This is a genomic window from Staphylococcus sp. EZ-P03 (assembly GCF_003344575.1).
Classification (GTDB): Bacteria; Bacillota; Bacilli; order Staphylococcales; family Staphylococcaceae; genus Staphylococcus; species Staphylococcus simulans_B.
Genome location: NZ_QPMO01000001.1, coordinates 115,685 through 231,027, shown reverse-complemented (window position 1 = coordinate 231,027; position 115,343 = coordinate 115,685). Strand labels below are relative to the sequence as shown.

Here is a 115,343-nt window from a genome sequence, read left to right as displayed (position 1 = left end):
GATGCGAACGGTTCTATTCCAGTATCTGAACCATTAAAATACCGTAAAATGTATGCGCAATTAGGCGGCAACTTGACTGGTACAAACATGACATTCGTTTCTAATATTGCTTATATGAACGATATTCAACGTCAATTGAACTTGCATCGTTTAATTCGTCCAGTTAAAAATATCCGCAAACTGCGCAAATCGGATATGAAAAATAATACAGCAACGCCTAAATTAGACGTAGATCCGCAAACTTATGAAGTGTTTGTAGATGGCGAAAAAATTACAAGCGAACCTGCTACAGAGTTGCCATTATCACAACGTTACTTCTTATTCTAGGAGGCAAGCTTACATGATAGTAGAAGAAATTCTCGGCAATATTGCCAATTTATCACCAGAAGAAAAACAAAAACACACTGAAAAAGTGTACCTTGAAAATTCTGATTTAGTTAAACGCATCCAGCGTGTCAAAACGGATCACGGTCATGAAATCGGCATCCGCTTAAAAAATCCGGTGGACTTGCAATATGGCGATATCTTATATGAAGATGACAACAACCGTATTGTCGTTGATGTCAACTCAGAAGATATCTTAGTGATTCGTCCGCGTTCGCTTAAAGAAATGGGAGATATTGCACACCAACTCGGCAACCGTCATTTACCGGCACAATTCACTGAAACTGAAATGCTGGTACAATACGATTACTTGGTTGAAGATTTATTAAAATCTTTAGGTATCCCCCACTCACGTGAAGATCGCAAAGTCAATCAAGCATTCCGTCATATAGGACATTCACATGATTGATCATGCATCGCTGAGATTGTTTCAGTTTTGCGATTCACAATTTCCAACAGGAGCATTCAGCCATTCTTTCGGATTAGAAACTTATATCCAACGCGGTACTGTTCATGATGAACAGTCCTTTAAAGAGTGGCTGAAACTCTTTTTAAGTGAACAGCTCACATACGCGGATGGTTTAGCAATGCGTTTTGTCTATGACGCATTGAATCAGAATGATTCAAAAAGAGTATTAGAGATTGATCGCTTGCTCTTTGTACAAAATATGCCAAGAGAAACACGTGTCGGCACAAAACAAATGGGTACACGTATGGTTAAGCTTGCGGATGAACTTTATGACAGCGAATGGATACATTGGTACCATGAGCAGTATCAAAAGAAACAAGCCAAGCTGCATCCAGCCATTTGTTTTACTATGCTCGGCCATTATCTTGGTGTCGATATTGAAATGATCATTGATTATTATTTATATCAAAACGTTTCATCATTAACTCAAAATGCGGTACGCGCAATACCGTTAGGCCAAACAGCTGGGCAACGTATTGTTACTGAAATGATTCCATTTATGAAATCAACACGCGACCATATTTTTGAACTTGAAGCGTCTGAATTCGGCATCACTGCACCAGGACTTGAAATCAATCAAATGGAACATGAAAAAGTGAATGTACGAATCTTTATTTCCTAGGAGGCTATAGATTTATGACTCAACCTATTAAAATCGGAATCGGCGGACCTGTAGGCGCAGGTAAAACCGAGCTTGTAGAAAAAGTAGTCAAACATTTAAAAGAAGAATTAAGCATTGGTGTTATCACGAATGATATTTATACAAAAGAAGACGAAAAAATTCTTGTAAATTCAGGTGTCTTGCCTGCTGACCGTATTATCGGTGTTGAAACCGGCGGCTGCCCGCATACTGCAATTCGTGAAGATGCATCTATGAACTTCGCGGCGATTGATGAATTAATCGAACGTCATGAAGATATCGAATTAATCTTTGTCGAATCAGGCGGCGATAATTTAGCAGCTACATTCAGTCCTGAACTTGTAGATTTCTCAATTTATATCATCGACGTTGCACAAGGTGAAAAAATCCCGCGTAAAGGCGGACAAGGTATGATTAAATCTGATTTCTTCGTTATCAACAAAACAGATTTAGCACCTTATGTCGGCGCATCTTTAGACCAAATGGCTGAAGATACACGCACATTCCGCGGAGACCGTCCGTTCACATTCACAAACCTTAAAACAGAAGAAGGTTTAGACAATGTGATTAACTGGATTGAACGCGACGTATTGCTTAAAGGACTAGAATAATGCACAATGTCACAGAATGGACAGGACAACTTGATATCACTGTCTTCAATGATGGCGAGCGTTCTGCAGCACGTGACATTTTCTTTGAAAAAGCATTAAAAGTTATCCGCCCTATTTATTTGAATGGTTCAAATATCCCTACATTCTATATCGTTAATGTAGGCGGCGGTTATTTAGACGGCGATCGTTATCGCTTAAATGTCAAAGTCAAAGAAAATGCGGCCACAACACTCACATCACAAGGTGCAACTAAAATCTACAAAACTTTAAAAGATCACGTTGAGCAATATCAAACATTTACTATTGAAGATAATGCTTATATGGAATATGTCGGAGATCCGATTATCGCTTTTAAAGATGCGAAATTCTATCAACACAACCAATACCATATCGCTAAAACAGGTGCGATGTTTTATACTGACATCCTAACACCGGGCTATTCTCCGGATGAATCCCACTTCACCTACACATATCTGCACTTATTGAACGAGATATTTGTGGATGGCGAATTGGTCGTATTCGATAATTTATTATTAGATCCGAAGAAAAACCGTGTAGACGCTTTAGGTTATATGGAAGGCTATTCACACTTAGGTTCTTGCTACTTCATCCATCCGGATGTCGACAGTACTACTGTTGAAGCACTCTATGATGTGATGGCACCTTATACTAAAGAAGCAGATTGCCGAATCGGTATCACACAATTAGCAACACATGGTATCAGTATTCGTATCTTGGCACATGAAACGGATTTAATCGAAGACATTTTAAACGATGTTCAAAAAGACGTTGTTCAAAAACACTACAACAGAGAAGTCAACTTCCTAAGAAAATACTAAAACTGACCTTAAAGTTCTAAACAACTTTAAGGGAACAGTTATTAATGAAGAAGGACGATTTTCAAAAACGAAAATCGCCCTTCTTTTCTTTATGCTTTCTCTCTGTTTTTTTCCTTATACGCTCTCTTTGTATTACTTTTTTCTCTCTTTATTTATTTCTTAATCTTCTCTTTATTCCTTTCTCTTCATTACTATAATACTTATTTATATAGAAGTTACATACGCTTAATTCCAAAATTCTTCGATAGCACTTGCGTCTTGTTGTCCTTGTTTGCGAGCTGCTTGTGCAACTTCTTTACGCATAGCACCATTCATCGTGTTGTAGTCATAGCGTGCTAAAATGTCCATGACCGTTTTATCTGGTTTTACTAAATGTACCTTTTGTCCGCGTTCTTTCATCTTATCTATCACATCTGCAAGTGCAAAAGGTGTTTTGACAGGCAAATCAGCAGCTAATACGATGACTTTATCCGCTTCGCTCACATCTGGATTTTCCATGGAATATGATCCGCCGTCATAATAATGCTTGCCGTCGATTTGAATTGTCGGATACGCACCTTGAAATGCGCCGCTGGCCGCAATAGCTTTAACTAATGAAACGTCTGATGATTGATCTAAGACACGGCGCTGATTGGTTTCAACTTCTGTCACCACGATTTTCAATCCTTTTGTCCAACCAGATACAGCGTTGCCGAGACTATTTCGAATCATATTCAGACGCTCTGTTTCAGGCAAATCTACTCTAGGATGCATCGCCATGTCGCTCATACCAGCAACCCATTCTTCTACTGTACGCGAATCACTGGCTAATGATTCAAACTTGCTGAAGATAATTTCTAAATCCTCATCCGTTAATGGATTGCTTTCCTCTCTTTCATACTGCAGCTGTTCGTCCCAAATTGTTTCCCAGTCTGCATCTGATGCAATAACTGTACCGACTTGTGCACCGGCTGAAGTGCCGACAAATTCATGTGCGGTACGTAAATCCACACCTTGATCAAACAAGCCTCTTAAATAACCGATTTCCCATGCCATGCCGAATTGTCCGCCGGCACCTAAAATAACAGCATTGGTTGTCATATGCTCATCACTCCTTTGTAGGATTTAATAGTCAGCTGCCCATCGCTATATACAAACCCGTCCAAACTATCGGATATACTTCGCCACTAATAAACCACTTGCTGTCGGGGTTGCGAGATGTACAAGTTTACAAATAACCTTGATGGGTCGCTTCATATATAACCTCATTCCAATTACGATTGATACACTTTACTCTACCCTGGAACATATACTTGTAAAAATGGGGTAAGCTTTGATTTTTTACAAACAAAATAAGAAGTCAGATACACTTATCCGGCTTCTTATCTTAATACATTCGCAAAAGATTGTTTCTTTTAGGATGCGCTATAATTTCATCTCATTGGAAATAGCTTAATTCCCCCAACTTCTTATCTGATTAAAATACTTTGCTGACGGCGTCGCATAGTGATTCGATTTCGCTTCTTTGTTCTGCATCGACCACTAAGATGACTGTTCTTTCATCATTTTTATTTCGTTTTTTACTTAAAAGTTTACGTTCTTTAAGTTTTTGAATCGCTTTAGAAATAAAGTATGGTTTCAAGTTGGACAGTTGTATAATCTCTTTAACATTAAATTCAGTGCGTTCTTTTTCGCTATTGTGAATGTAGTTTAAAATGAAGAGTTCTTCAAAAGAGATTTGATATTCGCTTTTGATAATGGCACTAACCTCTCTGACCTTTTGTGCTACTGTCACAAATTTTGATAAATCATTAATAACATTTTTGTTGTTCATACTCAATTCACTCCTTCATGATGTAGAGCTAAGATGTTTAGTGAATTATTCTGATATTTCCAAATGAGATGACTTTATACCATTAATTTTATTACATCTATCAATAATGCGCCATTTATTTTTGTTGACTAAAAAAATCAATTTAGTGAAAGGACTGTTAGTAAATTCACTCTTAAAGTGCGTAAAGTTGGAAAACGGGTTATTTTGGGAACTTGGATGTCCCATCATGTCAATTAGTCGCTAATGAGAATAGAAATAAGAAATGAAATTTCGGGAATACAAATAATTGATGACATATTTGTCAGACACAAGGAGGCAAATGAATTGAAACAAGATCATATCAGTGTAAAAGATGCAGCACAAAATAATTTAAAATCTATCTCTATCGATATCCCTAAACACTTGATAACTGTGTTTACAGGACGTTCAGGTTCTGGCAAATCTTCTCTTGTGTTTAATACACTTGCGGCAGAGTCTGAACACTTATTAAATGAAACTTACTCCAGTTACATACAGTTTCACTTGAATCAGCAGCCCCGACCAAAAGTCGGCAGTATTGACCACTTACCTGTCGCAATGACTATCAGTCAAAAGCGCTTTAACGGTAATTCTCGTTCTACAGTCGGTACGATTTCTGATATCTACGCTTCTGTACGATTGCTTTGGTCGCGGATCGGGACACCTTTTGTCGGCTATTCTGATGTCTTCTCATTTAACAGTCCTTCAGGTATGTGCAAAACTTGCGAAGGTTTAGGTTATATTGAAGATATCAACTTAGATGAATTGCTGGATTGGGATAAATCACTCAATGAAGGTGCAATTGACTTCCCTTCTTTCGGTCCGGATAAAGAACGCGGAAAAGCTTATCGCGACAGCGGACTCTTTGATAACGATAAGAAACTGAAAGATTATACGCAAAAAGAATTGGATTTGTTCTTATATCAAGAGCCTATGAAATTAAAAAATCCGCCGAAAGCTTGGCGCAAGTCCGCAAAATATGTCGGATTGATTCCTAGATTCAGCCGTATCTTTTTAGGAGATAAAGAGTTTGCGAAAAAGCGATATGCGAAACATTTAAAAAATGTCGTAACAACTAAAGTATGTCCGACTTGTCACGGACAGCGACTCAATCAAAAGGTATTAAGTTGTAAAATCAACGGTTATAACATTTCTGATTTTACCAAAATGACAATTAAAGAGAACCTTGAATTTTTAGATCAGCTCAATCAACCGACCGCAGAATTTATTATCGCACCGCTTCGAAAACAACTCGAAGCTTTAGATTTTATCGGCTTAAGCTATCTGACGCTTGATCGTGTGACTACTACATTATCCGGCGGTGAAGCGCAGCGCTTGAAATTAATCCGCCACTTAAACAGCCCACTGTCTGATTTAGTCTACATTATTGATGAACCAAGTGTCGGCTTGCATCCGGAAGACATTCAAAAAATCAATCAAATCTTGCAGTCGCTTAAAGCTAAAGGCAATACAGTATTAATAGTAGAACATGATCCGGATGTCATAAAAGAAGCTGACCACGTCATTGATATGGGTCCTGGCTCTGGTAAAAACGGCGGTGAGATTACATTTGAAGGTGATTATCAAGCATTACTGCAATCGGACACTGCGACAGGTGATGCTTTGCGCAAATCACATCAGTTCAAATCCAGTCCAAGAACGATTGAGGATTACTACCATTTAGGGCCAATTACGCGCAATAACCTTAAACAAGTGACAGCAGATATTCCAAAAAACGTGCTGACTGTCATGACAGGTGTTGCTGGTTCAGGAAAAAGCACTCTTGTAAAAGCAGGGTTTGAAGATGATGACAACACTGTGTTCGTCGATCAAAAAGCTGTACAAGGCTCAAGTCGTTCTAACTTATTGACGTACCTTGGTGTCTTTGATGATGTACGCAAATTCTTCAGCAAGCATACTGGATTAAGCAAAGCGATGTTCAGTTATAATTCCAAAGGCGCTTGTCCGAATTGCGGCGGTAAAGGCTATATCAAAACTGAACTTGCTTTTATGGCAGACTTCTCTCAAACATGTGAAGTGTGCCACGGCAAACGTTATAAACCAGAAGTATTAGACGCGACTGTTGATGGTTATAATATCGCAGACGTATTAGAATTGACTGTAGATGAAGGCATTGCTTTCTTTAAAGGACATAAAGCCATTGAAGATGCCTTGCGTTCCCTAAGCAAAACTGGTTTGAATTATATGGCTTTAGGTCAGCCGTTAGATACATTATCCGGCGGTGAAATACAACGTGTTAAATTAAGTCAGCATTTGATTGAACCGACTTCAGACAAAGTCTATATTTTCGATGAACCTACTACAGGTCTGCACGAAGAAGATATTCCGCTGTTATTGAATCGTTTTAATGAATTAATAGAAGAAGGCAATACAGTCATTTTAATCGAACATAACTTATCTATGATGTGCGAAGCAGATTGGATGATTGATGTCGGTCCAGGACCTGGATTAGACGGCGGTCAAGTCCTGTTTTGCGGCCGTCCTGAAGAGTTGCTTGAAACCGATACTTTAACAGCGAAGCATTTGAAACGCTGCATTTCTAAATAAATTGACATAAAAAAGCTCAACCCGCTTTGATTTAGAGGGTTGAGCCTTTTATTTCAGTTATTTAAATACTATTATTTTTTGCAGAATGAAATTGTGTCAGCAGAAGATAATGCTGCTAATTTCACTAAGTCTGTAGCGTGTTTAGCGCCTTCTTTACCGTGACCAGCTTCGTAGTGTTTATAGATAGCAACACCTAATACTCCTACTGCTAATAATGAAGCAACGTTTGTCATTTTTTTGTTTCCGAAGCTTAATAAGTAGATTAAACCACTTGCTGCTTCAAGTGCACCTGCTACAGTTACCCATTTAGAATGAAGACCAAATACATTTTCAAATGTATCTTTCATACCTGGGTCTCCTTTTAATTTAGGTTCTGAAGCCTGCAATAATTCCTTAGCAATTTTAATATTGTTTAAATAACGTAATAACATAATACAATCTCCTTTATTTATTATTAAAATATTCCTCTACAATTGGTTTTACCCTTTCTCCGTATAATCTAATTGCGTTCATTACACGGTCGTGAGGCATTGAACCTAGAGGGATGTGAAGCGTAAAGCGATCAATATCCAGTTCCTCTATCACAGCAATCATTTTTTTAGCAACTGTTTCAGGGCTGCCGACAAACATCGCACCTTCGTCGCTGATTTCACGTTGGAAATGTGCTTCGTCGTATTTCGGCCAGTTGCGTTCTTTCGCAATAATATCATGTGCTACTTTTGTAGAAACATAAAATTCTTTTTGGGCTTCTTCATCAGTATCTGCAATATAGCCCCATGAATTTGTCGCTACCGGCATTTGTTCTCTGCTGTAGCCTCTGTTTTCAGCAACTGCACGATAGATAGCAATGTTGCGTTTGAAGCGTCTTGGATTGCCTCCGATAATTGCGTACATAATCGGCAAACCGAATTCTGCAGCTCTCATTGAAGACTCTGGTGTGCCTCCTGTTGCCAGCCAAATTGGAATTTCCTTTTGCACTGCTCTAGGATATACACCTAAGTTGTCGATTGCTGGACGTAAACCGCCTTCCCATTTAACAATCTCATGTTGATTGATACGTTTCAATAGTTCAAGCTTTTCAACGAACAATTGATCATAATCATCTAAATTATAGCCGAATAGCGGGAAGGATTCTATGAAAGAGCCTCGGCCAGCCATGATTTCAGCACGTCCATTAGACAACGCATCCAATGTTGCGAAGCGTTCATATACACGTACAGGATCATCTGAAGATAAAACTGTCACGGCAGTACTTAATTTAATATGTTTTGTCAAAGGTGCGGCTGCGGCAAGTACAGATACTGGATCAGATACGGCATAATCTGAACGATGATGTTCGCCTAATCCGTAAAAATCAAGACCGACTTCATCCGCAAGTTGAATTTCTTCTACTATATCGCGTATACGTTGTGCGGCTGATATTTTTTCTTGAACGCCATTTTCTGTATGAATTTCAGTGTTGTCTGCAAAGGATGTCATTCCAATTTCTAATTTCACTTTAGTTCACCTCTCTAGGTATAATTTTTATACTTAAATAATACACCCCTTTCAGAATGAAGTCAATACTTTGTGCTCACACTCTCATATATAGGAAAATTTTTTCTCTCTTATATAAGAAGAAACACAATCTATTTCTTTAAAACTCCTTATAAATCAGATGTTCTGCGTTAGATTAAGTACAATTAAAAGAAGGGCAATTTACACTTAATTGCTACTTAAATTCGCTCAAGAAGTAAATACAAATCAACATATTTTCACTCTAAATTATGTTTTAAAGTTTTCTGTAATATTACAAACCTGTAATATTCATGTCATTTACATTAGATTAACATTGTTAAAAAAGCGATGACATCAAGATTTTGAGCATTTATCACTATTTTAATGCTTATTACATGCAAATACATAATTATTAGAACTAAATTACAAAACGATAACAACCCACACAAACTAGATTTTTTTTGGTAAAGTAAGTCTTGTCGTTAAGAGCACGAAACAAATAAACGAAATTTATGAAGAAATGTAAATCTAGTCACGAGATTTATTAATAAAATTAAAATTAGCTTATTATCTTTAGGAGGATATTTAATTATGAATAAAATCGCTACAACTACAATCGCTACAGCAGGCTTAGGAATCGCTGCTTTAACTTTATCTCACAACGATGCAGATGCAGCACAAAATAATGGATACAACCCTAACGATCCATATTCTTACAGCTACTCATACACAATCGACCAACAAGGTAACTACCACTACACTTGGCAAGGTAACTGGAACCAAGCAAACCAATTCAACAATGACTACTCAACATATGCACAATACAACAATAACAACACAGCTAACAATAACTACAGCAACTACACTAGCTACAATACACAAGCAACAGCTCCACGTACTGGCGGCTTAGGTGCTTCATACTCAACATCAGACAACAACGTTCAAGTAACTACAACAGCAGCACCAAAATCAAGCACAAGCACTATGTCAAACCGCACTTCATCAGGTGCTAACCTTTACACTTCAGGTCAATGTACTTACTACGTATTTGACAAAGTAGGCGGTAAAATCGGTTCAACATGGGGCAACGCTAACAACTGGGCAAACGCAGCAGCAGGTGCTGGTTACACAGTAAACAACAGCCCAGCAGCAGGCGCTATCTTACAAACTAGCCAAGGTGCATTCGGTCACGTTGCTTACGTTGAAAGTGTTAACAGTGACGGTTCAATCAACGTTTCAGAAATGAACTACGGTCAAGGTCCTGGCGTTGTAACTTCACGTACTATCTCAGCTGGACAAGCTGGCAGCTACAACTACATTCACTAATTTTTGAATGAATATGATACCAACTGATACGCTACAATCAGTTGGTATTTTTTTATGCTCTTCTTTATGCATTCAAGAAATCACAATCCAATAGAATAAGACATAAAAATATGCCGATAGTTCAGGTTTATACACCTAAGCTATCGGCATTCATTTATCTTATCTCTGAATTTTCGTTATAACCAATATGCGACCATGATCCAAAATGCGAAAGCTAAAATATAAAGTAATGGAAAGCTTTCTGAGACTGGACGTTTAAGTTGTCTGTAAAAGACATAACCGCCTAGTCCTATGGCCATACCTGCTGTAAGTACAATACGTACTACAAACATCTCGACTGTTGCATTAATTCCTAGTTGCGGTCCAGTCGTTGCGACTGCACCAAACGATAGGATTAAAATCATAATCGTATAAACAACTGTATCTTTTGTTTTGTTGCTTTGAGATAAGGTCCAAAAGATTAACAACCCGAATATTGAAGTCATCAATATTTCATGTGCTAAAAATTCCGACATAGAAGAATCAACTCTATATTGCAAAATCGCTACAAAATACAATATAAAGCTGATTACTACATAGATAATAGAAGGATATTTTACAGTTAAATTATCTAAATTGAAGTATCGATGAATTCCTAGACACAATAGTAATATCGCTACAAGTATTACTACATATAGCATGGAATCACCTCATTCATATAGTATTAATAACCGTTTTAGTACACAACTAAACATTATTAATATTAAATTTTCAAAAGCAATGATTGTAAATGCAATTAATCCTTCTTGCATAACTATAATTGTACTACTCTCATTAGTTAGTTATACCCGGATATCTTGCTTTCTAATGTTAAAATTGCTAGAAAATGTAAGAAATCCAAATAAAAAAGCTGCCCCACGCCATGTGAGACAGCTTAAAAAGCTTAACCGTGCTGTGTATAATGTGTTGCATTCGGTGATTTTTCTTTCTTGATACTCCATCCAGTAAAGCCATAGAACAATGCGAATACCACACATAAATAACAAGGCACTGTCCAAATGAAGTAAGAATAAACATCTACACCGAGTTGTTGTGTATAGTAAATACCTGAAGTACCCCAAGGTATTAATGGGATGATCATCGTACCTGCATCTTCCAATGTACGTGATAAATTAGTTCTGGATAATTTCATTTCATCATACATATCATACAGCAGCATACCTACTACGATAATAACTACTGATGCAACACCGGCAGCTAAGACCATGATCAAACCAGATACTACTGTCACTAAAATCAATGTACCTGGAGAAGTTACTTTGTCTTTAATCGTATTTAACATAACTGTTAAACAACCGGATTTTTCAACAATGCCCGCAAATGCATAACCGCAAAAGATTGTCACAATGACTTGCGTCATGCTCATCATACCGCCTTGTTCAAGCAATGTTGAGGCTTTATCATTCAAATGTACCTGTTGTACAATCATATCTGGTTTAAAGCCGTCGAATGCAGCTTTGAAACCATCCGCAAATTTAAACCCATGATTCAATGCGCCGACAAAAATCGCCGCAACACATGACACGAGCATGCCAGGTACTGTTGAAAAACGCATTAAAAGACAAACAATAATCACAATCGCTGGAATCCATACTGCAAAGTTTAAATGATACACATTTTCTAACTGACGCAATAAAGCATTGATTTGGCTTTTATCTGCGCCTGATTTATGATTCAGTCCCGCAAAGAACCATACAATCATCCCTATAATCGATGCAGGAATAGTCGTCCACATCATCGCTTTGATGTGTGAGAAAATGTTAACGTTTGTGACCATTGCGGCTAAGTTTGTTGTATCAGATAACGGAGACATTTTATCTCCGAATACTGCGCCTGCAATAATAGCACCTGCTGCCATGCCTGGATCAATATGTAACTGATGGGCAATCGCAATTAGTGCAATCCCGGCAGTTGAAGCTGATCCCCAAGCAGTTCCTGTCGCCATAGACGTAATGGCTGAAATCAAGAAAGCAGATACTAAGAAATAACTAGGATTCAATAACTTTAAACCATAATAAATCAGTGCAGGTACAGTGCCTGAATACATCCAAGTCCCAACCACAATTCCGACACATAGAATAATGTAAATTGTCGGCATGGCAGTACTTAACCGTTCTGTAATCCCCTCTTCTAAATCTTTCCAGCGCAATCCTACACGCCAAGCAATTACCGCAGCATAAGCAGCTGAAAGAATTAATAACGGCTGTACCGGAATTCCAAATACTACAAATCCTACAATTACCAAAATCATCATAACGATAATTGTAGAAATTGATTCAAGTAATGTCGGCATTCTTTTCATACATTATCCCCCTTGTTTAATTGTTAATCTAATCCAACTTTATCTCTGCCTAACTCATCAATCGTTAAACCTTCATCAAAGAAATCACGTTCTAAGATTGTTGAAGCAATCACAATAATCGCGTCAATATTAGGTGTTTCTACCCCTAGTTCACGACCTAAACTTGACCATAATACCAATCCGAAAGCAATATCTTCAGTTAAATAACGGTTTTTCACGTGATTCGGTCCTGGAATCTGAGAAAAGACAGGACTTTCGTTAAACAGACGGTTCAACGGCTCATCTTCGTGTTTTCTTTCTAAATAACCGCGTTGAATACGTGCTTCTTTAGCCGTCTGTAATTCAAACCCTAAACGTCTTCCTAAAGATAAACGTTCTAATTCAACCGCATGCAATAGACGTACGGTATGTTTTGTAATCCCTTCTTTATATAAAGAGAAGTCGCCAGAATAATCAATACGTCCCACATTTAAGAGTGTAGGGCCGGGATGTACTTCTGGGTTGCCGTTTTCTAAATTGGTTTTCCATAAGTTTTCTTCTTTGATAATTTGCGGATAAACTTTTTCTACTTTTTCAAAGTCATCGCTTAAGTATTCTTGGTAATAAGATGTGAAGTAGACTTTTCGTACATTTAATGATAAGTCGACAATACCTTCTTCAAAATCAACACGTGTACCATAAGTTAAAGTATTCGCTTCTGCGAAGTGCGGACGTACATCAATGTATTCATCTTCCAATACATTAATAAAACGTGCTGAACCCATAGCTGCGGCCATATTGAAGAAGATAATCTGCTCATCTTTCACAAACGGCGCCATAATACGTGCATAATATTCGATGAACGTTGAAGGGATAATCATTTGAATAATTTCTGCCCCTTCAATTACTTCTTCGATATCATCACTGACTTGCGTAAAGTTGACAAAGCTTTCTTCCCCTTCATTATTAAAATGAAAGCCGCCTTGCTCAATAGCTTTATCGAACTTTTCAATGGATGCGTTGCGGCAATACAACTTAACGTCGTGCCCTTGGCTTGTCATATCTACCGCTGCAGTAACAGCTCCGTTACCTGATCCTACAATAGCAATTTTCATAACTGTATACCTTCTTTCTCTGTTTTATCGTGATTATGAAAAACCGCACAAGCGCTTTATTGCAAAAAATAAAGTGAAGTACGGCTCTCGAAGTAAAAAAATATTGCCTTAACTATCTAACCGTCTTTAACAAAAATAAAACAGAAAACATAAGGAACTTGTGTCTGTCTGAACATGCACAACAACAGTTTTCTGCGACGGTTAAACGGTGTATTATAAGTATCGTAACATGATTAAGCAAATAATAAAATATAAATTTGTTTCCTGACTGTTTTCTTTAAAATACTCATATTTCTAGTGATGGATATACGCATTTTCCTCATACTGGTATAATAATGAATAGAGTATATTGCTAAATGAATTTTTTATACTTAATCTACCATATACTTAGGAGGCATACTTTGATGAAAGACGAAACAACAGAGCTGCACCATGACACTACAGAAAAGTATCAACAGTTTCCCACACCCGATGCACGTACATTCGCATGCTTGATTTATGTCCTCAGTTTCTTTACAACCGTTGTCGGACCGCTTATTATTTGGTTGTTAAAAGGTCAAGAATCTGAGTTTATTAATCAAACGGCTAAAAATTACTTCAATTATTTTATTTCTTATATAATATGGTCTTTTGTTTCTCTATTATTGATGTTCGTTTTGATAGGATTTGTGATTGCGCCGATTATCGCACTATTGAGTTTTATTTTCTCAATTATCGCAGCCGTGAAAGCATATAATGGAGAAGATTATGTCATTCCATTGACTATCCGCTTCATCAAATAATTTTAAACAGCACATTGTGCTGTTTTTTCTTTTGTTCAAATATCAATAAATTAAAAACATGTTGATTGTAAGGTTATGCCTAATTTGAGAGAATAGACAGTACTGATTAAAAAAGAGGGAGGAATCGACATGCGCTGGTTCAAAGTTATCTTGGCAGGTCTTGTTGAAATCATTTGGGTCAATTGTATTAAAAATGCGGATTCTGTCTTAAGCTGGGGCGTCACATTCATTATGATTGCTATTAGTTTTGCGCTCGTCATCAATGCCTGCAAATCCTTACCTGTCGGAACGGCTTATGCCATCTTCGTCGGTATCGGAACTGTCGGTACAATTATTATCGATATGGTCTTTTACGGAGATCCTTTCAGTTTTACCAAACTCTTCTTTATAGTATTACTGCTGATTGGTATTATCGGACTGAAACTCTCCACAGATGACACAGAAAGCGAGGGTTCACAATAATGGCTTGGGTTTTCTTATTTATCGCCGGTTGTTTCGAAATAGCAGGCGTTATCTTATTAAACGAATTAAATCGTACCGGTAAAAAGTTCTATATCGTCTTATTAGGTATTGCGTTTATCTTCAGCTTCAGTATCTTATCTCTTGCGATGAAATCTATACCGATGGGTACTGCTTATGCTATATGGACAGGTATCGGTACCGGCGGCGGTGCGATTATCAGTATGATTTTCTACAATGAATCTAAAAACTTCTGGCGCATTCTTTGTATCGGTTTGATTGTTGTCTCTTCTGTCGGATTAAAATTAATTTCATAATGCAAAAGTTAATCACAGTGTATTAATTGTTTATCGTCCTTCCTTCTAATATACTTAATATATAAGCAAAGAAAGGGAGTGTTTTGTATGGTTAAGGTCTATATTGCAGGACCCATCCCTCAAGTAGGGTTAGATATCCTAAAAGAAAACAATATTGAGGTAGATATGTATGACGGTCCCGGTGTCGTGGACCAAGAAACATTGAAAAACGGTGTAAAAGATGCAGATGCATTAATCAGTATCTTATCTACAAACGTAGACAAAGATGTGATTGAAGCAGGAGAAAATCTAAAAGTCATCGCAAACTACGGCGCTGGCTTCAACAACGTAGATATCGATTTTGCAAAATCAAAAGGTATCTATGTAACAAATACACCAGAAGTTTCAACACGTTCTACTGCAGAACTTACTTTCGCATTAGTCCTTGCAGTAGCACGCCGCATTCCTGAAGGCGATCAACTTTCACGTACAAAAGGCTTTGACGGTTGGGCACCTCTATTCTTCAGAGGCAGAGAAGTTTCAGGCAAAACAATCGGTATCGTAGGTTTAGGTGCAATCGGTTCAGCAGTCGCAAAACGTGCCAAAGCTTTCGATATGGATGTTCTTTACACTGGTCCTCACCGCAAAGAAGATAAAGAACGTGAATTAGGTGTGAAATATGCTGACTTTGATACACTCTTAGAAAACTCTGACTTTGTAACAATCAACGCAGCATATAACGATAACTTGCATCATATGTTCGACACAGAACAATTCAAACAAATGAAACCGACTGCTTATTTAGTCAATGCTTCACGCGGACCTATCGTTAACGAACAGGCACTTGCTGATGCATTGAAAGATAAAGTTATTGAAGGTGCAGCATTAGACGTTTACGAATTCGAACCAAAAATCACAGAAGACTTGAAATCACTAGATAATGTGGTTATCACACCGCATATCGGCAACGCAACTTTCGAAGCACGTGACGGCATGGCAAAAATTGTTGCGAATAACACAGTTGACGTCTTAAAAGAAAACAAAGCACCTAAATTCGTCGTTAATGATGTAGAATAAACCATCATTACAATAATAATTCGATGCATTATCGATAAATGTTAAAAGAGGTTGAGGCCAAACGGCCCCAACCTCTTTTGCTTGTCTGATATCTGTCTTTCTGTTTTCTGTTATAGTTTACCCTCAACTCTATTGAGATTGTTTTATTATTCAGCTTTAGTTTTGTATAAGAATTTTGCTTGGTTAGAAATAAGCTTAGACGGGATACGTTTTAAGACAAAATTGCGCAAACCGATTATCAAGCCGTTTTGGTACTGTGCTTTTTTACCGATACTGCGTGAACGCTTAATGACTTTTCCAGTATGTTTGACACGCAATGCATCATAACGCGACAAAGCTTCTCTGAAGTCGTATTTGCTTAAACAGTTCGTTAATACAATTGCATCTTCCATAGCTTGTCCTGCACCTTGACCCATATTCGGTGTTGTCGCATGTGCAGCATCGCCTAAAAGCAATGTACGGCCGTACACAAATGACTGCATCGGTGTTAAGTCATAAATATCATGACGGATAATACCTGTTTCGTTTTGCTGATCTAAGATGCGGCGTACTTCATTCGGATAATGATTATAATAAGCTTGGATATAAGGCTTAGTGAAATCTTTGAATTTAGGATCGCCTTGTTTCGCATTCACTGCGATGAACCAATAGGCTTTATTGTTCAATAATGGGACAATGCCTACTCTTCCTTTAGCACCCCAATATTCTTTTGCGGTGTGTTGCTGTGTCAGGCTGATATCTTCTACTAATCCTCTGAAGCATGTGTAACCTTGATAATTCACTTTTGCTTTCGGATTCACTTGCTGGCGAATTATAGAATGCAGACCATCTGCCGCAATACATAAATCAAAATGATGTGCTTCGCCCTGCTCAGTCGTCAATGTAACTTTCGAACTGTTTTGTACTAAGTTGATAATTTTAGTGCCTGTATGAATCACAGAATCCGGTACATAAGAAGCGATAATCTCAATTAACGTTTGTCTCGCCAAAGTTAAATTGACTGTACCTTTTTTCATCACAGCTTTATTCAATGTATGTCCTTTATCATCTAAGATTTCCATCTCTTTGATAACTTGTCCTGCATTTTTAATCCCTTTTGCCATATCATGATTGCCTAATTTTTCTAAAACATTGCCGCCGATACCGATTCCGGCACCCACTTCTTTAATTTCCTCTTGTTGTTCGAATACATGAACTTCATGATCTTGTTCATGCAACAAGGCAGCTGCGGTTAATCCGCCAATGCCGCCGCCGACAATAGCTATTTTCATCTCAAAATCCACCTCTTTTTAACACTTCTTATTTATCATATCATATTCCCTGTTTACTATGCTTTTACGTTACAAAAAAGAGGGCTGCTGCCCTCTTGTTGTTATTTATAGAAATTTTTGCGTACATCATCTTTTTTGATGCCGTATTTTTGATAATAATGCTCCATCATCCCTGCAATATTTTGGTCCCATCCGATATCGCTGGCGTATTGATGCTGACCAGGATGTGCAGGATTCCAGCGCATTTGATATAAAGAAATTTGATAGCGGTCGAAGAATTCTTTACGTACAAAACGTGCACCGCCCATAATAGCATTTTCAGGTGAAGTCCACTTTTGTTTTTTCGCATAGCTGTGTCCATGCTTCATCGCATCTTCATCAAAAGCACCGATACCGTAAAAATTATAATACGTCTTGCCTTTATAGTCGATACCTTTTGCAAGTTCTGAACGGCCATGTCCGGTTTCTATCAAAGCATGACTCACAAGGTAAATTACATTCACATCATATTTTTCTTGTGCTTTTAAAAAGGCATCGCCTTTATTTTCAAGTACACCTTTGCCTTTTAACATTTGATTGACTTCTGCTTCATCCATCGGCACCTCTTCAGAGATATCCATATAACTGATATTTTGGTGCTGATTTTTGATCTTCATGGCTTGTGCAACATCTTCATCAGATGCATTCACAAAACGTCCTTTGTCTTCTTTAGTATTCAATACACCTTTTTGTGTTTGAAGTTGTGCCGCTTCATCAAACGTATAATTGCGGTCTTTATGGAATAAGCCGGTTTCATTAATAATTAATAAAATAATAAATATGACTAAGATCAAACCGACGAATAGCTTGAAAATACGGTTTCGAACTGCTCGATTCATATAGTGTACTCCTCATGTATTATTTCTATTTCAACATAAAGTATGCCACGATAATGACAATCATTACGATTATGAAAGAAAGATTTATAATTAACTTCATTCCTGTTCTGTCGCGGAATAAAACATTAAACATCATTAAACTTATCGTTAAGCCTATAACGAACATCGTAATCGCAAGTACTACTTTCATCATAATCAAAAAGATGAAACCAAGTACCACAAACACATTCGATATAATGGCCAACCCTTTAAGTATTTTAGGGTTAATCATCAAAAACACCTGCTTTCTATTTCAATACGCATCAATGCTATTAAAGTTTATCACAAATCAGCACCCTTTAGGTGAAAGGATTCTATTATGTAAAAAAAGAGCTGTTCTTATTTAGAACAGCCCTTATAAAGCAATCTCTCAACTTAACGAGACATTCCTTTTAAAATATTTAAGAAGTAAGTAATACTTCTGTTTGCTTCATCATCTTTCAATAAACCGACTAAGCTGCCGATTGACGTACGTTGGTTCGGACTTGCTTGATTCGCATTTTTAAGTCCTTTATTTAATTTCTCCAACATTTCTTCTGTGCCTGCAACGTCAACTTTGCCAAGCATAAATACAAGCGGTGCTAAGTTGTTTAAAAGACCTGTATAGTGCTCTTTATTCAATTCATTTGTGATTTTCTTAGTGATGACACCGCGTTTTTCGACTGCGCCAATACCAGCGTCTAAGATTTTTGCGTCATCTAAGACTTTAACTAAACGAATTGCTTTTAAAATAACATCTTTATTTTCCGCAATTGCATCCGTCACTTCATTGATGTCTTTTGCTTTTTGCTCTTCGTGCGAAACTTCCATACGTCTAATTTTTCTAATATTTTCAGCCATCGTGTCTCACCTGATTTCCTGGGAACACGTAGTCTGGACGTTCCCATTTTTTCTGAACTTGAACACTATATTGCGGGTTGCGTTTTGTATCTACACGGAAGTTAGCAGGGTTCAATGGTGATTTGCCTCTTCTTGTTATAACTTCCATACGTGCAGATGTACGTTTGTAAGATGGTGTATCTGTGTCTTTATCCACATCACTGTTTGTTAACATGTTCACTGCACCTGCAGTACCATCTTCATCCGCATTGTTATTCATAGGAATGTAAATTTCTTTGCCTTTTACGCGATCTGTAACGTGAACGACTAATTGAATTTCTCCTGTAGAAGAAATCAATTTGACTTCAGCACCTTCATGAATACCGCGGTCTTTTGCTAATTCAGGTGAAATTTCTACATAGACGTTCGGCACTTTGTATTTAATACCAGGCACTTGATAAGTCATGTTGCCTTCGTGGAAGTGCTCTAAGATACGTCCGTTGTTCACATGGATATCGTACTCTTCATCTTGTTTGAAGAAGTTATCGAATGTTAATGGATAGAACTTCGCACGTTTGTTAGGGAAGTTGAATCCGTTCAAGTACAATGTCGGTTCGTCTGTACCGTCTTCATGTACTGGCCATTGTAATGACTTATAGCCTTCTAAACGTTCATAGTTTACACCTGCGAATAATGGTGTCAAGCTTGCCATTTCATCCATGATTTCGCTTGGATGTGTATAGTTCCAATCTAAGCCGACTTTGTTTGCGATCAATTGAATGATTTCCCAGTCAGGTTTAGAATCGCCAAGCGGTTCAATTGCTTTGTATAAGCGTTGGATACGACGTTCTGTATTAGCGAAAGTACCATCTTTTTCAAGTGATGGCGCTGCCGGCAATACTACGTTCGCAAAGCGTGCAGTTTGTGTTAAGAAAGCATCTTGAACGACTAAGAAGCCGACTTTTTCAAGTGCTGCTTGTACGTAGTTGATGTTTGAATCTACGATACCAGTATCTTCACCGTAGATATACATTGCGTCGATTTCACCTTTATGAATTCCGTCCATCATTTGATGGTTGTCGCGTCCGACATGTGCTGGAATTTCAACGCCCCATGCTTTTTCGAATTTCGCACGGATTTCATCATCTGTCACATCTTGGTAGCCAGGGAATTTATCCGGCATACTGCCTGCGTCACTGCAGCCTTGTACGTTGTTGTGTCCGCGTAACGGATACGCACCTGTACCTGGTCTTCTGTAGTTGCCTGTCGCAAGCAATAAGTTTGAAATTGCAGTACTTGTATCACTACCGATGTCTTGTTGTGTAACACCCATAGCCCATGCAATACTTACACTTTCAGAATCTACCATTTCATGTGCGAAATGAATCAAGTCTTCTTTAGGAATACCTGTTGCTTCTTCCGCAAATTCCATTGTGAATGGTGCTAATGATTTGTAGTATTCATCGAAATTGTCTACCCATTCATCGATGAATGCTTGATCTTGAAGGTCATTATCGATGATGTATTTTGTGACAGCTGCCATCCAAACTAAGTCAGTACCTGGTTTAGGTTGATAGAATTTGTCGGCACGTTCTGCCATTTCATGCTTACGAATGTCGAAGACATGTAATTTGTTGCCGTAAAGTTTGTGTCCGCGTTTGATTTTAGATGCGATAACAGGGTGTGCTTCAGCTGTATTTGTACCTACTAAAACAACCATTTTCGCAATCATTAAATCATCCGCTGAACCTGAGTCGCCGCCGTGGCCTACTGTACGGAATAAACCTTTTGTCGCAGGTGCTTGGCAATAACGTGAACAGTTGTCGACGTTGTTTGTACCAAGTTGTCTTGATAATTTCTGCATTAGGTAAGATTCTTCAATAGTACCTTTAGATGAAGCAATGAATGATAATGCATCAGCGCCTTGTTCTTCTTTGATACGCAAGAAGTTTTCACTGATTACATTCAATGCTTCTTCCCATTCAACTTCTACGAACTCATCGCCTTTACGTACTAATGGTTTTGTCAAACGTTCTTCTGAGTTGACGTAATCCCAACCGAATTTACCTTTCACACAGCTTGAAATGCGGTTTGCTGGTGAATCGTGCTGCGGTTGAACTTTAAGGATTTCACGGTCTTTTGTCCAAACGTCGAATGAGCATCCCACACCACAGTATGTACATACTGTTTTCGTTTTCTCGATACGTTCTTCGCGCATTGCTGCTTCTGAGTCAGAAATAGCAAATAGCGGACCGTAACCTGGTTCTGCTTTTTTAGTCAAGTCAATCATGTCTGCTAAAGTACCTGGTTCAGTATCTGACATATAACCAGCTTCACCCACCATGTGGTTTTCCATCATTGCGTTACATGGACATACTGTCGCACATTGTCCGCAAGATACACATGATGATTCGTTGATAGATACGTCGTTATCCCAGATAACACGTGGTTGTTCACGTTCCCAGTCGATAGATAGCGTTTCGTTGACTTGTACATCTTGACAAACTTCTACGCAACGGCCGCATAGAATACATTGACTTGGGTCATAACGGTAGAAAGGACCGAAGTCTTTCTCATAACCTTTGTCTTTATATTCATATGATTGTTCCTGAACACCGAATTCATCCATAGTATTATGGATTTCGCAGTCACCGTTGTTGTAGTCGCACACTGTACAATAAAGTACGTGTTTTTCTAAAATGCGATCTAAAGCTTCCTTTTGAGATGCTTTCACATCGCTGTTTGTCGTATTAACGACCATTGGTCGATCAATTGTTGTTCCGCATGCGCGCTCGATTTTACCATCGATTTCTACCGCACATGTGTCACAAGTTTCAATCGGCCCTAACGATTCGTTATAACAGATTGACGGCACAAATGTATCTCTAGATTTGATGAACTGGAGAAGATTCGTACCTGGTTCCACAAGATAGTCTTTCCCGTCTAATGTAAGGACAAGATGGTCTTGCATATAATCACCCCTATATTCTGAGGTCTAGCAAATGTGTTTAAGCTGATGACATACCGACTAATGCATACCTGGCCAATTGATGAGGGTTGGCGGTCATGCAAGGGTCGCACGCACTCACGATGTCACGCTGCTATGTTCTCTGTTATACGAAAGTATGTAGAAAACATAATAGTCTTTGAAATTAAGCAATCTTTAGATGAACAATGCAACAATATTGCGGTTGCATCTCACTCCCTTTAGAAACAAAAAAGTCTCTAAAGATTCAACTCATTTCCATAACCTCTGTTTTTATATTAACCGTAAATATTGAAGACTAGTCTTTTTTGCCCCACGCAATAAAAAAATAGTCTTACTGTTAATTCTAATACTTATTGTCATAAATGTTAAGACCCATACTTATATATTCACTCTAAAGTTGACATATTAAACCTTTTATTCATTATTTTTTATTTTCCACATCTTTTTTCCATAAAAGGTTAGATAGCTTCGTCATATAAATCTAGTTGTTGCCAGAAAACGATTAAAAAAGAGAAAAAATGCCGACACATGACATGCCGGCATTAGTTCTTACTTATCATGTAATCTACCTAATATTTCCTCTTTAAGAATATTGATAGCTTCATCGAATTTAGATTCATTGTGGTTCGCATCTGCATGCAATACAAGTGCGTTCACTAAATCAGCATCATTGTATTCGCTGGCTTTTAATTTGAATTGATCAATACCGACTTCTACAGCATTGCCGTTAGCTTGGTATTCAGTAATACCATAATAGTTATCTGCACCTAAGCCGCCTTCATCTACCATTTCAGATACGTCTTGTACTTCTTGATTATCTACTTGGTTTTCTTCACGATTGTTTGTCATAAGATATTCCCCCTCTCCTTGATATTACCCGAATTTTATTATTTTATTTGCCTAGAAACTAACATTTTAGAGTAAAAAAATACCAAGCTGAACACATAGCTCAACTTGGCAATTTGTCATTATAAATCCAGATTTTCTCTTAATGCATTCGATACATTATTTAATGATGATTCATCTGGTACGTAATAATAGAGTCCATCATTTTGAATACCGCCGCTGCCTTCTAATTGAAGACGGTTGACGTTTTCATTCGCTTTTTTATATTTAGAACGGATTGTATTCAACTCACCTAAAGATAAGTCTGTTTTTACATTCTCTTCGATTTGATCTGTCACACCATTAAAGTTTGTCAGTGATTTAACACTTGTCAACTCATCCGCGATACCGCGCAAGACTAATTGCTGACGCTCTTGACGGCCGAAGTCGCCTCCTGCACCTTCTTCTTTACGAGATCGGATAAATGCCAGTGCTTGGTCGCCGTTCAAGTGTGTTTTCTCACCTTTAACAAAATGATTGCCGTCAAAGCTGAATGTTGCGTTGCTGACAACATCTACGCCTCCGATAGCATCTACCATGCCTTTAATACCATCCATATCAACTGTCGCATAATGATCAATCGGTACATCTAGCAATTTCTCTAATGATTTGACTGCCATGTTCGGTCCGCCGTAAGCATAAGCATGGTTGATTTTTTCTGTTGAACCGTGTCCTACAATTTCAGCTTGTGTATCACGCGGGATACTGACAATTTCAGTTGTCTTTTTATCAGGGTTGATCGATAACACCATAATAGAGTCTGAACGCTGACCGTCTCCTTCACTCTTACGTTGAGCATCGCTGTCTACACCGAATAAGGCAATCGTGAACGGGTCGCCTCTATTTAGATCAACTTTTTCTTTTCTTAATTCGGATTTATCTCTGTCTAACGGATTATGAATCTTGCCGCCTACCGCAAAAATTTTAACCGCTAAATAAATTGCAGCGATTAATGCAAGCAGGACTAAAATACCAAATGCCCATAACAAAATTTTAGGCACCAGCCCCATTTTGCGACCAGATTTATCTGCTCTTTTCACCCAACCACTCCTCTGTCTTTATTTAAATCAATTATATTATAGCTCAAATTATTTGAAATGGTCCTTAAGTCTTATGAATTTTTATTGACTTCATAACCGCCGTCGCGGTTTAAAATTTCAAGGACAGCTTCGTGGCAGCCGGGATTGCTGATGATAAATGGTCCGCCAAGCGCAAAATCGATAGGTTCATTTTTCAAATTCGTCATCTTCAAACCTAACTCTTCAGCGAATAAGAACTGTGCTGAAATATCCCATGGCTTTGCATTGGTATTGATATGTGCTCCGAATTGGCCTTTCATTACACGTAAAGAATCCAGTCCGCAAGAACCGATTAAACGATAACTGAATGCCGCATTTTTCAAATCTGCTTGTGTCTGCTCATTAATAACATATAAATTATAAGACAATATCGCATCATTAATATGGAGCGGCGCAACTTTCGGCATTCTGACTTCATTTTCAAAAGCCCCTTCGCCTTTGATTGCTTTATATAATGTGTGATGCGGATAATCATAAATATAAGCAAGCAGCGGTTCTCCTTCAGAGAAGTAGCTTAAAATAATGCAGTAATCTGTCTTTTGTTTAACAAGATTCGCTGTACCGTCAATAGGATCCATGACCCATACATCACCATGTTTTGCATCGACTAAATCATTGTTCTTTTCTTCGCCGAATAGCTGATGGTCAGGATAATGTTCATTAATAAATGCTTCAAACTGATCTTGTATCATTCGATCGACATTCGTCACTAAATCGAATTTATTTAATTTAGTCTCTGTATGCATATCTGCAATTAAATTCGGAATAATGTCATCTAAACCTTTTAACCAATGTCTGATTGCTTGATCTAATTCTAATAGTTGCTGTTGATTCAAAATACACACCTCATATCCTTAATATCTTATGTATGTTTACATTCTAGCACGTTACACCCTTCGACTGTTAATAACCTTGAAAAAAATAAAAAACCGACTAGCTTAACTAGTCGGCATAGAAAGGAAAGTAAGTAATAATATTGAAGATGTTAATTAACTAGTGATTTGCACGTTCTAATAAATCACACGACTATGATTTATCATTACCCCTTTGTTCACTAAGTGCTATCTCCTAGTTACTAATGATAGTGTAGCACATAACTTTTAAAAATGTAAGCGTTTACTTGAAAAAATTCGAGAATTTTTTATCTTTTTTTCAAAAGCACCGTTTATAAATATCAAAATTAAATACATATGCTATAATGATTGTAATATGTAATGTTTCGGAGGTGGCATGATTGAACAAAATAGAACGTCAAAATAAACTCGTACAAGCAATTGAAACGAATGATCAGCTTACTGCATCTCAGCTCGCGAAAACACTTAAAGTTTCAAAGCGTACTATCTTGCGCGATATTCAAGATTTAGAACAGCAAGGGGTACAGATTATCGCAAAACAAGGCATGCTCGGCGGCTATCGTATCCAGCAAAGTCATGCCCCTATTACCCTTGAATTGACCGAAGATCAAATGCTGGCACTGTTCATGACATTGAATGAAAGCCAATCTTATTCCCAACTGCCTTATAAAAAGGAAATCGAACAGCTTATCAAAAAATGTTTAAACCAGCCTGCCACACATATACGACGTATTCTAAAACGTATGGATCGCTATATTAAATTCGAATCTAATCCGAATCCGACACTTCCTCAAACATTCTCGGACTTATTAATTTACTGTGCCGAACGTAATGTCATGCTGGTTGAATATGAAATGAACCAGCAAACCTTCACTGAAAATGTCATCTTTATCGGCTTAGTCTGCCGCCATGCCGAATGGCGTGTCGTAACGTTTGATATCGGACACGGACATACAAAAGAAATCGCAATTGATGCGATTCATGATATTTCTTATTCATTCCATAAAACTGTCAAAACACATGACATTACCATTTATAATTATCAGCAATTTTTAAACTCCAACTAATGGCACAAACCATCAGTTGGAGTTTATTTTTGCGGCTTATAAGAAAAATAGCGACATAATAAAGGATACTAAGTTGTTAGCCATATGAATCGCTATTGTGGATGCAGTATTTTTACCGGATTTGAAATATACATACACTATAACCAATGCAATAATTAAGTAGGAACCGAATTCCAACGGTGAATTGGCACCTGTCACATGCATCAATGTAAAACCAATCACTGAGATAATACCCATGACAATGTAATTGAATTTCTTGCCTAACTCTCCGATTAAAATCGTTCTGAAGAACAATTCTTCAACGACAGGACCGAGTATCACAACAAAGATAAAAGTGAACGGCAAGAAAGCAGGGTTATGAAACAATGCATCTAACTCTTTTTCATTTTGTGTCTCAGTATAGCCGAAGCCTTCCGGCAATAAAGTCATCAAATGATTGTAAAGTGTTTCTGCACCCATCGCGATAACCAGCATAATCAATAGAAACAGCCAGTGCCGCTTCACATATTGCCATCCTAAAGAGAACCTCAGCGGCATTTCACTGTAATGGAAGTAATAGTAAATAACTAATAACGCTATATATGTATTGATTTGTCCGATTGCTGAAATGGGTATCAATGTTGATTCTGTCAACGGTACATTAAAATTAGCTGCGATCAATGTCTGTATAAATGTAAAAATAAAGATTAGTACAATACCTATCGGGATTAACGTTAAGTCACGCCATGCCGGTTTATGATTTCTTAACTCCATAATGCTCTCCTTTTAACACAAAATTATTTTCTCATGCATTTATCTTATGTTATTCGGTTTAAAATCACAAATCATTTTCTTTAAAGGAGCCTATTCTTATGACAACACCTTCAATAGAAGCACAGCTGTATGAACAACTCGTATACGGTTTATCCTTAAGCAGAAACTATCGCCACGCTTTATTGCTCAACCGGCCCAAACAAGTTGAAAAGCATCGTGCGTCCATTCAAACATGGGTAGCACACGCACATCATGAAGCTGTTGCTTTAATAGAGACACATCCCACATTTCTCGTTGTACGTTATTGCGACCTGCTTTCAAAACTCATACATCAGCCATTGCTGCCGCTCACTACCGGCAACTTTTATACTTTAATCGATACGTTTGAAGCTCAAATCCATGAGGTTCTGCACTTATTTCACCATAAAGAACGCTAATATTTTGATAGATTGTTTATTTTTATTAGTAAACTGTTTAAACATTAATAATATTGGTATTGTAGTAATAGTTAATAAAATCCGCAATTGTTTTAGTGCGTGTCATATAGTAAACTTAAAACCATTGTTACGGTTAGCAGATATCTGGGAGGCTATCTGACTTTCAATTCAGTTTGCTGAAACAATTAAGGGAAATTGTTTACCGCTATCTATCATCTTAAAATAGATCAAGAAGCAGGTGGTTATGATGACAAATATATTATTTACACTTGAAACAAAATACAGCACACTCACTAAAAGCGAGAAGAAAATTGCGGATTTTATTTTACAACGGCCGCACCAGGTCATCAATATGACCACTTCGGATTTAGCTGACAGCACCAATACCAGCCCTTCTTCCGTTGTCCGCTTCGGCTATAAAATTACAGAAGGCGGATTTCAAGCTTTAAAAACTGAAGTTGCGAAGTACTTATCTCAACGTACGCAGCCAAAGCCATTAGAACTGCAACCGAATGAATCCATCGACTCGATTAAACGCAAAATGCTTTCGCGTACCACACAAACACTATGCAATGTGTCTAATGATGTCGATGAACAGCAAATCGAACATGTTTGCGAAAGACTGAAAAATTCTCGCACTATCTTTTTATTCGGTTTCGGCGCATCTTATATTTCTGCTTTGGATTTGACACAAAAGCTGTCTAAAGTCGGATTGAATGCGCAGTGTATCGAGAGTGTACATACTTTAATCAGTTTAATCGCAACACATGATGCCAGAGATACTTTATTTGTAATATCCAACAGCGGTGAACACAATGAACTGGAAGCCATTGTCCGTGTAGCATCTGATTATCATTTATTCCTCATTACATTAATGGGCAATGCAGATAATCCTATAGCACGCTACAGCGATATTAATCTGCTCTACAGCGAGTCGGAGGAAAGCGAGTTTCGTATGGCTGCGACGACATCTCTCGTTGCACAGCTCTTTACGATTAATGTCTTGTATTATCGTTATTTATCTATGGACTTTTCTAATTCGCTTGATACGATTACCCAATCTAAAATGGCTTTAAATAACTACAAGAAGCATTTATCTAAAATTAAATTTGAGCATTAAAAAAGAGTTGAGCTTGCGCCCAACTCTTTTCATTTTGTCATTATTCTAAATGTTGATCTTTATATGGTAATTTATGATAGCCTCTGATGAAGTAGAATGCTGTCATAAAGCCTAAGAAGATAAATCCGATAACAACAGAGATAACTGTTTCTTTATTGAATAACATACCGATTAATACCATGATTAAGAATGCGATTGTTACATAGCTTGCAGGTGCGCCGCCCGGCATAGTGAAAGGATGGCCTTGCACTTGTTCAGGGTGAAGTTTTCTGAAGCGGATGTGACTGATTAAGATCATGAACCATGGAATCATACCTGGTAAGATTGATGCACTATATACATATACGAAAATACTGTCTGCTCCTTTAATGAATAAAGGTAAAACTACGTTTAAGATAACACCGATAAAGATACCAAGTGAAATCGCAAGTACAGTGTATAAAGGTACACCGTTTCTCATAACTTTCAAGAAGAACTTAGGTAATTGTTTGTGCTGAGCTAATGTATAGATCATACGGCTGGCACTGAAGATACCTGAGTTACATCCAGACATTGCTGCTGTTAATACTACGAAGTTGATTAAACCAGCTGCAATTGTAATACCGACTTTCGCAAATGTTGCTACGAACGGGCTTCCGATGCTGCCTAATTCATCCCAAGGATAAACTGTTACGATAACAAAGATAGCACCGATGTAGAAGATTAAAATACGCCAGATAACACCGTTAACTGCTTTTTTAATGTTCTTTTGAGGATTTTTAGTTTCCCCTGCTGTAATACCGATTAATTCTACACCTTGGTAAGATCCTACTACGATTGATAATGCGAAGAAGAATCCAAGCCAACCATTAGGGAAGAATCCGCCGTGCTCCCAAAGGTTAGATAAACCGATTGCATTGCCGCCGTTGCCTAATCCGAAGAAGATTAATCCAAAACCAGCAATAATCATTAAGACGATTGTGACAATTTTAATCATCGCAAACCAGAATTCAAATTCCCCGAATGCTTTAACTGATACTAAGTTCGCTGAAGCTAATAAAACAATAACGATAACGCCAGGAATCCAATCCGGTAATTCCGGGAACCAGTAGCGCATGTATTCGCCTACTGCGATAACCTCACTCATACCAACAACAACCCATTGGAAAATGTTGCTCCAAGCTGTTAAATACCCTGCTACCGGATGAATGTAGTCGCTTGCGAAGTTCGCAAATGACCCTGTAGTAGGATGCAAGTAAACCATTTCTCCCATTGCACGCATGACTAAGAATAAGAATAAGCCGACGATCAGATAAGCGAAGATAACTGATGGCCCAGTCCATTTAATTGTACTTGTTGCTCCCATGAATAGACCAACACCGATTGTACCTCCGAGTGCAATCATTTGAATCTGTCTAGAGCTTAATCCCCTGTGTAATTGAGTTTCTTCCATTAGAAAATACCCCTTCTCTTTCATAATTTCCAGGCTTAGTTTGTTTTGGTATCGATAATCAGCCCCATAATGATGTCAACCAAATCTCAGCATCCCAATTTACCAAGATTAAGAAGATTGCGAAAAATTAAATACTTTTTTCTTTTTCCTATCGATTTTTATTCTGCTAAGCCCATTGAGGCTATTATACTATAAAATTCTAAGATGAAAACATAAAAATTACACTTTTATGTATGCGCTTTCATTTATTTTTTTCTAAACGACGTAAGAAAGCAATCATCACGCATTTTAATGCATTTCGCGCTCAAAATAAATATTGTATTTTTTATTAGAACTTTTACGTTTCATGGGATACATTCAATTCACAATGAACGCTGTCCATTTAAGAAATACATATTATTTGAACATTATAGCATGGAGCTTAATTTAAGCGCAATCTTCATTTTTGAATTTTCTGCATAATGTTTTGTTATAACCTTTTCGAAAATGACATGAATTTAATTATACTTTCAAATGTAAGCGCTACCTTTTATATAATTTTCACTTTTCGTTCAAAAAATGAAACTTTACCAAAACTTTTATTGTGAAACCATTCACAAATTCAACGAAAGCGATTATACTATATTCATTGCAGAAGTTGAGACCACCCTCTCACCTTGAACTCAGTTAATTATTAAAGCCTAGAGCGAGGAGTTTTTTAGAAATGAACAGTGAAAAGTATATCCGTTGGGATAATGTATTTTACGGACGCAAGTGGGTTAAAGAAGTTGTTAAAACAATCCAAACTAAAGACGTCTTACAAGCTACATATTTTAAGCGGTATTTATTACGTGCCATGATGGCCGGTTTTATCATCAGTATTATCTCAGTATTTGTGTTAGCAATTAAAGCAGGGTTTGTACAAGAAGTACATACAGGAGAAATAAATACAGGCATTATCAATATTGTCGGATCGGTTGCCTTCAGTTTTGCCTTAGTCCTGATTCTCTTTACCAACTCAGAGCTTTTAACAAGTAACTTTATGTATTTCACAGTTGGTCTTTATTACAAAGTAATCAGTCCTTGGCGTGCATTCCAAATCTTCATGCTGTGCTTTATCGGTAATATGTTAGGTGCCTTAGTATTCTTTATCATCTTGCGTTTCAGTGACGTCGTCACACCAGAAATGATGAAACAGCTTGAAGTCATCTTGCATCATAAAACAATGACAGCAAGTCCGACTGAATTACTTGCTAAAGCTATCTTCGCGAACTTCTTCATCAATATCTCATTAGTTATTGCGATGCAGATTGAAGATATCTTAGCTAAAATGTTCGTTATGATGTTCGGTGTTGCTATCTTCGCATTCATGGGATACGAACACGTTGTTTATAATGCTTGCCTATTCATCGGCGGTGCAATCTATCAATCAGATGTATTGCATTTCTGGCCTGCAGTTATCAACATTGTCGCAGCCTTTATCGGCAACTATATCGGCGGCGGACTGATCATCGGTTTATTCTACGCTTACCTGAATGATCATAAGCAATTCAAAGACGAACTCTAACGTTGTGCATACGACGCACCAAGATACTATGTTATAATTTGGATGACCTTAATTGAAAGGAGACGTCAACATTGTCTAAACAATTAGTCTCACGTGCCATCCTTTATACATTTATCTTTGGTGCGTTATTCTTTTTCTTGAACAGAATGGCAAGTCATGAAACAATCTCGCATACTCTGATACTCTCTGTCATTGCGGCAGTCGTATTCGGTGTGTGTTATATCGCATTGTTTAGTGCTTTGACTTCTCCTGCGAGAAAGATGAAAGCCGGTATCGTCTTACCTATTACATTGATTCTAGGTATTATTATCGGACAAATTACAAATCATATGAAAATCGGAATAGGCGCTGGTCTGATAACAGGATTGGCAATTGCCTTTTTGTGGGATTTTCTATCTAAAGATAGCAAAGGAGAATCAGAGTGAAGTTAACCTTAGTCATTATTGTTATCGTACTCCTTATCATTAATTTAATACCGAACTATATTATGTATCGTCGTTTGAAAGCACAAGGCGAACAAGCCAACCGTCGTGCTTTAATGATCGGAGTCGACGCAATTTTATTAGTTATCATTGTTGTTGGGCTTGTCTTTATGATGAAGTAAGTATTTTTTAATTCAATAGAACGAAAGAAGCTGAGCACTTGATGTATTTTCATCAAAAGCTCAGCTTTTATATTTGCCCTTTTAATATAAAATGATAGACCAAATAAGCAGAAATCAAATAAATCATAGAACCTATCATGAAAGCACGAAATCTTACATGCATAGGAATAGTTTTATTAAAAATCGACCCTAATACCAAGTTGCCGATTGCGATAATAATCGGACCAGCTAAAAAGAAAAGTAGTAACATGTGTTCACCCGCTTAAGAAGTAAAATAACGTTCTATAATTGTTTCAGCCGAAACATTCATAGCTTCTAAGTCTAACGTACTAAAGTCCATCGCTTCTGTCATCACATTTGTATTCACAATGACACCTAAGCCTGCAAGTTGAGCTGCAGTCGCGCCATTCACTGAGTCTTCAATCGCTAAACAGCTGACAGGATTCAAGTTCAACTGTTGTACAGCTGTTAAATACAAATCAGGTGCAGGTTTGACTTCTTCAACATCTTCTCTGCCGACAATTACCGGCACACGTTCAACTAAATTCAAGTGTTCTAATGCAGGTCGGATATTATTGATACTGCTGCTGGTTGCTATGGCCATAGGAATCTGTGCTTTTTCTAACGCATCCATCAACTTACTGATATTCTCTATCATCGGCAATGTCTTGCTCTTTTGATGGTGATCCTCATACAATTTTAAAGTCGCATCTTCCCCTATCTCATCTTCTAAATAACGATGCAGGTCTAATGCCGCACCACCGATTGATTGCCGATAAAAGTCTAAAGAAATCGGCGCTTTTTGATGCGCACTTAAATGTTCATTAATCACATCATATAGATGTTGTTCTGTATCGATAATGGTACCGTCAAAATCAAAAACAACTGCTCTGTATTTCATGTGTATGCCTCCTTCTATAATTAATCAACAATGATTTCATTATATTTGATAATTAAATGAAATTACAAATACATTATTTCGTCCAAAAGTCCTAGTGAAAAATTGTTTAAAGCGTGATACAATTTACAATGAATTTGAAACAGCACGTCATCCATCTATCTTTTGCCACTCAAATCTACACTAAACTTCTGGAGGAATTGTCTATGTTCATAGATAAATATGACACATTTATTATTAATATAGGGCATCTATCAACATGGCTTAAACGAAGACAATTAATGAAAGCATGCCGTCAGCTTCAAAACAGCCACGCGGTTCAAGCTGAATTCACTAAAATCAAACAGCACCCTGTATTGAAAGTTCGAATCCCTAAATGCAACCTACCTTATTTCATCAGCTTCTTAAGTTATCACAATTATCCTATATACCAAATTTTGCCTTATGCAGAGAAAGATTTTATTTATCAATTCGCACCGAATATCCAAGCGACAATGCACTTTAAACTGAAAGTCGACGGTTTGTCTGACATGTTTATCAAAGATAAAATCATCGATATCATGCAATATTTTAAACACCAAGAAGGTGTCAATTATGTTTTAACACCGCATCATATCGATATTTCATGTACACCGCATGTCATTGCGAAATTAATTCATGCACTTGCTACGCAGAATATTGATGTACTTGGTGCAAACTACAAACCAAGAGTTGCGCAGCATAAACATAGTACGATTTCTTAAATTAAGGTAAGCGCCTAAGACATTCTAATGTGGAATGTCTTTTTATTTTGTTATATTTTAAAACTCATATTGCTATTTTGTAAATTTAGTATTAATATTATGTTAATAATTTGTTAAGGAGGCGCTTTCATGTTTAACTTTTTAAAACCGCCGAAACCGATTGCTCCGCTTCCAAAAGACCAAGTCGATTCTACATACAAGGAACTTCGTCTTAAAGTATTTTTAGGAATCTTTATCGGTTATGCGGGGTATTATCTTTTACGCAAGAACTTCTCGCTTGCGATGCCGGATTTGATTGAAAAAGGCTTCAGCAAAGGACAATTAGGGATTGCGTTATCAGCAGTTTCAATAGCTTACGGTTTCAGCAAGTTTGTTATGGGAACTGTCAGCGACCGCAGTAATGCGCGCATGTTTTTAACTTTGGGACTGATTTTAACAGCTATCGTCAACCTATTGCTTGGTTTCGTACCATTCTTTACTTCCAGCATATTGATCATGTTCATTATGCTGTTCTTAAACGGCTGGTTCCAAGGCATGGGATGGCCGCCATCTGGTCGAATATTAGTCCATTGGTTCAGTGTCAGCGAACGGGGAAGCAAAACTGCTATTTGGAACGTTGCCCATAACGTCGGCGGCGGTTTGATGGCTCCGATTGCGACTTGGGGTATTTCAATGACGGCTTTATATAATTTCGGTTACCTCAAAGGATTCGAAGGCGTCTTCATTTATCCCGCACTTTTAGCGATTATCATTGCGATTATTTCTTATGTATTGATTCGCGATACACCGCAATCTGAAGGTCTGCCTTCAATTGAAGCGTACCGCAATGACTATCCAACAGCATCAAGAACAACCCTCGAGACAGAATTAACTACAAAAGAAGTCCTCTTCAACTATGTCCTCAACAACAAATGGATTTGGGCCATTGCATTTGCGAACATCTTTGTCTACTTCGTGAGATACGGTGTATTAGACTGGGCACCTGTCTATTTAAGCGAAGAAAAGCACTTTGATTTGAAAGCATCTGGTTGGGCTTACTTCTTGTATGAATGGGCAGGTATCCCAGGTACATTGCTTTGCGGATGGATTTCCGACAAAGTCTTTAAAGGCCGCCGCGGTCCTGCAGGCTTCTTCTTCATGCTAGGCGTAACAATTTTCGTTCTGATTTATTGGCTCAACCCGGCAGGCAATCCATGGGTAGATAATTTATCACTCGTAGCGATTGGTTTCTTAATCTATGGTCCGGTAATGTTGATCGGTCTGCAAGCATTAGACTATGTTCCGAAAAAAGCAGCCGGCACTGCAGCAGGTTTAACTGGTTTATTCGGTTATTTATTCGGAGCGGTGATGGCCAACATTGTACTCGGCTTTGTAGTAGATCACTTCGGATGGGATGTCGGCTTCATTTTACTGACTGGTATTAGTTTGCTGGCAATGCTCAGCTTCATCTTAACGTGGAATAAACGCGGTCAAGAAACGGTATAATTCCTCAAACATTTTCATATATGTATAAAAGCAGCGGTACCGAAAATTATTTTTCAGTGCCGCTGCTTTTCTTTTAGAATTCTTCTTGATTTTCTTGTATCTCTTTTAAAATTTCTTGTAGTTTAATGAACATGTTTTCAAAACCATGTGCAGTCGCATCATGATATTCTTTCTTTTGCTGTTTATATTCCAAAGTTGTCCATCTTCTTTCTTTCGGAACAACAGCAGTATATCGGAAATTCATTTGTGTCATATCCGAACCTGGTTCGCGTTCGAAGATTTCTACTTCAATCGTATCTTCTTTATCGCTCAATTCAGGCATACCGATTGTCATGACAATACGGCTTGGTGCTTCTAATTCTTGGAAGACACCTGTCACTCTGTTCTTTTTGCCGTTACGTTCATCTACAATTTCATAACGTCTGCCTTCTTCAGGAATCAAATCAATTGATTGATTTGAACGGTTAGAAGTCATAAACCAGCGTTTCATAATATCAGCATCCGTCCAAGCTTGATAAATCAACTCAGGTTGAATACGCATTAAACGTTCCAATGATATGACTACTACGTCGTTTTCAATGTTATATCTTGCCACTCTGTCGTCACCTACTTTCACACTCTCTATTATTTTAACGCATTTAAGAATATAAGCCAAAGCAATCGCGCTTACAAACATAGTAATTCACAACATGATTACTTTAACATTTTTCAAGCGTGAAAGTAAAAGTTATTTCGCTTTTTGCTTGCTTTTGTTAAGTCTCGGCAAGTTAAAGGCAATCGCAATCAGACCGCTGATACCTAAGATAATCGGATAAATCGAATAAGGAACCAGCATAAATGGTGAAATACCTGCGACACCTGCTGCTGCTATCACTTGCGGGCTATACGGCAGCAACCCTTGGAAACAACTGCCGAAGATATCTAAGATACTTGCAGATTTTCTTGGGTCAATATCATATTCATCCGCAATGTTTTTCGCTAATGGCCCTGCCATTAAGATAGAAATCGTATTATTCGCAGTTGAAATATCAGCAGCGCTGACTAAACCAGCAATACCGAATTCTGCCCCGCGTCTTGATTTCACTTTGCTTCGGACAAAGTTCAGAAGCCAAGTAATACCGCCATAGTGTTGAATCAAGCCGATTAAGCCGCCGATCATTAAGGCGATGATTGCGATATCTTCCATACCGATCATACCTTCTGATGCTGCTTTTAAGAATCCAATCCAATTAAACGAACCATCAATCAAGCCGATAATGCCTGACAAGACAGTTCCGCCTATCAGTACGATAATGACATTAATGCCGATTAAGGCTAATATCAATACTAATAAATAAGGAATGACTTTGATAAATTCGAAACTATAATCTTTTGTACTGCTTACCGTTGCACTGTGCGTTAAGAACCCTAAAATAATCATGGTGATAATCGCACCTGGCAAGACAATTCTGAAGTTCACTTTAAACTTATCACTCATCCGTGTATTTTGTGTACGGACTGCAGAAATAGTTGTATCAGAAATCATAGATAAGTTATCGCCGAACATTGCCCCGCCGACCACTGTCGCCATTGCGATTGCTGCTGAAATATCTGTGGCTTCACTGATACCGAAACCAACCGGCGCAATCGCCGCAACAGTTCCGACTGAAGTCCCCATTGAAATAGAGACGAACATACAAATAATAAATAAACCTACGATTAATAAGTTGCTGGGAATTAACGTCAACCCAAGGTTAACTGTTGATTTAACGCCGCCCATTTCTTCAGTTACTTTAGAAAATGCCCCGGCTAAAACGAAAATCAAGACCATTAAAATAATATTCGAATGACCTGCACCTTTAGTGAAAACTTCAACTTTATCCGCAAACTTTTGTTTACGGTTCATAACTAATGCGATAACAACCGCAATCGTAATCGCAATATTCAACGGCATCTTCGTAAAGTCGCCTGTAATAATACCGACACCTAAGAATAAACCTACGAATATAACCAAAGGAATAAGTGCCAAAGCATTCCCTTTTTGTCTTTCTTCGGACATGATTCAAACACCTCGCTCATATATTAAAAAAATCCTTTTTCCTGCTAAGAAAAAGGATACAATGCTTGTTTCTTATCTCTTAGCAATCAATTTTGCTACGGGAATTGGCACACGCGTCGCAGAAATTCTGCGATCCATGTTGCCGAGGCTTCAAAGTGCCCTTCACTCCACCTCTCTTGATAAGTACTATTTATTTTTATTTTCCGAATCTTTTTAAACCTATCATGATTGTCCGCTTTAGTCAATCGTGAAAACGAAAAAATTTAATTTTACAATTATTCTGTTGGGCGCTCTAATACAAATTCTTCGCCAAGTCTCACATAATCATTACCTGCAAGACGACCGACAGGATGCAAGGCTTTGACATCAATTTTATGCGGCTCGATATAGACTTCGTCTGCGATATGGTATTGTACAACTTCGCCTAAAATCAAATCGTTGCCGACTTCATCATTGCCTAGTTCAATGACACGATCTAATTTGCATTCAAACGTAATACTTGCACCTTCGATACTCGGTACATTTACTACTTGTGAAGGAATCGTTTTAAAGTCTGTACGTTCTAATTCGTTTTCTGTACGGTCAATCGGTGCTGCAGTACTGTTAATCCCTTCAATCATTGACAGTTCAGAGATATGTACTACAAATTCTCCGGTATCAATAATATTTTGCGCTGTATCTTTGCGTACACCATTAGTACGGCCTGTTGAAATCATAATCATCGGCGGTTGGCTGCTCACCACATTAAAGAAACTAAAAGGTGCTGCATTTAAATTGCCTTCCTTATCTTGGGATGTCACAAATGCGATTGGTCTCGGCAAAACACTGCCGCTTAATAATTTATAATTTTCTCTTTGCGTTAAATCTTTCGGATTAAAATGTTTCATTGTTATCTCCTTTCTATACTCTATCTGAAGTGTCTCTATCATAAGCAACTGCTTACCAAAATGCGAATATTGTGTTTTTCATTTCACATTTACCCAAAATTTATATCACAAATGATGAAACCCCTCACTTTATTCAGCGAGGGGTCAGATTTATTGGTTACTTGCAAAATCACATGTTTGAATCAGTTGATTTGTTTACCGCCGGTCACACCATAGACTTGGCCTGTTGTATAACTAGATTCATCTGATGCAAGCAAGACATAGGTGCTTGCAAGTTCAACTGGTTGTCCGCAGCGTCCCATCAATGAACTTTGACCGAACTCTGGTATTCTGCTTTGCGGTTGTCCGCCTGAAATTTGTAATGGTGACCAGAATGGTCCAGGTGCTACTGAATTGACACGGATACCTTTATCAATTAATTCTTTAGCAAGACTTTTCGTCAATGAAATAATGGCTGCTTTTGTAGCCGCATAATCATGCAATACTGGATTTGGATCATAACCTTGAATAGATGTTGTTGTCGTAATAGTTGCGCCTGGTTTCAAATAATCCAGTGCTTTTTGTACTGTCCAGAATAATGAGTACACATTCGTTGTAAAGGTTTGTGTGAAATCTTCTGTTTTGAAGTTTTCGAAGCCTTCGTGATATTGCTGATGTCCAGCTACAAGTGTCACATTATCTAAACCGCCGAGTTGTTCATTCGCATATTCGACTAATTCATAGTTGAAAGACTCGTCTGAAAGATCTCCTGGTTTCAGATAAACTGTACCGCCAGTATCTTCAATTACTTTTTTAACTTCTTGTGCGTCTTGTTCTTCTTTCGGATGATAGTTAATCACAACTGACGCACCTTCACGTGCATATGCAATTGCGACAGCACGGCCGATTGCTGAATCTCCGCCAGTCACAAGTGCTTTGATACCTTCTAAACGGCCGTGTCCTTTATAAGAAGTTTCGCCGCAATCAGGTTTTGGTTCCATATCTGCTTGAAGACCTGGCCATTCTTGTTCTTGCTTTGGAAAATCTTCATCTGAGAATTTCTTGCGCGGATCTTGTGGTGCCATTATCTATCACTCCTCATTATTAGTCATATTAATGCTATACCACAAGATTCCTATTTCATTCATGAGTAAATTAAAATAATTTTTGAACTAAATTCGCAAGATACACAGGTGCTGTTTCTAAAATACCTTCATTCGGATTGTATTTCGGATGATGCAAATCATAATCTGATTCAGAACCGATAAAGGCAAATACACCTGGTACCGTATCACTCATTGCTGAGAAATCTTCACCGATTGTTTTCGGCTGTTTCAAATCATACACTTGATAACCCGCTTCTTGTGCAGTACTTTTCGCAACTTCTGTTAAGTCAGCATCATTCATCACTGCATTCGGCAAATGCATATAATCTAATTCTACTTTAGCATCAAACGCTTGCGCTAAACCGTCGCAAATACTTTGAAGTCTGTGTTCAACATGTGCGCGTGTTTTCGGATCAAATGTACGCACTGTCCCTTGTATTTGGGCAGTATCCGGAATCACATTCCACGTATTGCCGGCTGATACTTCTCCGATTGTCACAACTGCAGAATCAAACGCAGAGACATTTCGGCTCACGATAGATTGCACACTCGTTAATAATTGTCCTAAGATAATCATCGGGTCGTTGCTTTCTTCTGGCTTAGCGGCATGGCCGCCTTTAGCTTGGATACGAATAAAGAATCGGTCCACAGCTGAAGTCATAGCACCTGCTTTAATCGAGAATTCTCCAACTTTTAACGTCGGATCATTATGGAAACCAGTCACTGCTTTGACACCCATTAACACACCGGCATCAATCATTTGCTGCGCACCGCTGCCTAATTCTTCAGCCGCTTGGAATAAAATACGTACTCGTCCCGGCAAGTCTGCTTCTTTCTCTTTTAATATTAAAGCAGCCCCTAAAATACTTGCCATATGTATATCGTGACCGCACGCATGCATAGCACCTTGGTTTTGAGAGGTAATGTCGCTGTCGACTTGTTCTAGTATCGGCAAAGCATCGATATCTGTACGCAATGCGACAATCTCATCCCCTTGTCCGATTTCTGCGACTACTCCGGTTTCCAATGGATAATCTACCATTTTAATATCATGTGCTTTTAGAATTTCTTTTAATCGCTTTGTAGTTTCATATTCTTGGTAAGACACTTCTGGATGCTGATGAAACAGACGTCTCCACTGTTTTAATTGTTCTGTATTACTCATGTTTTATCCTTCCTTTTACTGCAAAATGTATCATGAAATAGATAAGGGTGCCTGATGCGACACCAAAAGCTAAATTATTCGTTGTTAATGTGACTGCCATCGTGATAACAATGGTAGCTGTATTTTGTACGGGTGCTTGGCGGATGGCTTGAAGCGTTCTTCTATCAAACGTATTAAATGCAATGGATACGAGCACTGTTGCTAAAACTGCCATCGGAATTAAAGCAATCACCGGCCCTAAGACATAAATCGTCAACAGCAGAAACAAAGCTGTTACCAAGGTCGCATATCGTGCTGTTGCACCGACTTTGACATTGAATTTAGATTGTCCTACTAAGGCACTGCCGCCAAACCCTCCGACTAAACCAGCTGCTATATTGGCAAGTCCTTGTGCTGCAGATTCTTGGTTTAAACTGCTTTTTTGATGTGTCATCACATCTAATGCTTGTGCCGTCAGCAATGATTGCAGCGTACCTACAATTGCCATCGTTATCCCGTAGCCTAAAATAATCAAAAGTGCTTCGCTATGGGCAAATAAGTGAAAATCTTTGATTTGCAGTTTCGGTAAAACAACATAAATATCTGCTAAATCATGCACATACTTTAATTTCGGATGAAAAAGATGTGCAGCAATCGTTAAAATCACAATGGAAATTAAAGGTGCCGGCAAGAATGAAATGACTTTCGGCGCATATGCAATAATTAAAAATGAAATAATCGCAAAAATATATGTAGCAATAGAGACACCGAATATATTATTAATTTGCGATGACATCAGCAGCAATGCTAAAGCATTCATAAAGCCAATGACTACTGCTGTCGGAATACGCTGAATGAGCTTGCCGATATTCAAAGCGCCCATCAGCAGCTGCAATAACCCCATCACAACGGAAGCACAAATCAAATAGCCGACACCGTGATGTGCAACTAAAGGTGCCGCAACTAGCGCAATACCGCTGCTGGGTCCGGTAATCATCAATGGACGGCCAGCCGTTATACTTAAGACAATCATCATGACGCCCATGCTTAACAAACCGACAGAAGGATTCATCCCCACAATAAAAGAATAAGCAATGGCACCTGGCAGGGCTGATAATGCGATCAATATACCTGCCAATACATTATCTTTGATATCGCCCTTCCATTGATTGATATAGTTCTGCCAAAACATGGTTCATCCGCCCCTTTTTCTCTATGCACTTATCTTAACATAGTTGTCAGATAATTCTTGAGACTAAAAACTGCCTTTTTGTTTTGCTATCAAATTAAAAAAATAAAAAACAGCTATATACCTGTCTGATGACAAGCATATAGCTGAAAAAATAATTTAACCTATACTAGTAATACTTTGACTTATTGCTGTACGTTAATACGATTATCGATGAATAATTTACCATCTTTATAAACGTATTCTGCATGGTTGATACCATAATGATACGGTACATATTCATAGTTCGGCACATTCCAAATGACGAAGTTTGCACGATCATCTTTTTCAAGTGTACCTGCATCTGCATCAATAGCTTTTGCGGCATTGACTGTTACTGCATTCCAAATTTCATTCGGTGTTAATTTTAATTTCAATGCAGCAATCGCCATCACCATTTGCAAGTTGTTCGTAACGTTGCTGCCTGGGTTGAAGTCAGATGCAATCGCTACTGCACCGTTGTTTTCTAACATACCGCGTGCATCCGCATATTGATCTTTGCCTAAGTAGAATGTTGTACCTGGCAGTACCACCGCAACTGTATCGCTGTCTTTTAAGGCTTGTTTGTCTTCTTCGCTTGAAGCTACAAGGTGGTCTGCTGAAATCGCACCTTGTTCGATTGCGACACCTAAACCGCCTAACGGATCGATTTCATCTGCGTGGATTTTTACATCGAAACCTTGTTCTTTAGCCGCTTTCATATACTCGCGAGATTCATCTACTGTAAATACACCTGTTTCACAGAAGATATCCGCAAAGTCCGCATATTCTTTAACTTCCGGTAATAAATCAATCATTTTTTGCAAGAATGCTTGATTAGATTCTGCTTCTTTTGGTACCGCGTGCGGTCCTAAGAAAGTATGTTTCATTGTAATACCGTATTTATCTTCTAATTCGTGTGAAACTTTTAATTGTTTCAATTCGTTTTCTTTATCCAAACCATAACCGCTCTTGCTTTCAACTGTTAAGACACCATATGACATCATTTCACGCAATGCTTTGTCTGTTTTCTTGAACAATTCTTCTTCAGTCGCTTCACGTGTTGCTTTCACAGTAGAAAGGATTCCGCCGCCTTGTTCAAGGATTTCAAGGTAGGATGCACCTTGTTGTTTTAATGCCATTTCATGTTCTCTTGAACCGCCGAATACAAGATGCGTATGTGCATCTACAAGTGAAGGAGAAACGACTTTGCCTGTCGCATCAACCGTTTCTTTTCCTTCATACTCATCAGTATGTTCACCTGCATAAACAACTTTACCGTCATTTACAACTAATGTAGCATTTTCGATTACATTCAAATCATTCAATTCTTTGCCTTTTAACGGTTTATCCGTCTTTTTAGGTAAAATTAATTGTGCAATATTTTGGATAACAACATCATTACTCATTAGAATCTTGCTCCTTTAACATTGGAATATCGACACCTTTTTCTTTCGCAGTATCAATCGCAATATCGTAACCTGCATCAGCATGTCTTACTACACCCATACCCGGATCTGATGTAAGTACACGTCCTAAGCGTGCGTCTGCACGTTCTGAACCATCTGCGACAACGACCATACCGGCATGTAATGAATAACCCATACCTACACCGCCGCCATGGTGCACTGAAATCCATGAACCGCCTGCAGCTGTATTCACTAATGCGTTTAAGATTGCCCAGTCGCCCACTGCATCTGATCCGTCTTTCATTGATTCTGTTTCACGGTTAGGTGAAGCCACTGAACCAGAGTCTAAGTGGTCGCGTCCGATAACAATCGGTGCTGAGATTTCTCCTGTACGTACTAATTCGTTAAGTTTCAAGCCCATTTTTGCACGGTCGCCGTAACCTAACCATGCGATACGAGATGGTAAACCTTGGAATGCGATTTTCTCGCTTGCCATATCTAACCAGCGCAATAACTTCTCATCTTCAGGGAACAGTTCGCGCATTGCTTTATCTGCGACTTCGATATCTTTAGGATCGCCGCTTAATGCTGCGAAACGGAAAGGCCCTTTACCTTCACAGAATAATGGTCGGATATAAGCAGGTACGAAACCTGGGAAATCGAAGGCATTGTCTAAACCTTCATCAAATGCCACTTGGCGGATGTTATTACCGTAGTCGAATGCGACTGCACCGCGTTTTTGGAATTCTAACATCGCTTCAACATGTTTTTTCATTGATTGTTTAGAAAGTACCACGTAGCGTTCAGGATCTTGTTCGCGTAATTCCTCAGCTTCTTCTAAAGAATAACCTTCAGGAACATAACCGTTTAACGGGTCATGCGCTGATGTTTGGTCTGTTACAATATCAATTTTGAAATCACGTTTTAAAATTTCATGGTGTACTTCAGCCGCATTGCCGACTAAACCGATTGCTAGTGCTTCGCCTGCTTCTTTAGCTGCTTGTGCTTTTTCTAAAGCATCATCTAAAGAATCAGTGATAATGTCGCAATAACGTGTATCGATACGTTTCTCGATACGAGACGGGTCTACATCTACCCCGATGACTACACCCTCGTTCATAGTAACAGCTAATGGCTGCGCACCGCCCATGCCGCCTAAACCTGCTGTTAATGTGATTGTACCTTTTAATGAACCGTTGTAATGCTGATTCGCAAGTTCCGCAAACGTTTCATAAGTCCCTTGCACAATCCCTTGAGAGCCGATGTAAATCCAGCTTCCAGCAGTCATTTGGCCATACATCATCAAGCCTTTTTTATCTAATTCATGGAAGTGTTCCCAATTAGCCCATTTAGGTACTAATACAGAGTTAGATAATAATACACGCGGTGCTTCTTCATGTGTTTTAAAGACTGCGACAGGTTTACCTGATTGTACTAACATTGTTTCATCGCTTTCTAAACGGCGCAATGTATCTACAATTGCATCAAATGCTTCCCAGTTACGTGCTGCTTTACCAATACCGCCGTACACGACTAACTTTTCAGGATGTTCTGCGACTTCTGGATCTAAGTTGTTGTACAACATTCGAAGTACTGCTTCTTGTTCCCATCCTTTACATTCGATTTCTAAACCTTTTTTAGCGCGGATTTGTCTGCCTTGTTCTGTTACATCTTTAGTCATAATAAATCTCTCCTTTGTTTAATTATGAAATTTAAAACTTGAAATTACCCCTTGGTCCATTGTTTGCTTAACTTTAATTCCCGAAGATAAGCAATGCGAATGGAATTGCGATTAATAATGTTAATGCCACACGGATGAACCAAATCAATGCCAATTTCCAAATCGGAATCTTGATATCCGTAGCAAGAATACATGGTACTAATGCTGAGAAGAAGATAATTGCTGAAATACTAGTAATTGCAGTTACCAGCTTCACTGCCATTGTCGACTTCACAACTAATAATGAAGGTAAGAACATTTCAATCAATGAAATTGCTGATGCTTTCGCAAGCAATGGTTTATCTGCTATCGGGAAGATATAGATAAATGGATAGAAAATGTAACTTAACCAATCAATAATCGGTGTGAAGTTAGCTAAAATCAGGCCGAAGAATCCGATAGATAAAATAGATGGTAAAATCGCCATCGTCATTTCTAATCCATCTTTAACGTTCACCCAGATATTCTTTAATAATGGTAAAGAATCATGAGATTGACGTTTCGCTTCATCATATGCAGCGACAATGCGGTTCCCCTCAACTTCAACTTCTTTTTGTCCTTCTTGACCTTGATAATATTCTTCCGACTCATTGCGAATCGGAGGTAAGTGTGCTGAAATTGCTGTAACTACAAATGTTATTACTAAGGTACTCCAGAAGAATAAGTTCCAGTGTCCCATTAAATCTAATGTATTTGCGACAATTACCATAAATGTTGCTGAAACAGTTGAGAATCCTGTTGCGATAATCACTGCTTCTTTTTTGTTGTACATGCCGTCTTTATAAACACGGTTAGTAATCAATAATCCGAGTGAATAACTTCCTACGAAAGAAGCTACCGCATCGACTGCTGATTTGCCTGGTGTCTTAAAGACAGGTCGCATAATCGGCTGCATAATGACACCGATGTATTCTAATAAGCCGTAGCCGACTAATAATGACAATGCGACTGCACCGACCGGAATCAAAATACTTAATGGTGTTAATAATTTATCGAATAAGAATGGGCCGTAATTCGGATTGAATAATAATCCTGGTCCAATCTTAAATACATACATGATACCGATCACTGCCCCAACGACTTTAAAGAGTACAATGATAAAGTCAGTTACTGACTTTTTAAAATCTTGTCGAATTACAGGCAAGCCTGCTCCGGCAAGAATTAATAGTAATGCCACATAAGGCATTGCTGGTCCAAGTGCTGCGCGAATCCATAAATGAACGTGGTCGACAATAATCGTGTTTGTGCCGTTAATTGTCACCGGTACGAAGAAACACAGAATCCCGATAATACTGAAAACGTAAAACCGCCACATTTTTACCCCTGTAATTTTGTTCGGCTTTCCGTCAGGCTGGAATTCCATCTCTCCAGATAACAAATTTGCTTCAGTTTTCATACTTGGTACACCCCTTTGTTTAACAAGTACATCAAAGCTGTTTTGATTCTGACTAGATCTCGATGACTTAAGCTTCGTATCATACCGTTCTCATTTTTATGAAGTTTTTGTAAAATTGCGACAATTAACTGACGATGTCCCCTTCACCATTTAATTGCCACCCCTTTGTTTGAATGAAAGTCCTCCTTCAATAAACTCGCAAGTTAAACACTTCTCATCATGCTATAATAAATTAAGTGTTCAAGAAATTGTTAAATGATTAATCGAATATTTACCATTTCTTGAAAATTCTAAATATTCTATGTCAAAAAAATAACAACAAAAATTGTTGAGGAATAACTTGCATTACACATTAAGTATAAGGGGTCATTGCTATAAGCTTCAAATATAAATAAACTAACTACTCATAGTTTGAAGCTATAAATGTGTAGAAATGCTTTAACTTCAATGGTTTTCTAAATCTTAAACAAGGGGATGAGACGTTGAAAATATTACAATTAGAGTATTTTTTAGCTGTGGTTAAGTACAATAGTTTTACCAAAGCTGCACAATTTTTACATATCAGTCAGCCTTCCTTAACTACTGCGATTAAAAAAATAGAAAGTGACTTAGGCTACTTATTATTTATCAGAACCACAAAAGAATTGAAAATCACTGAAAAAGGGATTCAATTTTATAAGTATGCTAAAGATTTAGTCGATACGTACCACCGGACTTTAGATCAAATGTATGACTTGAATATCAGTGATGAACCGCGCATTAAACTTTCAATCTTAGAATCTACCAGTGCATGGATGGCAATGGTCATTCAACATCACCACTTAAAGTTCAATAATCAGCGCTATCAGATTGTCGAGCAGCACAGCTTGCGCCATATTATTTCAAGCTTGCTGAACTTCGATGTTCAATTTGCTTTATCCAATGAAGAAATTCAACGAGAAGGCATTACCTCGGTACCACTGTATCAAGAACCATATGTATTGATTACTCCTAAAGATGAATTTACAAACAGACAGCGTGTCAAAGCAGAAACTTTGCAGCATTTGCCGCTTATTCTGCCTAACCGGCAATATCAAGTCAGAAAGCACGTTGATGAATACTTTAAGCATATGAATATTCATCCGAACATTATATTAGAAGTGGATCGTTTTGAAACAGCGACTACATTAGTACATCGCGGTTTAGGGCACACTATTATCCCCCGCTTCTACTACCAATCCTTTTCTGCCAACGATTTAAATGCTGTCAAACTGCAGCCGGGAATCGAACGTACACTGTACATTAATTATATCGACCATCGTAAATTATCAGAACCTGCCAATGCACTGATTAATGAATGCATCAATTATTGGAAAACGGAAAAGCCATAAAGAAAAAGAAACGGATACTTCCAACAAAATGGAGGTATCCGTTTCTGCTTTCGATTGATTAATGAATAAAGTTATGCAAGAACAAGGCAACCAGTTTGGCAGTACGATTATCCACATCATGCAGCGGATTCGTTTCTGCGACACTGACTGATACTAATTTTTCATGTCCGACAATACGTCTCGTCAATTCTAAAATGATATGAGGTGTAAGACCGTTCACAGCAGGTGCACTGACACCTGGTGCAAATGCACTGTCTACAACATCCATACAAATTGTCAGCATGATAATGTCATGTCTGTTGATAAAATGGTCGACTTTATCTTTGATAGTCGGTGATATTTCATGCAGAATTTCATCTACCGTCACAAATTCAACACCGCGCTGTTCTGCGTAATCAAATAAATGTTTCGTATTGCTGGCAGGTTGAATACCTAATACGAAGTAATTAGCATTATCATCGCCTTCTAAAATCTGTCTGAAACTTGTACCTGATGTAGAAGATTCTGCTTCTCTTGTATCAAAGTGCGCATCGATATTAATGACACCGATAGATTCATTCGGATAGGCTTTGCGCATCGCAAGATATTGTGCATAAGCAATATCATGACCGCCGCCGATTAACAATGAATAAGAATGATTGTTAAACATTTGCGCTGCTAAATCCGCATACTCTTCTTGTGTATCGATTAAATGATCGTGGTCATGATAAACATTGCCGTAATCATAAACTGGACATGGTGTTAACACAGACAAGTTAGCGAATGCTTTACGGATTGCATCCGGTCCTTCTTGTGCACCTACACGGCCGTTGTTCAGTTCTACCCCTTTGTTTACAGCGTAGCCTAAAATACCTGTACCTTCTTTTTTATCCAATTTTGTTTCATTGATATCTTTTAGTTCAATAGTTTGGAAATGTCGGAATTGTGTTTCATCCGATTCACTATCTACTCTGCCTGTCCATAAATCTTTGTTGGCTTGCTTATACATCTCACAACATCCTCCTTAAAGTTGTCATATGCCAGCATGCAATTTATATATGCATACTAAACATTGCATGTGCTTTTTACATACCCCTTTCTTAAAAATATTAAAACGCTTTCACTTAAGATTATCGCATGCAACCTTTACAATGATATTTCATTTATGAGTCATTTCAGGGGAAGTAATTTATTTCTTTATTATGGAGATGTATAATACTATTAGGTTATTATGTATGTCCATACGATTAATAAGAATTAAGATACGCAATACATAATAAGGGTTCACGTAAAACCATATGTATTATATGATAGTAGTTTAATTACAACTGTATGGATATTGCCGTAATTATTGGAGGTTTCTCAATGAACACGAAACGCATATCTGGTTTCCAATGGGCTATGACAATTTTCGTCTTTTATGTACTCGCATATGCGCTCCCATTGATCCTGAAAGATTTTCAAGGCCAAGTACCATTTAAACGCTTTGTCTTCGACTTAAGCACACTTGCGCCATTTATCGCAGCTGTGATCTGCTTAATTGTATTTAGAAATAAACGCGCACAAATTGCCGGTTTAAAACTCTCAATCAGCTTTAAAGTTATTGAGAGAATATTATTAGCCGCAATATTGCCGTTAGTAATTTGTATTATTTGTATGTATGCCTTTAATACATACGCGGACAGCTTTATTATTTTACAATCTAAAAACTTATCTGTGTCAGTCATTTCTATTCTGATTGGACATATTATAATGGCATTCTTTGTAGAGTTCGGTTTTCGTTCTTACCTGCAAAATGTGGTAGAAAATAAAACCAACACATTGTTTGCCTCTATTATCGTAGGTATTTTGTATGCACTATGGAGCGCTAATGCTTCATTCAGCATGGAATATACACTCTATAACTTGCTTTATCATTTTGCTTTCTCAATGATTATCGGTGAGTTGATCAGAGGTACTAAAGGCCGTACGATTTATATCGCAGTAGTCTTCCATGCGATTATGTCATTCGGACTTGTCTTCTTCTTCAGTGAAGAATTAGGCGATGTCTTCTCAATGAAAGTCATTGCTTTAAGTACGACACTTGTCGGCGCAATCTTCATTATACTGAGTCTGATTATCAGAGCATGTTTCTATTTCTTCACCAAAGATACACTTGAAGAAGTAGAACCGAATAACTACTTTGATTATCCTAAACATGAAGACGAAACAGATGCAGACGCACCTGTTACAGAAACAAATGAAGATGACATACATCATGAAAACAAGAACATCAAAGATACAGATACACACAACGAATTAAAGAATACAGAAGAACCAAAAGAAGATAGAGAACATAAAGAATAAGTTAAAGCAAGCGCACTGGCAATACGGCCATTTGACTGTTAGCCAGTGCGCTTATTATTTTGGCATTATTTCAAATTCAGCTGATGCAAAAAATTCGATTGAGAAATAACCAATCAGTTATCTCATCAACCGAATTTATTATAGAGCCTTTATTTTATCTATGTTATTTACGCTTTATCGATAATTTCTACACCTTGCTGCTTGCCTACTATGACACGATCTGCAAGATCTAAGAAGTATCCAGTTTCTAATACACCTGTTAAGTTGATTAAATAGTTATGCATGTCGTATGGATCTGTATTCGGCGGTAATTCAATATCTAAAATATAGTTGCCGTTATCTGTCACGAACGTAATGTCTTCAACATTGCGGCGTGTCACTTTCGCTTTCGTTTGTGCTTCGATTTTCTTTGCGACAAGCATCCAATTGAAGCGATCGACTTCAACCGGCAATTTAAACGTTTGCCCTAAATAATCTACTTGTTTCGTTTCATCAGCAATAACCACAAAACGTTCAGCCATTTCATCAATTACTTTTTCGCGAAACAATGCGCCGCCTCCGCCTTTAATAAGATTCAAATCAGGATCGAACTCATCAGCACCGTCGATTGCGACATCGATATGTTCCACATCATTTACATCTACAATCGTAATGCCTAATTCTTTTGCGGCTAATCCTGTTTTATTGGATGTACAAACACCTGTAATCTTTGTGGTTCCATCTTCCAGCAGCGCTGCAATATGCGGTAATAATAACTCAATCGTACTGCCTGTACCAATGCCTACAACCATACCATCTTTAATTTCTGATACTGCATCTTTTACTGTTTGTAATTTTAACTCTCTAACATCCATGCTGAATACTCCTTGTCATCGTATTACTCTGATTTTTCTATGATTTGATACGTTGTTTTAGAGAAGAAAGCATCGCCTTTGCGTAAAATCGAGGGTGCTTCTTCCCCTAACAAGTTGATATCATTCGGCAAGCTTTGCGCTTCCAAAGTAAAACCTGAGTGGGGTTTATATATATTCATATCGCTATCCCAGTTGTTTGTTTCATTAAACGTAAAGACTACCACATTCGGCATATCCGTCTCCATTTTCAACAAAAATTGTTTGTTTTCAACAATCAGTTCATCACCGATTGTAAACGGATGATCTAGTCCTTGATACTTTTCGATTTGTGCGTGCAAAGGTGTCTCCTCGTTATCGAAGATTTCTTTGAAAGTGATGGGTTGATGATCAGATAATGCATTTAAATCTATAACATCATCGACACTCGGCAAGTTCTTATCATTCAAGAGATGCACTTTCAAATCTGAACTTGATAAATAATGATTATCTATTTCTTTATTATCCCGATTCAAGTTGAAATAGACATGATTCGTTGGATTAAATAAAGTTGTTTCTGTTGCTTCTGCAGCATATTCAATCGTCCATCTATTGTCGATATCATACGTATGTATTATCTTTACTTTAATATCTCCAGGGTAATGGTCTTCTGCTGCTTTAAGTGTCGTAGTGAAAATAATTTGGATAAATCCGCCATTATCATCTTTAATTTCATAGTCGAAGAAATGTCGGTTCATTCCTTGCGGACCGCCATGCAAATGGTGCGGCGGGTCATTTTGTTCTAATTGATATGATTGGCCGTCAAGTTCAAAACGTCCCTCTTCAATACGGCCGCCGTAGCGTCCTACACTCGCACCGAAGTAAAATGGATTTTCAAAATAAAACTCATCCGCTTCTACCACATTGCCGAGTACAATATTATTATCCTCATATTTCCAAGACACGATACGTGCTCCATAGTTTGAAAAGACAATTTTTGCGCGATCATTGTCAATTTTAATTAAATCTAAACCGTTTCTTTGGTGCTCCACTTCTGTAAACATCATTTCAATACACCCTTTCCTCGTTGATTCAGCCAGAATCAACCTCTGTCAGGCAGCAACATAATCAAGACACCGATGATACATACAATGCCTCCTATGACATCATACTTATCCGGTACTTGTTTATCAAAAACGTACCCCCATATTATACTCATGACGATAAATACACCGCCATATGCCGCATATACTCGGCTGAATGTCGGAAATGCTTGGAATGTTGCGATGATCCCATATGCAATTAAAAGGATACCTCCAAGCAACCCCAGTAACGGTGATTGCGCATCTCTTAACCACAACCAAATCAAATAACCGCCGCCGATTTCACACAGCCCTGCTAAAATAAAAATTACGATTGGATACATCATATCTTTATTGCCACCTATATATCTATATTACTTTCCTTACTCTATATTTTAACAATAAGGCGCACGCTTTACTAGATGGAAAAGGAGTAAAGGTGCGCCATTTATAAATATTTTTATAATATTGTTATTATTGTTTTCTGAATGTACGTTTCAACGCTTTGAAAATCCCCTTTTCAAACGTAAGTACAGAGTCGCGATAGCTTCTGACTGCTATCCAAACTAATAAGACTAAGACAACAAGCGACAATAATAAGCTGACTACAATTTCCCACATTTGAAGCTCTGGTGTCGAAGCACGCAAGAATAACACATATGGTGAAAGCAGCGGGATAAAGCTTGTAATTTTAGTTAATGTCGTATTCGGTGCAGACAAACTGAAAATTGCAATATAGAAGGCAATAAAACTGATAATAGTCATCGGCATCAAGGCTTGGTTCAAATCTTCAATTCGTGTTGCTAAAGCACCAAGAATAGTACCTAACACAGTATAGGTAATAATTCCGATTATGATGCAGATAATACCTACTACAATCAATTGCGTTGTCAACGGTGTAATAGTAATGTCGAATTTGCTCATTAAATCTTTCGCATCTGAGAAATAGATTGCGACAGCAGTAATCAATGCTAAGACAAATACTTGAGTAAATGCTGCACAGATAATCGCCAGTATCTTTGCTAAAATATGTTTAACCGGCGAAATACTAGTGATGACCATTTCAATCACACGAGATGTCTTTTCAGTCGCAACCTCCATTGCAACTTGATTCGCATAATTCATGATGACAATAAACATTAACATGATACCGGCATATAAAATAATCATATTCAACACTTTATTACTCTCTGATTGCTCTGCTGTATCTTTTCCTACTGATTTGCCTGATACTTTGCTTTTTTGCTGGATAGCGGCTAAATCTTTAGGATTCAAATTAATCTTCTTGGCAATCGCTTGTGTTTGAATCGGTGTTAACATACTTTCAAGCTTTTGTTTTGCTTCTTCAGAAGATGTATCTTTGCTGACAATTTCACCTTCCAGCTGCTGCCCTTTTAAGTGAACGAGATAGGCTTTATCTAATTTTCCTTTTTTCACTTCTTTGATTGCTTGGTCTTCAGATAAAATTTTAAATTCTGTTCCTTTTTCTTCCATTTGCTTGCTTTGTGCTTGAACCATTTGCGCTATTTTAGGTTCATTGGCCGCAATTCCGATCTTGTCAGGTCCGCCGTCGAATAAATCGATAATTTTATTCGCATTCACCGCAGCAACAATAATAATAGCTAAAATAGCTGTCATAATAATAAATGCACGAGATGCCACTTTATTTTTATACGTTAATTTAAAAGTCGCTAAGAATTTATCCATGAATTTCACCTACTTGCTGAATAAAGATATCTTGAATAGAAGGTTCTAAAACTTGGAACCGTTTCACAAATCCGCTTTGCGCCACTGCGTTGAAGACACGTTCTGCAGCTGCTTCATCCTCAACAGATAATGTAATCATACGTTTTGCACGTTCAATATGTGTTACACCTTCAATGGTATCTAAGACTTCTAAAGGCTTCTCTGTTTCAATCACAATCTTCTTCAAATCAAAACTGTCTTTAATCGTTTGAATATCGCCTTGCAATACAAGATTGCCTTGATTCAAAATACAAATGTCGTCGCATAATTCTTCCACATGTTCCATGCGATGCGAACTAAAGATAATCGTCGTCCCTTTTTGATTCAAATCTTTTACAGCTGACTTTAATAATTCTACATTCACTGGATCCAAACCGCTGAAAGGTTCATCCAATATTAATAGTTCAGGCTGATGTATCAAACTCGCAAGCAATTGAATCTTTTGTTGATTCCCTTTCGAAAGCGATTCGATTTTCTTATCTCTGTTCTCTGTAATCTCAAAACGATTCAGCCAATAATCTAATGCTTGATTAAAATCTTTTTTCGACATTCCTTTTAATGTCGCAAGATAGCGCAATTCATCCGCTACTTTCATTTTCGGATGCAGTCCGCGCTCTTCTGGAAGATAGCCCACTTTATTAAACATATGCTCTCCCATTTTACGGCCATTATACGTCACTTCTCCTTGTGTTAAAGGTGTCAATCCTAATATCATACGAAACGTCGTCGTCTTACCTGCACCGTTTCGTCCTAAAAAACCTAACATTTTTCCATTTTCTAAAGACAAAGAGATATCATTCACAACAGTTTTATCACCATACTGTTTCGTGACATCTTTTAATTCTAAAGACATAACAGTCACTCCTAGCACTTGATATGATTAAAATGATTATACAATTAATTATTCATACATTGATACGTTTTGCAAAAGGTATATCTATAATTTACAATTACTTGCTTTTATAATATTTATGAATTTTTGAGTAATAATAACTTACGTTGTATACAAAAAGTACAAACACAATAGCTAAAGCCAATGTTTGGGGATTTTCGGTTATGGCTGAATAAAATACTAAAACTACAATGATTATGATTAATGCTGATAAATTAAAATGGAACAGCTTGAATAAAGCAGAATAAGTGACATGCCTCTCACCTTCATCCATAGCCCCAATCAATTTGTCTACATAACGAGAATCATTAAACTTAGGCAGTTTTTGATCTAGTTTTGGAATATAGATTTGATAGATTAAGTTGAAAATAACGTAGACTATAAATGGGATGACAGTCATCTCCCAAAAATTGTCTCCATCTTTCAATACAGTTGCTAGTATCATATTTGCTAATACGATAAATACACCAATATAAATTAAAATACTAGCATTAAATAAGTATTGGTTAAAACGATTATCGTAATCATCCGCATGTATTTCATCTTCTTCAGATAACAATTTATACTTTTTTGCTTGATGCAGCTGATTGAACATCCAACCGCCTATTAACAACACAATTATCAGTGTGATGATTGTCGCAACCAAGGTACGCTTAAAATCAAATAGTTGAATCTGGGATTGTCCGCTTAAATACTCAAAAAAATAGACACCAAATAAACCTATCAGCCCTCCAATTAATAGCTTAAGCCCATATATGAAATAATTTTTCTTTTTATTCATAATCCTCCTCCTCAAAGATAAATATGTCTTCAATACTTTCCCCGAATATCCGTGCAATCTTAGCTGCTGTAAGTACGGAAGGCATGAACTCATTTCGCTCAATCAAAGATACTGTTTGACGAGAAATACCTGCTTTTTTTGCCAGTTGGGTTTGATTCAACCCCTCTCGCGCCCGCAACTCTTTTACTCTTGTTTTCATTTACTTTACCTCCGTCACATTAAATACTATATGATATTGGTCATTTTGACAACTATATTAGTCAAAATGACATCAATAGTAATCAAAATCATTAAAAATAGACGCTATTCTCCGAAGAGAACACCGTCTATAGTTCATCATTGTATTTAATTATTGATGTGAAGGTTTGCGGTAACCTTGTCCTACCGGCTCAGAACCATATTTATTTTGTCCCTTATCGCTTTGAAGGAATGATACCACTAAAATATAGATACCAAAGATAATCATTATAATATCAATAATACGATCAATCACAACATTCACTTGGCCTTGGAAAAAGAGTTGTATCAATAATGAAATCAGCCATACAACAAAATAGATTGCCGGTACAACAATATTTCTTCCCGTATCATGAAAGCGTCTTGTTGTCAGCGCAAACAGCGGGATCAATGTAATAAGTTCAAAAATCAATACCACACTTAAACCAGAACCTGATTCTACTATTTTAGTTGCGATGAGCACCCCATCAATACCGCCAAGTACCAGCTCGAATATTAACATCCATAATATCCAAAACCAATATTCAGATCTGCGTGATCTGCCTTGAAAATTAAAATAGTTTTGCCAAAATAATTTAAAGGCTTCAACGAAGCCCACACGTTTACTTGCTTGTTCTTCCATTATTAGCCTCCTAAATATATTTATGAACAAAAAGACGACGTTTTCATCGAAAACATCGTCTTATGTCATTGTATGTTATAGGTTTATCATACTGGTGCATCACTGTCCAATCGGTTCAAGGCTTTATTTATTGTTCCCTTTACAGCTTGAAACAACTGGCAGCTCAAATATATAAATCTTATAAATCTGATGTATTGCTGCGAGTATGCGCTTGATCAGATTCGCTTTGAGGTACATGATTTGGTCGAATATAAGGACTGCGGCCATATTTATTATCTTGTTCTTTACTTGGTAAACATGCAATTACAAGCACATAAATTGAAATACCTAAGTAAATCACTGTAAATATCAAATAAAAAATTGAACCCGCCGTAAAATCTGATGGCTGCGCTGATGAACTATCAAAATAATTTATAAAATTAATGATGATACTCATCACAAAAAAGATAATCGGTATTACCATTGTTCTTCCTGTATCATGGAAGCGTCTGGTTAACAGTGCATAGGATGGAATAAATAAAGCGAGTGCCAGCCCTATATATAAAATCAGCGCAATGATTAAGAAGATAAAGCCTGCCAATGCTATACCGCCAGAATCTCCAATTGCCCCTGTAATTATAAAAATAAAAGCAAAGAACCCTAGGACAATGGCTGGAATATACAAAATCAATATCCAGAGCGCCATATACCAATACTCAGAACGTGTTGCCCTTCCTTTGAAATTGACATAATTCTTCCAAAAGCGTTTAAAAGCTTCTTTGAATCCCACGCGTTTTATCATTACGTTTACCCCCCTCTTATTTTTTATTACGGTTACGATTTATGTATTACATTACTTTACTATTAAGCATTTTAAAAACTAATAGTTAACTAAAACTAGTCTTTTTTATCATAACAGAGTTGATTAAAAATAAAAATTCCTTTTAGATAACTTTACAAATTTTACAAAACCTAATTTTGAACTGAAACATTGTCTTTCCTTGTTCACTTCTCGTACAATAAGAAGTACTACATTCACAAATCAAGGAGGCAGAACATGGATTTTGTTCATCGTACAACACCAGAAATTGCGCGAGATTTACTTGGGGTAAAAATTGAATTTGATGATGGTACACATCAATTTTCTGGTTACATCGTTGAAACAGAAGCTTACTTAGGCGCAATAGACCAAGCTGCTCACAGCTATAACCGCCGTAATACCCCGCGCGTACAATCCATGTATAAAGAAGGAGGCACGATTTACGCTCATGTCATGCATACCCATTTGCTTATCAATTTTGTAACACAGCTTGCAGGTGAGCCGCAAGGCGTTCTTATTCGTGCGGTAGAACCTGAATTTGTTACGGATCAGATGGTTGAAAACAGAAACGGCAAAGACGGAATTGATTTAACCAATGGCCCAGGCAAATGGACACGTGCCTTTAATATGACCATGGCCTTAGATGGATTCAAATTAAATGAAGGTCCTCTGTCCATCAATTTAAAAGAACGCAAATATCCTAAACATATTGTCGAAAGTCCGCGTATCGGTATTCCTAATAAAGGCGAATGGACACATAAGCCTTTACGTTTTACAGTGGAAGGTAATCCTTATGTCTCCCGCATGAAGAAATCAGAGATGCGTCCTTCTGAGACGACATGGCAATCTTAAGCCACAACGAATAAAAACGGTCTTGCCCAAATATCGAGCAAGACCGCTTCTTTTGTGTTTTTAGTATTTGTATTTCCCAAGTTACTTTAAATAACTTCTCTGTACTGAATAGTTTAAACTTCGAGTGTTCGGATAGAGTGCGTTTTTAACGAAGCTTGTACATCAATCACTCTTTGATTATAAGACCCTTTAAATGCTAGACCTGGCTGATAAAGTGATTGAACAAACGGACCGTCTACTAAAACATCAATCATACTTAATGCTTTCTTTCGCTGTTTTGTATTTTCTTTTAAATTTTCATACATAAAACCTGACCAAACCCAAATACTCTTACTATGTTGAAAACGTGCTCTGAACGCTTCAATCAGCGGCAGAACAATGTCCATATTGCAGAAAGGCTCGCCGCCTAAAATACTTAATCCTGAAATATACTCCGGTTCACAGTAATCAAGGATAGTTTCAAGTGTTGTTTCTGAATACTGAGTACCATAAGTAAAGTTCTGTGCTGCTTTGTTATAACAACCTTCGCATGCAAATGGACAGCCGGAAACATAAACACTGCATCGCACTCCTTCGCCATCGACAAAAGACTCTTTTTCAATCTTAGCAATATACCCTTTTCCTGTTTCAACTTGTGCATACAGCATTGTTACTCTGTACCTTTCATATGTTTGACACGTGCCGCAATTTCTTTATGTCTGCCTTCAATCGTAGGTCTTTGAACCGGATTGCCTAAATAGCCGCACGTTCTTTTAACTACATCTACTGTATCTGGATTGTGGTTTTGGCAGTGTGGACATTCAAAACCGTGTGCTGTAGTGTCAAATTCACCTTCAAAACCGCATTCGTAGCATTTATCTATCGGCGCATTCGTACCTAAATAGCTGACTTTATCATAAGCATAATCCCATACTGCTTCTAGTGCTTTTGTATTATGTGTTAATTTAGGATACTCGCAATAATGAATATATCCGCCGCTCGCTAAGAACGGATAGTCTTTTTCAAAATCTAGTTTTTCAAACGGTGATACAGCTTTACGGACATCATAATGGAAAGAGTTTTGATAATAGCCTTTATCGGTAATATCAGGAATTAATCCAAATCGCTCTGTATCTAAACGACAGAAGCGATCTGTCAATGATTCGCTAGGTGTACTGTACAGACTGAAGAAGATATCATTCTCTTCTGTCCATTGATATTGGAAATCTTTCATTCGGCGCAAAATATCCAATGTGAATGTTTTCGCTTCTGGATTTGTTTCCCAATTCGGTCCATAGAATACTGTTGCGGCTTCATATAAACCGATATAGCCGATTGAAATAGTTGCACGCTGCTTTGTAAATAAATCCATGACATTTTCATCTTCAGTCAAACGTCGATGGAATGCACCGCTTTTATATAATATCGGTGCGTTATTAGGAATTACGGAACGAATACGTTCAATGCGATAAACTAAAGCATCATGTACGAGTGCCATACGTTCATCTAATAAACGCCAAAACGCAGCCATATCGCCTTTTGTTTCTAACGCAATACGCGGAATATTCAACGTCACAACACCTAAGTTGCATCGGCCGCTGTTTTCAAGTTCGCCCTCTTCATTGCGCCATGCCGGTAAAAATGAACGGCAGCCCATCGGTGCTTTGAAGTCTCCTAAAATCTCTACTGTTTTATCATAATTTAAAATGTCCGGATACATACGTTTCGTTGAACATTCTAAAGCTAATTGTTTAATATCATAGTTCTTATCCTCTGGCGCAAAGTTGACACCTTTTTTAATCGAGAATACGAGTTTAGGGAAAATAGCAGTCACGTGATGATGTCCTAAACCTTGGATACGTGTTTTTAAAATCGCTTTTTGAATCATGCGGCTATATGTATCCGTGCCTAAACCAAATCCTAATGTGACAAAAGGTGTTTGCCCATTTGAGGTATATAATGTATTAATTTCATATTCTAAACTTTGCATCGCATCTTTAATATCTTTTTCTGTTTGTTTTTGGACATAAGCCTCTAATTTGTCCGGATAAACAAATGCTTCTCCGATTTTGCGATGTTTGTCTGCATTGCATTTTGCATATCGGCTCAATACTTCATCAATACGGTCAACTGTACAGCCGCCATATTGACTGCTTGAAACGTTTGCGATAATCTGCACAATTTGTGCAGTCGCTGTTTGGATAGACTTCGGCGGATCTACTTGTGCATTGCCGATTTCAAAGCCTTTATCCAACATGCCTTTAATATCAATCAAGCAGCAATTCGTCAAAGGTTGAAATGGATGATAATCTAAATCATGGAAGTGAATATCACCGCTTAAGTGCGCCTCCGCAACATGTTTTGGCAATAGATGTTCTAAAGCATAAGATTTAGAAACTACCCCGGCAGTCAAATCCCGCATCGTTGTAAAGGTTGCACTATCTTTATTCGCATTTTCATTCACCACAGTCGGATCTTTATCGATTAAGCGACTTAAGCTTTCTTCTAACTTCAACATATTAACGCCCCTTCTTCACTATATATTGTGTTCTAAATACTAAATTACCACAATATGTAGGAATTAGGAGGTTTTAATATGACTGTTAACAGAGATGTCAAAATGTTATGGCTTAATTATGAAGGTTATATTTTCATCCATTCTATTTATTTCAGGATTTTGTTTTACAAAAAAGAGATGACCGCTTCAATAAGCAATCATCTCTTTTTTACCGATAAATCGGCAGTGCCGTATCTTTAATACTGTCAAATTACATGAAAACACATGTGTTAATAATTACGGACATGAAGTGGGTCACGTTCAATGATATAGGCCATCGCTTGTTAACATGGGTGTGCTTCTTTGTATCGGCCTAAATATTCTTTTAAGATGTAACAATCTATGTTTGTTATTTCTTTATCTCTTTTTTTAATGTCCGTAAGTTGACGACTTAAAAATGCAGCATATATATGATTCTCACCGCATTTAAGATAATCTGAAACATCATAAATATATTTTTCCCCAGCGTTTGCGAGTTCAAAACGTATTTCTTTGTTCAAGTCAATAATCATAGCGGTGTTCGTCTTAGGTGTTATAACAACTAAATGATATTTCACATTATCTTCTAACTGTTCTAAAGAAAAGTACTGTTCAGCCGTAATAATATTTGTGTTGATGTTGACACCAACTGCTGTGTTCCAATTATTTAATAACTTTTCTGCACAGATACCCCGTCTTGGATCGGACACATTAAAATCATAGTAGTGCAGAAAAGGTGCCTCCTCTTTAGACAATGGTTTGGCTGATACAGTTTCTTTTAATTGTGAATAACTCGGCCCCACTTCAACGCCTCCTTTACGACATAGAAATCATATATGTCATAAAATTAACATGGATTTTCACGAATTTGAATGTCAGTTTTCACCTTTAATATATCCAAATGTTTCCACTTTGTACTATTTTGAAGCATTTATCCTTTAAGTTATTTTACAGTGTTTTTATTTCATATTTTCAATTTATTTTTTATGTTCTAATTGCTTTACGCAAAATAATGTCTTATAATTAGTGTAAGCGTTACCAGAGCAAACCATTGTCTTGCTCTTCGTGATTGCCCATACTAAAACCAATTTGTTACTTAAAAAGCGGTTCAACCCTCTACCAGTTGAACCGCTCTCCTTATGTTTAAACGAAAAGTTATGCTTATTGATTTAAGTTGCGCTGCTGTATCCAGTTTTGCAGACTTTGATCATAAATTACTTCTAAATTATGAATGGCTTCGATATTCGGCACATTTGCCATTACCGCAATTTTCTTCATTTGTTCAATAAATGCTTCGACATACTCAATTGTTTGTTCTACACCGTTGTTTTCAACTTGTTCTAAGAACGGACGAGACATGCCTACCGCATCTGCGCCTAATGCTAAACATTTTATTGCGTCAAACGGATTGCGTACACCGCCGCTCGCAAATACAGACATATGACTTTGAACGATTTTGCTTTCAAGCAAAGATTCCACTGTAGATTGGCCCCAATTTTGAAGATAAGACATATCTTTTAAATCACGGCGTTCATTTTCGATACTGACGAAGTTAGTGCCTCCGCGGCCGCTGACATCAACGTAATGTACACCGATTTCATTTAACGCTTCCATTGTTTCTCTGCTCATACCAAAGCCGACTTCTTTTACAATCACTGGAACATCCACTGTCTTTACAATACGGTTTAAATTATCCATCCAGTTAGAAAAAGTACGGTTGCCTTCAGGCATCACTAATTCTTGCGGCGCATTCACATGCACTTGGAGTGCATCAGCTTTGAGCATCTCTACAGATTGTTTCGCAAGATCTGCAGGTACATCAGCACCGACATTACTGAAAATAATACCATCCGGATTCATTTCTCTTGCAACTGTAAAGGTAGATTCCATTTTAGGATTGCGCAATGCGGCATGTGTAGAGCCGACTGCCATCGCAAGTCCTGTTTCCTTTGCGACAATCGCAAGCTTTTCATTGATTTGCTTTGTCCATTCGCTGCCGCCAGTCATCGCATTGATATAAAGCGGCGAATTCAATTTGAAGTCGGGTAATTCAACAGAAAGGTCTACTTGATCCACATCCACACTCGGAATGGAGTGGTGTACAAATCTGATGCGATCGAAATCAGTTAATTGTGCGTCTGATTGAGCCATCGCAATTTTAACATGATCATCTTTTCGTTGTTCTCTTTTAGAATCACTCATCATCTTTCCTACTTTCTTTTCTATCGTATATTAGTGTAAGTGTATCAATCTCACTACAAACGTTCCAGTTATTACGTTCATTTTCACACTTCTTTATAACATATTCTTTCGTTTGAAGAACCAGATGCACCAAAGCGTGATAATGACCATGAGTCCGAGGCACATAGAGTAGCCGTAATGCCATTTTAATTCCGGCATGAATTCAAAGTTCATACCATAAATGCCAGCTAATAAAGTTAACGGCATAAAGATCATAGATACAATTGTCAAAATCTGCATGACACGGTTCATACGATAGGTCGTATAGGATTCGAAATTATCCCTGATTTCTCTTGTGATATCTTGTGCCGTCTTCAACATACTTTCCTCTTTAGCAATATGGTCTTTAATATGCTGAATATACATCTTATGCCGTTTGTCTTGGACTAAACCGCTTGAATATTCTAATGTATCTATCAATTCTTTCATCGGCATGATTACACGATTCATCTTAATCATATCGGAACGCAAATCAAACAAATGGTCCATCATATATTTATTAGAACGATCTGTACCGTGTTCATCCTCAAATGTAAATACCTTGTCAGAAAGGTCATCCACATATTTGAAATAGTTATCTACGATATGATCTAAAATATACAATACAATATCTTCACAATCTAAATCCTGATCATAGTGGGCTTTAACTTGTTTCAATACAGTATCAATCTCTTCGATTTTATGATGATGATACGTAATTAACAAGTTGTCTTTAATGAAAATATTCAGGACTTGAATTTTAAAGTCATCAGCGTTGATACGATGAAAGACAACGTTTTGATAACTTTGGTAGTTTTTATATTTTGCCCGCGGATTTGCATGAATCGTATCATCCACTTCCAACGGGTTAAAATCAAAATCATTTAATAAACATTGGTTATCTTCTTTTGTCGGTTCATTAATGTCATACCAAACAACTGTCGCATCTTTCGGCACTGCCTGACTTGTTGGTGCCTTTGTCAGGCCTTGCGACTTCGTTTGATAATAAATCGACATGCTCATGCGGCTTTCCTCCCTTTTTCAACATACGCTTATTTTACCATGTTTCAATTCCATGTCGCCTATAGATTTTTTTAGTATGATAGACTTATCTATTTAAAGGAGTTTTGTTTTATGGAACATTTATTTATAGTTCACGGCAAAGTCGAAGCTTCTATGATTGACCACAATCAGCACATGCATGATTCTGAATACAACGAAGCTTTCAGTCAAGCAACGAATCAATTCAATTATCAAAGCGGTTTGTCATTAGAAGAACGAAATGAATTAAATTATACTATCTTCACTTTAGAAGAACATACAACATTTATGAAACAGCTTAAACTGGATGATACGTATCAAGTCGATATTTATATTTACAACTATGATTATAAACGTGTCCATTTCTTTTTAATTATGCGCAATGCAGACGGAGATATGGTCGCAACGAATGAACAAATGATGATGGGCATAGATCGCAGCACTGAAAAATCCGCACCTTTCCCAGACACTTTTAAAGACAATGTGGCTCATTACTATCGCATTCAACCTGATATAGAATGGCCGAAACAATTAGGACATCGTATCGATATCCCGCAAAAAGGAGAATAACTATGTCTCAATCTTTACAATCACCGCTTTTAATACACCTTTTGGATTTGTCTGATGAAGTCAAAGCAGAACTCAGTGAACTTAATCAGCAAAAAGAAAATGTCACCAAAGGACCTGACTATAAATTATTCGAACGCGGAATTCAACTTGCTGTCATTCAAGGAAAACGCCAAATGATACATGCGCTTGAAATCGAGGTGCAAGCAGCACCTTCTGATGCAGCTTTGCTTGAAACTGTCGCAGCCCACCAAGAAGACATCGCAGCTGCTGTACAAAGTTTCAAGCCGCAACATACAGCACAAAAAGATTATTATCATGAAGGCTTAGCTTTAGCCGACTTTTACGAAACACAAGGAAAAGCCTATATAATTCAAAGTATTGGTGCTAAAATAAAAGCAATACAGTCTGAAGATAGATGATAAGCATAACTTACGAATGATGCTTATTTTGAAGGGAGAATTGTATCACCATGCCTCAAAACTATGACACTGCGGCAGCACCTTATGCGAAGGAACCATTAGAACGCGGTACTTTGCAGCGCGGAAAATATTTCGCTAAAAAAAGAAAACGCTCCTATGTGAGCTTGATTATTCAAATTATCGTATTGATTCTTACTGTTATTTCACTATACAGCATGTTTAAAGAATCCATATTCACGATTGTTTTGGTTAATGAACCGATTCACTTTTCACAGCTCTTAAACTTCCAAGAAACATTACAGAATATCTCGAGCCAGAACTTTGATTTAACACAGCTGCATCAGCTGCAAGACAACATCAGCAAAATCAAATTCGCATTCATCGCTTTCTTCTTTGTCGGCTTAATCAGTATATTGCTTACGATTTTGACACTGATTTTCAACCGTACCGCAATTAAGATTGTAAATATGGTTTTAATCGCAATTATGTTCGTCATTCCATTCGGGCTAACTTACATTGTAAACGAAACAGCACAACGTATTTCAGAAACTCTGAAACAATATTTCATTACTGTAGAACCCGATAAAATCTTAATTGCCGGCGATGCATTAAACAATGCGACAATCTTACTCGCTTGTTGTTTTGCACTCTTATTTATCAGCTTATTCTTTAGAAACCGCCGTGTGCGCATTAAATAACTATCAGACATTCCAACATTTGGGATGTCTTTTTTATAATGCAAAAACGACAGTCGCCTGACTGTCGTTTCTATCATCATATCAATTTATTTTTCATGCTGTTGTGCGAGTGCATCTGCTTTCTTCTTGCTTTGAATAAAGAAGCTGAGAATAAATGCGATGGCACTGAATAATGTAGCAATCCAAAAGGCATCATTCACACCTTCAACTGTCGCAAGTTTATTCAAGAAGCCCATGATCACTTTCATCGCACCTTCTTGACCGCCATATTGCATTGCCATTGTTTTCATTTGGTCTTGCAATGCGGGATTAGTTTTATCTAAATCTTGAGCAAAAGTATTCAAGTGTTCTGTCGTTTGTGTAGTCATTACAGTCACTAAGATCGCCGTTCCGATTGAGCCTGCTAACTGACGCAGTGTATTCACTAAAGCATTACCATGAGAAATCAAGCGTGCCGGCAATGCATTCATACCAGCTGTCATAATCGGCATCATAATAAACGCCATACCAAAGGAACGCAAAATGTAAATACCCATTATTTGTCCATATGGTGTATCCATCGTTAAGTGCGTCAACTCCCATGTCGCATAGGTCATAACGCCGATACCGAAAATAGCTAAAGGCTTGATGCCGATCATATCATACAGCTTCCCGGCAACCGGACCTAATAGTCCCATCATTAAAGCACCCGGCAATAAAAGAAGACCCGAATCGATAGCAGTGAAACCGCGCAAGTCTTGTAAGTATATCGGCAATAGCAGCATGCCGCCGTATAAGCTCATCATGACAATTACATTAATCACTGTCGTTAATGTATAAGTCGGAAACTTCAGGACTTCAAAGTTTAACATCGGTGCCTTCATGCGTAATTCTCTGATGACGAATAACACAATAAAAATTGCGCCGATAATAAAGGATACGACAATTTCAGTTGAGCCCCATCCTGCATTACCCGCTTCACTGAAGCCGTATAACAAAGCGCCAAAGCCTAATGTACTGAAAATTATACCCGGCACATCTGCTTTAGGCTGTGCGGTATGCTGATAAATTTTGAAGCCGAAATATCCAACGACCAAAGCAGCAATACCGATAAAGAACATGCCGTAAAACATAAGGTTCCAGTGATAATTCTGCACAATATAACCAGATAATGTCGGACCGATAGCAGGTGCCAATATCATTGCGACACCCATCACACCCATAGCCATCCCGCGTTTAGCAGGCGGGAAGATTGTCATAATCACATTAGAACCCAGCGGCATTAAAATCCCCGCTCCGGCTGCTTGGAGGACACGCCCTGTCATCATAATAGGGAAATTAAAGGCGATGCCGCAGACAAGCGACCCTAAGGTAAAGATAACTAATGAGAATAAATAAAGTTTGCGATATGAAAATCGGTCGAATAAAAACGCGCTGACCGGAATCAAAATACCATTAACTAACATAAAGCCTGTCATCAGCCATTGGCCTGTAGAAGCTGAAATATTAAAGTCGCTGTTAATTTTCGGCAGCGCAACATTCAGCAATGTTTGGTTTAAAATAGCGATAAACATACCAAACAACATAGCAGCTAACACGATATTACGTGTGACACCTTTACCGAAGCGATACATACCTGATGTTTGCTGCTGATAGTGTTCAGTAGTTTCTGAAAGTGCTTGCTGATTATCTTGATGTGCCTCAGAAGCAGATGTTTGTGCTCTGTGTTCAGGTTGGCGTGCTGCTTTCTTGCTGCTGTGCTTCTTAAGCAGGATATTCATCAGCACAACAAGCATGACTGCAGCTAGAATATATATAATTAAAGCAAGTGTCATAAAATGACCTCCTTACTTATGAATACTTACTTCAGCATTCATACCTGGAACCACAGATTTTGCTGGCGCAGATTCTAATGAAATCTTCACAGGGACAACTTGCGAAACTTTTGTATAGTTGCCGTCGCTGTTAGATGAAGGCATTAATGAGAAGCTTGAAGCCGTTGCTTTGCCGACTTGTTCTACTTTGCCTTTGACTTTTGAACCTTGGCCATCAATTTTAACATCTACATCTTTCCCTTTTTCTACATCCGCAACTTTGGTTTCATCTACATTCGCTGTGATATACAGTTCATCTAAATTATATGCATATGCAATCGGTGAACCTGCTTGAACCATTGCACCTTCCATTGCGTCTGTTTTCACAATGGTACCTGTTGAAGGCATTTTAATATCCATTTTCTGAGGAGAACCGTCTTCTCCTTTACCTGTAACTTCCGCTATTTGCTCATCTTTTTTATAGTATTTGTTTTCTTTTCCATCAAATGATTCTACTTTTCCTGATACTGGACTTGCGATTTTGATTTGCTGTCCGTCTACTTTCGCATTGTCAGTTTTAATATAGCTTGTGGCTTGATTGTAGTAGTAAAATCCGCCGATGCCGATCAAGACTAATACAACAATCGTCACAATGTTAATGATAATTAACTTCTTCATTTCACCTTTCCTCCTGTTTGCTTTTAAAAGTTACTTTATATAGTATAGAGACGTATAAATTAAAAAAACACCAACACTTTTAAAAAATGTGTCGGCCGATTAAAGAGGTGCAAGGAGTAGTGAAAAAACAAGCGCGTATCAAAATCTTCAGAAGTACAATCGATTTAATGGAAGAATATGCAATGGATGAAATCACCATTAAAATGATATGTGCTTACAGCGGTATCAATCGTTCCACTTTTTATGTCTACTTTTTGGATAAATATGACTTGTTCGAACAAATCCAAACCTATCATAAGCAGCGCTATCAGCGCTTGATGAACATTGTTTACAACAATTTTGACAAGATCTTGAAAGATAATCAAAAACTGCTCCAATTCTTTCGTATTGTCTTCATGTATATTTACCGTTATCAGCGTTTCTTTCGTGCTGTTTTTGTAACGCATCCTCAAAAAGAATATGTTATAGACATGGCCAAATTTACATATCAATCTTACGAAAAACTTTTAGACGACTATACGCATGTCACTGATAATATCTACTATGTGAATTATTTAATCGGCGGCCAGTTCGGAGTCATTCACACATGGTTAAGACGCAACTGTGATGAAACACCAGAAGCAATGGCACAAACAATGTTGACGAACACGATAAAAATGAGAAAATAAATTTGAATTTAAAAAAGGAAATGTCCAATACATGGGGACATTTCCTTTTTACATTGTATACGCTGATGTCAATTTGCTGCCTTATTTCTAAAGACCTTCGCTGTAATGATATGCAGGATAATCAGCACAACAGCCGCAGTCATAATGATCATCAAATACGGAATATAACTCTTCTCCCCCATCAATCCCACTAAAGGGGTACTGATGCCGCCGATTAATGTTTGAACCAAACCTAATAAACTCGATGCACTGCCGCCGCCTCCAGTACGTTCATCCATAGCGACTGAGAAGCCGAGTGTCGCAATCCCAGTAACAGGACTGACCAATATAAAGAAGGCGATAAATAAAAATACTATCGGCAAATGCAGTGTTAATACGATTGTAATCATGATAACACCGGTAAGCTGCACCCACGTAAAGCCGCGCATAATAGACAGCGGTGAAAAGTAATCTACAAGCTTTCCTGAAAGCTGCGATGAAATAATCAAACCGATACCATTGACCGCAAACATAATACTGAATGCTTGCGGAGACAAATCGTAGATCCTTTGTGTAATAAAAGGCGAAGCTGAAATATAACTGAATAAAATAACGAACGTCATACCTTGCAGCAGCATCGGCAGCACAAAACGCGGCTGTTTGAGCAGCACTTTAAATTGTGCTAAGATACTGCGGATATCTGCAGATTGACGAGACTGTCTGCTTAAAGATTCCGGTACACGTACTGTGGTACAAAATATCATAAAAGCACCGAAAATCGTCATTAAAATAAAGACCATATGCCACGTTGAAAACATCAAGACTCCCCCGCCGATTGCAGGCGCGATGACCGGTGCGACACCGTTCACCAGCATTAATACTGCTAAGAACTTTGTCAGTGCTTTGCCGTGATACATATCACTCGCAATCGCACGTGAAATCACTGCTGCTGCACCTGCACATAAACCTTGAACTAATCTTAAACTGATCATCATGGTGATATTCGTCGCAAAGACAATGCCGATACTTGCGATGGTATAAATCACCATTACAATAACTAAAGGCTGTTTGCGGCCGTAAGCATCCGATAAAGGTCCCATGATCAGGTTGCCGAAGGCCAATCCCACCATAAATAAAGTTAAGGTTAATTGCGATGCAGATGCGGTTGTATTAAAGTCTGCTCTGATTTGCGGCAGTCCAGGCAAGAACATATCTATAGAAAGTGCGCCGATTGCGGTCAGTGCACCTAATATTATAATTAAAAAGATGGGCAGCTTTTTTTGGTATGTATGATTCTGCTTCACCCAATCACCTCTTTCTCTCTTTCGATTAAGCTGATAACCTCATATTATACTTAGTATCAAAATAATACAACGTTTGAAACACCGGCACAGATAAAATAAACACCCTTGCATAAGCGATACGCTACATCGTATCCCATTTGCAAGGGTATTTCGAATTCTTCTCTATTATTCTTTATAACTGATGATTTTCAAATCATCTTCTTCAGGTAGTTGATCTGACTTATGGTTAACATCTTGTAATTTATACGTAGAAGTCACCCAGACACCTTGGCTGTTTAAATTCAGCACTTTGGCATAAACATGCACGCCTTCAGTAGAAACATCCATGACTTGCGGACTTTGGTACCAATTTTGTACGCCTTGGCCTGTTTGGATTTGATATCTGATGTTGTCATAGTTTTTGGTGCCGGGTGTAAGATACTTTGACACACTCGCAAAATTATTGCCGAATGATGCTTCGTTCAATGCAGAAGTATACTTATTAAAGAAACGAGAAAGCTTATTTTTCAAGCTGTTTTCTTCTTTTTCCTTTTCTTCTACATATTTGTTGATCTTATCTTTCTCAAAGCGCAGCGTAACAGGTGTATTAGATTTCAAATCATTCGGATACAATTTCACCGAATCTGATTTAAATGTTTTACCTTTCGCTTTTCCTTCAGCTGAAACTTCAATGTTAGCCGTTACCGGATACGGACCGTATAAGCGTGAATTATCATAATTATACGTCTTGTCGTTAATCTTCACTTTTGTATGTTTATCATCTAATTTATCCGCACCATCCAACTTAATATTCAAGTTGGCTTCAGGGAAGTTTTCATGTACATCCACTGTTTCGCTGTTGCTGTTTTTGAATGAGAACGTTAAATAGCCGTTGAATTTCCCGTTTGAATTTTCTTTCGTTGCCGGAAGTTTATAATTTCCTGGAATGAAATTACCCAGCATTGTCGATTCATTCGCTTCAGCAATGACTTTTCGCTTCTTATCATCTGCTCTGAAGATATAAGTTGTCTTTGTTTTAGGTTTGATAATCGGCTTTTTCGTAATTGTTTGGAAACTAATATTATCAAAGAAGATAAAACGACGGCCGTTTTTAGTAATCCGCAGCACTTTATTGCCATCAGGCGTTTTAATATAGCTGGCGTCTTTTTCATTACGTTCTAATTCGTCCACCGTCTTTTGCAGCTCCTTATCAAACTGCTTCATCCCGATTTCGCTTTTAATGTATTTGATATATGTTTCTGCCTCATCAGTGCCTACTTTATTATCGAGAGTACTTAAAATGGTCGCAATGCGCTGCGTATCATTATTTTTAATTGCGTTCGCTAAAATTTTGGCTTGTGCTTCTGGCGTATTGAAATTTCTTAATAAGAAAAACAATATGATTAATAAAATAACAATAAAGATGCCGATACCCCATGGCACAATTTTACGCAGACTCTGATTGGTCTTCATACGTTGTTCGCGGCTTCTGCTTTCTGACGTCTCAGTTTTATCGGATTGCTCCATTTATCGTTCACCTCGCTTTTCGTTTATTCTATATACTATTATTTCCTAGGAAATGTCCAAATTGATTGCTTAACAATTTACCCGCACAAATTTTACACGTAATTTACATAAATGTAAAATTATATCTGCAAATTTGTTGGTTTAAATTTAGAATACTTCTATTATAGTAGACTCGACCTTTTTATTATATCAGTAATTAGACCTAGCGCTTAACATTATCCTCATATATATTAAAAATCGGCGCATCACCACAATGCACCGATTTTTAAAGCTGTTCTTCTTATTGAATTTTTTGAATGTATTCTTTAATACGGCGATCCACAATTTCTAAATTTTCTGCAGTCGCCTCAACTTGTGATTCTGTCAAATCTTGCAGCAAATATGTCGCTACATCATTAATAATCGCTTTTGAACGTGCCACATATTCGCGCCCCTTGTCTGTCAGACGCACATATTTCAAACGCTGATCTACACTCGCATTTTGTTTCTCCCATTGAATCATTTCGAGTTTAATCAATTTTTTCACACGTCGGCTGATTGCCGCTTTATTGACCCCTTGTTTTTCTGTAATCTCTGATAAAGTTAATGATTTATTATTATCTAGTAACAATACAGCTTGTGATTGCTCGATCGACACATTAAATTCGTTGCGCAAATCTTCTAAAAGATTCGCCATTAACGTATTAACATCTTCAATGAACATCCCCATAAACTGCATATGCTGTTCTATATTCTTCATTATGGTCTCCTTCTTATGATAAATATTCGTTAAATTCACTACTTTGACAGTATGACTTATTTTACACTTTTTCAATGTGTCGAAACCATCATATCATATCTGAAGAAACATAAGGAAAAATAGGGTAATATGAAAGTAATTAATTTTTTACAAATAGAGGTTTGAAATGCTACTACTATCAATAATTTTAAGTCTTTTGATTTTATGCAGTTACATTTATTTATTTTTTAATCCGTATCGCAGATTGAATATCACATCATTCTTTATCACACTGGTTAGCGGATTTATCGTACTTTTAATTCATTTAATCACTTCAAGCTTCCCATTTGATTTGGCTATTGTGTCAGTCATTGGTGCAGGGTTGCTGTTGTTTAAACATCGTGTGATTTTGGAATGGAAAAGTGCCAGAATGTTTTTTGCCAGAATTTGCGCACTGACATTAGCTATTGCATTTTTAGCCGTCGCTTTGAATTTATTAAGCCATATTCCTGTTCCTTTTATGAATGCATTGTTTTTATGGATAGGATGGATTACAGTCACAACACTGTTTGCCTTTGTACATTATCTCAGCTGGTCTTCTGCTTTTAGTATGCTGACACTGGATGATCCTATTGATGCCATTATCGTCTTAGGCGCCGGATTATATCGTGAACAAGTCACACAAATGCTGGCATGGCGTTTAGATCGCGCCGCAGCACTTTATCAAAATCATAAAGGCACACCCCATATTATTGTCAGCGGCGGTACAGGCGAAGGCGAACGTGTATCAGAGGCCGAAGCCATGCGTGATTATTTAATCGCACAACATATCCCAAGCTCGCGTATATTATTAGAAGATCAATCGCATAGTACGTATGAAAATTTAGCTTACACTAAAGACATTTTAAAAGACCATGCATTTTCTAAAATCGCCATCGTAACAAGCCAATTTCATATTTTGCGTGCTTTACGTTTTGCTCAAATCTTAAATATCAAAGCTGTCGGTGTCGGCAGCCGTACACCTTATCCATTTTTCGATACTGCTTTAATCCGAGATTTCTTTGCTTTGATGTATTGCTATAAGTTATTGTTAACTTTTTATTTCGGTGCTTTATTTATCGCCAGCATGCTTATTAAGCACCCATCTTTGCTTCATCTTCTGCATTTAAAATAACCTCTATATATATAGAAATATATCTGAATATAAACAAAAAGTTGGGGCTGCTCCCCAACTTTTTTCATTCCCTATATCCTGCTTCGACTCAATTAATATTATCCTAGTTCACTTTCATCTTCTTTATTGATGATTTTACCATCGAATAAATCTACAACACGGTCTGCATATTCAAAAAGGCGACGGTCATGTGTAATTAAGATACCGACCATATTCTCATTTTTAATACGCTCACTGATCATTTTTGTGACTTCTGTCGCACGATGCGCATCTAAGCTTGCTGTCGGTTCATCCGCTAAAATAATTTTAGGGTTGTTCATAAATGCACGCATGATAGCAACACGTTGTTTCTCACCGCCTGATAACATATATGGAAATGCTTTAAGACGATGTGTTAAACCGATTTGATCTAATAATTGTTCTGCACGTGTTTTCGCTTCTTTTTTAGATAATCCCGCTTCTTGACCTACAATTGTCAATTGGTCAATTACTGGTAAATATGGGACTAAATGCGAAGCTTGGAAAATAAATCCGATTTCTGTCAGACGCATATCTGATTTTGATTTTGCTTTCGTAAATAAAGGCGAACCGTTATACAGCAATTCTCCTGAGTCTTGATCTTGAAGGCCTCCTAAAATTGTGAGCAGCGTTGATTTTCCTGAGCCAGAGGCACCGCTTAAAATAATAAACTCACCTTGTTTGACTTCAAAATCTACACCTTTTAATACATCCGTTTTGGCTTCCCCAGTACCAAATGATTTTTTAATATCTTTTACTTCTAAAGTCATTAACCTTCACCTCCGATTGCTTGAATAGGATTGACTTTAATTAATTTAATGAATGATAATGTCGCACCGATAATTGCAACAACAATGAATACACCTACGACTAGCAGCATATTATTCGTTGTTAAGTGGAACGGCATGCTGACTGGCATCACTATGCTGAGTCCGCTGATAATCAAGACTGACAGTAACACACTGATCATTGTCACTAATAAGATTTGGAAAACTAATGAAGACAATAAGTGTTTTGTTTTAATACCGATTGCTTTCAAAATACCGATTTCAGAGATTTTTTGAATTGTCATAACATAGAAGAATGCACTTAAGACAATTGCTGAAATCAAGTATAGGCTGACAATCATCATATTCAAGGGTGCTTGTTCAGCGTTATAACTTGGAATATTATCCGTCAAGTCTGTTTGTGTTACCACTTGCACACCTGAAATATCGTTGATTTTTTTCTCATCTGCTTTAGATACATCTTTTAATGGATAAAACGTTGCAGCTTTTTTACCGAGTTGATCGAATGTATGCTTATTCGTCATCACTGTTGAACTATGAGAATACATTGCATCGTCCATTAAACCGACAATTTTATACGTTTTATTGCTGTCCTTGAATTCTACGTTACTGCCTACTTTAAGGCCTTCTGCTGTTAATTTTTTATTAACTGCAATTTCATTATCTCGGGATGGATAATGCCCTTCTGCTAATGAAGGTTTGAAATCTTTACCAGGATTGATAAGCAGTATATCTTGGTCATTTGAATTATCTGTTTTTATTGTCTGAGGTGCTAATTTGAAAGGTTTTGCATTTGTGACATCCTCAACCTTTTTTTGTTTTTCGTCATTGATGATTGATTTCTCAATGACAGGTTCCTTCATATCTTGCACCACGAATTTCTCTGCATTCATGTTGTCAAGCATTGAAATGTTTTCACGTCCGAGTCCTTGAGCAAGACCGCTGATGAATAACACCATGCTTGCAAGCAGCAAGATAATCAGCATTATTAAAATGTATTTGAATTTGTAAAATACCATTTCTTTCCATGCTAATTTCATTTCCATGACTCCTTTTTCTTTTATGATACTTATATTGTATGCACACATTGTGAACTGAATATGAACAACGTTCACTTTTCTTTAGAACTAACAAATTTGTCTTAGCCGATTCGCAAAATGTATAATTAATCTAAATGATTGTTAGGAGTGGTGAGGATGACAACTTGTTTAATAGTAGATGATGATTATCAAATCCTTCATTACGTCTCTTCCTATTTAGAGCGTGATGGATTTAAAACCGCAACCCATTCTAATGCCGAAGATGCATTAAACTATTTAGAAACCAATCAGGCAGATATTGCGATTGTGGATATTATGATGGATGGTATGGATGGATTTGAATTATGCAACGCTATCAAAGCAGATTATGAAATGCCTGTGATTATGCTTACAGCTCGGGATGCTTTAAGCGATAAAGAAGAAGCCTATTTAACAGGAACAGATGATTATGTAACGAAACCGTTTGAAGTACAGGAATTAATCTTTCGTATTAAAGCCGTTTTGCGCCGTTATCAAATCAACGCAGAAAATGAACTTGAAATCGGCAATTTGAAATTGAACCAGTCTTATTTGGAAATGACTTGCGATACGAAGACTATGACCTTGCCGAATAAAGAATTTCATTTGCTCTTTCTGTTAGCCAGTCATGAAAAGCAAGTGTTCTCAAGAGAAGAATGTATTGAACGTGTATGGGGCTTTGATTATGAAGGTGATGATCGTACCGTCGATGTACACATAAGAAGACTGCGCAACCGTTTAAAAAAGATCGGCAGTAATGTCAGTATTGAAACAGTACGCGGTTTAGGCTATAAGGTAGAAGTCCATGTTTAAGTCGCTGTATTCGAGAATTGCGATTTATACGATTGTCATTATGCTGTTCAGCGCTGTGCTCAGTTTTATTTTGACGAATATGTATTATCATGTCGCATTAAAACCTTCTAATGACCAAAAGATTATGAGAACTTTACAAGAAGCTAAGGCATATCAAAAAGCATCCCATACAACAGATATGAAAGCTTACTTTAAACATTTAAGCGACCTTAACTTCCAAGTCGTAACTATTGATACATCTTATAAGAAAACATTTTACGGCGAAGCATTCAGAAGAGAAAATCTGACTAAAGAGAATATTGATAAGGTCTTTAAAGGCAACGATTATCATGGTATAAAAAATCACCCCTATCAGCTCTTTGTGACAGGTTTCTTTGATAATGAATCAAAGAATACAGTCGGCACGCGTTTTAACACTTCAGAAGGTCCTGTTGCAGTCTTTATCAGACCGGATATCGGTAAATCCTTTAGTGAATTCCGTATCTTCTTAGCTGTCCTCATCGCATTACTGTTAATCATTTCTATGCTGCTGATTATCAGTTCAACATACACATTGATCAAACCGATTACGCAGTTGAAACATGCGACGAACAGATTAATGGACGGCGACTTTAAAACACCGATTGCTGTGACACGCCATGATGAATTAGGTACGTTGCAATACCGCTTCGACCAAATGCGTATTTCCTTAAAACAGCTCGATGACATGCGCCAGCATTTCGTACAAAATGTTTCGCATGAAATCAAAACACCGCTGACACATATTCATCAATTACTGGATCGTCTCAGCCAAGCACAAGATAAAGAAAGCCGCTTGTACTATATAGACGAGATTCATACAACAACCAGCCGATTAAGCAATTTGACACGTGCCCTCTTATTGTTAGCTGAACTCGATAATCATGACCATTTGGATTACGACGATGAGATTGATATCGCACAAATGCTGAGAGTGATGGTACGTCATGAACAATATGCAATTGATGATAAAGACTTGCTGATAATGACTGACTTGCAAGAGATCACAATTAAAGGGAATTACCGTCTGTTATACCAAGCCTTTAACAACATTTTAACGAATGCCATTAAGTATACAGAAGCAGGCGGCAGTATCGATATAGAGCTTACGCAATCAAATCATACGGTTGAGTGCCGAATTGCTGATGACGGTCCAGGAATGTCAGATGCGGTTCAAGCCCATCTATTCGAAAGATTTTATAAAGGCAATACGTCTGCCACAAGCAACGGCTTAGGTTTAGCTATTGCACAAATGATAGTTCAGCTTCATGGCGGCGACATCAAAGTAGAAAGTACTATAGGCGAAGGCAGTACCTTTATTCTCACACTGCCAACAGCTGAAACAGATGACATGCACCATTCTAAACTATAATTTACAAATAATAAGACAAAACAAAAATGCTTCGGTAAGGAAAATTCCTCCTGCCGAAGCATTTTTTTATATTATAGCTTGAATGCCTTAATTTAATTTCAAATACTTTTCAACATCTGTTTTAATGTCTTTGTATAATTCAGGTTCATCTGCTAATTTCTTACCGAATGACGGGATAATTTCTTTGATGCGTGCTTCCCATTCTGGGAACTCATCTTTATAACTGCGTTGTAAAATATCTAACATCACATCTACTGCAGTTGATGCACCTGGTGACGCACCTAATAATGCCGCAAGACTGCCGTCTTCAGAACAGATAACTTCTGTACCGAATTGCAATGTACCTTTGCCTTTGTCTGTATCTTTAATCACTTGTACACGTTGTCCGGCAACGACAATCTCCCAATCTTCTTTCTTCGCATTCGGAATGAATTCGCGTAATTGTTCAATACGTTCATCATCAGAAAGCATTAATTGAGAAATCAAGTATTGCGTCAATTTCATTTCTTTCGCACCTGCAGATAACATCGTCAACAAGTTATTCGGTTTCACAGATTTGAATAAATCCATGTTTGAACCTGTCTTCAAGAATTTAGGTGAGAAGCCGGCGAATGGTCCGAATAACAATGATTTTTTGCCGTCGATATAACGCGTATCCAAGTGCGGTACTGACATCGGCGGTGCACCGACTTTTGCTTTGCCGTACACTTTAGCATCGTGCTGATTTACCACTTCAGGATCTTGGCATACTAAGAATAAACCGCTGACTGGGAAACCGCCGATATGTTTAGATTCCGGCAAATGCGTTTTTTGCAATAGCTGCAAGCTCGCACCGCCAGCTCCGATAAATACAAAGTCAGAAATATATGTTGTTGTTTCCTCTGTAGTTAAATCTTTGACTTTCACTTTCCAAGTGCCGTCTTTTTGTTGTTTTAAATCAGTCACTTGGTGCTCATATTCAACATCTACTTGGTTTTGCTGCAAGAAGTCGAATAATTTATGCGTCAATGCTCCGAAGTTGACGTCGGTACCTGTTTCGTCACGGCTTACTGCGATTGGAATATGGTTATTACGCCCTTCCATCATTAAAGGAAGCCATTGTGCGATTTGGTCTTTATCTTCTGTCATTGTCATTTCGTTGAATAATGCATTTTCTTTTAAAGCTTTGACACGGCGTCTTAAGAAGTCGACATTGCGTACACCGATACAAAAACTCATGTGCGGTACAGTGTGAATGAATTCTTCAGGATGATCCAAATTGCCGTGTTTCACTAAATAAGACCAGAATTCTTTAGAAATTTGGAATTGCTCGTTGATTTTCAAAGCTTTTGAAATATCTAAAGAACCATCCGGCATTTCTTTTGTATAGTTCATTTCGCATAATGCTGAATGCCCTGTGCCCGCATTGTTCCATGCATTAGAACTCTCTTGTGCTGATTCGCTTAACTTTTCAAATACTTTTATCTCTTTTTCTGGTGCAACTTTCTTCAATAATGTACCCAATGTCGCACTCATAATTCCGCCACCGATTAAGATGACATCTGTTTTGCTATGTTCTGAACTCATAACAAATACAGCCCCCTTTTTAATAATGAAGATGACATCTGCTTAAGCATGACCTCAACCCTTTCTTGAGAAAGCGCTTTACCACAGTCTTAAAAAAATAACATACCTAAGTTATGTCAAAATAGTGTTGCTAAGTATTTCGTTCTATTCTCTTATTATATACGTATTTATGCTCAGACAAAAGGGGTAAGGATAGTTATTCAATAGATTATTATTTTTTCGTGTTTAAATTGATGCACAAAACATATATCAAAGCATCTACCTTTGCATAGTGATCCCTGGACTATGATATAATTAAAGGAATTCAATGGGAGGAGTGACACCACGTGCAATCAATCACTTTTTTAATGCATAATATTTATTCCATGGGTGGCACTGTCAAAGCCGTCACACAACTTGCTAACGTATTGGCAGCCAAAGGACATAAGGTAAAAATTATTTCCGTATTCAAAGGCAGTAAAGCACCTTATTTTAAACTTCATCAAGATATCGAAGTACAGCCGCTGGTCGACTATAATCTCAGCCCGCAAAATCTGATGGATATTTTCATGAACCGTATCCGCAAATGGACACCATTTATCAAACCGCAGATTATTACTGAAAACGAACCAGGTTTAGCGCAGTTTTCAAGCTATGTCGAAAAGAAAATCGTAACTGCTGTGAGTGAAATCGATACAGACGTCTTAGTCGGCACACGTGCAAGCTATAACCTGCTGGTCGCAGATTATGCTCCGAAAGATGTCTTAACTGTCGGTATGGAACATATGAATTGGGACGCTTACTCAAAAAGCTATCGTCAAGAAATCCAAGCCGCATATCAAGATTTAGATCGTATCACTGTGTTAACAGACGCAGACCGCAAAGCATTCCAATCAGTGATTCAAACACCGGTTTATATCGTACCTAATATGATGAATGAACCGAGAATCGAAATCCCTAAAAAACCGCAGATTATTGCGGCGGGACGCTTAGAATATGAAAAAGGCTTCGACTTGCTGCTGCGCAGTGTCGAACATATACAAGACAGCTTGCGTGATATGAACTATACAGTGCATATCTACGGCGACGGCCAGCAAAAACACGATCTTGAAGAATTTATCCAGCAGCATCAACTCAATGATATTGTTCAGCTTTATCCAGCGACAATGCATCTGCCGCTGCGTTTAGCTGAAAGTACCATTACAGTTGTCCCTTCACGCAATGAAGGATTTGGTTTGGTGATATTAGAAGCTATGAATCAAGGCAGTATTGTCATCAGTTATAAAGGCAATACTGGCCCGGAAACCTTAATTCAAACCAATCGCAACGGTTTCCTTGCAGAGTATCAAAGCATTGTTTCACTGTCAGAACATATTTTAAATGTGATGACTGCACCGCCTTCTGAACAAGGCAAAATAATTGAAAGTGCATTTGAAACGGTCGCAAAATATTCGCCTGACAAAGTATATGAAGACTTTATTAAAGCAATTCATGCACCTCAACCTGAAACTGAAGAAATAGAATAAGTAGTTACATTAAAAAAACGGAACCGAAATTTCGGCTCCGTTTTTTATATTCACAACTTCTGTAATTATAAGAATAAAGATAAGATAAATGTCCAGATACAGATGAAGATAACCATACCTACACTGTAACGCAATGCCATTTTCAAGAGTTCTGATTCTTTACCCACTTGTTTAACAGCTGCTGTCGCAATGGCGATAGATTGCGGTGAAATAATTTTCGCAGCTACCCCGCCTGCTGTATTCGCAGCAACTAACATTCCGCCTTTGACACCGATTTGACCTGCAACTGATGCTTGAATCGGCGCAAAGAGTGAGTTGTTGTTAACAACAGAACCTGTCATGAACACACCGATCCATCCTAATACTGGTGAGAATAATGGGAAGATACCGCCTGCTTTAGAGATACCTTGTCCCATTGCAGCACTTAGACCGCCGTATGTTGTAAGTTTTGAAACGGCTAAGATGAAACAAATTGTAATAACAGAAATCCATAACTCTTTAAATGTTTCACCTAATAATTGCCCTGCATCTTTAAAGGTAGTTGTTTGAGATAATAATACTGTAATAATAATTGTAATTAAAATCGCTGTACCTGTTTGTCCTATGATATTCAAGTTAAGCGTAATAGCTTTCTTAGTCACTTCACTGAATGTACCAGGCAATGGTAATTGTACCGCTAAGAAATGCAATGGTTTGCCAGGCAAGAAGAGTGCTTTAAAGAATGGCATGCTCCATAACATAACTAAGATTGTTAAGATATAGAATGGGCTCCATGCATATAGGATTTGTTTCACTGTTAATTTCTGAGTGACTGGCGGTTTTGAATCTTTCTCCAAACGGAAAATATGTTTCGGTTGAACTTTGCGGCTTAAAAGTGCTAGTGCACCCATGCTTGCGAGCGGAGGTAAAATATCCGCAAGTTCCGGACCTTGGAATAAAGTCAATGCACCTTGGAACACTGTAAAGATTACTGATACTAATAAAATAAATGGTAATGTTTCTTTAATACCTCTGAATCCATCAATAATGAAAATTAATAAGAATGGTACAAAGAAGTTGATAAACGCTAATGTAAATGTAGAATAACTAGATACTTGGTGTGCAGTGATACCGCCTTGCAAGTTCAATGTATCAATAACAGCTACTGGTAAACCGATTGCTCCGAATGCCCCTGCTGCTGAGTTAGCAACTAAACATAACATTGCTGCTTGAAGTGGTTTGAAACCTAAATAGATTAATAAAATAGAACAGATTGCGATAGGAACCCCGAATCCTGCCACACCTTCTAAGAATGCGTTAAAACAAAAACCGATTAATAATAACTGTACACGCTGGTCTTGAGAAATACTTGCGATACTGTCTTGAATCATCGCAAATTGTCCAGTTTTGGTAGAAAGTTTGTATAACCAAACTGCCATGATAACGATATAACCAATTGGCAACCAGCCTTGGAATATTCCTTCTACTACTGCCCCCGCTGCCATAACAGCCGGTAATTTAAATATGACTACTGCTACAATCAAAGTTACAACTAAAGTTGTTAATGCTGCATAAATCCCCTTCATTTTAAAGATAGTTAAACATAACAAGAATAATATGATCGGTACTGCAGCCACAATACTCGATAAAACTAAATTGTGGAACGGATCAAATGAAGATACTAACATATACTTTCCTCTTCTCTTTCAATTTTAATTTAGTAGGCCTTTAAATCTAATCACACATTAGTTTGTGATTTATTTCACATATAATATAACATGTTTTTACGAGCTGTTCAATTCTTTTTCAGAAATTTTTTCAAACTGTTTTTTCACGTCAATCCCATATACACCAATGTATACGCTTACATATTATTTTCAGAAAACAAACTGTTATAATACAATATTTTGAAATAATAGTACAGTTCCAACTTTACTTGCAAGATGTTGCTTAAATGTTAAAAGGTTCTCTTTCACAGTTAATGAACAAAATGTTAAAATATAGTTTAATATTATAAAACTGAGGTCATACTATGGAAATACTAACAACAGAATATCAATCAGGCGATAAAATGTTGTTTACACTTAAAACAGCCCTTGAAGAAGGATATACGCATTTTATCCCCTCTGACTTAAATATAGATATCTATCCCGACCAATTGTCAGCGCTGAAATCACGCAATACATCACAATCTATTGTTGTAGATTACACAGTAGATGCTTACTATCAAAACGATTGCCGCTATTTTGCGGATACTGCTGTCGACTTTGATACATGGATGAATAACATTAATCATTTCCCGAATATGATTTTTAGTATTAAGCAATCTATCACAGCACTTAATACCTTCCAATGCGAAACAGCGTTTGATTTAGCAGCCGCATTGCTTTTATCTGAACAAGTCGAAACGAACGGACATGTGATCTTCGACTTTAAAACACATCTAAGAACATCACAATCGTTTTATCAAAGTATTAAACATCATGAATATGCGAAAGTTACACAATTTAATTTAAATAAACTGGCATACTTGCATCATCAAAAGCCGCCTTTCAAATTCAGAAATACTACATTGCCTGAACCTGTTCGCTTTGTCGATAACTGGTTATGGAAGACGCACTTTAAACTGCCCCACTTTATCACCAGCATGATATTAGATCGCAGTTATGAAAATCATCAAAGCATGAGTAATATATACGAAAAACAAGAGAAAGCGTTAAACGGCACCGTCGTCTTTTTAGGATTTGATTACGGCTTTAGAGGTAATTCACGTTATTTATTCAATTACTTTGCAAAACATTACTCAAAATATCCTGCGTTCTATATTACAGATGATGCGACAGGCCCACACTTTGTCTCTCCAGAACATGAAGACACAAAAGATTTGATTGAAAATGCCAATGTCGTCATCAGCGAAAGTTATATTCCTGATACATTGCAGCCAAATGGAACAATTATTCAGCTATGGCACGGCACACCATTAAAACAACTGTTCTTAGACAGCCGAGAGCCCTACCAAAACCATGAAATTTATAATTACCGTGCACGCAAATATAATAAATGGCTCCAACAGAATTATTTGATTTGCGACAGTTCAGAAGCAGCAGAGCTTTTCAAGACCGCCTTTCCGATGCAATATACGGAAATAGCAGCTTGCGGTTATCCAAGAGTACGCTACTTGTTAGATAAGCAAAACGATCAGCCTTACGTGCAATTTATCAAACAAGCACTTAAGCTTGATCCGAATAAACCGACACTGCTTTATCTGCCGACATGGAAAACAAATCCAAAACCAGATGATAACTTGTCTATTTCAGAAGAACTGCTTCAGCATTATAATGTGATATTCCGCGGTCATATCGAAAGCGATGAAACACAAGACACATCACTTTCAAAACAAGTCATTCAGCCAGCAAGCAATATTGAAACACAAGATTTAATACTCGCTTGCGATATTTTAATCAGCGACTACTCTTCTGTCGTCTTTGATGCATTAACTATAGATAAACCTGTAGCACTTTATACTCCACATTTAGACAGCTACCAGCAAGAACGCGGGCTTTATGATGAAGTTATGAAACCTTTTGAACCTGTTGCATACAGCAGCGCAGAAGCATTGACAAATGCCCTAATCAACCAATCTATTCCACTGATTAATCATCCGTTTGTCAATCGTCACAATCATTCTTTCGAAACGATTTCCAGTTTGATTGTGCAGCAATTGCCGAAGCGTTCGAAACGCCGCAAATCATGAACCTGAATAGAAGATAAAAATGCTCAGCACGAAGATGTGCTGAGCATTTATTTGTTCTCATCTGCTTTATACTTGTTTCAATACTTTTGTAATGATGCTATCGGTTTATTGACCTGCAGCGTATGCCGGATCAATGACTGCCGCTTGACCTTGCTGATTAACAGTGACTAATGAATATGTGCCTGGTTGTGATTGGTTGCGGAAGCTGAATACATATGAATAGCTGCCGTTTCCGTTATCTTGTACACCAAAATCATTGTACGGATTAGATTGTCCATTAATTGCATCTGCAGCATTTTGAGCTGTTTGCAATGATTGCGGGAAGTTCGGCAATACGCGTAATGTAGATTCATTCACAGCTGCTTGTCCGATTGTACTTGCTGCTGGTACTGCATTTTGACCTTGATAAGGTGCTACATAGCCCGTTTGTTGTGCTTGGCTGCCTTGAGTGCTGTTTTGACCTGCAGTTTGCTGTGTATTTTGACCTTGAGCTGCTTGACTGTTAACATCTCCGCTTTGTCCGCCGTTAGCTCCTGCGGCTGCACCTGAAGATGCTGATGAGTTGTCAGCACTGCTGTTTGAACTTGAATCAGAAGCTCCTTCGCTGTTTGAAGATGAATTTGCACCTTCACCGCTTGTACTAGATGAGGCATTTTTGTCTTCGCTTGATTGATCGCTGTCAGAAGCATTACTGTCTTCGCTTGCTTTGTCTTTATCTTTGTTAGCTTCTTTATCCTTGCTGCTTTCTTTATCATTGCTCTTGCTTTCTTGTGTTGTTTGGTCTTTATCTTTGTTTTCATCCTCTTTCTTGCTGTCATCATTACCACAAGCGGCAAGAATTAATGATAACGTTAATGCTCCGGCAAATAACTTTTTCATACGTTCTCCTCCTTATGTACTTTCAATGTTTTGATGGTATCATCTCTTAACTTATACACTTCCATTATATTGTATAAACATTGAAAATGTAAAAATTCTTTTAACAAAAAATTATTATGACACAAGTCATGTATTAAACTGAGCCACTCTATTTGTTGCTGGTTCTATGTTCGTGTTAACATTTCTTTAATTATGAAAATGAAAGGAATGAAAGATATGACAGAGACATTCCGCGCATATTATGCAGAAAAGAATGACCATCAAGTCAAATCGCAATTAAAAACATTACCTATAGAAACAATCGAATCAGGCGACGTATTAATACGCGTAGCCTATTCTAGTATTAACTATAAAGATGCACTCGCAGCTAAAAAAGGTGCTGGTGTAGTAAAAGATTATCCGATTATTCCAGGGATTGATTTAGCAGGTACAGTAGTTGAATCTGAAACTTCTGCCTTCCAACCTGGAGATGAAGTGATTGCGACAAGTTATGATTTAGGTGTATCGCACCATGGCGGCTTAAGCGAGCTTGCACGTGTTAAAGAAGAATGGATACTCCCGCTTCCTAAAAATCTGACACTTGAAGAAGCAATGATTTATGGTACTGCAGGCTATACCGCAGGTTTAGCAATCCAAAAACTTGAGGACAACGGATTAACTGTCGAAGGTTCGCCTGTCCTTGTACGCGGTGCAAGCGGCGGCGTCGGCAGCTTGGCAATAATGATGTTAAGTGCCATCGGCTATAAAGTAGTCGCAAGTACCGGTAACCAGCAAAATGAAGACTATTTAAAATCTATCGGTGCTGATGAAGTGATTCCTCGTGTCGAACGAGAATCAGAAAAGCCGTTATGTAAAAGAGAATGGCAAGCAGTCATTGATCCTGTAGGCGGCAAACATGTCGGAGATATTATCAAACGCTTAAAAAACAGAGGCAGCATCGCTTTAATCGGCAACACTGCAGGTATTGATTTCGAGACAACTGTCTTACCGTTTATTTTACGCGGCAATAGTATTTTAGGGGTAGATTCAGCAGAAACACCTATGAAAATACGCAAACAAATCTGGCGCAGACTGGCGACAGATTTAAAACCAGAGCCTTTGCATTCTATCAAACAAGTCATTTCATTAGATGAAGTACCTGATGCTATGGAACAAATGTTGAATAATCAATCCAGCGGCCGTTTTGTCGTTAAAATCAACCCTGATCAGCAATAATCCCCTCCCTTTTCGCAGCAATTTCAAATGAAGTTGCTGCATTTTTATTTGAATTTCATAATTACAATATATTTTAATTAATATTATTGGACAAGTCGTATTATATTGTTATTTACTTTAATTTAATGAAAGCGTATACTTAATTTACATTAAATTCTAAATAGGAGGTTATCATAATGGGAAAGAAGTTTAACAAAAACCTCATTTTCTTCATAGGCGCACTCGGCGGATTGCTCTATGGTTATGATATGGGTATTATTTCTGGTGCCCTGCTTTATATTCCTGATGATATACCGTTAACCGGCGCAACAGAAGGCTTTGTTGTATCAGCCATGTTAATCGGTGCGATATTAGGTTCTGGTTTCAGCGGACCGTCATCAGATAAATTGGGACGCAGACGCGTTGTCTTTATCATTGCGATTATCTACATAGTAGGCGCATTGGTATTAGCACTGGCACCTAATTTAACAACATTAGTTCTCGGCCGCTTTATTATCGGTATTGCGGTAGGTGGTTCTACAGCTATCGTTCCTGTGTATTTATCAGAAATGGCACCAACAGAATCACGCGGTTCTTTAAGTTCATTAAACCAACTGATGATTACTATCGGTATCTTGGCTTCATATTTAACAGGTTACGCTTTTGCAGGCATCGAAGGTTGGAGATGGATGTTAGGACTTGCAGTTGTACCATCTGTCATTCTTTTAGTCGGCGTTATCTTTATGCCGGAAAGTCCAAGATGGCTGCTGGAACACCGCGGTGAAAATGCGGCACGTAAAGTGATGGGCTTAACATTCCCTAAAAACCAAATCGATCATGAAATTGCTGAAATGAAAGAAATCAATGCAATTTCAGAAAGTACATGGAATGTTTTAAAATCACCTTGGCTGCGCCCAACGATTATTATCGGTTGTGTGTTCGCACTCTTCCAGCAAATTATCGGAATCAACGCAATTATTTACTATGCACCTTCCATCTTCGTTAAGGCTGGTTTAGGTGACTCAGCATCTATTTTAGGCTCAGTCGGTATCGGTACGGTCAACGTACTTGTAACGATTGTCGCTATTATGATTATTGATAAAATCGACCGTAAGAAATTATTGTTAATCGGAAATATCGGTATGGTGGCTTCATTAGTCATCATGGCTATCTTAATCTGGTCAATGGGTATCCAATCATCTGCTTGGATTATCATTGCATGCTTAACAATCTTTATTATTTTCTTCGGTTTCTCATGGGGCCCTGTCCTATGGGTTATGCTGCCGGAACTCTTCCCTATGCGTGCACGTGGTGCCGCAACAGGTATCGCAGCACTTGTTTTATCATTAGGAAGTTTAGCAGTTGCACAATTCTTCCCTATGTTAAATGAAGTATTGCCGACACAAGGCGTCTTCTTAATCTTCGCAGTGATTGGCGTATTTGCCGCAATCTTTGTGACTAAATACTTGCCAGAAACACGCGGACGCAGTTTAGAAGAAATCGAAGCAGAATTGCGCGAACGTACTTCCGCAACTACTGTAAACTTCGACAATAAGTAACATATCGAAATGCCGTACTTTTTGAGTGCGGCATTTTTTGCATGCAAAAAGCATTCAGAGACGCTTGCTCCGAATGCTTTTCCTTTGTTTCATTATTGTTCATTATATTGTTGAATGATGGCTTTGTTTGCTTCTTTAAAGTGCTCATTGTGGCTTGAAACATAACCTTCTGCCGGTGCTTCAGGTTCAATATATTGTTTGGCTAAGTTCGCCGCATTGCCTGCATCGCTGAAGGCACTTGCGATCAAGTGTACTTTCGCATCGTGATGAATAATATCTCCGCATGCAAAAACACCTGGCTCGCTCGTTGTCGTATTGCCCTGTCCTTTAATCTGATAGGCATTCATCATTTCGAGTTTCGTAGCGGCTTCTTCTAATAACGGATTTTCAATATCAAAGCCATGACTAATGATGACATCATCTACGGATAAGGTTTCTGCTTCTCCTGTTGTACTGTTTTCCACAACAACCGATTGAATATTCTCCTGCTTTTCATCACCGATCAACGCTGTGATTTGGCTATTCGAGTGCTGTATCACACCATGTGCAGATAATTTATCCTGCATTGCCTCAAATCCGGTTAATTTATCTTTACGGTAAACTAAACGCACGCTTTTCGCATAAGGTGCGATTTCACATGCCCAATCTATCGCAGAATTGCCTGCTCCTGAAATCACGACATCTTTATCCGCAAAACGAGACAGCTTTTGTACGACGTAATGCAAGTTTGTAATTTGGTAACGCTCAGCATCTTTGATTTTTAAAGGCTTAGGTTGAATAATACCGCCGCCGATCGCAATGATTACTGCTTTTGATTCATAAACTTGTCCTTGGTCTGTTGTCACTTTGAAATGACGTTCTTTGACTTTATGAATGTCAGTGACACGTTCTTTCAAACGGACTTCCGGATTAAAATGAAGCCCTTGTTCAATCAAGTCTTTCGTAATTTGATAGCACGGTTTAGGCGCAACACCGCCGATATCCCAAATAATCTTTTCAGGATACAGACACATCTTGCCTCCAAGCTGTTCTTGTACATCTATTAAACGCACACTCATGCCGCGAAGTCCTGCATAAAAGCTCGCATAGAGGCCTGCAGGTCCCCCGCCGATAATTGTTAAATCTTTCATATTATGCTTGCCCCCTAATTTCTTTCTTGTGCTGCATAATTCGTATTGAAAATTGTTCTCATCTATATATTACATGATATTGTCTCGAGAAGATATTAACTTTTATCAAATTATAAAGAAAAGACACAACATCGCACCATGTTGCGTCTTTTGCATATACATTTAATTTTTGTGTTTTTGCTGTCCTTCTATCGGATGGGTTAATATAGCTTTCTTCAATAAGAAGAATAAAATAATAAACCCGGCTGATAAAGTCATATGGCCTAATCCTGCGATGCCTGCAATTCCAGGTGAAATACTTGCTCCTGTAACTTGCATTGTCCCTTTAATCGCTTGTAGTGCCACTGTAACGATAACCCCAATATTATAAACATAATAAAACCAATTAAATAAGTAGTACTTGCTTAATTGGAATAGTTTTTCAAATACAATTAAAATCAAGAACATGAACATACCCAGCATTAACAGATGCGTATGCACAATCGACAATTGCGTTTTGCCTGTGAACTCAAAAGCTTTAGTCAACTCGCGATAATATACACCGCTGAGCAAGCCGATAATTGTATAAGTTAAAAATGTATACAAAATTCTGCGCATTTTTGTTTCCTCCTAATAGTATTCCTCTCTATTATAAAGGATGCCAATGCTTTCAGAAAGTCATGTACAAATCGTCATGAAATTGACACACGGAACAACCTTTTAAAAAGGTCCTGCCTCAGAATCAAGCGTACGCAGATTATCTTGCATTTTATAGAGAATTTCTTTTAATGCATTTTGATCGGCTTTTGGTATTTCATAAAATAAAACCGCTTCTACCTCATCCAAAATCGCAATGATTTCACGGACATCTTTCTTTGCTAATGCTGTTAATACGACTTCTTTCTTACGTGTATCTTCAGGCACACTAATACGTTCAATCAGCTTTTTATTTTCAAGGCTTCTTAACGCACTGCTTACTGTCGGACCCTTGCGATTGAAAATTTGAATCAAATCAGTTTGTGCTACTTTGCCTGTATCACTTTCATAAATATAGCGCAGTGTCTGCGCTTGTTCTTGAGTAATCCCGTAAGGTTCTAACAAATGGTCAGCTTTCACTTTCATTTCATTCGTTATCATACGTAACAAGTATTGAATTGTTGTTGCCATTTCGTCACATCCTTTAATAATTAGACTACACAAATCAGTAAATTATGGTACTATTATGTAGCATATAATAAATAAATCGGACAATACGTTCTCTTTATTTTTAACTTAAAGTACTGCGTTTAAACTACCTTGTTTGATTTATTCATAGAAAGGAAGCTTCAGAATGATTACAGCTTACAAACACAATGTTCATCACGATATTCATACTACTTCTTTAGAAGACGCTTTGTGGATTAATATCACTGAGCCCTCAAGAGAAGAAGTCGAATCATTGATTGAGCGTTTCACTATTCCAGAAGACTTCTTAAAGGACCCTTTGGATGCCGATGAGAGTGCCCGTGTCGAATTTGATGACGAAACCGGATATTCTCTAATCATCATCGACATTCCGATCGTTAATAAAAATAATCATAAGATTCTATCCTTTATGACTATTCCGCTGGGAATTATTATTGGTCACGGCCGTCTGATTACTGTTTGCGATCATGAAGTAGAGTTTTTAGACACCTTCACAAAATCCAGCCAGAACTTGCATTACCGCAGCCAGTTTGCGTTGAATATCTTAGTCACGATTTCTAATCACTATAACCGCAACTTGCGTTTGCTTAATAAATCAAGATTACGTATTGAACGTGAATTGAAAAAAACAGTCACAAATAAACAACTGTATAATCTCATGGAAGTCGAGAAAAGTCTGGTATACTTCTTAGCTGCGTTGAAAGGTAATGAAGACGTCTTCAAAAAACTCTTTAAATTACCGCCGATTAAACGCTTTGAAGAAGATGAAGATTTAATCGAAGACTTGTTTGTCGAAACCAACCAAGCCATCGAAACAACTGAATTGCACACACGTATCTTAGAAAGTATCACAACTTCATATGAATCACTGCTATCTAATGATATGAACAACATTATGAAAACTTTAACGTTGTTTACAGTATTCTTAACTTTACCGACATTGGTTTTCAGTTTCTTCGGTATGAACGTACCTTTACCGCTCAATGACCATAGTCCGACCTCTTGGGTTGCGACCTTAGGTATTTCCATGATTATTGTCGCGATTGTATTCTTATTCTTATGGCGAAAAGGCAAAATATAAATTATCGCTTCAAACGATAGACATCATGCATCAAAGTCTGCACAGGCTTTAATGCATGATGTCTATTTTTATTTAATTATATTTACGTGCATGCGGTGCTTCATAATGATGAATGAAATCTTCTAATGCATCAAAATCATCTGTAAACAAGATTAAATCGCGATCTGCTTGACTGACAAATCCTTCTTCCACCATTTGATCATAAAAGGCAGCCATTTTGTCATAATACCCTGATACATTAAAAAAGATACAAGGATTATCATTTTGGCCGATTCTTGCCCATGACACCATTTCAGTTATTTCTTCTAGTGTTCCGGGGCCGCCAGGCAATGCGATACATACATCACCTTTTTCAAGCATAGCTGCTTTACGTTCAGCCATTGTATCTACAATAATCAATTCATCTAAACCTTGATGTGCAATTTCCTTTTCTTCTAAAAATTTCGGCATCACACCGATGACATGACCTTTATGCTGCTTAATGGTATCTGCAAGTTTCCCCATCAAGCCGATATTCCCGCCGCCATAAACTAAACCATAGCCTTTTTGCGCCATCCATTCTCCTAATTGTTGTGCAGCTTGACGATATATTTCATTTTTGCCTTCGCTGGCACCGCAATAAACAATAAAATTCATATGCTGGGTCTCCTTTAACTTATGCTTATTTCATTATAACAAAGACGTCCTATTTATGATTCGTTGCAATTTTTCATGATTTTCGGTATATATAAAAGAAGAAAAAGAAAGGAGTTTTACATACATGAAAAAGAATGGTAAAACGCTCGGTATCGTATTAATTGCAGTCCTTGCAATCGCATGTGTCGTTTTAGTCATTATGATGATGACATCAGGCGAAAAAGAAACATATTACGGTATCATGAAAGATTCTAAAACAGTTGAGAAAATGGTACGCGAAAAAGATAACCATATTGAGGAAAACGTCAAAATTCAAACAGATGATCAATTCCAACCGAAAAAAGGCGACTTTGTCTTACTAGTTAAAAAGAAAGATTCTGATGAATTTTCAAAGAAAAAAGTCGTGCAGCATGATGATATTCCGCACGGTTTGATGATGAAAATACATGACATGAAACATTAATTCAAATACTGAAATATGGAGAGATAATAAAACCACCGATGCTTTTTTGGCACCGGTGGTTCTTCTTTTACAAATTAGTATGTCAGAAAATTAAATTTAGATTTAGGCTGTAAGCCTATTGACTTGCATTACTGCTTAAATCGATTTTAAGTACTCTTCTGATTTTTTCTTATCGAATACATTTTCCCATCTAGCAATAACAACTGTAGATAATGCGTTACCTACGACGTTAACACATGTACGTACCATATCTAAGATACGGTCGACACCGATGATTAATGCTAAGCCGGCTGCCGGTAAGCCCATAGAACCTAATGTCGTCAAAAGAACAACGATAGAGGTACCTGGTACAGCTGCCATACCTTTTGATGTAATCATAAGTGTAAAGATTAAGACTAATTGTTCGCCTAAGCTTAAATGAATACCGTACATTTGCGCTACGAATAGAGCCGCAATCGATTGATACAACGCTGAACCGTCCAAGTTGAACGTGTATCCGATTGGAATAACAAATGACGTAATATCTTTTGGCGAACCGAAGTTTTCCATTTTTTTCATCATTACCGGCAATACTGCTTCAGAACTTGAAGTTGAGAATGCCAATAAAATTTCACTTTTCAATACTTTTATAATATCAAATACACTGATGCCGCATAATTTAGCTACAATGCCTAAGACAACGACAACGAAGAAGACCATTGCGCCGACTACCACAAGTACAAGTTTCACAAGTGGAATTAATGCGGAAGCACCGAATGTCATAATAGTTACACAGATAAATGCGAACACGCCAAGCGGCGCTAATTTTAAGATTTTATTGATCATCCAGAAAGTCGCTTCTAACACTCCGCCTAAGAATGCTTTCACAGGTTCACCTTTTTCTCCGATTGCTGCGATACCTAAACCAAAGAATACCGCGAAGAAGATGATTGGAAGCAATTCTCCTTTAGCTAATGCTTCGAAAAAGTTCGTCGGAATGATATTTACAATGGTATCAATAAAATGATTGCCATATGTAGAATGTTCAGCTGCATGCGCTGATGACTCATATTTCGAAATATCACCTTTCGGTAATTTGTTCGGATCTAATCCCGTCCCCGGTTTAAATATGTTCGCGAACAAAACACCTAATGCAATTGCGATAGTTGTAATCACTTCAAAGTAAATGATTGTTTTAAGTCCGTAACGTCCGACTGTTTTAGATTCGCCTACACCTGAGATAGATAAGGCCAGCGAACAAAATACAACCGGAATAACAATCATTTTAATTAAGTTTAAAAATATATCACCAAGCGGTTGAATGTAATTCGCTATGTCTTTTTGTCCATATAGTAATAGTCCTACAACAACACCTAGAACAAGCGCAATCATAACCTGCACTGGTAAACTTATTTTTCTCTTAAATAAAGCCATTGATGCATCTCCCCTTTTTCTGACATTGTTTAATTATATCAGAAAAAAAATAATTAGGATAGAAAAGTTTAAAAGTTTAAGATGATTTTACACTAATAGTATAGAATTATATACTATATAAGTGGAATTAAACACCTATAGACTCTGATTACTTTCTATCCTAATTATTTAAGTTAATCTTTGACCACTGCTAAGAAGATAACCATCAATACGATGAATGAAACACCGACAACTTGCCATAATCCGAAGGATACCCCTAACCACACAACAGATAATAAAATCGCTGTTAACGGCTCGATTGTACCTAGAACACTGGCTTCTTGCGGATATAAGAATTTCAGACTGGAAATAAATAGCCAGAACGCAAACATCGTACCAATGATGACTGCGATAAATAAATAAACTAAAACTTTAAAATCCCAGTTTGAAATATCTACTTTCCAAAACGGATGCAGGAAGTTCAAGAATACCCCTGCGATAAACATTGCCCAGCCGACGACATTGACTGTGCCCCACTTAGCAAGCAGCTGTACTGGGAAGATCGTATAGAATGCCATCGCAAACGCAGACATAACACCCCAAATGATGGCCGGCATCGGTACAGATAAAGTCGCAAGCGATCCATTCGTCAACAGTAAGAATGTACCGCTGAGCGCTAATGTTACAGCAATGCCTTCTTTCCATCTGAAATTAATCACTTTAGCCGCTACTAAATATAAAATAATAATTACGGGACCTAAATATTGGAGCAACGTTGCGACTGCTGCGTTACCATAATGAATGGTTGCCATAAAGCAGTACTGCACACCTAACATTCCAATGAGTGAATAAATAAATAATTTGAGCGTATCTTTTTTATCTGCCCAAATTGTAATGGTCTTCTTACCTTCTAAGAAGAATGAAATAATAACTAATAGTAATCCGGATACTAATAAACGTACACCCACGAACCACGTGACCGGCAAGTGAATATGTTCAAATAACCATTGCGATACTGTCCCGCCAGCACCCCAAAAGATTGAACCGATAATCACTAATACAAACCCTGGCCAACGTTTTTGATTTCTGTGTGTCACAGGCGTCCCTCCTATCATGTTTTTTCTCTCTGCTGATACTAAAGGTGTTATATCCCATTTCGATAATCTTAATCAAACATTAATAAGTCGTGATACATTTTTCATACTGTTATCACGAATTTTTGAATTCAATCTTAATTTAACGCAAATAAGACACTAAACACAATACATGGTGTTTAATGTCTTAATCATTTTTATTCTAACATACTTGCTCGGTTATTTAAGCTTATAATTGTCATCAAAGAAATTATGTTTGGCTTTTTTGATGTGTTTTCTTGTTTGCGTATCAAATGCTTGTGCAAATAACCCTTTTGAAGTAGCCATCGGCTGAATTACATACGTCAATTCAGGTTCATCTTTGAACACTACTTCTTTATAGTAAACGCCGTCTTTCGCATTAAATTTCTTTTCTTCAGATTTGATTTTGTCTTGCAGATGATGTTCCGCAATATACTGATCAACCAATTTCAAGTTTTGTTTTCCTTGATACATTTTCAAACCAAAGAAAAAAACCGTTGCGACAATTAATGAACCAATAATTATTAAGATAATATGAAACACTTTTTTCTTCATCTTTAGACTCCTTTAGCCCTAAAAATCATACCTTTTAAACATCTCTATCTGTATAAGTATGAATGAAATTGCTCAACAATGTTACACATTTCCCATTATTGTAACAAAATTGTCGATAATCCGCTTAGAAATAACGTCTGAACGCATCAGGGTCTAAACGATACGTTTGGTGGGCTTCTTGGTCTGCTTTACCTACTGCTACAATCATAATCGGTAAATAGCGGTCAGAATCAAGTCCCAATACTTCCGCAATATTTTCTTTATCAAAACCGCCGATAGGGTTCGTATCATACCCATGCGCTTTTGCTACTAACATAAACTGCATCGCAAACAAACTGCAGTCGATATTAACGATTGATGTCATTTGCGGTAATGATAAACCTTTATAAAACGGAATGAATTTTGATAATAAATCTTCTTTTGTTTCTTTCGGCATATAGCCTTTATCTACATTGCCTTGATAAATCTGTTCGCCGTATTCATAGTTTTTAAGGTCGCCGAAGATAACAACCATAGCGGCAGAAGTATCATTTTGTCTTGTATTGAATTGTACGATAGGACGCAGCTTTTCTTTGCCTGCTTCGCTGTCAACAACCACTACTCTCCAAGGCTGCATATTGATAGATGAAGGTGCTAAAGCAGCTTTCTCCAGCATTTCATCCATTTCTTCATGTGAAATTTTGACATCCTTGTCGTATACTTTCACCGATTTGCGTGCTTTGAGTACATCATCAAATAATTGTTTTTCCATCTTTTGAACTATCTCCTTTATATATGTTTGTCTGCAAAAGATATGTTATTTCGCTCATTTGAATCATCATTCTTAAACACAGTAAATTATATGGATGAAATTACTTCTTGACAAGTGAAAGCGTTCATAATATCGTTGGTTTAAATAAGGAGTGATTTAATTGCATGAGTCTAACAACTTTCTGGAAAAACAATTATGTTTTTTATTCTATGTGTCATCTAAAGAGATCATCAAACGCTATACACCTCATCTAAAGAAGTACGGTTTGACCTATACCGCTTATATTGTCATTTTAGCGTTAGAAGATGATGAATCTATTAATATCAAATCATTAGGTCAGCGTGTTTATTTAGATTCGGGAACTTTGACACCTATGATCAAAAAGCTTGAAGCTAAAGGCCTTGTTAAAAGACTAAGAAAGCCTACAGATGAACGTAATCTTTTAGTCTCTTTAACAGAGCAAGGGGTTAAAACAAGACACGAAATTGCTAAGATTTCAATGGAAGTTTTCAATGATTTAGACATCTCATGGGAAGATGCTAAAACAATTAAATCTGTCCTTACGAAATTTATCGTTAACAACTTTACTGAAGAATAACACGAAAAGCCTCTAATTATCTATCACCTCTCCTATTTGGTATAATGAATCATAGAAACTCGCATAAGATTCACTGGGATTATCCCTGAAAATCAAGGGTAATGAACAAGAAAGCGGGATTTTATTAAATGAAAAAAGGAGAGATTTTAGATGCCTTTCGAAAGCAAACCAACTGACATTTTTAAAGAATTCGGACGCCAATTTATAGATCAGATTCCAACGGTCAATCCTGTTAAAACAGATATTAGAGAAAAAGATAACCAATATATTGTAAAAGCAGATTTACCTGGATTTGATAAAAAGGACATTAACTTATCTTACAACGAAGGCACACTTAAAATCAGTGCAAAACGTTCAATTGAAAGCCGCACTGAAAATGAAGAAGGCCGCGTAATCCAAAGAGAACGCAGCGAAAACAGTGTCAGCCGTGAATTCTCTTTCAGCAACATTGAAAGCGACGGTATCACAGCATCTTACAAAGACGGTGTCCTTACTGTGACATTGCCGAAAAAAGATGAACAAGACATCGCAGGTTCAAACATTTCAATCGACTAATAAATTTACGTTGCAAGTAAAAGCAGCGCATCCTGTTTAACAAGATGCGCTGCTTTTATTATGCTTACAGCTTTATATTATATTTCTGACTTTATGATTATCCTCTTAATTCTTTTAATAGTTCTTCTGCTTTAGCCATATTTGCTGTTTCTGCTTGTTTTAAAGCATCCGCAACTTGTTCGATTTCTGCACCTTTGGCACCTGCGACAATCGCAAGTGATTTATATTGCAGACTCATATGGCCTTCTTGAATGCCTTCAGATACTAATGCACGGCAAGCAGAGAAGTTTTGCGCAAGGCCTACAGCCGCTGCAACTTCGCCTAATTCTTGTGCTGAATCTACATGCAAGATTTCTTGAGAAAGACGTGCAATCGGAACGACTTTTGTACCGCCGCCGACCGTTGCCAATGTCATCGGAATCTCAATTGTACCTTTCAAACGGCCTTTGTCTTCAAGATATTCCCATTTAGTCATACTGCGGTATTGCCCTTCTTTGCATGCATAAGCATGTGCACTCGCTTCTGCACTGCGTGTATCATTGCCTGTCGCAAGCACAACAGCATGAATACCGTTCATTACACCTTTATTGTGTGTAACTGCACGATATGGATCTACATAAGCTAATACAGAAGCCGCTTCTAAGCGTCTTGCAATTTCAGCACCGCTCATTTCTCCGCGTGCTAAATCCTCAATATCGATTTCCCCTGAGACGCGCACAACCGACGCTGTAGCGTGATTAGACAAAATACTCATTAATACATTAATCTCAGGCCATTCGCCCTTCAAGAAGCCTGAAATGCCTTCTAAGATGGTATTCATCATGTTCGCACCCATCGCATCTTTCGTATCTACATAAACCTTCAATGAAACAAGCTGTTCATTCTCAAATGTGTCGACATCGATTTTACGGTAACCGCCGCCGCGTTTAAGAATAGATGGATACGCTGTATCAGCGATTTGATGGATTTGATCCTCTTTATCTAATAATTGCTCAGCTAATGCTTTCGGGTCTTTAACGTCCATAAAGACGATTTGCCCTATCATTAAGCGTTCGCTGGATTCGACTTTGAATCCGCCTGTTTTATTCACAAGTTTAGAACCGTAACTAGCAGCAGCGACAACAGATGGTTCTTCTACCATCATCGGCACCGCATAGTGTTTGCCTTCTACAATGATTTCTGGCAATAAGCCTACAGGCAATGCGCCTTGTGTGATTACATTTTCAATTAAGCTGTCCGCAACTTCTTCTGAAAGCAGCGGCAAGTCTAATAATTCTTGATGACTTTCTGATGAAATCCAGCCGTTGTCTTCTAAGCGTTGTAATTTATCTTGACGTGATAAATGTCGAAAATCTTTTCCCAATGCTTTCATTCTGACTACTCTCCTTTTTCAACTTCTAATGCTAAGCCTAAGCCGCCGCCGATACACGCTGTTGCAATACCGTTCTTTTTGTTTTCTTGATGCAATTCATGCACAAGCGAAGTTACCAGACGCGCACCTGAAGCACCAATCGGATGTCCGATTGCGACCGCACCGCCGTAAATATTCAATTTCTCATCCGGAATATGCAGATTATCTTGAACTGCAATACTTTGTACTGCGAAAGCTTCAGTCATTTCTACTAAGTCGATATCATTAATCGTTTGACCTGTTTTCTCAAGCAATTTAGATACTGCGTAGAATGGTGCAATACCCATGATTTCAGGATCGCATCCTACTTCTGCATAGTCGCCTAAAATACCCATAATTTCATAGCCGTTTTCACGTGCATAGTCCGCATCCATTAAAATCAGTGCTGAAGCACCGTCGTTAATACTTGAAGCGTTGCCTGCTGTTACTGTACCGTCTTCTTTGAAGATTGTATCCAATGTCGCAAGTTTTTCTACATTACTGTTGCCGCGGATACCTTCATCCGTTGTCATTTCTTCCCCATCAGCATCTTTTAACGGAATCATTTCTTGGTCATATTTGCCTGCTTCTGATGCTTCAAATGCTTTTTTATGTGATTTGACCGCAAATTCATCTTGTTGTTCGCGAGTCACTTTATATTGATCAGCAATACGTTCAGCTGTAATACCCATCGGTACATTTTCAAATGCATCTGTTAAACCGTCATGCATGAAACTCGGCACAGGTTTTTCTTGGCCCGGCAAAACAAGTTTCGGTGCATTGGTCATACTTTCAACACCGCCGACAGCAACAACTTTTGCTTCCCCTAATTGAATCAGTTGTTTACCTAGAATTACAGCTTTCAAACCAGATCCGCATACTTCATTAATAGTCATTCCAGGAGTGGTTGTAGGCAGACCTGCATTCACTAAAATCTGGCGTGCAGGGTTTTGGCCATTGCCTGCTTGCAAGACATTACCGAAAATAACATTTTCAATTTGATCTTTCGGCAGTTGGATAGCATCGATGGCTGCCTCTAGAGCGATGGTGCCAAGTTGTACTGCAGAATAATCTCTTAATTTCCCTCTGAATTTACCTACTGGTGTACGTTTTGCACTTACAATTGCGATTTTGCTCATAATTTAGTCTCCTTTTTTATCACTAGCTACTAATTTAAAATTGTATTTTTGTACTCTCTTTTGATATGATTTAAAGTGATTTAACATATCAAGAAAGGATGTTGGTTATTTATGACAATTGGTATCGACCAACTTAATTTTTATATTCCGAACTTCTACGTAGATATGGCTGAATTAGCAAAAGCACGCGACGTAGACCCAAACAAGTTTCTGATTGGAATCGGCCAGACTGAAATGGCTGTAAGCCCGGTCAGTCAAGACATTGTGTCTATGGGTGCTAACGCTGCTCAACCTATCATAACAGAACAAGACAAGAAAGATATTACGATGGTGATTGTTGCGACAGAATCTGCAATTGATTCCGCAAAAGCCTCTGCTGTACAAATTCATCATCTGTTGGGAATTCAACCTTTTGCACGTTGTTTCGAGATGAAAGAAGCATGTTATGCTGCGACACCAGCGATTCAAATGGCAAAAGATTATTTAGTACCACGTCCTAATGAAAAAGTATTAGTCATCGCAAGTGATACAGCGCGTTACGGACTGAACAGCGGCGGTGAACCGACACAAGGTGCTGGTGCAGTCGCTATGGTAATCAGCCACAACCCGCGCATCGCTGAATTACATGATGATTCAGTTGCATTTACAGAAGACGTTTACGATTTCTGGCGACCATCTGGTGAAATTTACCCGCTTGTTGACGGTAAATTATCTAAAGATGCTTATATCCATTCTTTCCAAGAAAGCTGGAACGAATACGCGAAACGTTATCATAAATCATTGTCTGACTTTGCTGCGCTATGCTTCCATGTTCCCTTCACAAAGATGGGTCAAAAAGCACTTGATTCTATTCTAACAGATACAGCGTCAGAAGATACACAAGCAAGACTAAATGACAGCTATAAATCTGCAACCGATTACAATCGTTATGTCGGCAACATTTATACAGGCTCATTATATCTCAGCTTGATTTCACTTCTTGAGAACCATGACCTTAACGCAGGCGATCACATCGGATTGTTCAGTTACGGTTCAGGTTCAGTCGGCGAATTCTATACTGCTACACTTTCAGATGGATTCAAAGATGCTTTAGATGTAGAAGCACATCAAGCCATGCTGAAAAACCGCAAAGCACTTTCTGTTGAAGAATATGAAACTTTCTTCAAACGCTTCGACAATTTAGAATTTGATCATGACCGCGAATTAGAAGTTGAACCTAAAGGTAATTTCTACCTTAAAGAAGTTTCAGACAATATTCGTTATTATGATACCGTAAAATAGTAAATAAAGCTTGTTAGAAGATAAGTTTTGAAATTAGAAGTCTTGGCTATGCTCAAGGCTTCTTTTTTTATGACTAATGTTTTTCATATTTCATTAAATTTCCACCTGTTTAAAGTGGATACTTGTTAACAAAATCTATATAATAGATATTTAATGCTTATATTTTGCACGTTTGTACAAAACAGATATACATAGAGGTGACTTAACGTGAAGAAATTTCTCAAATCCACACGGATTGCTATGAAAGGCGTAGACCTGAGTTTGATTGTGACCTTTATCCTGCTCGGCTTAATAGGGATTGTCATGGTTTACAGTGCAAGTATGGTGCCTGCTTCTAAAGGCTCTTTGACCGGCGGTCTCCCTGTTTCAAGCGACCATTTTATGAAGCGCCAAGCCATCTACTTTTTCATCGGTTTGATCATTATCTTTTTTGCACAGTTTGTCAGAATTGATTTTTTCAAATCATCTAATGTTCAAATCGTATTATTATTCGGTACCTTTTTCTTACTCGCTTTAACTTTATTAATCGGAAAAGAAATCAACGGTTCGAAAAACTGGCTCAGCTTAGGATTCTTCAGCCTTCAATCCTCAGAGTTTTTAAAACTCGCTTCAATCTTTTATTTCTCATACATTATAGACAGACGCTTAAATTCACGATGGGATTATAAAGTTAAGCATTTGATTCCGCCCTTGCTTCTGCTGGGCTTCGGGTTAGTTCTCGTCTTGCTTCAAGGCGACTTAGGCGGTACGATGCTGACTGTCGCGATTATCGCTTGCATTCTGCTTTACTCTGATATCAAAAATAAAGTAAAGCTCCAAATTCTCGGCATTGCGATGATACCTATTGTTATGTATTTGATTTACACATTACTGTTTGATGCGAAAAACATTTACCGCTTAAATCGGATTAACGTCTTCTTGAATCCATTCAAGTATGAAAACAGTGAAGGCTATCAATTAACCAATGCCTTGATATCTATCGGCAACGGCAAACTCTTCGGAAAAGGTCTCGGCAATGGTATTTCAAAACTCGGTTATTTGCCGGAGCCTCATACTGACTTTATCTTTACAGTTTTATCCGAAGAACTGGGGCTGATCGGTGTGTTCTTTGTTTTAGCACTCTACGGCTTTATCGTAGCCAAGTGTTTAATCTATGCGAACCGCACGAAGAACCACTTCTACAAATCTATTTGTATCGGTATCGGCAGCTATATCTTTATTCAAGCTTTCGTCAATATCGGCGGTGTTTCTGGAGTCATTCCATTAACAGGTGTAACATTGCCGCTATTAAGCTACGGCGGTTCTTCCATGTTAAGTGTCAGTATTGCATTTGCAGCATTGATCATGACCACACGCAAAATCAACCGTGACCGCAATCTCCCGGCTAAAACAAAACCATACATTATCAAATAAGATTAGGACTAGCGCATTGACTAGTCCTTTTTTCATTGCATTTACTGTATGAAAAAAGCACAACAGATGCCTCATCTTGCATCCATTGTGCTGCTGTCTTCAATATTTACATTTTCATTCATCCATTATGGGGTTAAACTAAGGCACGATTTCTTTTGCTTAAATGCCACATTGTAATTAATGCAATGACTCCAAACAATGCTAGGAAGATAAATGCTAAGTGGCTCGTACCTGTTAAGCTTGTCACATAAGTAATGACTAATGGCGGGAAGAAACCTCCAAGTCCGCCCATCATAGAAACAATACCGTTTGCGACACCTGCTTCTTTTTGGAAATAATGCGGTACTAGTTTAAAGACTAATCCGTTACCGATACCCGCACATGCACTGATCGTCAAACAACCGACTGTGAAGAAAAATATATCATTCGCAAAGCCTAAAATCGCAGCGCCGATAATCATAATAATGAAGTCGATTTTCAATGCTTCGACAGCATCGATTTTGTCTCCGATAATACCGCCTAAAGGTCTAAGCGTCGTCGCAATTGCGATGAAGACCCCTGCTCTGATACCCGCATCGACAGATGTAAGTTCGAAGTGGTCCACTAAATATTTCGGTAAGAAGATACCGAATGCGACGAATGAACCGAATGTGATGAAATACCATAAGCTTAAGTAGTATAAGCGCAAGTCTTTCATTAAATCTTTCGTTTGTGCAATTAAAGGAATTTTAACTTTAGGTTCTTTCGCATCACCTAAGAAGAACATTAAAATCGCAAATACTGCCATTACAATCAAGTAAAGTCTTACTGTAGATTGCCAACCGATCATACCTGCAATCGGCGGTGCTAAGAAAGAAGATACCGCAGTACCAAGGTTACCCATACCATAAATACCATTAGCTAACCCGACTTTTTCTTTAGGGAAATATTTAGGAATTGATGTAACACCTACTGAGAAAATAGCGCCCCCGACACCTAAGAAGAATCCAGCAATCATTAACATACTTACAGATTGCGCTTGGCTTAATAAAAAGATTGGAACGAGCAAAATAATAAAGCTGGAGAAGAAGACCCATTTGGCACCGATGATATTCGTCAAATAGCCGAATGGAATACGCAGTACAGATCCTAAAATAACTGGAATCGCGAGTACAATAGAAATTTGTCCGCTGGTAATTTTAATATCTTGTGAAATTAACGGCATTAATGGAGCGATAATACTCCAAACCATGAAACCAGCAACCAAACTCAAGGTTTGGACAGTTAATTGTAAACCACCTTTTGATTTGTTCATTTTTTTCACCCTAACATTTTTCATATCAATTAATAAGAAGAGCAGTACCCCACTGATATATTTTTTGAGTCGAAGTTATTTTATTTATCAGCTGGGAATACTGCTTACACTTTATATTTTAGTCTTTAGGTGAATTATTGAACATAAGGGCATTCCCTTAAATCCCTCGGCATTTCCCTAATCCCTTGTTTACGCTTAAACAACATAGCTTTTCTATTCATTTCCACCTATATTTTTCACAATACAGCCACAATTTGTGCATAAAAAAGAACCCATCATCACGATGAGTTCAATAAGCCTTGATTTAGAAATCAAGTAATTTTTTCTTAAGGGCATATTCTACTAATTCCGGTTTCGATTTTAATTCCAGCTTTTGCATAATATGCGTTTTATGCGCCTCTACTGTTTTAACAGATACAAATAATTTTTCAGCGATATCTTTATTTCCGTAACCCTTCGCAATCAGCGGCAAGATTTCAAGTTCGCGTTTAGAAAGAATTCTATACGGATCATTCGAACGTTTGGCATCTTGATCAGAATTATTTACAAATTCATTGACCAGAGATGTTGTCATCTTAGGGTCGATATAAGTATCACCGCGATAAACGGTGCGTACTGCCGAAATCAATTGTTCATCCGGAGCATTTTTTAAAATATAACCTTTTGCTCCGTTTCTTAAAACATGGAAGAGATACTCATCATCATCATACATCGTTAAGATGAGTATCTTAGTTTCCGGAAAACTTTCAACGATTTTACTCGTTGCAATTAACCCTGATTCTCCTGGCGGCATACTTAAATCCATTATTAATACGTCAGGGCGGTGCTGCATCACTTTTTGGTATGCTTCAACACCCTCAGCTGCGGTAGCAACGACTTCCATATCCTCTTGAAAGTTCAAAATCATAGAGAAGCCGGTTCTTACCACGGCATGATCATCTGCAATAACAATTTTCAACATCAAGTCTCCTATCGTTTATCAGTTATTGGAACTTCTAACGTTACAATTGTTCCGCGTCCTACTTGCGAATCAATATTGACAGAACCATTGACCAGTTCAGCACGTTCATTCATACCGAACAGTCCGAGTCCTGTGCCCTTCGCCTTATCTCCTAATTTAAATCCAATTCCCTGATCACTGACTTCAGCTATTATCGATGCTTCGCCTTGATAAAGTGAGATATAAACTGTGTCTACTTGCGCATATTTTAATGCGTTAAACATAGCTTCTTGAACAACGCGGTAGATGACGGTTTCAATTTCGCTGTCAAAACGCTGCGAAGAGAAATCGGTATGATACACAATATGCATTCCGTAATTCTTTTCGAATTGTTTGAAGTAAGAGCGAAACGCAGCATCCAATCCCAGATCATCGAGTGATGAAGGACGCAGTTCTACAGATAGGTTGCGTACATCATCGATTAAACGCGACATCAAACCTTCAATACGTTTAGAGTTATCAATCAATTCATCCTTGTCTTGCTGGTACTTCAATAAACGCAATTCCACATCTACGTTAATCAATTCTTGTACAATACCATCATGCAGCTCGCGAGAAATTCGCTTGCGCTCATTCTCTTGAGCTGAGATTGTTTTTTGCATCATCAGACGCTGATAGCGTCTATCTTGGCGTTCGATTTGCGGCGAGACATTGTGCAGTGTAAATGCATAAATCTCTTTGGTTTTATCAATGACTTCATAAGATGCTGTGAAAGGTTCAATCTTATCATCTTTGGTGCGCATAAAGACTTGGAAGCTGCCATTGCCGACTTCCAACGCTTCTAAGAAGCAGTTTTCGCATGACATTAAGTCAAACTCGTTTGAATAACCTTCGCATCTTCGGCAGATTGCATGCGTCATTTGACTGTAATCATTGTCTTCAGAAAAGACTTCTTCAGCAGCTTCATTTAAAGCAATGACTTGGCCTTTCTTATTTAAAAATACCATCTTTTCATTAGTGTTCAAATAATACTGCGTTAATAATTCTTTCAACTTCTCTTGATTATGCGTTGAACTCATCTCTAAAACTCCCTAGTTTGTCATTGATGCGGAAATCTTCACTGCCTTCAGGCAATGGACGGCCGTTTCTTTGGCCGAGCAGTAATGCACCATAGACACGATTATTATTCCATAACGGAATCGCAACCATCGAAGTCAATGCTTCGCTGAGTACAATGGGATAGCTTAACTTGTCATTAGGACTTAATGCAATATCTACATCATAAATAACCATTCTGGAACCTGTACGGATAACAAGACCTGCTAATCCTTTACCAGGGCGTAATACGATCAGTTGATAGCGGTTATTGATATTGCCTGAGGCATACTTCCACTTAATGACAGCACTATGAGAACTGTCTTCAGGCAAGGCAATCGCTGCAAAATCAAACTGGCCTTCTTCTCTGATATCATTCAAAGCAGCTTGATAATTAAAATATTCTGTCGCAATTACACTATTCAAGTTGTCTCCTCCAATCTAAGACTTAGCTTTATGCTTACGATAAATAATATAGCTTCGGTTCGCATAGCTTAGCGGTACACTCCACACATGAACCAATCTTGTAAACGGCCATAATGCGAAAATACCAAAACCTAAGAATACATGAAGCTTAAATGAAAATGGAACGGTTGTCATTAAATTTGCGTCCGGATTAAACATAAATAAATGTCTGAACCATACTGAAATCGTTGCACGGTAATCAAAATCCGGTGTTGTTGCATTTGTGACTAATGTCGCATAACATCCCATAAACACAAGCACTAGCAAGAAGAAGTTGACGACCATATCTGAAGCCGTACTAAGATGTCTGATGTTTTTAACCGATACACGGCGTGACGTTAGCAAAATCATTCCAATCAAAGTCATTATACCAAAGATACTGCCGATATAAACAGCTCCGAAATGATAAGTTTCATGTGTCACACCTAATGCTTCAAGCCATGAAGGCGGAATAACCAAACCTACAAAGTGCCCTGCAGCAACAGGAATAATACCTAAATGGAACAATAAACTGCCCCATTTCAAACGTTTCTTTTCAATAAATTCACTCGATTTTGCGGTCCAAGAAAACTGGTCATAACGAAAACGTGCAATATGGCCGATCACAAAAATCGCAATACATAAATAAGGGTAAATGACCCATAAAAATTGATTAAGCATGCGCAGTCACCTCTTCGCTGGGTTGTAAACATAATTTTAATGTCTTTCTTAATGCTTGAATTAAAGGTGCATATGGACTATCCATTTCTCTTAATTGGTTAAGCATCGCATACGTACCGTCTTCAATGACCATGATAATAAACTCAATATTGCCTTCTGCACGTTCATCATTCTGCCATTGTGCCGCATATAAAAATTCCAGCATTAAAGGCAAGAAGTCAGAGAGTTCATTGTCTACCATTTGAAGTCCGAACATTTCGTATAAGACTTTCAGCTTTGCGAGCATTTGTCCGCGTTCTTTCTGTGTATCGAATTTGTTATAAGTCATATACAGCGGTGCTTGTTTATTAAAATCAAATGTATCTGTGTAAAGTTGTTTGATCTCAGTCAACGGGTAACTTTGGATGCGTTCTCGATATTCCACCATCTCAGCATAAGCTGGATGGCGGCTGTCGAAAACCTCATCAAATGTCTTAGGATGGAATGTCAACTTTTCAGGGAAGTTTAATTGCTGCGCAAAATAACCAATTGACTCTTGAAATTGATAAAAGTTTTTCAGGTTAATCACGGAAAATCCCTCCATAGAAGCTTTCATTATATGCTTCTTGTCCAGTTTGTCCCGGTTTCATTGCGACTGGTGAACCGCAGCCTTCACAACCGCTTCCGCCGCCGTAAAGATTATCACTGAATTCATAGCCTTGGCTGCCTTGTGCTGCATAAGTGTCCATATATTGTTCTTTATGCGATGTCGGAATCACGAAACGATCTTCGTATTTTGCAATCGCAAGCAGACGATACATATCTTTCGTTTGACGTTCTGTTAAACCAAGACGGTCTAAACGATCTAAATCAAAGTCTTTGCCTGTAACTTGTGCACGCATATAACTTCTCATCATAGCCATACGCTGCAAGGCTTCTTTCACAGATTTTGTATCTCCTGCAGTCAATAGACTTGCAAGGTATTCAATCGGCAAACGCATCTCTTCGATAGCCGGGAAGATTGCATCTGGGTTCTTGATTGAATCTTTACCTTCGAAGTAGTTCATAATCGGGCTTAACGGCGGGCAGTACCAAACCATTGGTAATGTACGGTATTCAGGGTGTAATGGGAAAGCTAATTTATATTCAATTGCTAATTTGTACACCGGTGAGTTTTGTGCCGCTTCGATCCATTCCATAGAAACGCCGTCTTTCAACGCTTGTTCAATTACTTCTTCGTCATATGGATTTAAGAACAATTCACATTGTTTTTCATATAAATCTTGTTCATTTTCAGTCGATGCTACTTCATGTACACGGTCAGCGTCGTATAACATAACACCTAAGTAACGCATACGGCCTGTACAAGTTTCAGAACATACTGTCGGCAAGCCTGCTTCAACACGAGGGAAACAGAATGTACATTTTTCAGCTTTGTTTGTTTTCCAGTTGAAGTAAACTTTTTTGTAAGGACAGCCTGTCATACAGTAACGCCATCCGCGGCATGCTTCTTGGTCTACTAAAACGATACCGTCTTCATCACGTTTGTACATTGCACCTGATGGACATGATGCTACACAGCTTGGGTTCAAGCAGTGTTCGCATAAACGCGGTAAATACATCATGAATGTTTGGTCGAAGTCGAATTGGATTTTCTCTTCGATACGTTGGATGTTCGGATCTTCTGGTCCTGTAACATGTCCGCCGGCTAAATCATCTTCCCAGTTCGGTCCCCAGTGCAAATCCATTTTGTCGCCGGAAATCACTGAGTGTGCAGTCGCAACTGGAGAATGTTTGCCTGCTTTTGCAGTTGTCAGATGTTCGTAGTTGTAAGTCCAAGGCTCGTAGTAGTCTTTTATGACAGGCATATCCGGGTTGTAGAAGATTTTACCGAAAGCAATCTTAGACCAGCGGCTGCCCGCTTTAAGGTCTAATTTGCCTTTCTTGTTCAGTGTCCATCCACCTTTATAATGTTCTTGGTCTTCCCAGCGTTTCGGATAACCGACACCGGGTTTCGTTTCTACGTTATTAAACCAAATGTATTCTGCACCTGGACGGTTGGTCCAAGTATTCTTACAAGTGACACTGCATGTGTGACACCCGATACATTTGTCTAAGTTCAATACCATGGCTACTTGTGCTTTAATCTTCAAGCCAATCTACCTCCTTCATCTTTCTCACTGCTACATAAACATCTCTTTGGTTCCCAATCGGACCATAATAGTTGAAGCTGTAACTGATTTGGGCATAACCTCCGACCAGTTGTGTCGGTTTCAAGTGGATACGAGTCGGTGCGTTGTGCGAACCGCCGCGCATACCTGTAATTTCAGAACCCGGTGTTTGGATATGTTTATCTTGTGCGTGATACATAAACATTGTTCCTTTCGGCATTCTGTGCGATGTCACTGCTCTTGCAGTTACAACACCGTTTCGGTTATATACTTCTAACCAATCGTTATCGTTGATATCATGTGCTTCTGCATCTTCTTTAGAAAGCCAAACAACCGGACCGCCTCTGAACAGTGTCAGCATGTGCTGGTTATCTTGGTAAGTTGAGTGGATATTCCATTTACCATGCGGTGTTAAATAACGTAAGACTAAGTTATCTTGACCCCCGATAATTTGTTTGTCTTTCGTACCGAATACCATCGGCGGCAATGTCGGTTTGTATACCGGCAAGCTTTCACCGAATTGCTGGAAGATTTCATGATCTAAATAGTAGCTTTGACGTCCAGTTAATGTTCTGAACGGTACTAATCTTTCAATATTTGTTGTGAATGGAGAATAACGTTTATTGCCTTTGTTAGAACCTGAGAACACTGCAGTCGGAATTACTTCACGCGGTTGTGATGTGATATTTAAGAATGTAATCTTTTCTGCACTGCGGTCGCTTGAAATATCTGTTAAAGGCATACCTGTTTTCTCTTCTAAATCTTTATAAGACGCTTGTGATAATTCACCGTTTGTTGCTGAAGAGATGTTTAACACAACATCTGCAGCACGTCTTGCTGTATCAATACGCGGCAAGCCGTTTTTCACTGTATCGTCATTCCATGTACCTACGATATCTTTTGTTTCTTCGTATTGTTTCTTCACTGAGAAGCTGACACCGTGTGCGCCTAGCTTGCTGTTTTCAAGTAAAGGTCCGACAGACACATATTTATCAAAGATTAATGTGTAATCACGATCTACTACTGAGAAGCCAGGCATTGTTTTGCCAGGAATCGCTTCTACTTCACCTTTAGTCCAGTCTTTGACTTTACCGTAAGGTGTCGCAATTTCTTGTTTAGAGTCATGTGCTAATGGTGATGTCACTACATCTTTGAATGTACCCGGCATATGCACTTTCGCTAATTCTGAAATTGATTTGCTGAGTGATTTGAAGATATCCCAGTCAGAACGTGATTCCCATAACGGATCAATGGCCGGATTGAATGGGTGTACGAATGGATGCATATCTGTTGAAGATAAGTCATGTTTTTCATACCAAGTTGCTGCTGGTAAAACGATATCTGCTTTTAATGGTGTAGATGTCATACGGAAATCTAAAGCCACAATCAAATCTAATTTACCTTGTACTTCATCACGCCAAATCATTTCTTCTGGTTTATCTGTTTCATTTGCTTCTGCAAGCAATCCTGAGCTTGTACCAAGCATATGTTTCATGAAGTATTCTTGACCTTTTGCTGAACTTGATAATAAGTTCGAACGCCAGATGAATAATGATTTCGGATGGTTTTTGCGTAAATCCGGATCTTCAATCGCAAATTTCGTTTCGCGGTTTTTCACTGAATCTACAGCACGTTTTAAAATAGCTTCGTTCGTAAACTCTCCCGCTTCTTTCGCTTCTTCGCCGAATTTCAAACTGTTTGTATCGAATTGCGGATACGAAGGAAGCCAGCCTAAGCGTGCAGCAGTTACGTTATAATCAGCCGGGTGCTGATGTTTCAGATTTTCAGCTAACGGCGATGCTAATTTATCAACACCTGATTCTTCGTATTTCCATTGGTCAGTTGTGAAGTAGAACCAGCTTGTACCGTTTTGAAGACGCGGCGGACCTTGCCAGTCTTTCGCAAAGGCAATTGTGCTCCACCCTTCAATCGGACGGCATTTTTCTTGTCCTACATAGTGTGCCCAGCCTCCGCCGTTGACACCTTGACAGCCGCACAGCATTACTAAGTTCAATATAGAACGGTAAATCGTATCTGAGTTGAACCAGTGGTTGATACCGGCACCCATGATAATCATTGAGCGGCCGCCTGTATCAATCGCATTTTGCGCAAATTCAGTCGCAACTTGTGTGACTACTTTCGGTTTAATGCCTGCGACTGCTTCTTGCCATGCTGGTGTGTAGTGTGTAGAAGCATCGTCGAAACCTTTTGCTTCTAACTCATGACCGAAACGGCGGATACCGTATTGGCTTGTCATTAAGTCGTATACAGTCGCAACTTTTACTGTTTTGCCGTTAGCTAATGTCACTGTACGTGATGCAATCGGACGTTCGAAGATACCGTTGCCCTCATTGTCGAAATAAGGGAATTTCATAAGTTCTAATTCATAATCGCTGTCCGCAACTGTTAATGCCGGATCAATTTTAGAACCGTCTTCATTTTCGAGTTTCAAGTTCCATTGTTTGCCTTCTTCCCAGCGTTGACCCATTGTACCGTTCGGAACGATAATTTCATTTGTTTCATTATCTAGAATTACTGGTTTCCATTCGTTATTTTCAGATTCCATGCCTAAATCGCTTGCACGTAAGAAACGCCCTGCTTTATAGCCGCCTTCATGCTCATCAAACATAATCAAGAACGGCATATCCGTATATTGTTTCGCATAGTTGATAAACATTTCAGAAGGTTCATCTACATAATATTTTTGTAAAATAACATGTGTCATCGCTTGTGCAATTGCTGCGTCAGTACCAGGATTCGGTGCTAACCAGTTATCTGCGAATTTAACGTTTTCTGCATAGTCTGGCGCAACAGATACTACTTTTGTACCTTTATAACGTACTTCAGTCATAAAGTGGGCATCTGGTGTACGTGTTAACGGTACGTTAGAACCCCACATAATAATGTAGTTTGCGTTATACCAGTCACTTGATTCAGGTACGTCTGTTTGTTCACCCCAGATTTGCGGTGATGCTGGCGGTAAATCGGCATACCAATCATAGAAACTTAACATTTCTCCGCCTAATAAGTTGACAAAACGTGCACCTGATGCATAACTCAGCATCGACATTGCCGGGATCGGTGTGAAACCAGCAATACGGTCAGGACCGTCTTTCTTAATTGTGTAAAGCAATTGTGCTGCAATCAGCTGCAAGACATCTTTCCAAGCTACACGTATATGTCCGCCTTTACCGCGGGCATTTTTATAAATCTTTGCTTTTTCTTCATCTTCAACGATTGAAGCCCATGCCGCAATCATGTTTCCGTTGTTTTCTTCTAAAGCCGTTGTCCAAAGTTCCCATAATTTACCTCTGATATATGGGTAGCGGACACGCAGCGGGCTGTATTCATACCATGAGAATGAGGCACCGCGAGGGCATCCGCGCGGTTCAAACTCTGGCATATCAGGGCCGCAGCTTGGATAGTCGATTTGTTGGTTTTCCCAAGTAATCACGCCATTCTTAACGAATACTTTCCATGAACAAGAACCTGTACAGTTCACCCCGTGTGTTGTTCTGACTACTTTATCGTGGCTCCAACGTTCACGATACATTTTTTCCCATTCTCTGCTTTTGTTTTCTAATACAGACCAATTACCATTAAATTTTTCTGTAGGCTTAAAAAAATTCATTCCAAATTTTGCCATGTCTAACATCCTCTCATCTCAATTACTCTGCGTACTAGGCTGTTAACTTCTAAAGTTACTGTTTTCATCTTACTTTTATTGTACGTTTCATAATGTCAAAGAGATATTAGGGATTCACCTATAAGCCTAAGGGTATTCCCTACATTTTATGAAAACGAAAAAAAGCAGTATCCCATTTTGTGAGATACTGCCCTATAAATAACTATGCTATTAACCGTTGAAGCTTGCCGGATCTGGTCCGATACGTTTATTTTCATTTAATGATGAAATGGCTTTGACTTGTTCTGGTGTTAACTCAAAGTTGAAGACATCAAAGTTTTCTTCAATACGTGAGGGTGTAATAGATTTAGGAATTGTGATGACATTGTTTTCAATATTCCAGCGAATCACTACTTGTGCAGGTGATTTGCCTAATTCATCCGCAATACGATTCACTGTTTCATCTTTTAAGATGTCGCCGTTCATTAATGGAGACCAAGATTCCATTTGAATATTTTCATCACTTAAATAATCTCTCAATGCTTCTTGAGTTAAGTACGGGTGGAATTCTACTTGGTTAATCACAGGTTTGATATCAGTTTGTGCTTTTAATGTTTCTAAGTGTTCAATATTAAAATTAGAAACACCGATATTTTTCACTTTGCCTGCATTGTATAAATCTTCCATGCCTTTCCAAGTTTCTACCATTAATGTTTCATCTGTACCTGGCCAGTGAATCAAGTAAAGATCTAAATAATCTAAGCCAAGATTATCTAATGATTTTTGATAACCAGCAGCAACATTCTCGCGGCCGAAGTCATCTAACCATAATTTAGAAGTAATAAATAAATCTTCGCGTGAAATTCCCGCTGCTTTGATACCTTCTTTGATACCCAGACCGACCATTTCTTCATTACCGTAAATCAATGCGGCATCGATACTTCTATAACCGCTGACAATCGCATGTTTCACCGCATTTTTCGCTGTGTCGTCGTTTTCTACTCGGAAGACACCTAAGCCTAATCCAGGCATTTCATTTTTATTATTTAAAGTTTTGATTTCCATCTTTCAATACACTCCTTAATATGTTTTCTTTTTATTATTAAACTGCTGTTTCTACTTTAGGTTGTTTGTAAAGCCAATACATGAAGATACTTGCGATAATTACCATCGCAAAACCGAAGTATGGTGTTGCGCCGATAGAGAATTGTTCTAATACATATCCGCCGATGACTGAACCTAATGTAATGCCGATATTAAAGGCGGAAATATTGATACTCGATGCAAAGTTAACAGTCGCAGGATTATCTTTTTCAGCTAACAGCACGACAATCAACTGCAAACCAGGCACATTCATAAATGCGAACAAGCCCATCAACATTACAGATAACAGTCCTAAAATATGCAAGTGCGCTGTAAAGCCTACAATTAATAAAATCAGTGCCTGCATCACAAAGATACCAATCAATGCACGTACAGGTTGTGTGTTTGTCAATTTACCGCCTAATGTGTTGCCTATCGCAACCATCACACCGTAAAAGATTAAGATAACCACAACTGCAGAATCACTATACCCCATTGCTTTAGTCAATAACGTTGTTAAATACGTATAAACTACAAACGTACCGCCGTAACCTAAAGCTGTAATCAAATAGACCATTAATAATGATTTATTCTTGAAAACTTTCAATTGTTCCGACATAGGTGCTTGATCATATTCCGTTAAGTCGCTCGGCACAAAGATCAAGTTTGCGATTAAGCTTAATAAACCGATGAAGGCTATCGCAATGAATGACATTTGCCAACCGAATTGCTGACCAATCCATGTTCCGAAGGGAACCCCTGTAATCGTCGCAACTGTAAGTCCGGTAAACATCATCGCAATCGCACTAGAACGTTTATCCGGTGTAACCAAGTCGCTGGCGATTGCTGTAGCTACACTCATGAACACCCCATGCATCAGCGCTGATAAAATACGCATCGCCAAAAGCATACCGAATGTTACTGAAAAAGCTGCTAAACCATTTGCGACAATAAATACCAGCATTATCCCCAAAAGCAAATGTTTTCTTTTCATTTTATTCGTTAATGGCGTAAGCAGCGGTGCACCGATTGTTACACCGATAGCATACATAGAAACCGTCAACCCTGCTAATGCGATAGTGATATTATATTCTTGTTGGATCAGAGGTAATAAACCAACACTGATAAATTCTGTCATCCCGATGGCAAAGGCTGAAACCGCTAAAGCAAGTATGGCAAATCGATTTTTATTCATCTTCAAAATCCTTTCCTTTTTTTGAGTTAATCTGATTATAAAACCAGAGTTTCTTTTTGGGAAGTACGTACTTTATTGTGCTATAAGCACCTTTAAGTACTATAGGTACTTTTTAGTACCCTACCCCCTCATCAAAACCCTTTCCTTTTTTGTGATATGTGTTATTATATAGCCAAAGATTTCTATTAGGAAGTACGTACTTTATTGTGCTATAGCTACCAAAAAGTACTATAGGCACCAAAAAGTACCTATAAAAAGGACGTGAAACTATGAAAGATTATAATATCGGTGTAGAAGCAACAATTGATGTTATCGGAGGCAAATGGAAACCTGTTATTCTATGTCATTTAAAAGATGAAGGAACAATGCGTACCTCAGAACTAAAACGTGCTATTCCTCAAATCACACAGAAAATGTTAACGCAGCAATTAAGAGAATTAGAACACGATCAAATTATCAACCGCATTGTTTATCAACAGATTCCGCCGAAAGTCGAATATGAACTCTCTGACTACGGCACAAGCTTAAACAATATCTTAACTTCGCTTTGCAGCTGGGGCGAAGGCCATATTCATAAAATGCAAGAAAGAGAAGCAAACGCAGAAGCTGCATTAACAAAAGAAAACGCGGAGTAACAGACAAGCTTTAATAATAGATCACTATTGATAGAACGAAAGGACCGTATACTTAGGATTTCACCTAGGTACACGGTCCTTTTTATACATATTGAATTCAATTTTAGTCTTGTGTGCTCAGCGGTTCAGTAACTAAGCTTTAATAATTTCAGTAATATCATCCATCTGCATAAAGCGATAGATTAAATCCAACTGACTTTGGTGATATTCATCATCT

At 38.0% G+C, this 115,343-nt stretch carries 114 protein-coding genes and 1 riboswitch (2 of these 115 running past the window's edge); of the genes, 40 read left to right on the top strand and 74 right to left on the bottom strand.

The window, feature by feature from the left end:
* The 5 genes in view from ureC to DVJ99_RS01070 are tightly spaced (at most 14 nt apart) and all read left to right on the top strand, a layout consistent with a single transcriptional unit that may run on beyond the window.
* A protein-coding gene (ureC, locus tag DVJ99_RS01090; protein WP_114602822.1) for an urease subunit alpha crosses the window boundary here: on the top strand, nt 1–327 show its end. Its footprint begins 1,389 nt before the window's first position; the window shows 327 of its 1,716 coding nt (coding positions 1,390–1,716); its start codon lies beyond the left edge, outside the window; its stop codon occupies nt 325–327.
* Between the two features lie 13 nt (nt 328–340).
* On the top strand, nt 341–793 hold the full coding sequence (gene ureE / locus DVJ99_RS01085; protein WP_114602821.1) for an urease accessory protein UreE: 453 nt from the start codon (nt 341–343) through the stop codon (nt 791–793).
* Nucleotides 786–1,475 carry an urease accessory protein UreF gene (locus DVJ99_RS01080; protein ID WP_114602820.1) on the top strand — a complete coding sequence of 230 codons (690 nt, stop codon included), beginning with the start codon at nt 786–788 and terminating at the stop codon, nt 1,473–1,475. Before ureE ends, DVJ99_RS01080 begins: the two co-directional genes overlap by 8 nt.
* Nucleotides 1,476–1,489: 14 nt before the next feature.
* A complete protein-coding gene (gene ureG, locus DVJ99_RS01075) occupies nt 1,490–2,104 on the top strand; it encodes an urease accessory protein UreG (protein ID WP_114602819.1) in 615 nt (204 codons plus the stop codon).
* On the top strand, nt 2,101–2,943 hold the full coding sequence (locus DVJ99_RS01070; RefSeq protein WP_415918789.1) for an urease accessory protein UreD: 843 nt from the start codon (nt 2,101–2,103) through the stop codon (nt 2,941–2,943). Before ureG ends, DVJ99_RS01070 begins: the two co-directional genes overlap by 4 nt.
* 225 nt (nt 2,944–3,168) lie before the next feature.
* On the opposite strand, the gene DVJ99_RS01065 is transcribed toward DVJ99_RS01070, so the two are convergent.
* Nucleotides 3,169–4,023: a patatin-like phospholipase family protein gene (locus DVJ99_RS01065; protein WP_114602818.1), complete on the bottom strand. Its 855-nt coding sequence runs from the start codon at nt 4,021–4,023 to the stop codon at nt 3,169–3,171.
* Nucleotides 4,024–4,399: 376 nt separating this feature from the next.
* A complete protein-coding gene (locus tag DVJ99_RS01060; protein WP_105993261.1) occupies nt 4,400–4,756 on the bottom strand; it encodes a transcriptional regulator, SarA/Rot family in 357 nt (118 codons plus the stop codon).
* Between the two features lie 576 nt (nt 4,757–5,332).
* Between DVJ99_RS01060 and DVJ99_RS01055 the strand changes: the two genes are divergently transcribed.
* Complete coding sequence (locus DVJ99_RS01055; protein ID WP_114602888.1) at nt 5,333–7,342, top strand: ATP-binding cassette domain-containing protein; 2,010 nt, start codon at nt 5,333–5,335, stop codon at nt 7,340–7,342.
* Between the two features lie 71 nt (nt 7,343–7,413).
* Here DVJ99_RS01055 and DVJ99_RS01050 read toward each other — a convergent pair whose 3' ends face one another.
* Nucleotides 7,414–7,773 (bottom strand): DoxX family protein, encoded by a 360-nt coding sequence (locus DVJ99_RS01050; protein WP_114602817.1) that lies wholly within the window; start codon nt 7,771–7,773, stop codon nt 7,414–7,416.
* A gap of 13 nt (nt 7,774–7,786) precedes the next feature.
* The gene (locus DVJ99_RS01045; protein ID WP_114602816.1) at nt 7,787–8,839 is read right to left on the bottom strand and encodes an LLM class flavin-dependent oxidoreductase; all 1,053 of its coding nucleotides are present in this window, start codon (nt 8,837–8,839) and stop codon (nt 7,787–7,789) included.
* Nucleotides 8,840–9,430: 591 nt separating this feature from the next.
* Here DVJ99_RS01045 and DVJ99_RS01040 point away from each other — a divergent pair.
* Nucleotides 9,431–10,165, top strand: coding sequence for a CHAP domain-containing protein (locus DVJ99_RS01040; protein ID WP_114602815.1), 735 nt, complete (start codon nt 9,431–9,433; stop codon nt 10,163–10,165).
* 176 nt (nt 10,166–10,341) lie between these two features.
* Here DVJ99_RS01040 and DVJ99_RS01035 read toward each other — a convergent pair whose 3' ends face one another.
* The 3 genes from DVJ99_RS01035 to DVJ99_RS01025 form a co-directional block, all read right to left on the bottom strand.
* Nucleotides 10,342–10,680, bottom strand: a complete 339-nt coding sequence (locus DVJ99_RS01035) for a hypothetical protein (RefSeq protein WP_234019049.1) — start codon at nt 10,678–10,680, stop codon at nt 10,342–10,344.
* A 407-nt stretch (nt 10,681–11,087) separates the two neighbouring features.
* Nucleotides 11,088–12,506, bottom strand: a complete 1,419-nt coding sequence (gene nhaC, locus DVJ99_RS01030) for a Na+/H+ antiporter NhaC (RefSeq protein ID WP_114602814.1) — start codon at nt 12,504–12,506, stop codon at nt 11,088–11,090.
* A 23-nt stretch (nt 12,507–12,529) separates the two neighbouring features.
* Complete coding sequence (locus DVJ99_RS01025) at nt 12,530–13,600, bottom strand: NAD/NADP-dependent octopine/nopaline dehydrogenase family protein (protein WP_105993255.1); 1,071 nt, start codon at nt 13,598–13,600, stop codon at nt 12,530–12,532.
* A gap of 404 nt (nt 13,601–14,004) precedes the next feature.
* On the opposite strand from DVJ99_RS01025, the gene DVJ99_RS01020 reads away from it, so the two are divergent.
* From DVJ99_RS01020 to DVJ99_RS01005, 4 genes are all read left to right on the top strand, one after another.
* Nucleotides 14,005–14,382 carry a DUF4870 domain-containing protein gene (locus tag DVJ99_RS01020; protein ID WP_114602813.1) on the top strand — a complete coding sequence of 126 codons (378 nt, stop codon included), beginning with the start codon at nt 14,005–14,007 and terminating at the stop codon, nt 14,380–14,382.
* A 129-nt stretch (nt 14,383–14,511) separates the two neighbouring features.
* Nucleotides 14,512–14,844, top strand: a complete 333-nt coding sequence (locus tag DVJ99_RS01015; protein ID WP_114602812.1) for a DMT family transporter — start codon at nt 14,512–14,514, stop codon at nt 14,842–14,844.
* On the top strand, nt 14,844–15,158 hold the full coding sequence (locus DVJ99_RS01010) for a DMT family transporter (RefSeq protein WP_105993252.1): 315 nt from the start codon (nt 14,844–14,846) through the stop codon (nt 15,156–15,158). The genes DVJ99_RS01015 and DVJ99_RS01010 overlap by 1 nt, the downstream gene beginning before the upstream one ends.
* Before the next feature lie 87 nt (nt 15,159–15,245).
* On the top strand, nt 15,246–16,214 hold the full coding sequence (locus DVJ99_RS01005; RefSeq protein WP_105993251.1) for a 2-hydroxyacid dehydrogenase family protein: 969 nt from the start codon (nt 15,246–15,248) through the stop codon (nt 16,212–16,214).
* A 146-nt stretch (nt 16,215–16,360) separates the two neighbouring features.
* Here DVJ99_RS01005 and DVJ99_RS01000 read toward each other — a convergent pair whose 3' ends face one another.
* From DVJ99_RS01000 to DVJ99_RS00965, 8 genes are all read right to left on the bottom strand, one after another.
* Entirely contained in the window at nt 16,361–17,485 is a 1,125-nt protein-coding gene (locus DVJ99_RS01000) for an FAD-dependent monooxygenase (RefSeq protein ID WP_114602811.1), read from the bottom strand.
* A gap of 101 nt (nt 17,486–17,586) precedes the next feature.
* Nucleotides 17,587–18,363: an N-acetylglucosaminidase gene (locus tag DVJ99_RS00995; RefSeq protein ID WP_114602810.1), complete on the bottom strand. Its 777-nt coding sequence runs from the start codon at nt 18,361–18,363 to the stop codon at nt 17,587–17,589.
* A 25-nt stretch (nt 18,364–18,388) separates the two neighbouring features.
* Complete coding sequence (locus DVJ99_RS00990) at nt 18,389–18,634, bottom strand: hypothetical protein (protein WP_114602809.1); 246 nt, start codon at nt 18,632–18,634, stop codon at nt 18,389–18,391.
* Between the two features lie 143 nt (nt 18,635–18,777).
* Nucleotides 18,778–19,242, bottom strand: coding sequence for a helical membrane plugin domain-containing protein (locus DVJ99_RS00985; protein ID WP_105993247.1), 465 nt, complete (start codon nt 19,240–19,242; stop codon nt 18,778–18,780).
* On the bottom strand, nt 19,235–22,192 hold the full coding sequence (fdhF, locus tag DVJ99_RS00980; RefSeq protein WP_114602808.1) for a formate dehydrogenase subunit alpha: 2,958 nt from the start codon (nt 22,190–22,192) through the stop codon (nt 19,235–19,237). Before fdhF ends, DVJ99_RS00985 begins: the two co-directional genes overlap by 8 nt.
* 567 nt (nt 22,193–22,759) lie before the next feature.
* On the bottom strand, nt 22,760–23,059 hold the full coding sequence (locus DVJ99_RS00975) for a hypothetical protein (RefSeq protein ID WP_114602807.1): 300 nt from the start codon (nt 23,057–23,059) through the stop codon (nt 22,760–22,762).
* A 119-nt stretch (nt 23,060–23,178) separates the two neighbouring features.
* Nucleotides 23,179–24,135 (bottom strand): LCP family glycopolymer transferase, encoded by a 957-nt coding sequence (locus DVJ99_RS00970; RefSeq protein WP_114602806.1) that lies wholly within the window; start codon nt 24,133–24,135, stop codon nt 23,179–23,181.
* Nucleotides 24,136–24,206: 71 nt separating this feature from the next.
* Nucleotides 24,207–25,010 carry an inositol monophosphatase family protein gene (locus tag DVJ99_RS00965; RefSeq protein ID WP_114602805.1) on the bottom strand — a complete coding sequence of 268 codons (804 nt, stop codon included), beginning with the start codon at nt 25,008–25,010 and terminating at the stop codon, nt 24,207–24,209.
* A gap of 398 nt (nt 25,011–25,408) precedes the next feature.
* On the opposite strand from DVJ99_RS00965, the gene DVJ99_RS00960 reads away from it, so the two are divergent.
* On the top strand, nt 25,409–26,095 hold the full coding sequence (locus DVJ99_RS00960; protein WP_105993242.1) for a helix-turn-helix transcriptional regulator: 687 nt from the start codon (nt 25,409–25,411) through the stop codon (nt 26,093–26,095).
* A 36-nt stretch (nt 26,096–26,131) separates the two neighbouring features.
* On the opposite strand, the gene DVJ99_RS00955 is transcribed toward DVJ99_RS00960, so the two are convergent.
* A complete protein-coding gene (locus DVJ99_RS00955) occupies nt 26,132–26,848 on the bottom strand; it encodes a CPBP family intramembrane glutamic endopeptidase (RefSeq protein ID WP_114602804.1) in 717 nt (238 codons plus the stop codon).
* Between the two features lie 98 nt (nt 26,849–26,946).
* Between DVJ99_RS00955 and DVJ99_RS00950 the strand changes: the two genes are divergently transcribed.
* Nucleotides 26,947–27,285, top strand: a complete 339-nt coding sequence (locus tag DVJ99_RS00950; protein WP_114602803.1) for a hypothetical protein — start codon at nt 26,947–26,949, stop codon at nt 27,283–27,285.
* Between the two features lie 247 nt (nt 27,286–27,532).
* Nucleotides 27,533–28,405, top strand: coding sequence for a MurR/RpiR family transcriptional regulator (locus DVJ99_RS00945; protein WP_105993239.1), 873 nt, complete (start codon nt 27,533–27,535; stop codon nt 28,403–28,405).
* A 40-nt stretch (nt 28,406–28,445) separates the two neighbouring features.
* Here DVJ99_RS00945 and DVJ99_RS00940 read toward each other — a convergent pair whose 3' ends face one another.
* Complete coding sequence (locus tag DVJ99_RS00940) at nt 28,446–29,837, bottom strand: amino acid permease (RefSeq protein ID WP_114602802.1); 1,392 nt, start codon at nt 29,835–29,837, stop codon at nt 28,446–28,448.
* 703 nt (nt 29,838–30,540) lie between these two features.
* On the opposite strand from DVJ99_RS00940, the gene DVJ99_RS00935 reads away from it, so the two are divergent.
* The 3 genes from DVJ99_RS00935 to DVJ99_RS00925 all read left to right on the top strand — a co-directional run bounded on the left by DVJ99_RS00935 (nt 30,541) and on the right by DVJ99_RS00925 (nt 31,987).
* Nucleotides 30,541–31,383 (top strand): formate/nitrite transporter family protein, encoded by an 843-nt coding sequence (locus DVJ99_RS00935; protein ID WP_114602801.1) that lies wholly within the window; start codon nt 30,541–30,543, stop codon nt 31,381–31,383.
* A gap of 71 nt (nt 31,384–31,454) precedes the next feature.
* Nucleotides 31,455–31,808 (top strand): hypothetical protein, encoded by a 354-nt coding sequence (locus DVJ99_RS00930; protein WP_114602800.1) that lies wholly within the window; start codon nt 31,455–31,457, stop codon nt 31,806–31,808.
* Nucleotides 31,805–31,987, top strand: coding sequence for a hypothetical protein (locus tag DVJ99_RS00925; RefSeq protein ID WP_105993235.1), 183 nt, complete (start codon nt 31,805–31,807; stop codon nt 31,985–31,987). Before DVJ99_RS00930 ends, DVJ99_RS00925 begins: the two co-directional genes overlap by 4 nt.
* A gap of 67 nt (nt 31,988–32,054) precedes the next feature.
* On the opposite strand, the gene DVJ99_RS00920 is transcribed toward DVJ99_RS00925, so the two are convergent.
* The gene (locus DVJ99_RS00920; protein ID WP_114602799.1) at nt 32,055–32,237 is read right to left on the bottom strand and encodes a hypothetical protein; all 183 of its coding nucleotides are present in this window, start codon (nt 32,235–32,237) and stop codon (nt 32,055–32,057) included.
* Between the two features lie 12 nt (nt 32,238–32,249).
* Nucleotides 32,250–32,888, bottom strand: a complete 639-nt coding sequence (locus DVJ99_RS00915; RefSeq protein WP_114602798.1) for an HAD family hydrolase — start codon at nt 32,886–32,888, stop codon at nt 32,250–32,252.
* A gap of 203 nt (nt 32,889–33,091) precedes the next feature.
* Between DVJ99_RS00915 and DVJ99_RS00910 the strand changes: the two genes are divergently transcribed.
* A complete protein-coding gene (locus tag DVJ99_RS00910) occupies nt 33,092–33,628 on the top strand; it encodes a hypothetical protein (RefSeq protein WP_114602797.1) in 537 nt (178 codons plus the stop codon).
* Nucleotides 33,629–33,757: 129 nt separating this feature from the next.
* A complete protein-coding gene (glpT, locus tag DVJ99_RS00905) occupies nt 33,758–35,113 on the top strand; it encodes a glycerol-3-phosphate transporter (RefSeq protein WP_114602796.1) in 1,356 nt (451 codons plus the stop codon).
* A 73-nt stretch (nt 35,114–35,186) separates the two neighbouring features.
* Here glpT and DVJ99_RS00900 read toward each other — a convergent pair whose 3' ends face one another.
* The 9 genes from DVJ99_RS00900 to DVJ99_RS00860 form a co-directional block, all read right to left on the bottom strand.
* The gene (locus tag DVJ99_RS00900) at nt 35,187–35,708 is read right to left on the bottom strand and encodes an SRPBCC family protein (protein ID WP_105993230.1); all 522 of its coding nucleotides are present in this window, start codon (nt 35,706–35,708) and stop codon (nt 35,187–35,189) included.
* Nucleotides 35,709–35,840: 132 nt separating this feature from the next.
* Nucleotides 35,841–37,151, bottom strand: a complete 1,311-nt coding sequence (locus DVJ99_RS00895; protein WP_105993229.1) for a Na+/H+ antiporter NhaC family protein — start codon at nt 37,149–37,151, stop codon at nt 35,841–35,843.
* A gap of 69 nt (nt 37,152–37,220) precedes the next feature.
* A riboswitch (SAM riboswitch) is annotated at nt 37,221–37,337 on the bottom strand.
* Between the two features lie 89 nt (nt 37,338–37,426).
* Nucleotides 37,427–38,038, bottom strand: a complete 612-nt coding sequence (locus tag DVJ99_RS00890; protein WP_114602795.1) for a flavin reductase family protein — start codon at nt 38,036–38,038, stop codon at nt 37,427–37,429.
* A gap of 182 nt (nt 38,039–38,220) precedes the next feature.
* Complete coding sequence (locus tag DVJ99_RS00885) at nt 38,221–39,102, bottom strand: SDR family oxidoreductase (RefSeq protein ID WP_114602794.1); 882 nt, start codon at nt 39,100–39,102, stop codon at nt 38,221–38,223.
* Nucleotides 39,103–39,172: 70 nt separating this feature from the next.
* Nucleotides 39,173–40,288, bottom strand: a complete 1,116-nt coding sequence (locus DVJ99_RS00880) for an amidohydrolase (RefSeq protein ID WP_114602793.1) — start codon at nt 40,286–40,288, stop codon at nt 39,173–39,175.
* Entirely contained in the window at nt 40,281–41,459 is a 1,179-nt protein-coding gene (locus DVJ99_RS00875; RefSeq protein WP_114602792.1) for a SulP family inorganic anion transporter, read from the bottom strand. Before DVJ99_RS00875 ends, DVJ99_RS00880 begins: the two co-directional genes overlap by 8 nt.
* Before the next feature lie 182 nt (nt 41,460–41,641).
* Entirely contained in the window at nt 41,642–42,883 is a 1,242-nt protein-coding gene (hutI, locus tag DVJ99_RS00870) for an imidazolonepropionase (protein ID WP_114602791.1), read from the bottom strand.
* The gene (gene hutU / locus DVJ99_RS00865) at nt 42,876–44,564 is read right to left on the bottom strand and encodes a urocanate hydratase (protein ID WP_114602790.1); all 1,689 of its coding nucleotides are present in this window, start codon (nt 44,562–44,564) and stop codon (nt 42,876–42,878) included. Before hutU ends, hutI begins: the two co-directional genes overlap by 8 nt.
* A gap of 73 nt (nt 44,565–44,637) precedes the next feature.
* Nucleotides 44,638–45,966 (bottom strand): YjiH family protein, encoded by a 1,329-nt coding sequence (locus DVJ99_RS00860; RefSeq protein WP_199790655.1) that lies wholly within the window; start codon nt 45,964–45,966, stop codon nt 44,638–44,640.
* Nucleotides 45,967–46,481: 515 nt separating this feature from the next.
* Here DVJ99_RS00860 and DVJ99_RS00855 point away from each other — a divergent pair.
* A complete protein-coding gene (locus tag DVJ99_RS00855; RefSeq protein WP_114602789.1) occupies nt 46,482–47,369 on the top strand; it encodes a LysR family transcriptional regulator in 888 nt (295 codons plus the stop codon).
* A gap of 58 nt (nt 47,370–47,427) precedes the next feature.
* On the opposite strand, the gene hutG is transcribed toward DVJ99_RS00855, so the two are convergent.
* On the bottom strand, nt 47,428–48,357 hold the full coding sequence (hutG, locus tag DVJ99_RS00850; RefSeq protein ID WP_114602788.1) for a formimidoylglutamase: 930 nt from the start codon (nt 48,355–48,357) through the stop codon (nt 47,428–47,430).
* A 356-nt stretch (nt 48,358–48,713) separates the two neighbouring features.
* Between hutG and sdpC the strand changes: the two genes are divergently transcribed.
* Nucleotides 48,714–49,694: a peptidoglycan release complex CPBP-like subunit SdpC gene (sdpC, locus tag DVJ99_RS00845; RefSeq protein WP_114602787.1), complete on the top strand. Its 981-nt coding sequence runs from the start codon at nt 48,714–48,716 to the stop codon at nt 49,692–49,694.
* Nucleotides 49,695–49,861: 167 nt separating this feature from the next.
* Here sdpC and DVJ99_RS00840 read toward each other — a convergent pair whose 3' ends face one another.
* From DVJ99_RS00840 to DVJ99_RS00800, 9 genes are all read right to left on the bottom strand, one after another.
* The gene (locus DVJ99_RS00840; RefSeq protein WP_114602786.1) at nt 49,862–50,548 is read right to left on the bottom strand and encodes a ribose 5-phosphate isomerase A; all 687 of its coding nucleotides are present in this window, start codon (nt 50,546–50,548) and stop codon (nt 49,862–49,864) included.
* Nucleotides 50,549–50,571: 23 nt separating this feature from the next.
* Nucleotides 50,572–51,588, bottom strand: a complete 1,017-nt coding sequence (locus DVJ99_RS00835) for an aldose epimerase family protein (RefSeq protein ID WP_114602887.1) — start codon at nt 51,586–51,588, stop codon at nt 50,572–50,574.
* A 38-nt stretch (nt 51,589–51,626) separates the two neighbouring features.
* Entirely contained in the window at nt 51,627–51,953 is a 327-nt protein-coding gene (locus DVJ99_RS00830; RefSeq protein ID WP_114602785.1) for a YnfA family protein, read from the bottom strand.
* 127 nt (nt 51,954–52,080) lie between these two features.
* Nucleotides 52,081–53,313, bottom strand: a complete 1,233-nt coding sequence (locus DVJ99_RS00825; RefSeq protein ID WP_114602784.1) for an ABC transporter permease — start codon at nt 53,311–53,313, stop codon at nt 52,081–52,083.
* Nucleotides 53,306–54,205, bottom strand: a complete 900-nt coding sequence (locus tag DVJ99_RS00820) for an ABC transporter ATP-binding protein (protein WP_114602783.1) — start codon at nt 54,203–54,205, stop codon at nt 53,306–53,308. The genes DVJ99_RS00825 and DVJ99_RS00820 overlap by 8 nt, the downstream gene beginning before the upstream one ends.
* Nucleotides 54,206–54,302: 97 nt before the next feature.
* Nucleotides 54,303–55,025, bottom strand: a complete 723-nt coding sequence (locus DVJ99_RS00815) for a DUF3169 family protein (RefSeq protein ID WP_162912117.1) — start codon at nt 55,023–55,025, stop codon at nt 54,303–54,305.
* On the bottom strand, nt 55,018–55,224 hold the full coding sequence (locus tag DVJ99_RS00810; RefSeq protein WP_105993214.1) for a helix-turn-helix transcriptional regulator: 207 nt from the start codon (nt 55,222–55,224) through the stop codon (nt 55,018–55,020). The genes DVJ99_RS00815 and DVJ99_RS00810 overlap by 8 nt, the downstream gene beginning before the upstream one ends.
* Nucleotides 55,225–55,374: 150 nt before the next feature.
* Nucleotides 55,375–55,884 (bottom strand): DUF805 domain-containing protein, encoded by a 510-nt coding sequence (locus DVJ99_RS00805; protein WP_114602781.1) that lies wholly within the window; start codon nt 55,882–55,884, stop codon nt 55,375–55,377.
* Nucleotides 55,885–56,062: 178 nt separating this feature from the next.
* Entirely contained in the window at nt 56,063–56,665 is a 603-nt protein-coding gene (locus DVJ99_RS00800) for a DUF805 domain-containing protein (RefSeq protein WP_114602780.1), read from the bottom strand.
* A 255-nt stretch (nt 56,666–56,920) separates the two neighbouring features.
* On the opposite strand from DVJ99_RS00800, the gene DVJ99_RS00795 reads away from it, so the two are divergent.
* On the top strand, nt 56,921–57,535 hold the full coding sequence (locus tag DVJ99_RS00795; RefSeq protein WP_114602779.1) for a DNA-3-methyladenine glycosylase: 615 nt from the start codon (nt 56,921–56,923) through the stop codon (nt 57,533–57,535).
* A gap of 113 nt (nt 57,536–57,648) precedes the next feature.
* Here DVJ99_RS00795 and nrdG read toward each other — a convergent pair whose 3' ends face one another.
* From nrdG to corA, 5 genes are all read right to left on the bottom strand, one after another.
* On the bottom strand, nt 57,649–58,182 hold the full coding sequence (nrdG, locus tag DVJ99_RS00790) for an anaerobic ribonucleoside-triphosphate reductase activating protein (RefSeq protein ID WP_114602778.1): 534 nt from the start codon (nt 58,180–58,182) through the stop codon (nt 57,649–57,651).
* 2 nt (nt 58,183–58,184) lie between these two features.
* A complete protein-coding gene (nrdD, locus tag DVJ99_RS00785; RefSeq protein ID WP_114602777.1) occupies nt 58,185–60,032 on the bottom strand; it encodes an anaerobic ribonucleoside-triphosphate reductase in 1,848 nt (615 codons plus the stop codon).
* Nucleotides 60,033–60,355: 323 nt separating this feature from the next.
* On the bottom strand, nt 60,356–60,853 hold the full coding sequence (locus DVJ99_RS00780) for a hypothetical protein (protein WP_114602776.1): 498 nt from the start codon (nt 60,851–60,853) through the stop codon (nt 60,356–60,358).
* Nucleotides 60,854–61,211: 358 nt separating this feature from the next.
* Nucleotides 61,212–62,252, bottom strand: coding sequence for a type 2 isopentenyl-diphosphate Delta-isomerase (gene fni / locus DVJ99_RS00775; RefSeq protein WP_114602775.1), 1,041 nt, complete (start codon nt 62,250–62,252; stop codon nt 61,212–61,214).
* 93 nt (nt 62,253–62,345) lie between these two features.
* A complete protein-coding gene (corA, locus tag DVJ99_RS00770; RefSeq protein ID WP_114602774.1) occupies nt 62,346–63,293 on the bottom strand; it encodes a magnesium/cobalt transporter CorA in 948 nt (315 codons plus the stop codon).
* 111 nt (nt 63,294–63,404) lie between these two features.
* On the opposite strand from corA, the gene DVJ99_RS00765 reads away from it, so the two are divergent.
* Genes DVJ99_RS00765 through DVJ99_RS00755 form a run of 3 tightly spaced genes read left to right on the top strand, consistent with a single transcriptional unit; the run spans nt 63,405 to nt 64,998 of the window.
* The gene (locus tag DVJ99_RS00765) at nt 63,405–63,881 is read left to right on the top strand and encodes a thioesterase family protein (protein ID WP_114602773.1); all 477 of its coding nucleotides are present in this window, start codon (nt 63,405–63,407) and stop codon (nt 63,879–63,881) included.
* A 2-nt stretch (nt 63,882–63,883) separates the two neighbouring features.
* Nucleotides 63,884–64,300 carry a hypothetical protein gene (locus DVJ99_RS00760; RefSeq protein ID WP_114602772.1) on the top strand — a complete coding sequence of 139 codons (417 nt, stop codon included), beginning with the start codon at nt 63,884–63,886 and terminating at the stop codon, nt 64,298–64,300.
* Nucleotides 64,301–64,350: 50 nt separating this feature from the next.
* The gene (locus tag DVJ99_RS00755; protein WP_114602771.1) at nt 64,351–64,998 is read left to right on the top strand and encodes a hypothetical protein; all 648 of its coding nucleotides are present in this window, start codon (nt 64,351–64,353) and stop codon (nt 64,996–64,998) included.
* An 86-nt stretch (nt 64,999–65,084) separates the two neighbouring features.
* Here DVJ99_RS00755 and DVJ99_RS00750 read toward each other — a convergent pair whose 3' ends face one another.
* Nucleotides 65,085–66,812 (bottom strand): DHA2 family efflux MFS transporter permease subunit, encoded by a 1,728-nt coding sequence (locus DVJ99_RS00750; RefSeq protein ID WP_114602770.1) that lies wholly within the window; start codon nt 66,810–66,812, stop codon nt 65,085–65,087.
* Nucleotides 66,813–66,824: 12 nt separating this feature from the next.
* On the bottom strand, nt 66,825–67,469 hold the full coding sequence (locus tag DVJ99_RS00745; protein ID WP_114602769.1) for an HlyD family secretion protein: 645 nt from the start codon (nt 67,467–67,469) through the stop codon (nt 66,825–66,827).
* Nucleotides 67,470–67,588: 119 nt separating this feature from the next.
* Between DVJ99_RS00745 and DVJ99_RS00740 the strand changes: the two genes are divergently transcribed.
* On the top strand, nt 67,589–68,137 hold the full coding sequence (locus DVJ99_RS00740) for a TetR/AcrR family transcriptional regulator (protein ID WP_114602768.1): 549 nt from the start codon (nt 67,589–67,591) through the stop codon (nt 68,135–68,137).
* A gap of 68 nt (nt 68,138–68,205) precedes the next feature.
* Here DVJ99_RS00740 and DVJ99_RS00735 read toward each other — a convergent pair whose 3' ends face one another.
* The 3 genes from DVJ99_RS00735 to DVJ99_RS00725 form a co-directional block, all read right to left on the bottom strand.
* Complete coding sequence (locus DVJ99_RS00735; RefSeq protein WP_114602767.1) at nt 68,206–69,420, bottom strand: putative multidrug effflux MFS transporter TcaB; 1,215 nt, start codon at nt 69,418–69,420, stop codon at nt 68,206–68,208.
* A gap of 165 nt (nt 69,421–69,585) precedes the next feature.
* A complete protein-coding gene (locus DVJ99_RS00730) occupies nt 69,586–70,926 on the bottom strand; it encodes a membrane-associated protein TcaA (protein WP_114602766.1) in 1,341 nt (446 codons plus the stop codon).
* Between the two features lie 280 nt (nt 70,927–71,206).
* Nucleotides 71,207–71,665, bottom strand: a complete 459-nt coding sequence (locus DVJ99_RS00725; protein ID WP_105993199.1) for a MarR family transcriptional regulator TcaR — start codon at nt 71,663–71,665, stop codon at nt 71,207–71,209.
* Nucleotides 71,666–71,909: 244 nt separating this feature from the next.
* Here DVJ99_RS00725 and DVJ99_RS00720 point away from each other — a divergent pair, with 244 nt between their 5' ends.
* Complete coding sequence (locus DVJ99_RS00720) at nt 71,910–72,818, top strand: YdcF family protein (RefSeq protein ID WP_240430797.1); 909 nt, start codon at nt 71,910–71,912, stop codon at nt 72,816–72,818.
* 98 nt (nt 72,819–72,916) lie between these two features.
* Here the strand turns inward: DVJ99_RS00720 and DVJ99_RS00715 are convergent, their stop codons facing one another.
* Nucleotides 72,917–73,606, bottom strand: a complete 690-nt coding sequence (locus DVJ99_RS00715; protein WP_114602764.1) for an ABC transporter ATP-binding protein — start codon at nt 73,604–73,606, stop codon at nt 72,917–72,919.
* Nucleotides 73,606–74,664: an ABC transporter permease gene (locus DVJ99_RS00710; RefSeq protein WP_114602763.1), complete on the bottom strand. Its 1,059-nt coding sequence runs from the start codon at nt 74,662–74,664 to the stop codon at nt 73,606–73,608. Before DVJ99_RS00710 ends, DVJ99_RS00715 begins: the two co-directional genes overlap by 1 nt.
* A 156-nt stretch (nt 74,665–74,820) precedes the next feature.
* On the opposite strand from DVJ99_RS00710, the gene DVJ99_RS00705 reads away from it, so the two are divergent.
* Complete coding sequence (locus tag DVJ99_RS00705; protein WP_114602762.1) at nt 74,821–75,495, top strand: response regulator transcription factor; 675 nt, start codon at nt 74,821–74,823, stop codon at nt 75,493–75,495.
* Nucleotides 75,488–76,885 carry a HAMP domain-containing sensor histidine kinase gene (locus DVJ99_RS00700; RefSeq protein ID WP_114602761.1) on the top strand — a complete coding sequence of 466 codons (1,398 nt, stop codon included), beginning with the start codon at nt 75,488–75,490 and terminating at the stop codon, nt 76,883–76,885. Before DVJ99_RS00705 ends, DVJ99_RS00700 begins: the two co-directional genes overlap by 8 nt.
* Nucleotides 76,886–76,972: 87 nt before the next feature.
* Here the strand turns inward: DVJ99_RS00700 and mqo are convergent, their stop codons facing one another.
* The gene (gene mqo, locus DVJ99_RS00695) at nt 76,973–78,451 is read right to left on the bottom strand and encodes a malate dehydrogenase (quinone) (RefSeq protein ID WP_114602760.1); all 1,479 of its coding nucleotides are present in this window, start codon (nt 78,449–78,451) and stop codon (nt 76,973–76,975) included.
* A 326-nt stretch (nt 78,452–78,777) separates the two neighbouring features.
* On the opposite strand from mqo, the gene DVJ99_RS00690 reads away from it, so the two are divergent.
* Nucleotides 78,778–79,956, top strand: coding sequence for a glycosyltransferase family 4 protein (locus DVJ99_RS00690; RefSeq protein WP_114602759.1), 1,179 nt, complete (start codon nt 78,778–78,780; stop codon nt 79,954–79,956).
* 65 nt (nt 79,957–80,021) lie between these two features.
* Here DVJ99_RS00690 and DVJ99_RS00685 read toward each other — a convergent pair whose 3' ends face one another.
* Entirely contained in the window at nt 80,022–81,623 is a 1,602-nt protein-coding gene (locus tag DVJ99_RS00685; RefSeq protein ID WP_114602758.1) for an L-lactate permease, read from the bottom strand.
* 344 nt (nt 81,624–81,967) lie between these two features.
* Here DVJ99_RS00685 and DVJ99_RS00680 point away from each other — a divergent pair, with 344 nt between their 5' ends.
* Nucleotides 81,968–83,689 carry a CDP-glycerol glycerophosphotransferase family protein gene (locus DVJ99_RS00680; RefSeq protein WP_114602757.1) on the top strand — a complete coding sequence of 574 codons (1,722 nt, stop codon included), beginning with the start codon at nt 81,968–81,970 and terminating at the stop codon, nt 83,687–83,689.
* 105 nt (nt 83,690–83,794) lie between these two features.
* On the opposite strand, the gene DVJ99_RS00675 is transcribed toward DVJ99_RS00680, so the two are convergent.
* The gene (locus tag DVJ99_RS00675) at nt 83,795–84,568 is read right to left on the bottom strand and encodes a hypothetical protein (protein WP_114602756.1); all 774 of its coding nucleotides are present in this window, start codon (nt 84,566–84,568) and stop codon (nt 83,795–83,797) included.
* A 216-nt stretch (nt 84,569–84,784) separates the two neighbouring features.
* Here DVJ99_RS00675 and DVJ99_RS00670 point away from each other — a divergent pair, with 216 nt between their 5' ends.
* Together DVJ99_RS00670 and glcP are read left to right on the top strand one after the other, a co-directional pair.
* On the top strand, nt 84,785–85,783 hold the full coding sequence (locus tag DVJ99_RS00670; RefSeq protein WP_114602755.1) for an acrylyl-CoA reductase family protein: 999 nt from the start codon (nt 84,785–84,787) through the stop codon (nt 85,781–85,783).
* Between the two features lie 176 nt (nt 85,784–85,959).
* A complete protein-coding gene (gene glcP, locus DVJ99_RS00665; protein ID WP_114602754.1) occupies nt 85,960–87,321 on the top strand; it encodes a glucose transporter GlcP in 1,362 nt (453 codons plus the stop codon).
* A gap of 92 nt (nt 87,322–87,413) precedes the next feature.
* Here glcP and DVJ99_RS00660 read toward each other — a convergent pair whose 3' ends face one another.
* The 3 genes from DVJ99_RS00660 to DVJ99_RS00650 form a co-directional block, all read right to left on the bottom strand.
* Entirely contained in the window at nt 87,414–88,451 is a 1,038-nt protein-coding gene (locus DVJ99_RS00660) for an NAD(P)/FAD-dependent oxidoreductase (protein ID WP_114602753.1), read from the bottom strand.
* A gap of 162 nt (nt 88,452–88,613) precedes the next feature.
* On the bottom strand, nt 88,614–89,048 hold the full coding sequence (locus DVJ99_RS00655; RefSeq protein ID WP_114602752.1) for a DUF2871 domain-containing protein: 435 nt from the start codon (nt 89,046–89,048) through the stop codon (nt 88,614–88,616).
* 102 nt (nt 89,049–89,150) lie between these two features.
* Complete coding sequence (locus DVJ99_RS00650) at nt 89,151–89,597, bottom strand: MarR family winged helix-turn-helix transcriptional regulator (RefSeq protein ID WP_105993184.1); 447 nt, start codon at nt 89,595–89,597, stop codon at nt 89,151–89,153.
* Between the two features lie 163 nt (nt 89,598–89,760).
* Here DVJ99_RS00650 and DVJ99_RS00645 point away from each other — a divergent pair, with 163 nt between their 5' ends.
* Nucleotides 89,761–90,696 carry a magnesium transporter CorA family protein gene (locus DVJ99_RS00645; protein ID WP_105993183.1) on the top strand — a complete coding sequence of 312 codons (936 nt, stop codon included), beginning with the start codon at nt 89,761–89,763 and terminating at the stop codon, nt 90,694–90,696.
* Between the two features lie 72 nt (nt 90,697–90,768).
* Here the strand turns inward: DVJ99_RS00645 and DVJ99_RS00640 are convergent, their stop codons facing one another.
* Nucleotides 90,769–91,332, bottom strand: coding sequence for an LOG family protein (locus DVJ99_RS00640; protein WP_114602751.1), 564 nt, complete (start codon nt 91,330–91,332; stop codon nt 90,769–90,771).
* Nucleotides 91,333–91,456: 124 nt separating this feature from the next.
* Here DVJ99_RS00640 and DVJ99_RS00635 point away from each other — a divergent pair, with 124 nt between their 5' ends.
* Complete coding sequence (locus tag DVJ99_RS00635) at nt 91,457–91,795, top strand: DUF4889 domain-containing protein (protein WP_105993181.1); 339 nt, start codon at nt 91,457–91,459, stop codon at nt 91,793–91,795.
* Between the two features lie 135 nt (nt 91,796–91,930).
* Here DVJ99_RS00635 and DVJ99_RS00630 read toward each other — a convergent pair whose 3' ends face one another.
* The 4 genes from DVJ99_RS00630 to DVJ99_RS00615 all read right to left on the bottom strand — a co-directional run bounded on the left by DVJ99_RS00630 (nt 91,931) and on the right by DVJ99_RS00615 (nt 95,608).
* A complete protein-coding gene (locus DVJ99_RS00630; RefSeq protein ID WP_114602750.1) occupies nt 91,931–93,208 on the bottom strand; it encodes a cation:dicarboxylate symporter family transporter in 1,278 nt (425 codons plus the stop codon).
* 173 nt (nt 93,209–93,381) lie between these two features.
* Nucleotides 93,382–94,284 carry an EamA family transporter gene (locus DVJ99_RS00625; protein ID WP_114602749.1) on the bottom strand — a complete coding sequence of 301 codons (903 nt, stop codon included), beginning with the start codon at nt 94,282–94,284 and terminating at the stop codon, nt 93,382–93,384.
* A gap of 216 nt (nt 94,285–94,500) precedes the next feature.
* A complete protein-coding gene (locus tag DVJ99_RS00620; protein ID WP_105993178.1) occupies nt 94,501–94,857 on the bottom strand; it encodes a DUF3139 domain-containing protein in 357 nt (118 codons plus the stop codon).
* A 124-nt stretch (nt 94,858–94,981) separates the two neighbouring features.
* Entirely contained in the window at nt 94,982–95,608 is a 627-nt protein-coding gene (locus DVJ99_RS00615) for a nitroreductase family protein (protein ID WP_114602748.1), read from the bottom strand.
* A 160-nt stretch (nt 95,609–95,768) separates the two neighbouring features.
* Between DVJ99_RS00615 and DVJ99_RS00610 the strand changes: the two genes are divergently transcribed.
* Together DVJ99_RS00610 and DVJ99_RS00605 are read left to right on the top strand one after the other, a co-directional pair.
* Entirely contained in the window at nt 95,769–96,206 is a 438-nt protein-coding gene (locus DVJ99_RS00610) for a MarR family winged helix-turn-helix transcriptional regulator (protein WP_114602747.1), read from the top strand.
* Between the two features lie 150 nt (nt 96,207–96,356).
* Nucleotides 96,357–96,761 (top strand): Hsp20/alpha crystallin family protein, encoded by a 405-nt coding sequence (locus DVJ99_RS00605; RefSeq protein WP_114602746.1) that lies wholly within the window; start codon nt 96,357–96,359, stop codon nt 96,759–96,761.
* Between the two features lie 97 nt (nt 96,762–96,858).
* On the opposite strand, the gene DVJ99_RS00600 is transcribed toward DVJ99_RS00605, so the two are convergent.
* Entirely contained in the window at nt 96,859–98,133 is a 1,275-nt protein-coding gene (locus DVJ99_RS00600; RefSeq protein ID WP_114602745.1) for a hydroxymethylglutaryl-CoA reductase, degradative, read from the bottom strand.
* A 5-nt stretch (nt 98,134–98,138) separates the two neighbouring features.
* Entirely contained in the window at nt 98,139–99,290 is a 1,152-nt protein-coding gene (locus DVJ99_RS00595) for a thiolase family protein (protein WP_114602744.1), read from the bottom strand.
* Between the two features lie 111 nt (nt 99,291–99,401).
* Between DVJ99_RS00595 and DVJ99_RS00590 the strand changes: the two genes are divergently transcribed.
* A complete protein-coding gene (locus DVJ99_RS00590; protein ID WP_114602743.1) occupies nt 99,402–100,571 on the top strand; it encodes a hydroxymethylglutaryl-CoA synthase in 1,170 nt (389 codons plus the stop codon).
* A 207-nt stretch (nt 100,572–100,778) separates the two neighbouring features.
* Entirely contained in the window at nt 100,779–101,984 is a 1,206-nt protein-coding gene (locus tag DVJ99_RS00585) for an FtsW/RodA/SpoVE family cell cycle protein (RefSeq protein ID WP_114602742.1), read from the top strand.
* A 133-nt stretch (nt 101,985–102,117) separates the two neighbouring features.
* On the opposite strand, the gene DVJ99_RS00580 is transcribed toward DVJ99_RS00585, so the two are convergent.
* The 10 genes from DVJ99_RS00580 to DVJ99_RS00535 form a co-directional block, all read right to left on the bottom strand.
* A complete protein-coding gene (locus tag DVJ99_RS00580) occupies nt 102,118–103,278 on the bottom strand; it encodes a nitrate/nitrite transporter (protein WP_114602741.1) in 1,161 nt (386 codons plus the stop codon).
* A 304-nt stretch (nt 103,279–103,582) separates the two neighbouring features.
* On the bottom strand, nt 103,583–104,236 hold the full coding sequence (gene nreC, locus DVJ99_RS00575) for a nitrate respiration regulation response regulator NreC (protein WP_105993376.1): 654 nt from the start codon (nt 104,234–104,236) through the stop codon (nt 103,583–103,585).
* A gap of 11 nt (nt 104,237–104,247) precedes the next feature.
* Complete coding sequence (gene nreB / locus DVJ99_RS00570; RefSeq protein ID WP_114602740.1) at nt 104,248–105,297, bottom strand: nitrate respiration regulation sensor histidine kinase NreB; 1,050 nt, start codon at nt 105,295–105,297, stop codon at nt 104,248–104,250.
* A complete protein-coding gene (gene nreA, locus DVJ99_RS00565; protein ID WP_114602739.1) occupies nt 105,281–105,739 on the bottom strand; it encodes a nitrate respiration regulation accessory nitrate sensor NreA in 459 nt (152 codons plus the stop codon). The genes nreB and nreA overlap by 17 nt, the downstream gene beginning before the upstream one ends.
* A gap of 15 nt (nt 105,740–105,754) precedes the next feature.
* Nucleotides 105,755–106,438, bottom strand: coding sequence for a respiratory nitrate reductase subunit gamma (gene narI / locus DVJ99_RS00560; protein WP_105993167.1), 684 nt, complete (start codon nt 106,436–106,438; stop codon nt 105,755–105,757).
* Complete coding sequence (narJ, locus tag DVJ99_RS00555; RefSeq protein ID WP_114602738.1) at nt 106,431–107,006, bottom strand: nitrate reductase molybdenum cofactor assembly chaperone; 576 nt, start codon at nt 107,004–107,006, stop codon at nt 106,431–106,433. Before narJ ends, narI begins: the two co-directional genes overlap by 8 nt.
* Nucleotides 106,999–108,570, bottom strand: a complete 1,572-nt coding sequence (gene narH / locus DVJ99_RS00550; protein WP_114602737.1) for a nitrate reductase subunit beta — start codon at nt 108,568–108,570, stop codon at nt 106,999–107,001. Before narH ends, narJ begins: the two co-directional genes overlap by 8 nt.
* Complete coding sequence (locus DVJ99_RS00545) at nt 108,560–112,234, bottom strand: nitrate reductase subunit alpha (RefSeq protein ID WP_114602736.1); 3,675 nt, start codon at nt 112,232–112,234, stop codon at nt 108,560–108,562. The genes narH and DVJ99_RS00545 overlap by 11 nt, the downstream gene beginning before the upstream one ends.
* Nucleotides 112,235–112,444: 210 nt before the next feature.
* Nucleotides 112,445–113,278 carry an aldo/keto reductase gene (locus DVJ99_RS00540; RefSeq protein ID WP_114602735.1) on the bottom strand — a complete coding sequence of 278 codons (834 nt, stop codon included), beginning with the start codon at nt 113,276–113,278 and terminating at the stop codon, nt 112,445–112,447.
* Between the two features lie 37 nt (nt 113,279–113,315).
* The gene (locus tag DVJ99_RS00535; protein ID WP_114602734.1) at nt 113,316–114,491 is read right to left on the bottom strand and encodes an MFS transporter; all 1,176 of its coding nucleotides are present in this window, start codon (nt 114,489–114,491) and stop codon (nt 113,316–113,318) included.
* A gap of 269 nt (nt 114,492–114,760) precedes the next feature.
* Here DVJ99_RS00535 and DVJ99_RS00530 point away from each other — a divergent pair, with 269 nt between their 5' ends.
* Nucleotides 114,761–115,126 carry a winged helix-turn-helix transcriptional regulator gene (locus tag DVJ99_RS00530; RefSeq protein ID WP_105993161.1) on the top strand — a complete coding sequence of 122 codons (366 nt, stop codon included), beginning with the start codon at nt 114,761–114,763 and terminating at the stop codon, nt 115,124–115,126.
* 132 nt (nt 115,127–115,258) lie between these two features.
* On the opposite strand, the gene cobA is transcribed toward DVJ99_RS00530, so the two are convergent.
* Nucleotides 115,259–115,343: the 3' portion of a uroporphyrinogen-III C-methyltransferase gene (cobA, locus tag DVJ99_RS00525; protein WP_114602733.1), read on the bottom strand. 869 nt of this gene lie beyond the right edge of the window; 85 of the gene's 954 nt are visible here — the last part of the coding sequence; its start codon lies beyond the right edge, outside the window; it ends in the stop codon at nt 115,259–115,261.

Bases quoted from the DNA above. Each gene is read 5' to 3' on its own strand.
- DVJ99_RS00805 (WP_114602781.1), bottom strand. From the start codon at position 55,884: ATGGAAGAACAAGCAAGTAAACGTGTGGGCTTCGTTGAAGCCTTTAAA.
- DVJ99_RS00990 (WP_114602809.1), bottom strand. From the start codon at position 18,634: ATGATTAACCCTAAAATACTTAAAGGGTTGGCCATTATATCGAATGTG.
- DVJ99_RS00680 (WP_114602757.1), top strand. From the start codon at position 81,968: ATGGAAATACTAACAACAGAATATCAATCAGGCGATAAAATGTTGTTT.
- DVJ99_RS00885 (WP_114602794.1), bottom strand. From the start codon at position 39,102: ATGGCACCACAAGATCCGCGCAAGAAATTCTCAGATGAAGATTTTCCA.
- DVJ99_RS00745 (WP_114602769.1), bottom strand. From the start codon at position 67,469: ATGAAGAAGTTAATTATCATTAACATTGTGACGATTGTTGTATTAGTC.
- DVJ99_RS00600 (WP_114602745.1), bottom strand. From the start codon at position 98,133: ATGAAAGCATTGGGAAAAGATTTTCGACATTTATCACGTCAAGATAAA.
- DVJ99_RS00710 (WP_114602763.1), bottom strand. From the start codon at position 74,664: ATGAAATTAGCATGGAAAGAAATGGTATTTTACAAATTCAAATACATT.
- DVJ99_RS00820 (WP_114602783.1), bottom strand. From the start codon at position 54,205: ATGTCTTTAGAATTAAAAGATGTCACGAAACAGTATGGTGATAAAACT.
- DVJ99_RS00915 (WP_114602798.1), bottom strand. From the start codon at position 32,888: ATGAAATACAGAGCAGTTGTTTTTGATTTTGACGGTACCATTATCGAT.
- DVJ99_RS00700 (WP_114602761.1), top strand. From the start codon at position 75,488: ATGTTTAAGTCGCTGTATTCGAGAATTGCGATTTATACGATTGTCATT.
- DVJ99_RS00675 (WP_114602756.1), bottom strand. From the start codon at position 84,568: ATGAAAAAGTTATTTGCCGGAGCATTAACGTTATCATTAATTCTTGCC.
- glcP (WP_114602754.1), top strand. From the start codon at position 85,960: ATGGGAAAGAAGTTTAACAAAAACCTCATTTTCTTCATAGGCGCACTC.
- nreB (WP_114602740.1), bottom strand. From the start codon at position 105,297: ATGAGTTCAACGCATAATCAAGAGAAGTTGAAAGAATTATTAACGCAG.
- DVJ99_RS00705 (WP_114602762.1), top strand. From the start codon at position 74,821: ATGACAACTTGTTTAATAGTAGATGATGATTATCAAATCCTTCATTAC.
- DVJ99_RS00940 (WP_114602802.1), bottom strand. From the start codon at position 29,837: ATGGAAGAAACTCAATTACACAGGGGATTAAGCTCTAGACAGATTCAA.
- DVJ99_RS00590 (WP_114602743.1), top strand. From the start codon at position 99,402: ATGACAATTGGTATCGACCAACTTAATTTTTATATTCCGAACTTCTAC.
- DVJ99_RS00580 (WP_114602741.1), bottom strand. From the start codon at position 103,278: ATGAACAAATCAAAAGGTGGTTTACAATTAACTGTCCAAACCTTGAGT.
- corA (WP_114602774.1), bottom strand. From the start codon at position 63,293: ATGAGCATGTCGATTTATTATCAAACGAAGTCGCAAGGCCTGACAAAG.
- DVJ99_RS00880 (WP_114602793.1), bottom strand. From the start codon at position 40,288: ATGAGTAATACAGAACAATTAAAACAGTGGAGACGTCTGTTTCATCAG.
- DVJ99_RS00670 (WP_114602755.1), top strand. From the start codon at position 84,785: ATGACAGAGACATTCCGCGCATATTATGCAGAAAAGAATGACCATCAA.
- hutG (WP_114602788.1), bottom strand. From the start codon at position 48,357: ATGTATAAGCAAGCCAACAAAGATTTATGGACAGGCAGAGTAGATAGT.
- DVJ99_RS00615 (WP_114602748.1), bottom strand. From the start codon at position 95,608: ATGGAAAAACAATTATTTGATGATGTACTCAAAGCACGCAAATCGGTG.
- DVJ99_RS00715 (WP_114602764.1), bottom strand. From the start codon at position 73,606: ATGACTTTAGAAGTAAAAGATATTAAAAAATCATTTGGTACTGGGGAA.
- DVJ99_RS00655 (WP_114602752.1), bottom strand. From the start codon at position 89,048: ATGCGCAGAATTTTGTATACATTTTTAACTTATACAATTATCGGCTTG.
- DVJ99_RS00985 (WP_105993247.1), bottom strand. From the start codon at position 19,242: ATGGCTGAAAATATTAGAAAAATTAGACGTATGGAAGTTTCGCACGAA.
- fdhF (WP_114602808.1), bottom strand. From the start codon at position 22,192: ATGCAAGACCATCTTGTCCTTACATTAGACGGGAAAGACTATCTTGTG.
- ureE (WP_114602821.1), top strand. From the start codon at position 341: ATGATAGTAGAAGAAATTCTCGGCAATATTGCCAATTTATCACCAGAA.
- DVJ99_RS00795 (WP_114602779.1), top strand. From the start codon at position 56,921: ATGGATTTTGTTCATCGTACAACACCAGAAATTGCGCGAGATTTACTT.
- DVJ99_RS00730 (WP_114602766.1), bottom strand. From the start codon at position 70,926: ATGGAGCAATCCGATAAAACTGAGACGTCAGAAAGCAGAAGCCGCGAA.
- DVJ99_RS00910 (WP_114602797.1), top strand. From the start codon at position 33,092: ATGTTCATAGATAAATATGACACATTTATTATTAATATAGGGCATCTA.
- DVJ99_RS01020 (WP_114602813.1), top strand. From the start codon at position 14,005: ATGAAAGACGAAACAACAGAGCTGCACCATGACACTACAGAAAAGTAT.
- DVJ99_RS00540 (WP_114602735.1), bottom strand. From the start codon at position 113,278: ATGGAAATCAAAACTTTAAATAATAAAAATGAAATGCCTGGATTAGGC.
- DVJ99_RS01040 (WP_114602815.1), top strand. From the start codon at position 9,431: ATGAATAAAATCGCTACAACTACAATCGCTACAGCAGGCTTAGGAATC.
- DVJ99_RS00650 (WP_105993184.1), bottom strand. From the start codon at position 89,597: ATGGCAACAACAATTCAATACTTGTTACGTATGATAACGAATGAAATG.
- DVJ99_RS00685 (WP_114602758.1), bottom strand. From the start codon at position 81,623: ATGTTAGTATCTTCATTTGATCCGTTCCACAATTTAGTTTTATCGAGT.
- DVJ99_RS01065 (WP_114602818.1), bottom strand. From the start codon at position 4,023: ATGACAACCAATGCTGTTATTTTAGGTGCCGGCGGACAATTCGGCATG.
- DVJ99_RS00955 (WP_114602804.1), bottom strand. From the start codon at position 26,848: ATGGAGTTAAGAAATCATAAACCGGCATGGCGTGACTTAACGTTAATC.
- DVJ99_RS00800 (WP_114602780.1), bottom strand. From the start codon at position 56,665: ATGATAAAACGCGTGGGATTCAAAGAAGCTTTTAAACGCTTTTGGAAG.
- DVJ99_RS00750 (WP_114602770.1), bottom strand. From the start codon at position 66,812: ATGACACTTGCTTTAATTATATATATTCTAGCTGCAGTCATGCTTGTT.
- sdpC (WP_114602787.1), top strand. From the start codon at position 48,714: ATGAACACGAAACGCATATCTGGTTTCCAATGGGCTATGACAATTTTC.
- DVJ99_RS00535 (WP_114602734.1), bottom strand. From the start codon at position 114,491: ATGAATAAAAATCGATTTGCCATACTTGCTTTAGCGGTTTCAGCCTTT.
- DVJ99_RS00530 (WP_105993161.1), top strand. From the start codon at position 114,761: ATGAAAGATTATAATATCGGTGTAGAAGCAACAATTGATGTTATCGGA.
- DVJ99_RS00810 (WP_105993214.1), bottom strand. From the start codon at position 55,224: ATGAAAACAAGAGTAAAAGAGTTGCGGGCGCGAGAGGGGTTGAATCAA.
- DVJ99_RS00765 (WP_114602773.1), top strand. From the start codon at position 63,405: ATGGAACATTTATTTATAGTTCACGGCAAAGTCGAAGCTTCTATGATT.
- DVJ99_RS01080 (WP_114602820.1), top strand. From the start codon at position 786: ATGATTGATCATGCATCGCTGAGATTGTTTCAGTTTTGCGATTCACAA.
- DVJ99_RS00950 (WP_114602803.1), top strand. From the start codon at position 26,947: ATGACAACACCTTCAATAGAAGCACAGCTGTATGAACAACTCGTATAC.
- DVJ99_RS01005 (WP_105993251.1), top strand. From the start codon at position 15,246: ATGGTTAAGGTCTATATTGCAGGACCCATCCCTCAAGTAGGGTTAGAT.
- narI (WP_105993167.1), bottom strand. From the start codon at position 106,438: ATGCTTAATCAATTTTTATGGGTCATTTACCCTTATTTATGTATTGCG.
- DVJ99_RS00920 (WP_114602799.1), bottom strand. From the start codon at position 32,237: ATGTTACTACTTTTCTTTTTAGCTGGTCCGATTATTATCGCAATCGGC.
- DVJ99_RS01050 (WP_114602817.1), bottom strand. From the start codon at position 7,773: ATGTTATTACGTTATTTAAACAATATTAAAATTGCTAAGGAATTATTG.
- DVJ99_RS00640 (WP_114602751.1), bottom strand. From the start codon at position 91,332: ATGAATTTTATTGTTTATTGCGGTGCCAGCGAAGGCAAAAATGAAATA.
- glpT (WP_114602796.1), top strand. From the start codon at position 33,758: ATGTTTAACTTTTTAAAACCGCCGAAACCGATTGCTCCGCTTCCAAAA.
- DVJ99_RS00895 (WP_105993229.1), bottom strand. From the start codon at position 37,151: ATGTCCGAAGAAAGACAAAAAGGGAATGCTTTGGCACTTATTCCTTTG.
- hutU (WP_114602790.1), bottom strand. From the start codon at position 44,564: ATGACTAAAGATGTAACAGAACAAGGCAGACAAATCCGCGCTAAAAAA.
- DVJ99_RS00595 (WP_114602744.1), bottom strand. From the start codon at position 99,290: ATGAGCAAAATCGCAATTGTAAGTGCAAAACGTACACCAGTAGGTAAA.
- DVJ99_RS01035 (WP_234019049.1), bottom strand. From the start codon at position 10,680: ATGTCGGAATTTTTAGCACATGAAATATTGATGACTTCAATATTCGGG.
- DVJ99_RS00975 (WP_114602807.1), bottom strand. From the start codon at position 23,059: ATGACAAACAATCGTGAAGAAAACCAAGTAGATAATCAAGAAGTACAA.
- hutI (WP_114602791.1), bottom strand. From the start codon at position 42,883: ATGAGTAATGATGTTGTTATCCAAAATATTGCACAATTAATTTTACCT.
- DVJ99_RS01025 (WP_105993255.1), bottom strand. From the start codon at position 13,600: ATGAAAATTGCTATTGTAGGATCAGGTAACGGAGCTGTTACTGCAGCG.
- DVJ99_RS00890 (WP_114602795.1), bottom strand. From the start codon at position 38,038: ATGAAACATTTTAATCCGAAAGATTTAACGCAAAGAGAAAATTATAAA.
- DVJ99_RS00875 (WP_114602792.1), bottom strand. From the start codon at position 41,459: ATGTTTTGGCAGAACTATATCAATCAATGGAAGGGCGATATCAAAGAT.
- DVJ99_RS00815 (WP_162912117.1), bottom strand. From the start codon at position 55,025: ATGAATAAAAAGAAAAATTATTTCATATATGGGCTTAAGCTATTAATT.
- DVJ99_RS01000 (WP_114602811.1), bottom strand. From the start codon at position 17,485: ATGAAAATAGCTATTGTCGGCGGCGGCATTGGCGGATTAACCGCAGCT.
- DVJ99_RS01055 (WP_114602888.1), top strand. From the start codon at position 5,333: ATGACTATCAGTCAAAAGCGCTTTAACGGTAATTCTCGTTCTACAGTC.
- nrdG (WP_114602778.1), bottom strand. From the start codon at position 58,182: ATGCTGTATGCACAAGTTGAAACAGGAAAAGGGTATATTGCTAAGATT.
- ureG (WP_114602819.1), top strand. From the start codon at position 1,490: ATGACTCAACCTATTAAAATCGGAATCGGCGGACCTGTAGGCGCAGGT.
- nrdD (WP_114602777.1), bottom strand. From the start codon at position 60,032: ATGTTGAAGTTAGAAGAAAGCTTAAGTCGCTTAATCGATAAAGATCCG.
- nhaC (WP_114602814.1), bottom strand. From the start codon at position 12,506: ATGAAAAGAATGCCGACATTACTTGAATCAATTTCTACAATTATCGTT.
- DVJ99_RS00945 (WP_105993239.1), top strand. From the start codon at position 27,533: ATGACAAATATATTATTTACACTTGAAACAAAATACAGCACACTCACT.
- DVJ99_RS00860 (WP_199790655.1), bottom strand. From the start codon at position 45,966: ATGGAATTCCAGCCTGACGGAAAGCCGAACAAAATTACAGGGGTAAAA.
- DVJ99_RS00825 (WP_114602784.1), bottom strand. From the start codon at position 53,313: ATGGATAAATTCTTAGCGACTTTTAAATTAACGTATAAAAATAAAGTG.
- DVJ99_RS00725 (WP_105993199.1), bottom strand. From the start codon at position 71,665: ATGAAGAATATAGAACAGCATATGCAGTTTATGGGGATGTTCATTGAA.
- mqo (WP_114602760.1), bottom strand. From the start codon at position 78,451: ATGAGTTCAGAACATAGCAAAACAGATGTCATCTTAATCGGTGGCGGA.
- DVJ99_RS00620 (WP_105993178.1), bottom strand. From the start codon at position 94,857: ATGAAGAAAAAAGTGTTTCATATTATCTTAATAATTATTGGTTCATTA.
- DVJ99_RS01015 (WP_114602812.1), top strand. From the start codon at position 14,512: ATGCGCTGGTTCAAAGTTATCTTGGCAGGTCTTGTTGAAATCATTTGG.
- DVJ99_RS00830 (WP_114602785.1), bottom strand. From the start codon at position 51,953: ATGATGTATCCAATCGTAATTTTTATTTTAGCAGGGCTGTGTGAAATC.
- DVJ99_RS00645 (WP_105993183.1), top strand. From the start codon at position 89,761: ATGATTACAGCTTACAAACACAATGTTCATCACGATATTCATACTACT.
- DVJ99_RS00840 (WP_114602786.1), bottom strand. From the start codon at position 50,548: ATGGATGTTAGAGAGTTAAAATTACAAACAGTAAAAGATGCAGTATCA.
- DVJ99_RS00760 (WP_114602772.1), top strand. From the start codon at position 63,884: ATGTCTCAATCTTTACAATCACCGCTTTTAATACACCTTTTGGATTTG.
- DVJ99_RS00995 (WP_114602810.1), bottom strand. From the start codon at position 18,363: ATGAATCGAGCAGTTCGAAACCGTATTTTCAAGCTATTCGTCGGTTTG.
- fni (WP_114602775.1), bottom strand. From the start codon at position 62,252: ATGAGTGATTCTAAAAGAGAACAACGAAAAGATGATCATGTTAAAATT.
- DVJ99_RS00605 (WP_114602746.1), top strand. From the start codon at position 96,357: ATGCCTTTCGAAAGCAAACCAACTGACATTTTTAAAGAATTCGGACGC.
- DVJ99_RS01010 (WP_105993252.1), top strand. From the start codon at position 14,844: ATGGCTTGGGTTTTCTTATTTATCGCCGGTTGTTTCGAAATAGCAGGC.
- DVJ99_RS00660 (WP_114602753.1), bottom strand. From the start codon at position 88,451: ATGAAAGATTTAACAATTATCGGCGGGGGACCTGCAGGCCTCTATGCG.
- DVJ99_RS00835 (WP_114602887.1), bottom strand. From the start codon at position 51,588: ATGTTTACAGAAGTGGAGCACCAAAGAAACGGTTTAGATTTAATTAAA.
- DVJ99_RS00755 (WP_114602771.1), top strand. From the start codon at position 64,351: ATGCCTCAAAACTATGACACTGCGGCAGCACCTTATGCGAAGGAACCA.
- DVJ99_RS00545 (WP_114602736.1), bottom strand. From the start codon at position 112,234: ATGGCAAAATTTGGAATGAATTTTTTTAAGCCTACAGAAAAATTTAAT.
- DVJ99_RS00635 (WP_105993181.1), top strand. From the start codon at position 91,457: ATGAAAAAGAATGGTAAAACGCTCGGTATCGTATTAATTGCAGTCCTT.
- DVJ99_RS00935 (WP_114602801.1), top strand. From the start codon at position 30,541: ATGAACAGTGAAAAGTATATCCGTTGGGATAATGTATTTTACGGACGC.
- DVJ99_RS00630 (WP_114602750.1), bottom strand. From the start codon at position 93,208: ATGGCTTTATTTAAGAGAAAAATAAGTTTACCAGTGCAGGTTATGATT.
- DVJ99_RS01060 (WP_105993261.1), bottom strand. From the start codon at position 4,756: ATGAACAACAAAAATGTTATTAATGATTTATCAAAATTTGTGACAGTA.